The sequence below is a fragment of the Ornithinimicrobium carbonis genome (genome assembly GCF_977012275.1).
In genome coordinates this window covers 286,384-401,726 of the sequence record NZ_OZ348993.1, presented here as the reverse complement: position 1 = coordinate 401,726, position 115,343 = coordinate 286,384, and the positions used below count along the sequence as shown (strand labels likewise).

The 115,343-nt window shown below is 73.0% G+C and carries 107 protein-coding genes and 1 tRNA gene (2 of these 108 only partly in view); 82 read left to right on the top strand and 26 right to left on the bottom strand.

The genetic code is table 11. The annotated features are described in order from the left end of the window. The 6 genes from ACWHYA_RS01805 to pheA all read left to right on the top strand — a co-directional run. Positions 1-549: the final stretch of a 3-isopropylmalate dehydrogenase gene (locus ACWHYA_RS01805; protein WP_425939443.1), read on the top strand. 591 nt of this gene lie to the left of the window's left edge; the window shows 549 of its 1,140 coding nt (coding positions 592-1,140); its start codon lies off the left edge, out of view; the stop codon is at positions 547-549. Next, positions 546-1,775 (top strand): alanine racemase, encoded by a 1,230-nt coding sequence (gene alr, locus ACWHYA_RS01800; RefSeq protein WP_425939445.1) that lies wholly within the window; start codon positions 546-548, stop codon positions 1,773-1,775. The genes ACWHYA_RS01805 and alr overlap by 4 nt, the downstream gene beginning before the upstream one ends. Then, positions 1,772-2,254 (top strand): tRNA (adenosine(37)-N6)-threonylcarbamoyltransferase complex ATPase subunit type 1 TsaE, encoded by a 483-nt coding sequence (gene tsaE, locus ACWHYA_RS01795; protein ID WP_425939447.1) that lies wholly within the window; start codon positions 1,772-1,774, stop codon positions 2,252-2,254. The genes alr and tsaE overlap by 4 nt, the downstream gene beginning before the upstream one ends. 10 nt (positions 2,255-2,264) lie before the next feature. After that, positions 2,265-2,849, top strand: coding sequence for an arsenate reductase/protein-tyrosine-phosphatase family protein (locus ACWHYA_RS01790; protein ID WP_425939449.1), 585 nt, complete (start codon positions 2,265-2,267; stop codon positions 2,847-2,849). A gap of 180 nt (positions 2,850-3,029) precedes the next feature. After that, a complete protein-coding gene (locus ACWHYA_RS01785; RefSeq protein ID WP_425939451.1) occupies positions 3,030-4,565 on the top strand; it encodes a sugar transferase in 1,536 nt (511 codons plus the stop codon). 31 nt (positions 4,566-4,596) lie between these two features. Next, entirely contained in the window at positions 4,597-5,541 is a 945-nt protein-coding gene (gene pheA / locus ACWHYA_RS01780; RefSeq protein ID WP_425939452.1) for a prephenate dehydratase, read from the top strand. Here pheA and ACWHYA_RS01775 read toward each other — a convergent pair. The 7 genes from ACWHYA_RS01775 to ACWHYA_RS01745 all read right to left on the bottom strand — a co-directional run bounded on the left by ACWHYA_RS01775 (position 5,501) and on the right by ACWHYA_RS01745 (position 15,211). After that, the gene (locus ACWHYA_RS01775) at positions 5,501-6,166 is read right to left on the bottom strand and encodes a GDSL-type esterase/lipase family protein (RefSeq protein ID WP_425939454.1); all 666 of its coding nucleotides are present in this window, start codon (positions 6,164-6,166) and stop codon (positions 5,501-5,503) included. The two genes, pheA and ACWHYA_RS01775, sit on opposite strands and share 41 nt — an antisense overlap. A gap of 16 nt (positions 6,167-6,182) precedes the next feature. Then, a complete protein-coding gene (locus ACWHYA_RS01770; RefSeq protein WP_425939455.1) occupies positions 6,183-6,356 on the bottom strand; it encodes a DUF6104 family protein in 174 nt (57 codons plus the stop codon). Positions 6,357-6,365: 9 nt separating this feature from the next. Beyond that, on the bottom strand, positions 6,366-7,421 hold the full coding sequence (locus tag ACWHYA_RS01765) for a GNAT family N-acetyltransferase (protein ID WP_425939457.1): 1,056 nt from the start codon (positions 7,419-7,421) through the stop codon (positions 6,366-6,368). A 135-nt stretch (positions 7,422-7,556) separates the two neighbouring features. Further along, complete coding sequence (locus tag ACWHYA_RS01760; RefSeq protein ID WP_425939459.1) at positions 7,557-11,639, bottom strand: multifunctional oxoglutarate decarboxylase/oxoglutarate dehydrogenase thiamine pyrophosphate-binding subunit/dihydrolipoyllysine-residue succinyltransferase subunit; 4,083 nt, start codon at positions 11,637-11,639, stop codon at positions 7,557-7,559. A 132-nt stretch (positions 11,640-11,771) separates the two neighbouring features. Then, positions 11,772-12,605: an ABC transporter permease gene (locus tag ACWHYA_RS01755; protein ID WP_425939461.1), complete on the bottom strand. Its 834-nt coding sequence runs from the start codon at positions 12,603-12,605 to the stop codon at positions 11,772-11,774. Continuing rightward, positions 12,602-13,660 (bottom strand): ABC transporter ATP-binding protein, encoded by a 1,059-nt coding sequence (locus ACWHYA_RS01750; protein ID WP_425939463.1) that lies wholly within the window; start codon positions 13,658-13,660, stop codon positions 12,602-12,604. Before ACWHYA_RS01750 ends, ACWHYA_RS01755 begins: the two co-directional genes overlap by 4 nt. 123 nt (positions 13,661-13,783) lie before the next feature. Then, positions 13,784-15,211 carry an aldehyde dehydrogenase family protein gene (locus ACWHYA_RS01745; RefSeq protein WP_425939465.1) on the bottom strand — a complete coding sequence of 476 codons (1,428 nt, stop codon included), beginning with the start codon at positions 15,209-15,211 and terminating at the stop codon, positions 13,784-13,786. Between the two features lie 261 nt (positions 15,212-15,472). Between ACWHYA_RS01745 and ACWHYA_RS01740 the strand changes: the two genes are divergently transcribed. From ACWHYA_RS01740 to ACWHYA_RS01685, 12 genes are all read left to right on the top strand, one after another. Next, positions 15,473-16,654 carry a tyrosine-type recombinase/integrase gene (locus ACWHYA_RS01740; protein ID WP_425939467.1) on the top strand — a complete coding sequence of 394 codons (1,182 nt, stop codon included), beginning with the start codon at positions 15,473-15,475 and terminating at the stop codon, positions 16,652-16,654. Positions 16,655-16,945: 291 nt separating this feature from the next. Next, the gene (locus ACWHYA_RS01735) at positions 16,946-17,149 is read left to right on the top strand and encodes a helix-turn-helix transcriptional regulator (protein ID WP_425939469.1); all 204 of its coding nucleotides are present in this window, start codon (positions 16,946-16,948) and stop codon (positions 17,147-17,149) included. 50 nt (positions 17,150-17,199) lie between these two features. After that, positions 17,200-17,388, top strand: a complete 189-nt coding sequence (locus ACWHYA_RS01730) for a DUF6011 domain-containing protein (RefSeq protein ID WP_425939471.1) — start codon at positions 17,200-17,202, stop codon at positions 17,386-17,388. Continuing rightward, positions 17,381-17,599 carry a hypothetical protein gene (locus ACWHYA_RS01725; protein ID WP_425939473.1) on the top strand — a complete coding sequence of 73 codons (219 nt, stop codon included), beginning with the start codon at positions 17,381-17,383 and terminating at the stop codon, positions 17,597-17,599. The genes ACWHYA_RS01730 and ACWHYA_RS01725 overlap by 8 nt, the downstream gene beginning before the upstream one ends. Then, the gene (locus tag ACWHYA_RS01720) at positions 17,596-17,904 is read left to right on the top strand and encodes a hypothetical protein (protein WP_425939475.1); all 309 of its coding nucleotides are present in this window, start codon (positions 17,596-17,598) and stop codon (positions 17,902-17,904) included. The genes ACWHYA_RS01725 and ACWHYA_RS01720 overlap by 4 nt, the downstream gene beginning before the upstream one ends. After that, positions 17,901-19,295, top strand: coding sequence for an AAA family ATPase (locus tag ACWHYA_RS01715; RefSeq protein WP_425940021.1), 1,395 nt, complete (start codon positions 17,901-17,903; stop codon positions 19,293-19,295). Before ACWHYA_RS01720 ends, ACWHYA_RS01715 begins: the two co-directional genes overlap by 4 nt. A 303-nt stretch (positions 19,296-19,598) precedes the next feature. Continuing rightward, positions 19,599-19,886, top strand: coding sequence for a WhiB family transcriptional regulator (locus ACWHYA_RS01710; RefSeq protein ID WP_425939477.1), 288 nt, complete (start codon positions 19,599-19,601; stop codon positions 19,884-19,886). 193 nt (positions 19,887-20,079) lie between these two features. Next, the gene (locus tag ACWHYA_RS01705) at positions 20,080-20,292 is read left to right on the top strand and encodes a hypothetical protein (protein WP_425939479.1); all 213 of its coding nucleotides are present in this window, start codon (positions 20,080-20,082) and stop codon (positions 20,290-20,292) included. Between the two features lie 14 nt (positions 20,293-20,306). Beyond that, positions 20,307-21,191, top strand: coding sequence for a hypothetical protein (locus tag ACWHYA_RS01700; protein WP_425939481.1), 885 nt, complete (start codon positions 20,307-20,309; stop codon positions 21,189-21,191). A gap of 210 nt (positions 21,192-21,401) precedes the next feature. Continuing rightward, positions 21,402-21,779, top strand: coding sequence for a P27 family phage terminase small subunit (locus ACWHYA_RS01695; protein WP_425939483.1), 378 nt, complete (start codon positions 21,402-21,404; stop codon positions 21,777-21,779). A gap of 170 nt (positions 21,780-21,949) precedes the next feature. Further along, positions 21,950-22,147: a hypothetical protein gene (locus ACWHYA_RS01690; RefSeq protein WP_425939485.1), complete on the top strand. Its 198-nt coding sequence runs from the start codon at positions 21,950-21,952 to the stop codon at positions 22,145-22,147. Positions 22,148-22,346: 199 nt separating this feature from the next. After that, positions 22,347-22,499 carry a hypothetical protein gene (locus tag ACWHYA_RS01685; protein WP_425939487.1) on the top strand — a complete coding sequence of 51 codons (153 nt, stop codon included), beginning with the start codon at positions 22,347-22,349 and terminating at the stop codon, positions 22,497-22,499. 506 nt (positions 22,500-23,005) lie between these two features. On the opposite strand, the gene ACWHYA_RS01680 is transcribed toward ACWHYA_RS01685, so the two are convergent. The 5 genes from ACWHYA_RS01680 to ACWHYA_RS01660 all read right to left on the bottom strand — a co-directional run bounded on the left by ACWHYA_RS01680 (position 23,006) and on the right by ACWHYA_RS01660 (position 24,403). Further along, positions 23,006-23,230: an NINE protein gene (locus ACWHYA_RS01680; protein WP_425939489.1), complete on the bottom strand. Its 225-nt coding sequence runs from the start codon at positions 23,228-23,230 to the stop codon at positions 23,006-23,008. Positions 23,231-23,379: 149 nt separating this feature from the next. Continuing rightward, positions 23,380-23,577 (bottom strand): hypothetical protein, encoded by a 198-nt coding sequence (locus ACWHYA_RS01675; RefSeq protein ID WP_425939491.1) that lies wholly within the window; start codon positions 23,575-23,577, stop codon positions 23,380-23,382. Beyond that, entirely contained in the window at positions 23,574-23,831 is a 258-nt protein-coding gene (locus ACWHYA_RS01670) for a hypothetical protein (RefSeq protein WP_425939492.1), read from the bottom strand. The genes ACWHYA_RS01675 and ACWHYA_RS01670 overlap by 4 nt, the downstream gene beginning before the upstream one ends. Further along, entirely contained in the window at positions 23,828-24,064 is a 237-nt protein-coding gene (locus ACWHYA_RS01665; RefSeq protein ID WP_425939494.1) for a hypothetical protein, read from the bottom strand. Before ACWHYA_RS01665 ends, ACWHYA_RS01670 begins: the two co-directional genes overlap by 4 nt. Before the next feature lie 267 nt (positions 24,065-24,331). Then, positions 24,332-24,403, bottom strand: a tRNA-Arg gene (locus ACWHYA_RS01660). 148 nt (positions 24,404-24,551) lie between these two features. Between ACWHYA_RS01660 and argS the strand changes: the two genes are divergently transcribed. The 21 genes from argS to ACWHYA_RS01555 all read left to right on the top strand — a co-directional run bounded on the left by argS (position 24,552) and on the right by ACWHYA_RS01555 (position 46,275). Continuing rightward, positions 24,552-26,216, top strand: a complete 1,665-nt coding sequence (gene argS / locus ACWHYA_RS01655) for an arginine--tRNA ligase (RefSeq protein WP_425939496.1) — start codon at positions 24,552-24,554, stop codon at positions 26,214-26,216. 5 nt (positions 26,217-26,221) lie between these two features. Then, on the top strand, positions 26,222-27,196 hold the full coding sequence (locus ACWHYA_RS01650) for a homoserine dehydrogenase (protein WP_425939498.1): 975 nt from the start codon (positions 26,222-26,224) through the stop codon (positions 27,194-27,196). Between the two features lie 261 nt (positions 27,197-27,457). After that, entirely contained in the window at positions 27,458-29,674 is a 2,217-nt protein-coding gene (rho, locus tag ACWHYA_RS01645; protein WP_425939499.1) for a transcription termination factor Rho, read from the top strand. A 260-nt stretch (positions 29,675-29,934) separates the two neighbouring features. Then, positions 29,935-30,153 (top strand): 50S ribosomal protein L31, encoded by a 219-nt coding sequence (rpmE, locus tag ACWHYA_RS01640; protein WP_075957440.1) that lies wholly within the window; start codon positions 29,935-29,937, stop codon positions 30,151-30,153. 108 nt (positions 30,154-30,261) lie between these two features. After that, positions 30,262-31,362 carry a peptide chain release factor 1 gene (gene prfA, locus ACWHYA_RS01635; RefSeq protein ID WP_425939502.1) on the top strand — a complete coding sequence of 367 codons (1,101 nt, stop codon included), beginning with the start codon at positions 30,262-30,264 and terminating at the stop codon, positions 31,360-31,362. Next, positions 31,359-32,279 carry a peptide chain release factor N(5)-glutamine methyltransferase gene (prmC, locus tag ACWHYA_RS01630; RefSeq protein WP_425939503.1) on the top strand — a complete coding sequence of 307 codons (921 nt, stop codon included), beginning with the start codon at positions 31,359-31,361 and terminating at the stop codon, positions 32,277-32,279. The genes prfA and prmC overlap by 4 nt, the downstream gene beginning before the upstream one ends. Positions 32,280-32,742: 463 nt before the next feature. Then, positions 32,743-33,654, top strand: coding sequence for an L-threonylcarbamoyladenylate synthase (locus tag ACWHYA_RS01625; RefSeq protein ID WP_425939505.1), 912 nt, complete (start codon positions 32,743-32,745; stop codon positions 33,652-33,654). Between the two features lie 65 nt (positions 33,655-33,719). Then, complete coding sequence (locus ACWHYA_RS01620; protein WP_425939507.1) at positions 33,720-35,021, top strand: serine hydroxymethyltransferase; 1,302 nt, start codon at positions 33,720-33,722, stop codon at positions 35,019-35,021. A gap of 100 nt (positions 35,022-35,121) precedes the next feature. After that, positions 35,122-36,225 (top strand): glycosyltransferase family 4 protein, encoded by a 1,104-nt coding sequence (locus ACWHYA_RS01615; protein ID WP_425939509.1) that lies wholly within the window; start codon positions 35,122-35,124, stop codon positions 36,223-36,225. A 99-nt stretch (positions 36,226-36,324) separates the two neighbouring features. Continuing rightward, positions 36,325-36,765 (top strand): hypothetical protein, encoded by a 441-nt coding sequence (locus ACWHYA_RS01610; RefSeq protein ID WP_425939511.1) that lies wholly within the window; start codon positions 36,325-36,327, stop codon positions 36,763-36,765. Between the two features lie 104 nt (positions 36,766-36,869). Then, positions 36,870-37,055: a hypothetical protein gene (locus ACWHYA_RS01605; protein WP_426947496.1), complete on the top strand. Its 186-nt coding sequence runs from the start codon at positions 36,870-36,872 to the stop codon at positions 37,053-37,055. A gap of 88 nt (positions 37,056-37,143) precedes the next feature. After that, positions 37,144-37,965 (top strand): F0F1 ATP synthase subunit A, encoded by an 822-nt coding sequence (atpB, locus tag ACWHYA_RS01600; RefSeq protein WP_425939513.1) that lies wholly within the window; start codon positions 37,144-37,146, stop codon positions 37,963-37,965. A 117-nt stretch (positions 37,966-38,082) separates the two neighbouring features. Then, positions 38,083-38,298 (top strand): ATP synthase F0 subunit C, encoded by a 216-nt coding sequence (locus tag ACWHYA_RS01595; protein WP_075957433.1) that lies wholly within the window; start codon positions 38,083-38,085, stop codon positions 38,296-38,298. 77 nt (positions 38,299-38,375) lie between these two features. Continuing rightward, a complete protein-coding gene (locus tag ACWHYA_RS01590) occupies positions 38,376-38,975 on the top strand; it encodes a F0F1 ATP synthase subunit B (protein WP_425939515.1) in 600 nt (199 codons plus the stop codon). Beyond that, positions 38,975-39,781: a F0F1 ATP synthase subunit delta gene (locus ACWHYA_RS01585; protein WP_425939517.1), complete on the top strand. Its 807-nt coding sequence runs from the start codon at positions 38,975-38,977 to the stop codon at positions 39,779-39,781. The genes ACWHYA_RS01590 and ACWHYA_RS01585 overlap by 1 nt, the downstream gene beginning before the upstream one ends. 68 nt (positions 39,782-39,849) lie before the next feature. After that, the gene (gene atpA / locus ACWHYA_RS01580; RefSeq protein WP_425939519.1) at positions 39,850-41,499 is read left to right on the top strand and encodes a F0F1 ATP synthase subunit alpha; all 1,650 of its coding nucleotides are present in this window, start codon (positions 39,850-39,852) and stop codon (positions 41,497-41,499) included. Between the two features lie 102 nt (positions 41,500-41,601). Further along, positions 41,602-42,504: a F0F1 ATP synthase subunit gamma gene (locus ACWHYA_RS01575; RefSeq protein WP_425939520.1), complete on the top strand. Its 903-nt coding sequence runs from the start codon at positions 41,602-41,604 to the stop codon at positions 42,502-42,504. Positions 42,505-42,525: 21 nt separating this feature from the next. Then, entirely contained in the window at positions 42,526-43,980 is a 1,455-nt protein-coding gene (gene atpD, locus ACWHYA_RS01570; RefSeq protein ID WP_431473547.1) for a F0F1 ATP synthase subunit beta, read from the top strand. Between the two features lie 270 nt (positions 43,981-44,250). After that, positions 44,251-45,516 carry an acetyl-CoA hydrolase/transferase family protein gene (locus tag ACWHYA_RS01565; RefSeq protein ID WP_425939524.1) on the top strand — a complete coding sequence of 422 codons (1,266 nt, stop codon included), beginning with the start codon at positions 44,251-44,253 and terminating at the stop codon, positions 45,514-45,516. Between the two features lie 41 nt (positions 45,517-45,557). After that, positions 45,558-45,842 (top strand): F0F1 ATP synthase subunit epsilon, encoded by a 285-nt coding sequence (locus ACWHYA_RS01560; RefSeq protein WP_425939526.1) that lies wholly within the window; start codon positions 45,558-45,560, stop codon positions 45,840-45,842. A gap of 4 nt (positions 45,843-45,846) precedes the next feature. Continuing rightward, positions 45,847-46,275, top strand: coding sequence for a DUF2550 family protein (locus tag ACWHYA_RS01555; RefSeq protein ID WP_425939528.1), 429 nt, complete (start codon positions 45,847-45,849; stop codon positions 46,273-46,275). Here the strand turns inward: ACWHYA_RS01555 and ACWHYA_RS01550 are convergent. The 3 genes from ACWHYA_RS01550 to nucS are packed head-to-tail and all read right to left on the bottom strand — an operon-like array spanning position 46,257 to position 49,215. Then, positions 46,257-46,916 (bottom strand): cob(I)yrinic acid a,c-diamide adenosyltransferase, encoded by a 660-nt coding sequence (locus ACWHYA_RS01550; protein WP_425939529.1) that lies wholly within the window; start codon positions 46,914-46,916, stop codon positions 46,257-46,259. The genes ACWHYA_RS01555 and ACWHYA_RS01550 overlap by 19 nt on opposite strands. A gap of 45 nt (positions 46,917-46,961) precedes the next feature. Beyond that, positions 46,962-48,488: a gamma-glutamyltransferase gene (locus tag ACWHYA_RS01545; protein ID WP_425939530.1), complete on the bottom strand. Its 1,527-nt coding sequence runs from the start codon at positions 48,486-48,488 to the stop codon at positions 46,962-46,964. Positions 48,489-48,519: 31 nt separating this feature from the next. Next, positions 48,520-49,215: an endonuclease NucS gene (gene nucS / locus ACWHYA_RS01540; RefSeq protein ID WP_425939531.1), complete on the bottom strand. Its 696-nt coding sequence runs from the start codon at positions 49,213-49,215 to the stop codon at positions 48,520-48,522. Between the two features lie 74 nt (positions 49,216-49,289). Here nucS and ACWHYA_RS01535 point away from each other — a divergent pair, with 74 nt between their 5' ends. Beyond that, on the top strand, positions 49,290-50,966 hold the full coding sequence (locus ACWHYA_RS01535; RefSeq protein WP_425939533.1) for a 3-hydroxyacyl-CoA dehydrogenase family protein: 1,677 nt from the start codon (positions 49,290-49,292) through the stop codon (positions 50,964-50,966). Between the two features lie 103 nt (positions 50,967-51,069). Further along, positions 51,070-51,300 (top strand): hypothetical protein, encoded by a 231-nt coding sequence (locus ACWHYA_RS01530; protein ID WP_425939535.1) that lies wholly within the window; start codon positions 51,070-51,072, stop codon positions 51,298-51,300. 104 nt (positions 51,301-51,404) lie between these two features. Here the strand turns inward: ACWHYA_RS01530 and ACWHYA_RS01525 are convergent, their stop codons facing one another. Beyond that, the gene (locus tag ACWHYA_RS01525) at positions 51,405-52,727 is read right to left on the bottom strand and encodes an AI-2E family transporter (protein ID WP_425939537.1); all 1,323 of its coding nucleotides are present in this window, start codon (positions 52,725-52,727) and stop codon (positions 51,405-51,407) included. After that, positions 52,724-53,209, bottom strand: a complete 486-nt coding sequence (gene mce, locus ACWHYA_RS01520) for a methylmalonyl-CoA epimerase (RefSeq protein WP_425939539.1) — start codon at positions 53,207-53,209, stop codon at positions 52,724-52,726. The genes ACWHYA_RS01525 and mce overlap by 4 nt, the downstream gene beginning before the upstream one ends. A gap of 60 nt (positions 53,210-53,269) precedes the next feature. Here mce and ACWHYA_RS01515 point away from each other — a divergent pair, with 60 nt between their 5' ends. The 6 genes from ACWHYA_RS01515 (at position 53,270) to ACWHYA_RS01490 (ending at position 58,193) form a co-directional block, all read left to right on the top strand. Next, positions 53,270-54,796, top strand: coding sequence for an amidohydrolase (locus ACWHYA_RS01515; protein WP_425939541.1), 1,527 nt, complete (start codon positions 53,270-53,272; stop codon positions 54,794-54,796). Positions 54,797-54,911: 115 nt separating this feature from the next. Then, the gene (locus ACWHYA_RS01510; protein ID WP_425939543.1) at positions 54,912-56,123 is read left to right on the top strand and encodes an acetyl-CoA C-acetyltransferase; all 1,212 of its coding nucleotides are present in this window, start codon (positions 54,912-54,914) and stop codon (positions 56,121-56,123) included. A gap of 66 nt (positions 56,124-56,189) precedes the next feature. After that, positions 56,190-57,155 (top strand): methylmalonyl Co-A mutase-associated GTPase MeaB, encoded by a 966-nt coding sequence (gene meaB, locus ACWHYA_RS01505; RefSeq protein WP_425939544.1) that lies wholly within the window; start codon positions 56,190-56,192, stop codon positions 57,153-57,155. A gap of 57 nt (positions 57,156-57,212) precedes the next feature. Beyond that, complete coding sequence (locus ACWHYA_RS01500) at positions 57,213-57,338, top strand: hypothetical protein (RefSeq protein WP_431473552.1); 126 nt, start codon at positions 57,213-57,215, stop codon at positions 57,336-57,338. Positions 57,339-57,348: 10 nt separating this feature from the next. Beyond that, entirely contained in the window at positions 57,349-57,663 is a 315-nt protein-coding gene (locus tag ACWHYA_RS01495; protein ID WP_425939546.1) for a thiamine-binding protein, read from the top strand. Further along, on the top strand, positions 57,660-58,193 hold the full coding sequence (locus ACWHYA_RS01490) for a GNAT family N-acetyltransferase (protein ID WP_425939548.1): 534 nt from the start codon (positions 57,660-57,662) through the stop codon (positions 58,191-58,193). The genes ACWHYA_RS01495 and ACWHYA_RS01490 overlap by 4 nt, the downstream gene beginning before the upstream one ends. 42 nt (positions 58,194-58,235) lie before the next feature. Here ACWHYA_RS01490 and ACWHYA_RS01485 read toward each other — a convergent pair whose 3' ends face one another. Continuing rightward, positions 58,236-59,498 (bottom strand): NRAMP family divalent metal transporter, encoded by a 1,263-nt coding sequence (locus tag ACWHYA_RS01485; protein WP_425939550.1) that lies wholly within the window; start codon positions 59,496-59,498, stop codon positions 58,236-58,238. 53 nt (positions 59,499-59,551) lie between these two features. On the opposite strand from ACWHYA_RS01485, the gene pip reads away from it, so the two are divergent. From pip to ACWHYA_RS01465, 4 genes are all read left to right on the top strand, one after another. Further along, entirely contained in the window at positions 59,552-60,529 is a 978-nt protein-coding gene (gene pip / locus ACWHYA_RS01480) for a prolyl aminopeptidase (protein ID WP_425939552.1), read from the top strand. Between the two features lie 5 nt (positions 60,530-60,534). After that, entirely contained in the window at positions 60,535-61,293 is a 759-nt protein-coding gene (locus ACWHYA_RS01475; protein ID WP_425939554.1) for a DUF1353 domain-containing protein, read from the top strand. 37 nt (positions 61,294-61,330) lie between these two features. Next, positions 61,331-62,518, top strand: a complete 1,188-nt coding sequence (locus ACWHYA_RS01470; protein WP_425939556.1) for a hypothetical protein — start codon at positions 61,331-61,333, stop codon at positions 62,516-62,518. Positions 62,519-62,588: 70 nt separating this feature from the next. Next, complete coding sequence (locus ACWHYA_RS01465) at positions 62,589-63,632, top strand: co-chaperone YbbN (RefSeq protein ID WP_425939558.1); 1,044 nt, start codon at positions 62,589-62,591, stop codon at positions 63,630-63,632. A gap of 130 nt (positions 63,633-63,762) precedes the next feature. Here the strand turns inward: ACWHYA_RS01465 and pgm are convergent, their stop codons facing one another. From pgm to ACWHYA_RS01445, 4 genes are read right to left on the bottom strand one after another with little or no spacing between them, the layout of a single operon-like run. Continuing rightward, positions 63,763-65,418, bottom strand: coding sequence for a phosphoglucomutase (alpha-D-glucose-1,6-bisphosphate-dependent) (gene pgm, locus ACWHYA_RS01460; RefSeq protein ID WP_425939560.1), 1,656 nt, complete (start codon positions 65,416-65,418; stop codon positions 63,763-63,765). A gap of 10 nt (positions 65,419-65,428) precedes the next feature. Beyond that, positions 65,429-70,420: a 1,4-alpha-glucan branching protein GlgB gene (gene glgB, locus ACWHYA_RS01455; RefSeq protein WP_425939562.1), complete on the bottom strand. Its 4,992-nt coding sequence runs from the start codon at positions 70,418-70,420 to the stop codon at positions 65,429-65,431. Further along, positions 70,420-72,177: a maltose alpha-D-glucosyltransferase gene (gene treS, locus ACWHYA_RS01450; protein WP_425939564.1), complete on the bottom strand. Its 1,758-nt coding sequence runs from the start codon at positions 72,175-72,177 to the stop codon at positions 70,420-70,422. The genes glgB and treS overlap by 1 nt, the downstream gene beginning before the upstream one ends. A 6-nt stretch (positions 72,178-72,183) precedes the next feature. After that, positions 72,184-74,259, bottom strand: coding sequence for a maltotransferase domain-containing protein (locus tag ACWHYA_RS01445; RefSeq protein ID WP_425939566.1), 2,076 nt, complete (start codon positions 74,257-74,259; stop codon positions 72,184-72,186). Between the two features lie 138 nt (positions 74,260-74,397). Between ACWHYA_RS01445 and glgP the strand changes: the two genes are divergently transcribed. Beyond that, positions 74,398-76,989 (top strand): alpha-glucan family phosphorylase, encoded by a 2,592-nt coding sequence (gene glgP, locus ACWHYA_RS01440; protein ID WP_425939567.1) that lies wholly within the window; start codon positions 74,398-74,400, stop codon positions 76,987-76,989. Here the strand turns inward: glgP and glgX are convergent. Then, positions 76,976-79,162: a glycogen debranching protein GlgX gene (gene glgX / locus ACWHYA_RS01435; RefSeq protein ID WP_425939569.1), complete on the bottom strand. Its 2,187-nt coding sequence runs from the start codon at positions 79,160-79,162 to the stop codon at positions 76,976-76,978. The genes glgP and glgX overlap by 14 nt on opposite strands. Before the next feature lie 85 nt (positions 79,163-79,247). Between glgX and ACWHYA_RS01430 the strand changes: the two genes are divergently transcribed. The 13 genes from ACWHYA_RS01430 to ACWHYA_RS01370 all read left to right on the top strand — a co-directional run bounded on the left by ACWHYA_RS01430 (position 79,248) and on the right by ACWHYA_RS01370 (position 92,365). Next, positions 79,248-79,910, top strand: a complete 663-nt coding sequence (locus ACWHYA_RS01430; protein ID WP_425939571.1) for a hypothetical protein — start codon at positions 79,248-79,250, stop codon at positions 79,908-79,910. Continuing rightward, the gene (locus ACWHYA_RS01425) at positions 79,907-80,707 is read left to right on the top strand and encodes an enoyl-CoA hydratase/isomerase family protein (protein WP_425939573.1); all 801 of its coding nucleotides are present in this window, start codon (positions 79,907-79,909) and stop codon (positions 80,705-80,707) included. The genes ACWHYA_RS01430 and ACWHYA_RS01425 overlap by 4 nt, the downstream gene beginning before the upstream one ends. Before the next feature lie 136 nt (positions 80,708-80,843). Next, entirely contained in the window at positions 80,844-81,632 is a 789-nt protein-coding gene (locus tag ACWHYA_RS01420; protein ID WP_425939575.1) for an electron transfer flavoprotein subunit beta/FixA family protein, read from the top strand. Positions 81,633-81,668: 36 nt separating this feature from the next. Continuing rightward, the gene (locus ACWHYA_RS01415) at positions 81,669-82,628 is read left to right on the top strand and encodes an electron transfer flavoprotein subunit alpha/FixB family protein (protein ID WP_425939576.1); all 960 of its coding nucleotides are present in this window, start codon (positions 81,669-81,671) and stop codon (positions 82,626-82,628) included. Positions 82,629-82,845: 217 nt separating this feature from the next. Continuing rightward, positions 82,846-84,183, top strand: a complete 1,338-nt coding sequence (locus tag ACWHYA_RS01410) for an HNH endonuclease signature motif containing protein (protein WP_425939578.1) — start codon at positions 82,846-82,848, stop codon at positions 84,181-84,183. A gap of 204 nt (positions 84,184-84,387) precedes the next feature. After that, on the top strand, positions 84,388-85,599 hold the full coding sequence (locus ACWHYA_RS01405; protein WP_425939580.1) for a cysteine desulfurase family protein: 1,212 nt from the start codon (positions 84,388-84,390) through the stop codon (positions 85,597-85,599). Continuing rightward, positions 85,596-86,717, top strand: coding sequence for a tRNA 2-thiouridine(34) synthase MnmA (gene mnmA, locus ACWHYA_RS01400; protein WP_425939582.1), 1,122 nt, complete (start codon positions 85,596-85,598; stop codon positions 86,715-86,717). The genes ACWHYA_RS01405 and mnmA overlap by 4 nt, the downstream gene beginning before the upstream one ends. Further along, positions 86,714-87,760: a methionine synthase gene (locus tag ACWHYA_RS01395; RefSeq protein ID WP_425939584.1), complete on the top strand. Its 1,047-nt coding sequence runs from the start codon at positions 86,714-86,716 to the stop codon at positions 87,758-87,760. Before mnmA ends, ACWHYA_RS01395 begins: the two co-directional genes overlap by 4 nt. 35 nt (positions 87,761-87,795) lie before the next feature. Continuing rightward, positions 87,796-88,806: a DMT family transporter gene (locus tag ACWHYA_RS01390; RefSeq protein ID WP_425939586.1), complete on the top strand. Its 1,011-nt coding sequence runs from the start codon at positions 87,796-87,798 to the stop codon at positions 88,804-88,806. Continuing rightward, on the top strand, positions 88,803-91,067 hold the full coding sequence (ligA, locus tag ACWHYA_RS01385; RefSeq protein ID WP_425939588.1) for an NAD-dependent DNA ligase LigA: 2,265 nt from the start codon (positions 88,803-88,805) through the stop codon (positions 91,065-91,067). Before ACWHYA_RS01390 ends, ligA begins: the two co-directional genes overlap by 4 nt. Next, complete coding sequence (locus ACWHYA_RS01380) at positions 91,064-91,540, top strand: mycothiol transferase (RefSeq protein ID WP_425939590.1); 477 nt, start codon at positions 91,064-91,066, stop codon at positions 91,538-91,540. Before ligA ends, ACWHYA_RS01380 begins: the two co-directional genes overlap by 4 nt. Next, positions 91,537-91,983: a glutaredoxin domain-containing protein gene (locus ACWHYA_RS01375; RefSeq protein ID WP_425939592.1), complete on the top strand. Its 447-nt coding sequence runs from the start codon at positions 91,537-91,539 to the stop codon at positions 91,981-91,983. Before ACWHYA_RS01380 ends, ACWHYA_RS01375 begins: the two co-directional genes overlap by 4 nt. A 184-nt stretch (positions 91,984-92,167) precedes the next feature. Then, entirely contained in the window at positions 92,168-92,365 is a 198-nt protein-coding gene (locus ACWHYA_RS01370; protein ID WP_425939594.1) for a hypothetical protein, read from the top strand. A gap of 130 nt (positions 92,366-92,495) precedes the next feature. Here ACWHYA_RS01370 and ACWHYA_RS01365 read toward each other — a convergent pair whose 3' ends face one another. Continuing rightward, positions 92,496-92,984, bottom strand: a complete 489-nt coding sequence (locus ACWHYA_RS01365; RefSeq protein WP_425939595.1) for a hypothetical protein — start codon at positions 92,982-92,984, stop codon at positions 92,496-92,498. A gap of 190 nt (positions 92,985-93,174) precedes the next feature. On the opposite strand from ACWHYA_RS01365, the gene ACWHYA_RS01360 reads away from it, so the two are divergent. The 13 genes from ACWHYA_RS01360 (at position 93,175) to ACWHYA_RS01300 (ending at position 107,672) form a co-directional block, all read left to right on the top strand. After that, a complete protein-coding gene (locus ACWHYA_RS01360) occupies positions 93,175-93,978 on the top strand; it encodes a hypothetical protein (RefSeq protein ID WP_425939597.1) in 804 nt (267 codons plus the stop codon). 178 nt (positions 93,979-94,156) lie between these two features. After that, positions 94,157-96,868 (top strand): helix-turn-helix transcriptional regulator, encoded by a 2,712-nt coding sequence (locus ACWHYA_RS01355; RefSeq protein ID WP_425939599.1) that lies wholly within the window; start codon positions 94,157-94,159, stop codon positions 96,866-96,868. Between the two features lie 54 nt (positions 96,869-96,922). Further along, positions 96,923-97,219 carry an Asp-tRNA(Asn)/Glu-tRNA(Gln) amidotransferase subunit GatC gene (gene gatC, locus ACWHYA_RS01350; protein WP_425939601.1) on the top strand — a complete coding sequence of 99 codons (297 nt, stop codon included), beginning with the start codon at positions 96,923-96,925 and terminating at the stop codon, positions 97,217-97,219. Between the two features lie 83 nt (positions 97,220-97,302). After that, positions 97,303-98,871: an Asp-tRNA(Asn)/Glu-tRNA(Gln) amidotransferase subunit GatA gene (gene gatA, locus ACWHYA_RS01345; RefSeq protein ID WP_425940023.1), complete on the top strand. Its 1,569-nt coding sequence runs from the start codon at positions 97,303-97,305 to the stop codon at positions 98,869-98,871. A gap of 38 nt (positions 98,872-98,909) precedes the next feature. Next, positions 98,910-100,421 carry an Asp-tRNA(Asn)/Glu-tRNA(Gln) amidotransferase subunit GatB gene (gene gatB, locus ACWHYA_RS01340; protein ID WP_425940025.1) on the top strand — a complete coding sequence of 504 codons (1,512 nt, stop codon included), beginning with the start codon at positions 98,910-98,912 and terminating at the stop codon, positions 100,419-100,421. A gap of 2 nt (positions 100,422-100,423) precedes the next feature. Then, positions 100,424-101,386, top strand: coding sequence for an NAD(P)-dependent oxidoreductase (locus tag ACWHYA_RS01335; RefSeq protein ID WP_425939603.1), 963 nt, complete (start codon positions 100,424-100,426; stop codon positions 101,384-101,386). Between the two features lie 20 nt (positions 101,387-101,406). Next, complete coding sequence (locus ACWHYA_RS01330) at positions 101,407-101,934, top strand: SixA phosphatase family protein (protein ID WP_425939604.1); 528 nt, start codon at positions 101,407-101,409, stop codon at positions 101,932-101,934. A 5-nt stretch (positions 101,935-101,939) separates the two neighbouring features. After that, the gene (locus ACWHYA_RS01325) at positions 101,940-102,743 is read left to right on the top strand and encodes a deoxyribonuclease IV (protein ID WP_425939606.1); all 804 of its coding nucleotides are present in this window, start codon (positions 101,940-101,942) and stop codon (positions 102,741-102,743) included. Positions 102,744-102,819: 76 nt separating this feature from the next. Next, a complete protein-coding gene (locus ACWHYA_RS01320; protein ID WP_425939608.1) occupies positions 102,820-103,746 on the top strand; it encodes an ABC transporter ATP-binding protein in 927 nt (308 codons plus the stop codon). Then, positions 103,739-104,647, top strand: coding sequence for an ABC transporter permease (locus ACWHYA_RS01315; protein WP_425939610.1), 909 nt, complete (start codon positions 103,739-103,741; stop codon positions 104,645-104,647). The genes ACWHYA_RS01320 and ACWHYA_RS01315 overlap by 8 nt, the downstream gene beginning before the upstream one ends. 71 nt (positions 104,648-104,718) lie before the next feature. Continuing rightward, positions 104,719-105,519, top strand: coding sequence for an ABC transporter permease (locus tag ACWHYA_RS01310; RefSeq protein WP_425940027.1), 801 nt, complete (start codon positions 104,719-104,721; stop codon positions 105,517-105,519). Positions 105,520-105,562: 43 nt separating this feature from the next. Further along, the gene (locus ACWHYA_RS01305; protein WP_425939612.1) at positions 105,563-106,441 is read left to right on the top strand and encodes a hypothetical protein; all 879 of its coding nucleotides are present in this window, start codon (positions 105,563-105,565) and stop codon (positions 106,439-106,441) included. A 130-nt stretch (positions 106,442-106,571) separates the two neighbouring features. After that, positions 106,572-107,672: a branched-chain amino acid aminotransferase gene (locus tag ACWHYA_RS01300; RefSeq protein WP_425939614.1), complete on the top strand. Its 1,101-nt coding sequence runs from the start codon at positions 106,572-106,574 to the stop codon at positions 107,670-107,672. A 10-nt stretch (positions 107,673-107,682) separates the two neighbouring features. Here the strand turns inward: ACWHYA_RS01300 and ACWHYA_RS01295 are convergent, their stop codons facing one another. Then, positions 107,683-108,546: a 3-methyladenine DNA glycosylase gene (locus ACWHYA_RS01295; RefSeq protein WP_425939616.1), complete on the bottom strand. Its 864-nt coding sequence runs from the start codon at positions 108,544-108,546 to the stop codon at positions 107,683-107,685. An 87-nt stretch (positions 108,547-108,633) separates the two neighbouring features. Next, positions 108,634-109,986: a S8 family serine peptidase gene (locus ACWHYA_RS01290; RefSeq protein WP_425939618.1), complete on the bottom strand. Its 1,353-nt coding sequence runs from the start codon at positions 109,984-109,986 to the stop codon at positions 108,634-108,636. Positions 109,987-110,101: 115 nt separating this feature from the next. On the opposite strand from ACWHYA_RS01290, the gene ACWHYA_RS01285 reads away from it, so the two are divergent. The 4 genes from ACWHYA_RS01285 to ACWHYA_RS01270 form a co-directional block, all read left to right on the top strand. Then, positions 110,102-110,893 (top strand): fumarylacetoacetate hydrolase family protein, encoded by a 792-nt coding sequence (locus ACWHYA_RS01285; protein ID WP_425939620.1) that lies wholly within the window; start codon positions 110,102-110,104, stop codon positions 110,891-110,893. 7 nt (positions 110,894-110,900) lie between these two features. After that, on the top strand, positions 110,901-111,725 hold the full coding sequence (gene murI, locus ACWHYA_RS01280; protein WP_425939621.1) for a glutamate racemase: 825 nt from the start codon (positions 110,901-110,903) through the stop codon (positions 111,723-111,725). Positions 111,726-111,862: 137 nt separating this feature from the next. Then, on the top strand, positions 111,863-113,818 hold the full coding sequence (gene betT / locus ACWHYA_RS01275; protein WP_431473561.1) for a choline BCCT transporter BetT: 1,956 nt from the start codon (positions 111,863-111,865) through the stop codon (positions 113,816-113,818). 203 nt (positions 113,819-114,021) lie between these two features. After that, positions 114,022-115,343 carry the 5' portion of a hemolysin family protein gene (locus ACWHYA_RS01270; protein WP_425939625.1) on the top strand. The gene runs 106 nt beyond the window's last position, so 1,322 of the gene's 1,428 nt are visible here — the first part of the coding sequence; the start codon lies at positions 114,022-114,024; its stop codon lies off the right edge, out of view.

Genomic DNA, 115,343 nt, shown 5'->3' with positions numbered 1-115,343 from the left:
TGGACCGACGTCATGACCGAGGTCGGCACCCGCTACCCCGACGTGGAGACCGACTACGTCCACGTCGACGCCCTGTGCATGCACCTTCCGGTCAGCCCCGAACGCTTCGACGTGGTCGTCACCGACAACCTCTTCGGCGACATCGTCACCGACCTCGGCGCGGTCCTCCAGGGCGGGCTGGGCGTGGCCGCCAGCGGCAACCTCAACCTCGACGGGGCCCACCCGAGCATGTTCGAGCCGATCCACGGCTCCGCCCCGGACATCGCCGGCCGGGGCTGGGCGAACCCGGCCGGGGCCTGCCTGTCCCTGGCGATGCTGCTGGGCCACCTGGGCGAGGGGGAGGCGGCGTCCGCGGTCGAGGCCGCCACCGCCCTGGTGCTCCGGGGCCTGCCGGCGCTCGCCGGGGAGGCGATGGGCGCCAGCACCCAGGAGCTGGGCGAGCGCATCGCCGCGGCGGTGGCCGACGAGGCCACCCCGCCCGTGCCGGACAGCCTCATGGCCCAGCTCGCGGCGGTCGCCGCGCAGCGGGCCCAGGACGGCCGGGCGTGACGCCGGCCCCCGCGGGCCCCGCGGCGGGCGGACCACCGGCGGGGCCGGGCGGCCGCGGCAGCACCACCCTCTGGCCGGCCGAGGTGCTCGTCGACCTGGACGCCGTCAGCGACAACGTGCGGACCCTGCGCGAGCGGGTGGGCGGCACCGAGCTGATGGCCGTCGTCAAGGCCGACGCCTACGGGCACGGCCTCGTGCCGTCGGCCCGAGCCGCGCTCGCCGGTGGTGCCTGCGCCCTGGGGGTCGCCCAGGCCACCGAGGCCCTGGCCCTGCGGGCCGCCGGGATCGAGGCCCCGGTCCTCACCTGGCTCACCACGCCCGACCTGGACCTGCGCCCCCTGGTGGAGGCCGACGTCGAGGTCGCGGCCGTCGCCCCCTGGGGTCTGCGGGCCCTGGCCGACGCTGCCCGCGCCACCGGCCGCCCGGCGACGACCCAGCTCAAGGTGGACACCGGCCTGGCCCGCAACGGTGCCTACGGCATACCCCTGCGGGCGGGGGACCCGCGCACGGACTGGACCGACCTGGTCGAGGAGGCCGCGCGCCTGGAGGCCGAGGGGGTGCTGCGGGTCCGCGGCCTGTTCACCCACTTCGCCTACGCCGACGCCCCCGCGCACCCGACCGTCCGGGCCCAGCAGGAGGCCTTCGCCGACGCGGTGGCGGTCGCGGAGCGCGCCGGCCTGCGGCCCGAGGTGCGGCACATGTCCAACTCCGCCGCCACCCTGACCACTCCCGAGGCCTCCTGGGACATGGTCCGCCCAGGCCTGGCGGTGTACGGCCTCTCGCCCGTGCCCGACCTGGCGTCCGCGGCGGAGCTGGGGCTGCGCCCCGCGATGCGGGTGAGCGCGCGGGTCGCCGTGGCCAAGCGGGTCCCGGCCGGTCAGGGCGTCTCCTACGGGCACACCTACACCACGTCGCGCGAGACCACCCTCGTCGACGTCCCCCTCGGGTATGCCGACGGTGTTCCGCGGCACGGGTCGAACCAGGCTCCCGTCCAGGTGCGCGGACAGCGATTCCGGGTCTCGGGGCGGGTGTGCATGGACCAGTTCGTCGTCGACGTCGGTGACCTCGACGTGGCGGCGGGCGAGGAGGTCGTCCTCTTCGGGGCCGGCGACGGCGGGGAGCCCACCGCCCAGGACTGGGCCGAGGCCGCGGGGACGATCTCCTACGAGATCGTCACCCGCTTCGGGCCGCGGGTCCCGCGGCGCCACGTGGGCGGGCCGTCGTGACCGGCCGCCTACTGGTGCTGCCGACCGACGAGGACACCCGTGCGCTCGGGGAGACGCTCGGCCGGGTGCTGCGGGCCGGGGACCTGGTGGTGCTCACCGGCGACCTCGGGGCGGGCAAGACGACGCTGACCCAGGGGCTCGCGCACGGGCTGGGGGTCCGGGGGCCGATCACCTCGCCGACCTTCGTCATCGCCCGGGTGCACCCCTCGCTCGTCGGGGGTCCGGCGCTCGTGCACGCCGACGCCTACCGCCTCGGCGGGGAGGCCGAGCTGGACGACCTGGACCTGGACGAGTCGCTCGAGGAGTCGGTCACCGTGGTCGAGTGGGGGCACGGCCTGGCCGAGCACCTGGCCGACGACCGGCTGGAGGTGGTCCTGGAGCGTTCCGGCAGCGGCGAGGCCGACCAGCAGACCCGCACGGCCACCCTCCTGGGGCACGGCCCGCGGTGGGCCGGGGTCGACCTGCCCGGACCCGCGTAGTCTGACCGGCATGGCAACGGGCCGCATCCTCGTCGTGTGCACGGGCAACGTGTGCCGGTCGCCGCTGGTCGAGCGGCTGCTGCAGCAGGGGCTGGACCAGCGCTGGGGGCCCGGCCACTTCGAGGTCGCGTCGGCGGGCACCGGCGCGCTGGTCGACCACCCGATGGACGAGCGCGCGGCCGCGGTGCTCCGTGGCCTGGGCGGCAGCTCCGACGGTTTCTCGGCCCGCCGGCTGGCGGCCCCGATGGTCGAGACGGCCGACCTCGTCCTCACCGCGACCCGCGACCACCGGGCGGCCGTGGTCCGGACGACCCCCCGGGCGATGAAGCGGGTGTTCACCGTGCGCGAGCTCGCGGCGATCGTCGAGGGCCTGCCCGACGAGGACCTGCCGTCCTCGGCCGACCCGGCCGCCCGGCTGCGCGAGCTCGCCGACGTGGCCACCCGGCACCGTGGCCGTCGCCGCCCCGGACGGCCGGAGGACCACGACGTCGTCGACCCCTACCGCCGGGCCGACGAGGTCTACGTGACGATGCAGGAGCAGGTCACGGCGGCGGTGCCGCACCTCTTCCGCGCCCTGGCCCCCCGCCGCGGCTGAGCGGGACCGCCGAGGGTGGCGGGCGCCATACCCCCCAGGGTTCGTCCGGACCCCCCGCAGGGGTGGACGGGGTGGCTACCGGCTGGTTAACTACCCTTGGTAAAGAACGGGTAAAGTGCCCGGCGGTTGGGTGACCGCCTGGCGCCCGGCCGGGTAGATGGGAATCGCTTGACTTCTTCGGTGGAGATCCCGCGTGAGCCGCAGGGGGCTCGCGACGGTCTCGGCGTCGGGTCCGCCCCGACGCCGCTCTTCGTCGTGCCCGACGGACTGCAGGGCGGGCGACGGAGGGGGCTGCCCCAGGCCCGCAGGTACCTGACGGGTTACCTGTCGGTGGTGCGGATGGCCGACCTGCTCGTGGTGGCAGTGGCCGTCGTGGCGGCGCAGCTGTTCCGGTTCGGGACAGACGGGCGCGAGCTGCAGAGCGCGCTCGGGGCGGTGAGCTACACGACCGTCTCGCTGGCGCTGATGGCCGGGTGGATGGTCTCGCTGCACCTGCAGAACTCCTACGACGGGCGCCTGGTGGGGCACGGCGTGCAGGAGTACAAGCAGGTCTTCCAGGCCTCGACCTGGCTGTTCGCGATCGTGGCGATCGTCGCGCTGGCGCTGAAGGCGGACTTCGCCCGGGGGTATGTCGTGCTGGCCTTCCCGCTGGGGACGGTGCTGCTGCTGGTGGCCCGCTGGAGTGCGCGCCGATGGCTGGTGCGCCGGCGTCGGGAGGGTGCGCTCTCGGACCGGGTGCTGCTCGTGGGGGACCGGGACCACGTGGCCAGCCTGGTGGTGGCGCTGGGGCGGGCGCCGGACGCGGGCTACCAGGTGCTGGGGGCCTGCGTGGACGGTGCCAGCGAGGGCCGGGTCGCCGGGGTCCCGGTCCTGGGGCCGGAGTCCGACGTGCTGGTCAAGGCGCTGGAGATGGACGTGGACGTGGTGGCGGTGTCCTCCTCCGCGGGGCTGGGCCAGGAGGGGTTGCGCCGGCTGGGGTGGGCGTTGGAGGGGACCGACATCGACCTGGTCGTCGCGCCGGGGATCATGGACGTGGCCGGGCCGCGGGTGCTGACCCGTCCGGTTCAGGGCCTGCCGCTGATCCACGTGGAGTCGCCGCGGTTCGCCGGTCCGCAGCTGGTGGCCAAGAACGTGGTGGACCGGATGGCGGCGGTGGCGGTGCTGGTGGTCATGGCTCCGGTGATGGGCCTGGTGGCGCTGGCGGTGCGGGGCGAGGACGGCGGTCCGGTGCTCTTCCGGCAGGAGCGGGTGGGCCGTGACGGACGCACGTTCGCGATGCTGAAGTTCCGCAGCATGGTGGTGGCGGCCGAGGAGATGCTGCCCACGCTGCGGGCGGTGGACCAGGGGGCCGGGCCGATGTTCAAGGTGCCCGAGGACCCGCGGGTGACGCGGGTGGGAGCCTTCATCCGGCGCCACTCCCTGGACGAGCTGCCCCAGCTGATCAACGTGCTGCGCGGCGACATGAGCCTGGTCGGGCCGCGCCCGCCGCTGCCGCGGGAGGTCGCCACCTACGCCCTGGACGCCCGCCGCCGGTTGCTCGTCAAGCCGGGCATGACCGGCCTGTGGCAGATCAGCGGGCGCAGCAACCTCTCCTGGCAGGAGTCGGTCCGCCTCGACCTCTACTACGTCGAGAACTGGACCCCGGTGCTGGACCTGATGATCCTGTGGCGCACCGTCCAGGTCGTGCTCAGGCCCGACGAGCACGGCGCCTACTGAGGCGGGAGGCCACCGGCGATATCGTTCCGGTGTGAAGATCGCCTATCTCGGCCCGGCCGGCACGTTCACCGAGCAGGCCGTGCGCCAGTGGGACCCCCGGGGAGCCGGGCAGGCCTGGCCGGCTCCCACGGTCCCGGTGGCGATCGAGGCCCTGCGGCACGGCGAGGTGGACGCGGCGGTCGTGCCCTTCGAGAACTCCGTCGAGGGGTCCGTCCCGGCCACCCTCCAGGCGCTGCAGGACGCGGGCGCGGACGGGGTGCACATCGTCGCCGAGGTCCACGTCGAGGTCCAGTTCTCCCTGCTGGTCCGCCCCGGAACCACGCTGGCCCAGGTCGGGACGGTCGCCACCCACCCGCACGCGATGGCCCAGACGAGGGACTGGCTCGCCCGCAACCTGCCCGACGCGGCCCTGGTCCCCGAGACCTCGACCGCGCGCGCCGCCCAGGCCGTCTCCGAGGGCGGTTACGACGCAGCCGTCGCGGCACCCGGCGCCGCGGCCGCCTACGGCCTGGTGCCGGTGGCCGAGCACATCGCCGACCGGGACGGCGCCGTCACCCGGTTCGTCGTCCTGCGGGCGGGCGTGGACGTGCCCGCTCCGACGGGCAGCGACCGGACCACGCTGGTGGCCCTCATCTGGATGAACCGGCCCGGAGCCCTGCTGGAGCTGCTGGAGCAGTTCGCCGTGCGGGGCATCGACCTCAGCCGGCTCGAGTCGCGCCCCACGGGGGAGGGGCTCGGGGAGTACTGCTTCTGGATCGACGCGGACGCCCACGTGAGCGAGGCCCGGCTGCGCGAGGCGCTGGTCGGTCTGCGCCGGACCTGTCGCGAGGTGCACTTCATGGGGTCCTACCCGCGGGCCGACCGGCGCCCGGCACAGGTGCCCGAGCACGCCGACGAGCAGTCCTACGCGGAGGCGCGCGCCTGGGTCGAGCGGCTCAGTCCTCCAGCTGGAGCCAGCGGTACCAGCCCCCGTTGAGCACGAGCCAGGCGACGAGGCCGTAGCCGGCCTGCCCCGGGTGCACGGTATCGCCGGCCGCCAGGTCGGACTGCCACTGGTCGTGGCCCTGCAGGGGGGTGAAGCAGTCGACGAACGGGACCCCGCGGCGGTGGCACACGTCGGCCTGCGCCTCCGCGAGCACCTGGAGCCGGGCGTTGACCTCGGCGTCCAGCGTGGGAGTCGGCCCGACGACGAAGGTGCCGATACCGGTCGAGCTGGCCTCGTCGAGCACGTTGGCCAGGTTGAGCCGGGACCGGGCGGTGGTGACCCCCTGCTCGACGTCCTCGGCCCCCACGCCCACGACCAGCCGGCGCTCGGAGCGGCCCTCCCAGCGCGGAGGGCACTCGGCCCGCCACCGGGCCATGACGTCGGCCGAGCTGCTGCCGCGTACCCCCAGGTTGTAGGAGGTCAGGGCGACCTCCTGGGCGGGCGTGCGACCGACCACGCGGCTGACCCAGCCCAGGGCCTTGGGGTCCCCGTAACCCGCCACGAACCCGTCGCCGACGAAGCACAGGCCGATGTCCCGCGGCCCCTCGTGCACGGAGAACTCCGCGCTGGGGGTGTACTCGATGTCGGTCGGGCCCGGTCGTCCCTGGCTCGTCACGTCGTCGCCTCTCGTCTCACTCGTCGTCGTCCTCGCGGGCCAGCCAGGTGGCCAGGCGGTCCACCGGCACCTCGAACTCGGGGTGCAGGTCCACGAACGTGCGCAGCTGCTCGGCCAGCCAGCCGAGGGTCACGTCCTCCGCGCCCCGGCGCTGGGCCAGCTCCTCGATCCCGCGGTCGGTGAAGTACACCCTCGCAGGCTATCCCGCCGCCGCCGCCGATCCCGGCAGCGACAGGGTGCGGTGCCAGGACTGGGTGGAGTAGCGCGTGCGCCACCCCATCGACAGGTACAGGCCGTCCGCGCGGGTGGGGGAGTCGGCGTCGACCTCCAGCCCGACGGAGCTGCGTCGGCGGGCGGCGGCGTCGGCCACGACGGCCCGGAGCAGCCCCTTGGCCACCCCCCGTCCCCGCGCGCGGCGGTGCACCCCGATGTACTCGACGTAGGAGGAGTCCGGCCGGGCGGTGCCGTCCGGACCGACCCCGCCGACGACGGTCGTGGCGACGAGCGCCCCGGCCGGTTTCCCGTCCACGGTGGCCAGCCACCAGTGGTCCCACCGGTGTCCCGGGTCCTCGCGCAGGCGCGAGACGAACTCCTCGAAGGTCTCCCGGTAGGAGTTGAAGTGGTCGGCGAAGGAGTGCTCCAGCACGAGGTGCACCGCCCGCAGGTCCTCCTCCTGCGGCATCCCGACCCCGTCGTCGCGCCGCACCCGCCGGATCTCCACGCCCTCCCGCGGTCCGGGCTGCTGCAGGTCGGACCCCGGATCCACGGGGCGGCTCATCTGCCACCAGTCGCGCACGTGCTCGTAGCCCGCCTCCGTGAGCCAGCGCTGCTGGCGCGGGTCGTCGGCGAACGCCCCCGAGTCGAGCTGGGTCTGCTGCAGCCCCCGACGCTGCAGCACCTCCTGCCCGAGCTCCTCCACCCGGCCGAAGGCGAACCTGGCCAGCGGATCGGCCGCCTCGTCGGGCAGGTCGGGGTCGACGGTCACGCCCACCAGCACCCGGCCCGCAGCCCGGTCGTGGCAGTTGATCCACGCTCGGACCGTCCCGCCGTCGTCGCGCACGACCTCGTGCAGGTGCGTGTCCGCGCCCCGACCCGCGACCTCGGCCGCGACGGCCTGGCTGTCCGCCCCCGGCCAGCCGCGCCCCTCGCGCTCGTGACGGCGCAGGAGGCGCACGAGGTCGTCCACGTCCTCGGGGCCGGGGGGGTAGGCGGTGTGTCCGGGGGGAAGCGTCGGTCCGGCTGCGTCGGCGGTCATGGGCACCATTCTTCCGTATGCCGTGGCGCCGGCCGCCGCGGCCCGCCCACCCCGGGGCGGGCGGCACCCGGACGTGCGCGAGGGGCCCTCCCGGGTGGGAGGACCCCTCGCGCGGGCCGTGGCCGGCCCCGTCCGTCAGCGGCGGCCGAAGGCCTCCTCGTGCAGGGTGGCCTGCTCGACAGCGTGCACCTTGGCCGACCCGGTGGACGGCGAGGCCGACGCGGGCCGGGCGGCGACCCGGATGGGCCGCTCCTCACCGTGGTGGGTGAGGGCCTCGGACAGGTTGAGCGCCATGAACGGCCAGGCTCCCTGGTTCTTCGGCTCGTTCTGCACCCACACCAGCTCGGCGTTGGGGTACGTCGCGGTGAGGCTCGCCAGCTGCGCTCCGGGGAGGGGGTAGAGCTGCTCCATCCGCAGGATCGCGGTGCGCGTGTCCTCCCGCTTGGTGCGCTCGTCCTCCAGGTCGTGCACGAGCTTGCTGGAGGCGATGAGCACCCGGTCGACCGCCTCGCGGTCGAGGTCGGCCGCGTCGGCGAGCACCGGCTCGAAGGTGCCGTGCGTAAACTCCTCCGGGCTGCTCGCCGCTGCCTTGAGCCGCAGCATCGCCTTGGGGGTGAAGACGATGAGCGGCTTGCGCGGACGCGCCGTCGCGTGGGCCCGCAGCAGGTGGAAGTACGACGCCGGGCTGGAGGGGTAGGCCACCACCATGTTGTCCTCGGCGCACATCTGCAGGTAGCGCTCGATGCGCGCGGAGGAGTGGTCCGGCCCCTGTCCCTCGTAGCCGTGGGGGAGCAGTAGCACGACGCTGGAGCGCTGGTCCCACTTCTGCTCGGAGGAGGAGATGAACTCGTCCACGATCGTCTGGGCGCCGTTGGCGAAGTCGCCGAACTGGGCCTCCCAGAGCACCAGCGCGTTCGTCCGCTCGACCGAGTAGCCGTACTCGAAGCCCATCACCGCGTACTCCGAGAGCAGCGAGTCGTAGACCTCGAAGCTGGCCTGGTCCTCGGACAGGTGGTGCAGCGGGGTCCAGCTGGCCGCCGTCTCGTTGTCCGTGAGCACCGCGTGCCGCTGGACGAAGGTCCCGCGGCGGGAGTCCTGGCCGGAGAGACGGACCGGCGTCCCCTCCATGACGAGGGAGCCGAAGGCGATCAGCTCGCCCATGCCCCAGTCGATGCCGCCCTCGCGGACCATGTCCCGCCGGGTGGTGAGCAGCTTGGCCAGCTTGGGGTGGACGGTGAATCCCTCGGGCACGTCGGCGAACGCCTCGCCGATGGTCCGCAGCATCTCCTCGCTGATGGCGGTCGGCCGCTGCCGGGTGGCCATGTCGCCCTCGTCCTGGGCCTGCGGGCGCTCCAGGCCGCGGGTGCCGTCACCCTCGCCCTTCAGCGCCGCGCGGGTCTCCACGAAGACCTGCTCCAGCTGCTTCTGGTAGTCGCGCAGCGCCTCCTCGGCGTCCTCGACGCTGATGTCGCCACGACCGATGAGGGACTCGGTGTAGAGCTTGCGGACCGAGCGCTTGGCCTCGATGAGGTCGTACATCAGCGGCTGGGTCATCGAGGGGTCGTCGCCCTCGTTGTGTCCGCGCCGCCGGTAGCAGACCATGTCGATGGCCACGTCCTTGTGGAACTTCTGGCGGTACTCGTAGGCCAGCTCGGCCACCCGCACGACGGCCTCGGGGTCGTCGCCGTTGACGTGGAAGATCGGGGCCTGCACGGTCCGCGCGACGTCGGTGCAGTAGACCGCTGAACGGGAGTGGTGCGGCGCGGTGGTGAAGCCGACCTGGTTGTTGATGACCACGTGGATGGTGCCGCCGGTGCGGTAGCCGGGCAGCTGCGACATCTGCAGGGTCTCCAGGACCACGCCCTGGCCCGCGAAGGCCGCGTCGCCGTGGAGCAGGACCGGCAGGACCCCGTAGTCCTCGGTGCCGGTCTCCAGCTCGAGGCGGTCCTGCTTGGCCCGGGTGATCCCCTCGAGCACGGGGTTGACGGCCTCCAGGTGGGAGGGGTTGGCGGCGAGGTAGACCCGGGTGGAGTTGCCCTGCTCGTCGTGGAACTCACCCTCGGTCCCGAGGTGGTACTTGACGTCGCCGGAGCCCTGGACCGACCCGGGGGCCGACTTGCCCTCGAACTCGCGGAAGATCTGACCGTAGGACTTGCCCGCGAGGTTGGCGAGCACGTTGAGCCGGCCGCGGTGCGGCATACCCATCGTCACCTCGGCCAGCCCGTCCTGGGCGGCGCGGCTGAGCACCTTGTCCATGAGGGCGATGACGGCCTCGCCACCCTCGAGGCTGAAGCGCTTCTGCCCGACGAACTTGGTCTGCAGGAAGGTCTCGAAGGCCTCCGCCGCGTTGAGGCGACGCAGGATCCGCAGCTGCTCGGCGGGTGCTGGCTTGCGGAACGGCACCTCGAGCTTCTCCTGGAACCAGTCCCGCTCCTCGGGGTCCTGGATGTGCATGTACTCCACGCCGACGGTGCGGCAGTAGGAGTCTCGCAGGATGCCGAGGATCTTGCGCAGCGTCAGCCGCGGCTTGCCGCCGAAGCCGCCTGTGGGCACGTCGCGGTCCAGGTCCCACAGCGTCAGGCCGTGGTTCTCGATCGTCAGGTCCGGGTGGCGGCGCTGGACGTACTCCAGGGGATCCGTGTCCGCCATGAGGTGGCCGCGGACGCGGTAGGCGTGGATGAGCTCCTGGATGCGGCTGGCCTTGGAGATGTCGTCGTCGTGGGTCGCGGCGATGTCCGGGGCCCACCGGATCGGCTCGTAGGGGATGCGCAGGGAGGTGAAGATCTCGTCGAAGAAGTCCTCCTCGCCCAGCAGCAGCTGGTGCATGATCTTGAGGAACTCCCCCGACTGCGCACCCTGGATGATGCGGTGGTCGTAGGTCGAGGTCAGGGTGAGGATCTTGCTGACCGCGTTGGTCGCGATCCGCTCGGGGGCGGCGCCCTGCCACTCGGCCGGGTAGTCCAGGGAGCCGACGCCGATGATGGCGCCCTGACCCTTCATCAGCCGCGGCACCGAGTGCAGCGTGCCGATGCCGCCGGGGTTGGTCAGGCTGATCGTGGTGCCCTGGAAGTCCGCGACCGTCAGCTTGTTGTCCCGCGCCTTGCGCACGATCCGCTCGTAGGCCGTCCAGAACTCGTAGAAGGTCATCTCCTCGGCGCTCTTGATGTTGGGCACGAGGAGCTGGCGGCTGCCGTCCGGCTTGGGGACGTCGATGGCCAGGCCCAGGTTGATGTGGGCCGGCTCGAGCAGCACGGGCTTGCCGTCCTGGGTGGCGAAGCCGTTGTTCATCTCCGGCATCGCCTTGAGCGCCTTGACCATGGCGTAGCCGATGAGGTGGGTGAAGGAGACCTTGCCGCCGCGGGAGCGGGCCAGGTGGTTGTTGATGACGATGCGGTTGTCGATGAGCAGCTTGGCCGGCAGGTTGCGCGCGCTGGTAGCGGTGGGCACCTCCAGCGAGCTCTCCATGTTGGTGACCACGCGGGCGACGGCTCCCCGCAGCGGGGTCATCGTCACGTCGCTCTGGGGCCCCTTCTTCGTCGGGGCGGGGGCGTCGCGCGACACGCGCGGCTCGGAGCCGCCCGACCGGGAGGGGGTGCCGACGGACTTCTCCGCCGCCCTCGTCCCCGCGGTCCCGCGGGGCGTCTGACCCTTCTCGCCGGTGTCCTTGGACCCGGAGTCGTCCTTCGCCCCCTCGGGCGCGGCCTTCGTGTCCCCGGCCTTCTTCCCGGAGGTGCCCTGCGCGTCCTTGGGCGCGGCCTTCGTGTCCTCCGCCTTCTTCCCGGAGGTGCCCTGCGAGTCCTTGGGCGCGGCCTTCGTGTCCCCGCCCTTCGTGTCCCCGCCCTTCGCGTCCTTCGGCTCGTTCCTCTCCCCGTCGCCGCCCTTCGTGTCCCCGCCCTGGGGCGCCGCGTCGGTGTCCGTGGAGGACGTGCGGGGCGGTGCCTTGCCCACCTTCGCCTGCCCCGCGCCCGGTGCCGGCGCACCCGCACCGGTCGAGGAGGGTGCCGGGCGTGCGGTGTCGGCGGCACCGCCGTCGTCGGACCCCTTCGCCGCGGTGTCGGCCGCACCGTTGCGCCGGTCGTCAGTCCCCTCGAAGTATCGGCGCCAGGCCGGGTCGACGGACCCTGGATCCTGGTCGAACTGCTCGCGCTTCTCCTCGACGAGCCACTCGTTGGCTCCGAAGTCGGCGAGGGTGGTGTCGCTGCTCGGGGGGTTGGCCACGGGGTTTGCGCCTCTTCTCACATCCGGGGGTGCAACGCGTGTGCGAAACAGTGCACGTCGTCGTACAGCCTAGCCCGTGCACCCCCGGTGACGCCCTCCGGGGTGCCGTGCCCTCCCGCGCCCCGGAGGGGCTCACCCCACGTCGCGCCGGGAGGTGAGGACCCACCCCAGGAGCGTCATCACGCCCGCGTAGGCCAGGAGCACGAGGCCGGCCACCCACCACGCCAGCGGGTTCTCGGCGCCGCCCAGCGCCTGGGTCGTCGCCGCGTCGGCGCCGTCGAAGATGTTGAGGGTGCTCATGGTCAGCTGGCTGGGGAAGAAGCGGGCCGCGTCGGCCACCGCGTCCCAGAAGGTGATGCCGAAGCCCAGCAACGGTTCGACGATGAAGGCCACGGCGACCCCGACGAACAGCGCGACGACCTGGTTGGGGATCAGGACCCCGAGGCCGAAGCCGATGAGACCCCAGAGCACGAGGACCAGCAGCAGCCGCAGCATGGTCGCGATGAGGTCGCCGGGGTCCGGGGCCAGGGAGAGGTCCGCGGAGAGCAGCACCGCGCCGCCGGCCAGGAGGGCACCGGCGAGGTGGGCCAGCCCGTTGACGAGCACCACGACCACCAGGCCCAGCACCTTGGCGAGGATCATCCGCCCCCGTCGGGGTACGGCCTGGAGGGTCGCGGTCAGGGTGCGGTGGCGGTACTCCGCGCCCATCGTCAGGATGCCCAGCACCAGCGTGAGCAGGTAGCCCATCTGCACCGCCCCGGTGTAGACCATCCGCACGAGGACCGTCTCGTCCATCGTCTCGCGGGCCCGGATCGTGGTGTCCCCGACCGGCAGCTCCGCGTAGACGAGGAAGAACGCCCCGATCGCGGTGAACGCGGCCGTGACGAGGAACATCGCCAACGGCATGGCCCAGGCCGTCCGGGTGCTGAAGGCCTTGATGAGCTCGGAGCGCACGAGACCGGTCACCGGGAGGCCTCCTCGGGGTTCGTCGGGTCGGGGGTATGCGGTGCGCGCGCCGGGTCGTCCGGTGCCGGCCCGGTGGTCGGGCCGGCGGGGGAAGCAGCCCCGTCGACCGGCACCCCGAGGTTGCGGTTGCGGTGCTCCGGGGCGTCGGTGAGGTCGAGGAAGAGCCGCTCCAGGTCCGTGCGCAGCCCGCGTAGCTCGTGCACCGGGCGACCGGCCGCCAGCGCGACCTCACCGACCCGGGCCAGCTCGGGGGTGGAGACCCGCAGGGCGTCGGGACCCTGCTCCGGGAGCAGGGTCGCCGCGAGGCCGGCCCGCTCCAGCGCCCGGGCCAGCTGGGCCGGCTCGGGGGAGCGCACCAGCGCCGCGGGCTCGCCGTGCAGGGCGTCCATGGTTCCCTCCCGGACGAGGTGGCCGTTGGCGATGATGACGACGTCCTCGACGGTCTGCTCGACCTCGGCCAGCAGGTGGGAGCTGATGAGGACCGTCTTGCCCTGGTCGTTGGCCAGGTGGCGCAGGAAGCCGCGCATCCAGCGGATCCCCTCGGGGTCGAGCCCGTTGGCCGGCTCGTCGAGCAGCAGCACCTGCGGGTCGCCCAGGAGCGCGGCGGCCAGCTGCAGCCGCTGGCGCATGCCCATCGAGTAGCCGCCCGCCCGCTTGCGGGCGGCGGCCGGGATGCCCACCAGCTCGAGCAGCTCGTCGGCGCGGGAGTCGGGGATCCGGTGGGTGGCGGCCAGCGCGCGCAGGTGGTCCCGGCCCGAGCGGCCCGGGTGGAAGCCGGTCGCCTCCAGGGCCGCCCCCACGGTGGTCAGCGGCTCGGGCAGGGCGACGTAGTGGCGACCGCCGATGAGCGCCTCGCCCGCCGTCGGGCGGACCAGCCCCAGCAGCATCCGCAGGGTGGTGGTCTTGCCGGCGCCGTTGGGGCCCAGGAAGCCGGTGACCCGCCCCGGCCGGACGTCGAAGGTGAGGTCGTCGACGGCACGGAGCTCGCCGAAGGTCTTGGTCAGCCCCCGGATCGTGATCCCCGTGCCCGGGCGGTCGGGCGCAGCGGTCGTCATGCGGCCCAGTCAAGCACCCGCCCCCGCCCGGCACATCGGCCGTGGGTCGGACCGGCGGTCCACCCGTGGGCGGAGGAGCCGGGGGAGGGCACCGGTGCGTCCTCCCCCGTGCGGGGGAGCGGGTCAGTCCAGCCGCACGACGACGGTCTTGACCCTCGTGAGGGCGTCCAGGGCCGCCAGCCCCTTCTCCCGGCCGTACCCGGAACGGCCCACCCCGCCGAAGGGCAGCTCCACCCCGCCGCCGGCGCCGTAGCCGTTGACGAAGACCTGCCCCGCCTCGAGCACCGACGCCATCCGGTGGGCACGCCCCACGTCCCGCGTCCACACCGCCGCGAGCAGCCCGTAGTCCGTGCCGTTGGCCAGCGCCACGGCCTCGTCCTCGTCCGTGAAGCCGTGCGTGACGAGCACCGGGCCGAACACCTCCTCCCGGGCGACCGGGTCGGAGGGGTCGACCCCGTCGAGCAGGGTCGGCAGCCAGTAGGACCCCGCGCCGAGCCGGTCCTCCTGCGGCGGTGCGCCGCCCACGCGGAGGACGCCCGAGCCCGCGCCCTCCACATACCCGCGCACCCGTTCCTGCTGCCTCGGCGAGACGAGCGGTCCCAGGTCGGGGTCCTCGATCCCGGGGCCTAGCGTCGTGTCGCGGAACCGGGCCACGAGGCGGTCCACGAGGCCCGCCCGGACGCGCTCGTCGACGACGAGCCGCGAACCGGCCGAGCACGTCTGCCCGGCGTTCTGGAGGAGGGACCGGGTGATCACCCCGGCGGCCCGGTCCAGGTCGGCGTCGGCCAGCACCACGTGGGCGGACTTGCCGCCCAGCTCCAGCACGGTCGGCACCACCCGCTCCGCGGCGGCGTGGGCCACCAGCCGGCCGGTGTCGGTGGACCCCACGAACCCCAGGTGGGTCACCAGCGGGTGGGCGGTGAGCGCGGCCCCCGCCTCGGTCCCCAGTCCGGTCACCACCCCGACCACGCCCGGGGGCATCCCCGCCTCCGCGCACAGCCGGGCCAGCGCGAGCGCCGTGCGGGGGGTCTCGTCGGCCGGCTTGAGCACCACCGCGTTGCCGACCGCGGTGGCGGCGGCCACGGCGCGGGACGCCAGCTGGAGCGGGTAGTTCCAGGCCACGATGCTGCCGACCACGCCGTAGGGCTCACGCACGGTGTAGGCGTGCACGTCGGGCCCGAGCGGGATCTGGCTGCCGTGGTAGGCGTCGACCACGTGCCCGTAGAAGCGGAAGTACCGCGCGGCCACGGTCGCGTCCGTGCGTGCTTGCGACAACGGCTTGCCGGTGTCCTGCGACTCCAGCCGGGCCAGCACCTCCCGGTCCCGGTCGACGAGGTCACCGACCCGGGTCAGCACGCGCCCCCGCTGCTCCGGGGTGGCGCGGGCCCAGCCGGGCTGGGCCGCCGCCGCGGCCCGTGCGGCAGCGTCGACCTCGTCCGCGCCGGCCCGGCCCACACGGCCCAGAGGACGGCCGGTCGCGGGGTCGAGGTTGTCGTAGGTGGCGTCCGTGCGCAGCTCGGCGCCGTCGACGAAGGGGTATGCGGTGTCCACGCCGCCACCGTACGGTCCGTCGTCGCCCGCCGGGGCGACGCGCAAGGCCGCCGACCCGTCGAGCCAGGTCAGCGGCCTTGTGGTGTTGCGCCCCCGGCAGGATTCGAAACTGTGCGCCTACCGTCGGGCTGTAGGTTCGTGACCTGCGATCTAGGCCCCTCACCTGCGCTGTTAGGTACGCTACCCTAGTTGCACGAGGGTGCGCAAGTAGTCACGAACGTGCACCCGGATAGCACACCAAACGCACGCCGGGAGGCCAAAGTGGCACGACAGAAGCGCCGCACCCGTCGAGGTTTCGGCCACGTGCGCCGGCTGCCCTCGGGCCGCTGGCAGGCGTCCTACGTCGGCCCCGACCTGGCCCGCCATACCGCCCCCTACACGTTCGAAGCGTCCCTAGACGCGGAGGCGTGGCTGGTGACCGAGCGCCGGCTACTCACCACGGGCGAGGACTGGACCCCGCCCAAGGCCCGTCACGCCGCCCGGCAGGCGTCGAGGGGCGAGGGGATCACCCTTGCCCACTACGCGCCCGGCGCGCTGGCCCGTCGTCGGGTACGTGGGGCACCGTTGCGCCCTCGCACGCTGGAGCTGTACGCCGGGCTGCTCGAGCGCGCCATACTGCCCACGTTCGGAGACGTGCCCATGCGGACGATCACGCCCGAGGATGTGGCCGCCTGGTATGACGAGCTGGACCCCGGCAAGCCGACCCAACGCGCCCACGCATACGCGCTGCTGCGGTCGCTGTTCAACGACGCCACCGCCTCGCCCGCCGAGCGCGGCCGAACGGGGGTGAGCGCGAACCCGTGCACGGTTCGGGGAGCGGGTGCCACACGTCGCGCCCGGGGTATCGAGGTCGCCACCGTGGCCGAGGTCGAGGCCCTGGCACGCGCCATGCCCGACCGCCTCGCCGCCCTCGTGCTGCTGTCTGCCTGGTGCTCACTGAGGTTCGGGGAGGTCGCCGTGCTGCGCCGGCAGGACGTGGACCTAGACCGCGGGGTGCTGCACGTGCGCCGCGCCCTGGTGCGCATCGGCCGGGAGGACGTCATCGGGCCGACCAAGAGCGACGCGGGAGCGCGGGACGTGGCCCTGCCGCCCCACCTCGTGCCCGTGCTGGCCGAGCACCTGGCCGAGCACGTGGGACGCGCCGGCCGGTCGCTGCTGTTCCCGCACCACCCGGGCACGGACAAGCCGTGGACGCACGGCAACCTCTACAAGGCCGCGTGGATCCCCGCCCGCGAGGCCGTGGGACGGCCGGACCTGCGCCTGCACGACCTGCGCCACACCGGGGCGACGTGGGCCGCCCAGGCGGGTGCAACGTCGGCCGAGCTGATGGCCCGCGTAGGCCATTCCACGCCTGCCGCGTCGCTGCGCTATCAGCACGCCGCCCGCGGCCGGGATGCCCAGATCGCCGCCGCCCTGTCGCGCATGACCGGCCGCGAGGGGTAGCACGACACGCCCGGGGGTGGCGGGTGCTAGCCGTAGTGAGCGGGCATCGGCTAGAGTGTCAACCGCTAGCCCATAGAGGGCTGAGTATGCGTTCCCACGCAGGGCACTACCCGGGCGCGATGCCCGAGGCGCGATGCCGTAGGTAGACCGTCAGGCGGAGGGGATGGCCGCACGATCCGGCGCGATGCCGGGCGGGCCGGCGGTGAGCGCGAGGCGAGCCGAGCAGACGAGACACTGACAGAGACGTGTCTCCCATGCTCGGCTCTCGTGTTCCGTCAAGGAGCCTCGCCCGTGAGCACGACCGCCACACGAACCGCCCCCCTCACCATCGCCCAGGCCGCCGAGCGGCTGGGAGTGAGTACCTACACGATCCGCCGTCGCATCGCTGACGGGTCGCTGCCCGCCGTGCGTATCGGCACGCGAGCTATCCGCGTGGACGCCGACGACGTGGACGCCCTCGCCCGTCCCATCCTCGCCGGGGGTGGTCAGGCGTGACCGACCCCCAGACAGAGGAACGGGGCCCCCGCCTAGAGGCCCCATCCCGAATGCTTACCACCGCTGACAAGCTGACACCCAGTCTACCGTCCGCCGAGGCCGAGCACACCCCGTCGTGTCGCGTCTGCGGGCACCCGTTGACCGCTGAGGCGTCTGTCCGTCGAGGCATCGGCCCGGTCTGCGCCCGGCACGAGGTCGAGCGGGTGGCCCTCACCCTGCGGGGTGGTCGGGATGAGTAGCCGTCCGACCTGGCACGAGCTGACTGACGCCGCGTGCACCGCCTACGCCCACGGCTACGCCCACGGGCTACGGGACGCCCGCCGGGTGGCCGAGGTCGAGGCCCAGGCCGCCGAGCTGCACGCACGTGCCGCCGACGTGGTGCGGGCCGCTGCCCAGGACATCGGTACGCCGGCCGCGAGCCGCCCCAGGTCGAGGGGGGTCGCCGCGTGAAGCAACTACGGCAGTCCTACACCGTCGAGACGCTGCAGGACGGCACCCGCGCCCTCGTCGTGGGCTGGGAGGTCCCCGAGGATGCGCCCCTGGCCGTGCGTGAAGGTCTGGCGCGCCGGGCTATCACCAACAGCGGCAGGCCGTGCCCGTGCGGGGCGGTCGCCACGCTGCCGAGCCGGGCCGAGCGTCGCCGGGCGAACCGTGCCGGCGTGGTGCTGCGCCGGGCGGTCCTGCACGAGGACGACTGCCCCGCCGCAGATGACAACCTGGCCCAGGCCCTCGTGGATGGGGGGTGGTCGGCATGACCGCGGACTACTTCCCGCCCGATGGGCTGCCCCCGTTCGGGGAGCCGTCGCCGTGGGACGACGTGGCCCCCGAGCCGGACGACGGCAGCACCGCCGGCACGAGCTGGGAGCCGGTCGACCTGGCCGCCGTCATCGCCGGACTGGTCGACGGCACGCTCGAACGTCACGCGCCCACGATCGGCGCAAGGGACGACGGGGCATGTCTGATCTACGCCGGCAAGGTCAACGGCATAGCCGGTTCGTCCGGCTCGGGCAAGACGTGGACCGCCCTCGCCGCGTGCGCCCAGGAGATGAACGCCGGTCCACACGTGGTGTACATCGACCTGGAGGACGACGCCGTGGGAGTCGTGGCGCGGCTGCTCGACATGGGCACCGCGCCCGACGTCATCGCCGCACGGTTTCACTACGTGCGCCCCGGTGAAGCGCTCGGGCTGCTCGGGGCCGAACGTCTGTGGGCCGTGCTGGACCGGCACCGCCCCTCGCTGGTCGTCATCGACTCCACGGGCGAGAGCATGGCACTGGAGGGTGCGAAGCCGAACGACGACGACGACACGGCACGCTGGTTCCGCAAGCTGCCGACCGCCCTCGCCGCTCTCGGGCCGGCCGTCCTGGTCCTAGACCACGTGGTGAAGGCCGACGACGGTGGACTGTGGCCCATCGGTTCGCAGCGGAAGCGGGCCGCGATCTCCGGTGCCCAGTACATGCAGACGACCGTGCGGCCGTTCGACAGGGACACAGCCGGCGCGGCCAAGCTGGTGTGTGCCAAGGACCGGCACGGCAACTACCGGCCGGGGCAGAAGGTGGCCGAGCTGCACGTCGAGCCGTCCGGCGAGGGGGTGGCCGTCGAGCTGCGGGCACCCGTGGACACCCAGCGGGAAGGCGGCACCTGGCGCCCGACCGCCCTCATGGAACGCATCGCCCAGGCCCTCGCCGACGCCCCGGAGCCGCTGTCCTTCCGTGGCATTGACGACCGGGTGAAGGCGAAGGCCGACCACAAGCGGGCCGCGCTACGTGTCCTCGTGGACGAGGGGCACGTCGTGGTCACGGACGGACCCCGTAACGCACACCTGCACGCCCTGGTCAAGCCCTACGCCCAGAGCGCGGACCCGCTGTCCGACCTCTACGCAGGGCCGGGACACACTCAACCGCCCCAAGACAGTGTGAGTGTGTCCGTGTCCTTACAGCGGGACACGGGACACACACACTCAACCGTGTCCGGGACACACTCGGGACACGGTGGGGACACACTCGGGGCGGGATGGGGTGAGTCCGGTCCCGTCGAGGCCGTTTCCACGTCCCCCACGGTCTGCGGCTGTGGCGAACCCATCTCGGACATGAGGACCGCCTACGGCAAGACAGCGTGCGTCGAGTGCGAGGGGCAGGCATCGTGACCGCCCGCCTGCAGGACTGCCCAGCGTGCGGGTCGCCTCTCGTGGCCGTCCGGTCCCGACGCATCGGACTGTGCTCAGGCTGCACGACCGAGGCCGACACGCACCCGCCCGCCTCGGGCACCGTCGAGCACGAGCCGACGTGCACCGCGCCACGGATCACCGAGCACGAGACACCCCGACGCCGCGTGCTCACCTGCACGAGCTGTCGAGCGTTCGTCGTCCTGGCCCGCGTGAACCGCTGGAGGGACACACCTAGTGCACTCGGCCCGGGGACGCCCGGGGACGACGCCGGGAGGGGTGCCCGTGGCTAGTCGCCCGTGGCCGTCGCTGAGGCCCGAAACCGCCGAGTGGGAGGCGTTCGCCGTCGCCCTGGCCGAGCACGGGACGACGCCCTGCCGGGGTGGGGAGGCGTGGACCCACGAGGACCCCGGGCCGCGCCGTGCCGCCGCCCTCGCCTGCCGAGCCTGCCCCCTGGCCGAGCTGTGCCACGAGGCCGCCGAGAGCACCCATGAGCCGTGGGGAGTGTTCGGCGGGATCGACCGCACCCCCAAGGCAGGACGACCGCCCAACACCGAGAGGAAGACCGCATGAGGTCACGACGCAACCGCCCGACCTGGCCCACCCACAAGGCCAAGCGACACCTACCGACCCGCACGCCGCCACCGTGGGAGACCGAGGACCGCGCCCTCTCGCCCGAGGGCATGGCACAGTCCCTCGTCGCCCGCGGCCTCGCATCGCCCCGCGTGCTCGGACCCGTGCCACCGGCCCGACCCAGGGGCACCGCATGAGCACCCCCGCCGACGACGCCCGCGATCTGGTGGCCGACCTGGCCCAGGTCGCCGGCGACGAACGCGCCGTGTCCGCCCTGCTGCTGGACCGGCTGCCCACCGGCACCGACACCCTCGCCGCGACCGCCCTCGCCGTCGTGTTCGCAGAGTGCCTGGACCGACCCGTCACCACCCCCCATACCACCCCGGCACCGAGCCGGGGCCGATGAAAGGACACCACCGCATGAACCTGAACCAGCGCACCGACGCATACCGCGCCGCCCTCGCCCTGATGCCCGACGCCAAGGACCGCCGCCTGCCCGCCGAGCTGGACCGCATCGCCGGGCTGAGGCGTGACCTGTGGGCCGTGCCGACCGGCACCGCCGGCCTCGCCCAGATGGTCACCGACCCCGGCGCGGGAGACTTCGAAGACGCCCTCGCCGCCGTCGCCGCCGAGCTGAACCGCAGGCAGGCCGCAGAGGCCGCGATCCGTGGCGGGGCCGGGCACCTCCTCGAGCAGGCCCACGGGGCCGCGCTGCGGGAGTTCCTGCCCACCCTCGTGGAGCGGGTCGCGCCCGTGTTCGCCGAGGCCGCCCAGGCCCTCACCGACGCCGCACCGCACCTGCCCGCCGGGGACGCATGGGCCGACCCCGCCGCCGTGCTGCGCGCCCAGGTCGAGGGGCACCACCGCGCCGCCCTCGTCGCCCTGGACACCCTCGCCACCCTCGGGGCCGTGCACAACATCGCCCCCGGTGGTCTGCGCGGCACCGCCGCCCTCGCCGTCGTGGAGCCGCCCGCGAACCTCGCGCCCGTTGTCATCCTCGCCGCGACACGAAAGCCCGCAGACGAAGCCGCCGCGAACCGCGCAAAGGTCGCCCGGTCGCTGCTGGAGGGATACGCCACCGACCCCCGGGGGACCCTCGTGGGGGTGGCGCGGGGTGCCTACCCCGGGTGCACCCTCGCCCTCGCCCGGGACGCCGACCACCTCGCCGCCCGCGTCGAGGCCGTCGAGCACGCGCACGAGACGAGGACGCAGAAGCCCGCCGAGGTCGAGCGCCGACCGAACCCGACGAGCGACGAGGCCCGCAAGATCGTTGATCGTCACCTGGCCGAAACCGCGAACCGCTGACGAGCGACGAACGACGAACGACGAACGCAACCCCGAGCGCGGCCGCGACCGTCGAGCCGTGGCCGTGCTCGGGTCGCACGTCGAGCGGGGTAGGGGGAAACCCCCAACCGACCCAGCCGAAGGACCGCTGGGAGGTCTTCGGAGTGCGCGAGCACGCCAGGCCCGATTTTGGCCCATACTGACCACAAACGCCCGTGAGAGGGGCAGACGATGACCGACAAGGCACCGCAGAGAGCACCGGCCGGCCTCGCCGCCCGTGGCCGCCGTTTCTGGCGCGAGACGGTGGCCCGTTTCGAGCTGACCGACGCAGAGTTGCAGATCCTGCAGGAGGCGTGCCGCACCCTGGACCGTCTCGATTCGCTGGACGCCCTCGTGACCGAGCAGGGAGCGACGATCGAGGGGAGCACGGGGCAGACGATCCTGCACCCGGCGATCGGTGAGGCGAGGCAACAGCGCGTCACGTTCGAGCGCCTCGTCAAGGCCCTTGCCCTGCCCGATGAGGACGAGCACACCGGCCCGGAGGCCATGACCGACCCGAGCGCGAAGGCCCGGCACGCTGCCCGCACCCGGTGGGCCAAGCATGGCTAGGGCACGTCGTCTCCCGCGGGTGCGCCCGTCCGGTGCCCTCGTGGTGGTGGACCGTCCCAGGGTGGCGAGGCTTTGTGTCCGGTGCGGCCGTCAGCGGCTGCCTGGTGCGTCGTGGCGGCAGACGTGCGAGGACTGCCGAGCTGGGGATGTTCGCGGGACGGTGACGCACGATGCTGCCCGCTGAGACACAGGTACGTCTGGCCGAGGCTGACGGGATCATGTACGCCGCCCTGCCCGACGTCGTGGCCCTGCTGCGCGAGTCGGCAGACCACGTGGAGCGCGGGATAGTCCCGCTGATGGGCGCGCCCAGGGCACTGCGGACCCTGGCCGACAACCTCGCCCGGTGCGAGCACGAGTGGAAGCCATGACCCACGGACCGACCCGGGCGCGAACGTGCCCCCACGGACGCCGCCGAGCACCCGCCCGGCGACGAGCAACACCCAACAGGAGGACAACATCATGGGACTAGGAAGTCTGAGCCAGTACAGCGGTGAGGCGTACGCCCTCAACGCACGGTTTCACGCTGGCGCGGCAGGTATGGCCGCTCAGTTCTTCGGAGGTGCACGGGTGAACGGCCAACTGGCCGAGGCAAACCGGCAGTTCCGGGCGATGGATGCCCAGCTGGACGCGATCGAGTCGGGCGGTCGGATGGTGACCCCGCGGACGATGCCCCAGGCCCCTGCGAGCCGCACCACCCCGCGCACGATGCCGGGGAGCTGACACCCGCACACCCGCACACCCTGGCCGCCGTGGAGGTCAGGGGGTGGCAGGTGAGCGGGTGGGGACGTTGTGGGGACGCTGGACGAACCCTAGACAGGATGCGGACCCCCTGCGGGGGACAGAGTGCTGGGCCAACCCCCCCAAAGAACCGCAACACCTCGTCGGCCCAGGCACGGCTCTAGGACCGCTGGCGTTCGTGCTGCCAACGGTCTAGGCCGTCGAACCTGGGAGAGGCGTGCACTACCTCGCCCAGGCCACCCGTCCCCGGCTGCGGGTGTCGGTTGCGTCTCCGGGGTGCCGGTCGTGTTGGTGTGCGGCTGACCGGTCGGATGAGCGCCGCGGGTCGGCTGTGAGGCCGTGGGCCGTGCCGGTGGGGTCGAGGACACCGGCACGGCTCAGAGCGCCACAGACGCGCCGTGGGCCGCGTATGCCGTCTGGGAGCGGGTCGGGCGAGGGGAGGCGTCCGACCCGCCGCCACACGGCACAGAGGCCGGGCGGGGGGTGCGTCAGGTCAACGGGTGCCCGTTGTAGGCCCGGACCTGGCGCGGGATGGTGAACAGGTCCCAGAGCAGGCCGACGCCGACGAGGCCGAGCGTGAGCAGGTAGAGCACGCCCATACCGGGCCGGCCTAGGTAGAACTTGTGAGCACCGAGCACCCCGAGCAGGAGCCACAGGAGATAGGTAATGCCTACGTCCTTGGGCGGCCGTGCGTAGCTGGTCTGGCCGGTCATGGCGCGTTGTCCTTTCGTCGTCGTCGTCGCGGGCCGCGTGAGGCACCGCTAGGGCTGCTGCTGCTGCCCGTGGCCGCCCTGGACGGGCGAGGGGGGTGGACACCCGCCCAGGACGGCTACGGGCGGCACAGAGGCCGCGTGGAGGGTCGCTAGGCACCACCCCCGCCCACGGGACCGACGTAGAGCCATGACGTGCCCAACGTGCGCCCGAGCACGTCGTCAAGGGCTGCCGCTATGTCCTGCGGGGTGGCCCGGGTGGAGATGAGGACGAGCACCTCGGAGGCACCGGGGATGCCCACCGCCGCCACGTCCTCGGGGAGCGCGTCGGTAGCGTGTACCCGGATCACCTGTCGCCCCTCGCCTGCCGCCGCGCCCGGTCGCGGGTGAGCGCGTCGAGCACGGCGGGCACGTCGAGGCCGAGCAGGAACGCCCGCCCGGGGCCGTTGAGGAACGCGGCCGCCTCGTCCTCGCCCAGGCCGTCGAGCGCGTCCCAGAGGGCCACGAGGGCCGCGTGGGCTGCCCTGGTGCGCTGCTGGCCGTTCGGGGTGTGTGCGGGCCGTAGGGAGGCGTCCGTGGTGCCCCTCGTCGTCCTGGTGGTCATCGGTGGCCCCCTCGTGTGCCGTTGCAATCGGGGCAGGTGAACCGCGAGCCGGTCGAGCCGTCCGGGTGCACGTACCCCACCGGGTAGGGAGCCGTGGACCACCCGCGGGCGAGGTCCCAGAGCGTCAGCCGTCCGTCGTCGGTGTGCACGGCACGACCGCGCCGGCCGCAGTCCTCGCACACCGGGCCGACCGTGCCGGCTGCTGTCGTGTGCGTGTTGGTCCTGGTGGTCATCGTCCACCGCCCGCGAGCATGACGAGAGCGCCGCCGACCGCGAGGCCGAACGACGCCAGGAAAGAGAGGGAACGCCACGCCGCTAGTAGGTCGGTGACGATGGGTAGAGTTGTCTCCACGATGGGCACCCGCTTTGCCTGTCGAGGCCCGTGGGGCGGTCTAGACCACCGCCCGCGGGCCGTTTCTATGCCGGGACCCAATCGCACGTGCACCGCACGCAAGAAAGGCCGCCGACCTGTCTACGCAGGTCAGCGGCCTTTACCGTTGCGCCCCCGGCAGGATTCGAACCTGCGCCACCGCCTCCGGAGGGCGGTGCTCTATCCCCTGAGCTACGGGGGCAACGACGCGCAACTGTAGCAGGCACGCAGGGTCGTCTCCGAACGGCGCGGTGACCCGCCCCCCGGTAGCGGGGCGGGTCGTCGCGTGCGGCGGGCGGGGCGGCGGTGGCCGTCCGGAGGGTCCGGCCCGCGCCACTAGACTTGCCGGCGTGACCCCAGAGCAGCTCGCCGACGCCATCCACGCCGTCCTGACCCAGGCCGTCGACCGCGGGGACCTGACCGTGGCCGTGCCCGCGCGCGAGGACGTCCGGGTCGAGCGGCCGCGCACCCGCGAGCACGGGGACTGGGCCTCGAACGTGGCTCTTCAGCTCGCCAAGCGGGCGGGGATGGCGCCCCGCCTGCTGGCCGAGCAGCTGGCCTCGGCCCTGGAGGAGGTGTCCGGCGTGGCCCGCGTGGACGTCGCCGGTCCGGGCTTCCTCAACATCACCGTCGACGCCGCCAGCGCCGGGGAGCTGGCGCGCACGATCGTCGAGGCCGGTCCCGGCTACGGGCAGGGCGACGCGCTCGCCGGTGAACGGGTCAACCTCGAGTTCGTCTCGGCCAACCCCACCGGTCCCATCCATCTGGGCGGTACGCGCTGGGCCGCCGTCGGCGACGCCCTGGCCAGGGTGCTGCAGGCGTCCGGCGCCGACGTCGTGCGGGAGTACTACTTCAACGACCACGGCGCCCAGATCGACCGTTTCGCCCGGTCGCTGCTGGCCGCGGCGCAGGGAAGGCCGGCTCCCGAGGACGGGTACGCCGGCGACTACATCGCCGACATCGCCCGTCGGGTGATCGAGGTCGAGCCGGACGTGCTCGGCCTGCCCGAGGAGCAGGCGCAGGAGAGGTTCCGGGCCGTCGGGGTGGCGCTGATGTTCGAGGAGATCAAGGCCTCCCTGCACGAGTTCGGGGTCGACTTCGACGTCTTCTTCCACGAGAACTCCGTCCACGACTCCGGAGCGGTCCAGCGGGCGGTCGCCCGGCTCACCGAGCTGGGCGTGATGTACGAGAAGGACGACGCGCTCTGGCTGCGCACGACCGACTACGGGGACGACAAGGACCGGGTCGTCATCAAGAGCGACGGGCAGCCGGCCTACATCGCCGGCGACCTGGCCTACTACCTCGACAAGCGCGAGCGCGGCTTCGACCGGGCGATCATCATGCTCGGCGCGGACCACCACGGCTACGTCAGCCGGATGATGGCGATGTGTGCGGCGTTCGGGGACGAGCCGGGGGTCAACCTGGAGATCCTCATCGGCCAGATGGTCAACCTCGTCAAGGCCGGGCAGCCCGTCCGGATGTCCAAGCGCGCCGGGACCGTGGTCGTGCTGGAGGACCTCGTCTCCGCCGTCGGCGTCGACGCGGCCCGCTACGCCCTGACCCGGTCCTCGGCCGACAGCAACATCGACATCGACCTGGACCTGCTCACCCGCCGGTCCACCGAGAACCCGGTGTTCTACGTCCAGTACGCCCACGCCCGCACCTGCAACGTCGCTCGTCTGGCCGCCCTGGACGGGGTGCACCGGGAGGAGGGGTTCGACCCCTCGCTGCTGACCGACGACACCGAGGCGGCGCTGCTCGCGGTGCTGGGTGACTACCCCCGCGTCGTGGCGCAGGCGGCCCAGCTGCGGGAGCCGCACCGGGTGGCGCGCTACCTGGAGGAGCTGGCCGGGCGGTTCCACAAGTGGTACGACGAGTGCCGCGTGCGGCCGGTGGACGCCGACGAGAAGATCACCGACCTGCACCGGAGCCGGCTGTGGCTCAACGACGCCACCCGCCAGGTGCTCGCCAACGGGCTGGCGCTGCTCGGCGTCTCCGCCCCCGAACGAATGTGAGAAGCATGACTGAGCCCCCCGTCCGGATCGCCCTGCTCGGAGCCGGGACCGTCGGCACCGCCGTCGCCCACCGGCTCGTCGGGCGGGCCGAGCTGTATGCCGCCCGGCTCGGCCGGCCGCTCGAGCTGGTCGGCGTGGCCGTCCGGGACACGTCCCGTCCGAGGGAGGGCATCGACCCCTCGCTCATCACCGGCGACGCCGAGGAGCTGGTCGACCGCGCCGACGTCGTGGTGGAGGTCATGGGCGGGATCGAGCCGGCCCGGTCCCTCGTGGCCAGGTCGCTGGGCCGGGGGGTGCCCGTCGTCACGGCCAACAAGCAGCTCGTCGCGCAGCACGGGCCGCAGCTGCACGCCCTCGCGGAGGAGCAGGGCACCTCCCTGGAGTACGAGGGTGCGGTGGTGGCCGCCGTCCCCGTCCTGTCGGTCGTCCGGGAGGCGCTCGCCGGCGACGTCATCACGGCGATCTCCGGTGTCGTCAACGGGTCCACCAACTACGTGCTGGACCTCGTCGCCCGCCGGGGCGTGCCCTACGACGACGCGGTCCGGCAGGCGGGGGAGCTGGGCTACCTCGAGGCGGACCCGACCGAGGACCTGGAGGGGCTGGACGCCGCGGCCAAGATCGTCATCCTGGCCCGGGCGGCGTGGAACGTGCCGGTGACCCTCGACGACGTCCAGCGACGGGGCATCACCGGTCTGACGGACGAGGACTTCCGCCAGGCCGCTGGGGCGGGCAACGTCATCAAGCTCGTCGCCTCGGCCTGGAGCTCCGGCCCCGTCGGTCAGCAGCGCGTGCAGGTGGCGGTGCGGCCGGTGGCTCTGCCGCAGGAGGACCCGCTGGCGCAGGCCCGCGAGAGCGCGAACGTCATCATCATCGAGGCCGAGAGCGCAGGCACGCTCCGGCTGCAGGGCGCCGGTGCCGGCGGGGACGCGACGGCGTCGGCCGTGCTGGGGGACATCGTCCGCGTGGTCCGTCGCGGCTGACCCCGCCGGACCCGCTGCCGGTCCGTGGCGCGACGGGTGTGACAGCGTGTTATGTTGGGGCCATTCCGTGAGCGGTCCGGCCGAGACAGGTCGAGCTCCGGGACATCCATCCACGGACCGACGCCCCTCGGCGTCAGGTCTCCACGACCGCCGATCCGGGTCGCGTCCGTGGCACGTTCCCGTCCAGCGCCGTCCGCGCGGTGGACCACACCCCAGGACCCCACGTCCGGCGGAGTCCGGGCCGAGGGGGAAGGACAGTACGTGACCGACATCAGTCAGGCAGCCACGACCAGGACCGGTGCGCTGAGCACCCTCCGACTGGCCGAGCTGCAGCAGCTCGCCTCGAGCATGGGCATCTCCGTCGACGCCAGGATGCGCAAGGCCGACCTCGTGTCCGCCATCCGCGAGCGCCGTGGGGGCGGGGACGTCCGCGCCGCCGAGGGGGCCGGACGCTCCGCCGCCGACGCGGACCGAGGTGCCGACGGGAGCGGCCAGCCGTCCCGCAGCGACCGCGGGGGCGGGCGCAACCACCGGGGCGAGGACCGCCAGGGTGGCGACGCCGCCCGTGGGGAGGACGGCTCCGCGGAGCGGTCCACGCCCGACCAGGGGACCACCGGCACCACGTCTGACCAGGGGGCGCAGGGGGTCGACCTGGACGCCGTGCTCGACCGCGCGCAGGCGCAGCGGGAGGGGGGACGCACCCGGCGCACCAGGCGAGCCGGCTCGTCCGCCGGTGCCCCGCGCGTCGACGATCGGCAGGGGTCCGCCGACGGTCAGGAGCAGGACCGGCAGGGTCAGGACCAGGACCGTCGCGACGGGCAGCGCGGGCGGAGCGGTGGGGACGGCGAGCGGCAGGGCGGACAGTCGCAGGCCGGTGAGAACAGCCAGGGCCGCGGCTCCGACCAGCGCGGCGACGACCGCAACCAGGGCGGTGCCGACCGCAACCAGGGCGGCAACGACCGCAACCAGGGCGGCAACGACCGCAACCAGGGCGGCAACGACCGCAACCAGGGCGACGACGACCGCTCCGGCGGGCAGCAGCGCCAGGACCGCCGCTCCGACCAGCAGGACCGCCGACCCGACCAGCAGGACCGCCGACCCGACCAGCGGCAGGACGACAAGGGCGGGCAGGACGACGACTTCGACGACGACGGGGACGGCCGCGGCCGTCGCCGGCGCAACCGCCAGCGCAGCCGGGACCGCAAGCGTGGGCGTGGCCCGGGTGGTACCGACCAGCGGCAGGGCGGGCAGCAGCCCGGCGGCCAGCGGGAGGACGAGGAGAGCTACTCCGACGAGGACGTGCTCGTCCCCGTCGGTGGCGTCCTGGACCTGCTGGATAGCTACGCCTTCATCCGCACGACGGGCTACCTGCCCGGGCCGACCGACATCTACGTCCCGCTGGGCATGGTCCGCAAGTTCGGCCTCCGCAAGGGTGACGCGGTCACCGGGGCCATCAAGGCTCCCCAGGACGGTCAGGACCACACGCACACCGTCTCCTCGACCGGGAACAAGCGCGACCGCGGCAAGTTCAGCGCGCTGGTCCGGCTGGACTCGATCAACGGCCAGACCCCGGAGCAGGCGCGCCAGCGTCCCGACTTCTCCCGGCTGACCCCGCTCTACCCCCAGGAGCGCCTGCGCCTGGAGACCGAGCAGAAGAACCTCACGACGAGGGTCATCGACCTGGTCGCTCCCATCGGCAAGGGTCAGCGCGGACTCATCGTGTCCCCGCCGAAGGCCGGCAAGACGATGATCATGCAGGCCATCGCCAACGCGATCTCCCAGAACAACCCCGAGGTCCACCTGATGATCGTCCTCGTCGACGAGCGTCCGGAGGAGGTCACCGACTTCGAGCGCACCGTGCAGGGCGAGGTCATCGCCTCGACCTTCGACCGCCCCGCGGTCGACCACACGACGGTCGCCGAGCTGGCCATCGAGCGCGCCAAGCGGCTCGTCGAGCTGGGCCAGGACGTCGTCGTCCTCCTCGACGGCATCACCCGACTGGGCCGGGCCTACAACCTCTCGGCCCCCGCCTCGGGCCGGATCCTCTCCGGCGGGGTCGACTCCTCGGCGCTGTACCCGCCGAAAAAGTTCTTCGGCGCCGCGCGCAACATCGAGAACGGTGGGTCGCTGACCATCCTCGCCACCGCACTGGTGGAGACCGGGTCGAAGATGGACGAGGTGATCTTCGAGGAGTTCAAGGGCACCGGCAACATGGAGCTGCGCCTGTCCCGCCACCTGGCGGACCGCCGCACCTTCCCGGCCGTCGACGTCAACGCCTCCGGCACCCGCCGTGAGGAGATCCTCATGAGCGGCGACGAGCTGAAGATCATGTGGAAGCTTCGTCGGGTGCTCTCCGCGCTCGACCAGCAGCAGGGCATCGAGCTCCTGCTCGACCGGCTGCGCAAGACCAAGCACAACTACGAGTTCCTCACCCAGGTCCAGCAGACCTCCTCGGTGAGGCTGAACGACGAGGACTGACCGGGCCGACCACCCGCAGCGACGGGCCCGGCGGGAGAAGACTCCTGCCGGGCCCGTCGTGCGTCCTCGGCCGTCGGGCCCGTGGGTCCTCGGCCGAAGGCTGACCGTCGTCCGGACGAGGCGGGTCCCGGCACGAGCCGGACCCCGGCCGAATGGACCCGGACCGTCCCGCTCTGGCAGAATGGCCCGTTGGCCCACCGGTTCACGGGGGCGCTGCCGCGCCGCCGACCCGGGGAACCCGCCACCCGTGAGGAGAGACCATGAAGAAGGACATCCACCCGGAGTACGTCGAGACCCAGGTGACCTGCACCTGCGGGGCGTCGTTCACCACCCGCAGCACCGCCACGTCCGGCCGGATCAGCGCCGACGTGTGCTCCAGCTGCCACCCGTTCTACACCGGCAAGCAGAAGATCCTGGACACCGGTGGCCGCGTGGCCCGCTTCCAGGAGCGCTACGGCAAGAAGGCCGACGCCAAGTAGGCCCTCCGACGCCGGTCCCGCGAGCTGCTCGCGGGGCCGGCGTCTGCCGTTCCCGGCCCGGGCCGTCCGGGACCGGCGTCCTCGTCACCCCACCCTGAGAGGTCCCGGATGACCACCCACGACTTCGGCTCCGCCCTCCCGCTCCTGGCCGAGCACGCCGAGATCGAGCAACGGCTGGCCGATCCTGCCGTGCACGGCGACCCGCCGGCCCTGCGTCGGCTCAACACCCGGTATGCCGCGCTGGGGCCCGTCGTGGCTGCGTACCGCGAGTGGGAGCGCGCGGCGGGCGACCTGGGCGCGGCCCAGGAGCTGGCCGGCGACGATCCCGGGTTCGCGGCCGAGGTCCCCGGTCTGCAGGTCGAGGTGGACCGCGCCGCCGAGCTGCTGCACCGGATGCTCGTCCCCCGCGACCCCGACGACGACCGGGACGTGATCCTGGAGGTCAAGGCCGGCGAGGGCGGGGAGGAGTCGGCACTCTTCGCCGGGGACCTTCTGCGGATGTACCTGCGCTACGCCGAGCGGCGCGGCTGGCGGACCGTGCTGCTCGACGCGACGCCGTCCGACCTCGGAGGGTACAAGGACGCGCGCGTCGCGGTCCGGGCGACCGGTGTTCCGGGACCCGGCGAGGCGCCCTGGGCCCGCCTGAAGTACGAGGGCGGTGTGCACCGGGTCCAGCGGGTGCCCGTCACCGAGAGCCAGGGGCGTGTCCACACCTCGGCGGCCGGGGTCCTCGTGATGCCCGACCTGGACGACGACGCCGGCGCGGAGGTCGTCCTGGACCCCGCGGACCTGAAGATCGACGTGTTCCGCTCCTCGGGGCCGGGCGGGCAGTCGGTCAACACGACCGACTCGGCGGTCCGTGTGACCCATCTGCCCTCCGGGCTGGTGGTCTCCTGCCAGAACGAGAAGTCCCAGCTCCAGAACAAGGAGTCGGCCCTGCGCGTGCTGCGGGCCCGCCTGCGCCAGATCGCCGTCGACCAGGCCGAGGCGGCCGCCAACGAGCAGCGCCGCAGCCAGGTGCGCACGGTCGACCGCAGTGAACGCATCCGCACCTACAACTTCCCGGAGAACCGCATCGCCGACCACCGCACCGGCTACAAGGCCTACAACCTCGACCAGGTGGTCGACGGCGACCTCGACCCGGTCGTGCAGTCCGCCGTCGACGCCGACGAGGCCGAGCGCCTGGCCCGCGCCGGGACGACGCGGTGAACGTCGACCGGGTCCTGCGGGCTGCGACCGCCGTGCTCACCGGCGCAGGCGTCCCCAGCCCGGCCGTCGACGCGGAGGTGCTGCTGGCGCACGTCTCCGGGCACGAGCTCGGCGAGCTGCGACGGGCACGGATCATGGGGGCGGAGGTACCCGCGCCGACGCGGACGGCATACCTGGAGCTCGTGGAGCGGCGCGCCCGCAGGGTGCCGCTGCAGCACCTCACCGGACGGGCCCACCTGGGCGGGGTCGACCTCGTCGTGGGGCCCGGGGTGTTCGTGCCCCGGCCCGAGACGGAGGTGCTCGTCGGGCTCGCCCTCGAGGCTCTCGACGCCCTCGCCGCCCTCGACGCGCGCGGCGCCCGTGACCCTGAGGCCCTCGACCCCTCGAGCGGCGTGGCCGTCCCGACCGTGGTCGACCTGTGCACCGGCAGCGGGGCGGTCGCCCTCGCGCTGGCCCGGGCCCGTCCGCACGCGCGGGTCGGGGCCGTCGAGCTGTCCGAGGACGCGCACCGTTACGCGGTGACGAACGTGGAGCGGAGCGGGCTGCCGGTGGACCTGCGGCTGGGAAGGGCCCAGGACGCCTTCGAGGACCTGCTGGGCGTCGTGGACGTGGTCACGAGCAACCCGCCGTACATCCCGCCGGACGCCGTCCCGGTCGACGTCGAGGTCAGGGAGCACGACCCGGAGCTGGCGCTCTACGGGGGAGGGGTCGACGGGCTGCAGGTGCCGCTGGAGGTCGCGGCCCGGGCGGCGCGGCTGCTGCGGCCGGGCGGGGTGCTCCTCATGGAGCACGCCGCGGCGCAGGGGCGCAGCCTGCCGGAGGCGCTGGCCGCCCAGGGGACGTGGTCGCAGGTGGACGACCACGTCGACCTCGCGGGACTGCCCAGGGTCGCCCGGGCCGTGCGCGCAGACCGCTGACACGACACCGCCCCGGTCCCGCGACGAACGCGGACCCGGGGCGGGCCGTGAGTGGAGGGGGTCGTGATCAGAAGATCCAGATCAGCAGGGCAATGATGAGCAGGATGCCCACGATCGTCCAGATCAGGCCGCTTCCGCGCATGATTCTCACTCTCCTTCGGTGGCCCGGGCACGGGGTGCGCCCAGGTCGTCGCCCCCCACTCTCGACGAGCGGGCGGACGGTCGCAACTCTAGGTGACACCAGGGTGTCGAAGGACCGCGACACCCGGGGCCCTGCCTGCGGTGTGCCGAGGCGACCCAGGGCCGGGACGCACGGTGCGCCGCGGCACCTGCACCCGGGTTGAGCGACGCCCGCGGCCGGGAGGTACGGTGCCCACGACCGGGACGCACGGTGCCCGCGGTGAGAGACTGGTTCCCGCCCGACCGACCCGCCCCCGCCCCCCATGCGCCGGAGGAGATCCCGATGCCCGTTGGCCCGCCCCTGCCGGAACGGTTGCTCGACTGTGCCGACCCGCAGACCCGGCAGGAGTCGCTGGACCGCGCCGCCGACGCGGTGCGCGCGGGTCGGGTGGTCGTCCTGCCCACCGACACCGTCTACGGCGTGGGTGCCGACGCGTTCGACGTGGTCGCGGTGGCCATGGTGCTGGCCGCCAAGCACCGGGGCCGCGAGATGCCGCCGCCGGTGCTCGTGCCCAACCCCCGCACGGTGGACGGTCTGGCCGTGGACGTGCCGATGTACGCCCGCATCCTCATGCGCCAGTTCTGGCCAGGGCCGTTGACCCTCGTCCTGCGGTCCCAGCCCTCGTTGCAGTGGGACCTCGGGGAGACGAACGGCACGGTCGCGCTGCGGATGCCGGACGACGAGGTCGCCCTGTCGCTGCTGGCGGAGGTCGGACCGATGGCCGTGACGAGCGCCAACCTCACCGGTCGGCCGGCGGCCACGACGGGCCAGGAGGCCCTGGACCAGCTCGGGGGGGCCGTGGCGGTCTACCTGGACGACGGCCCCCGCACGGGCGGCCTGGCCTCCACCATCCTCGACTGCACGGGGGAGGAGCCCGTCGTCCTGCGGGCCGGTGCGCTGCGGGTCGAGGACGTTCGCGCCGTGCTGGGGACGACGCGTCTGCGGGCGCCCGCGGACGGGGACGAAGGACCGGAACCGTCCACCGGGGAGACGACCGCGACGCAGAGCACACGCGCCGGGGCGGAGACCGTCGCGGGGACGACCGGCGCGGAGGAGACCGGCGCGCAGAGGAACGACGCGGAGGAGGCCGCCGGGGACGAGACCAGGGGGACGCCGACGGCCGACCTCGTCGGGAGCGTGAGCCCCAGCGGGGTGACCGTCCCCGCCGGAGCCCTGCGCATCCTCGGCCCCTGATGGCTCGCCCGCCCCGGCCACGGGTCTGCCCCCCGCCGGACGTCGACGACCCCTACAGTGGGGCCATGAGCACCGCAGTCACCCCCGAGACGTACTACGGCCCCAGCTTTCCGAAACTGCTCGAGCAGGATCCGCAGATCGCCGAGCTCCTCGTCGCCGAGCTGGACCGCCAGCGCAGCGGGCTGCAGCTGATCGCCAGCGAGAACCAGACCAGCCCCGCCGTCCTGGCGGCGCTGGGTTCGACGCTGTCGAACAAGTACGCCGAGGGCTACCCGGACGCGCGCTACTACGGCGGCTGCGCCGAGGTCGACAAGGTCGAGAAGCTGGCGATCGAGCGGGCCAAGCAGCTCTTCGGCGCCGACCACGCCAACGTCCAGGCGCACTCGGGGGCCAGTGCCAACCAGGCCGTCTACGGAGCCTTCGCCAAGCCCGGCGACACGATCCTGGCCATGTCCCTGGACCACGGGGGCCACCTCACGCACGGCTTCAAGGTGTCCTTCTCGGGCAAGTGGTTCAACGCCGTGCACTACGGCGTCCACCCCGAGACCGAGGACATCGACTACGACCAGGTCGAGGCGCTCGCCAAGGAGCACCGGCCGAAGATCATCGTGGCCGGCGGCTCGGCGATCCCCCGCCTCATCGACTTCGCGCGCTTCCGGGCGATCGCGGACGAGGTCGGCGCCATCTTCTGGGTGGACGCGGCGCACTTCATCGGCCTGGTGGCCGGCAAGGTCATCCCGTCCCCGGTCCCGCACGCCGACGTGGTCTCCTTCACCACCCACAAGGTGCTCCGCGGCCCGCGCGGCGGCGCGATCGTCTGCACCGAGGAACACGCCAAGAAGATCGACCGCGCGGTGTTCCCCATGATGCAGGGCGGTCCGCTCATGCACGCGGTGGCCGGCAAGGCGGTCAACTTCGCCGAGTGCGCGACCCCCGCCTACCAGTCCTACGCCCAGCAGGTGCTCGACAACGCCCGGGCCCTGGCCGGCGGGCTGGACAGCCGTGGCATCCGTCCGATCACCGGCGGCACCGACACCCACCTCTCGTTGCACGACCTGCGCGGCGTCGGGGTGACGGGGGTCGACGCGGAGGCCCGCTGCGACGCTGCGGGCATCGTGCTCAACAAGAACGCCATCCCCTTCGACCCGGAGAAGCCCAACGTGGCCTCGGGCATCCGGGTGGGGAGCCCGTCGGTCACGACCCAGGGGATGGGGACCGAGCAGATGGAGACCGTCGCGGAGCTGATCCACCGGGCCGTGACGCAGACCGACGGTGACCCGGACCACGCGGTCGCCCGGGAGATCCGGGCCGAGGTGGGAGAGCTGCTCACCTCCTACCCGGCCTACCCGGAGCCCAAGGCCGGCTGAGCCGGACATCGACCGACCGACCCGACCCGTCCCCGGGACCGCACCCCGCACCCCGCCCGCACCGGCGGGGACCGGGGACCGTCGGGGGAGGTGACCTTCCGTGCGCGAGTTCCTCATGGTGCTGCTGACCGCAGCGGTCGTCACCTACCTGGCGACGCCGCTGGTGCGCCGGCTCGCGCTGGTCGTGGGGGCCATCACCCCGGTGCGCGACCGTGACGTGCACGCCACCCCTGTGCCCCGCCTGGGCGGCGTGGCCATGCTGGTCGGCTTCGCCGCCGCGGTGGTGCTGGGTTCGCAGCTGCCCTACCACGGTCAGCTCTTCGACTCCTCACCCCAGCTCTACGGGGTGCTGGCCGCGGCCGCGCTCATCACGCTGCTGGGAGCGCTCGACGACGTGCGCGACCTGGACTGGGCGACGAAGCTGGCCGGTCAGGTGGTCGCGGGTGCGGTGATGGCCTTCTTCGGCGTCCAGCTGCTCTCGCTGCCGATCGCGGGGGTGACCGTGCTGCCCGAGCCGGTCATGGTGACCCTCACCGTGCTCGTGGTCGTCGTCTCGACGAACGCCGTGAACTTCATCGACGGCCTGGACGGGCTGGCGGCCGGGGTCGTGCTGATCGCCGCGTCGGCGTTCTTCGGGTGGTCCTACCTGGTGAGCACCAACTTCGACCCGCCCAACGTGTTCTCGACCGCAACCTTCATCAGCGCCGCGCTGATGGGGGTCTGCCTGGGCTTCCTGCCGCACAACTTCCACCCCGCCAGGCTCTTCATGGGCGACGCCGGGGCGCTGCTGCTCGGGCTGCTGCTCGCGGCCGCCACGATCTCGATGACCGGGTCGGTCGACCCCAGCTCCTCGGTGGCGACGGCGTCGGCGGTCACGGCGATCCTGCTGCCGCTGCTCATCCCGGTGGCGATCATGGCGCTGCCCTTCCTCGACATCGTGCTGGCGGTGCTGCGGCGCACGCGGGCGGGGCAGCTGCCCTGGAAGCCGGACCGCGGCCACCTGCACCACCGGTTGCTCGACATCGGGCACAGCCACCGGCGGGCGGTCGTCGTGCTCTACCTCTGGTCGGGCCTCATCGCCGTCGGCGCGGTGTCCTTCGCCTACCTGCCGGTGTGGGTCTCGGTGCTGGGCATCCTGCTGCTCCTGGGCCTGGCCATCGGCCTGACCCGTCGCCCCGAGGGCGTGCCCAGCCGTGCCGCCTGACCGGAGCCGCGCAGTGCGGCGCCGCCCGACCTGCGGACTTCTCCCGTCGGAGGGGCCTTGTGATAACTTTCACAAAGTCCGCCGACCCCCGGGAGAGTCATGACCGCCGCCTCCGCGACGCGCCGTTCCGCGCGCACGCCGGTGCGGTCGATGCTGCTCGGCGGACTCCTTCCCGTCGCCCCGCTGCTCGTGCTCGTGCCGCTGCTGACCTGGGCGGCAGCCGGTGGCTGGGCCGCCGTCTCGGCCCTGCTCGGCGTGGTCGTCTCCGCGGCCGTCTTCGTCCTGGGGGTGGTGGGCATCCGCGGCGTGCTGGCCGGCCCGACCACCACGACGATGGCGGGGGCGTTCGGTGTCTTCGTCCTCCAGATGGCGGTGCTGGCCGTCACGATCTGGGCGCTCGCGCAGACGACCTGGCTGCAGGTCCTGCCGCTGGTCGTCGCCTTCGTGCTCACCGGCCTGGTCTTCCAGGCCGGCCTCGTCGTGGGATACCTGCGCTCCCGTCCCACGCTGGACGTGACGCTGCCGGGAGAGGGCCGGTGAACGCCCGGGCCTCGGGTCCCGACCCCGGTCCCGACCGTCCTGACGTCCCGCCCCGACCCCGCATCCCGTCGCCGCACGGCGGCACCGAGCCGGAGGTCGTCGGCATGGCCCGGCAGACGGACCTGGGCAACGCCGTGCTGGCCTACCTGCTCGCCGGCCCGGTGGGCTTCGGCGCGCTCGGCTGGCTGCTGGACCTGCTCCTGGGCACCTGGTTCCTGCTGCCGGTCGGGGTGATCGGCGGGATGGTGCTGTCCATGTACGTGATCTGGCTCAGGTACGGTAGGTCATGACGTCGGTGTCCCACCGCGACCCTACGGCGTCGCCCCCTGTCCGGGAGCCAGCCCCGACACCCGTCGAACACCCTGTGGAGGAGAACGCGTGAGTGCGACCATGATGGCCGCTGGGCTGGTGCTGCCCATGGCTGCAGGCGAGGACAGCCACTTCCCGCCCACGCCGGGCGACTTCTGGCAGCCCCTGTTCGCGATCCCGGGCACGGAGTACTACTTCACCCGGCCGATGATGCTCATGGCCATCGCCACCGTCATCCTCATGGTGTGGCTGTGGATGACGACCCGCCGGGCGGCGCTGGTCCCGGGCAAGGGCCAGTGGCTGACCGAGCAGGTCTACAACTTCGGCCGCAACGGCATCGCCCGCGACATGATCGGCAGCAAGGAGTTCATGCCGTTCGTGCCGTTCCTGTTCTCGCTGTTCGTCTTCATCCTGCTGAACAACCTCATGGGCATCGTCCCGCCCTTCCAGAACCCCACGATGGCCCGGGTCGCCTTCCCGATCGGGCTGACGCTCCTCGTCTACGTGGTCTACCACTGGGTCGGCCTGCGCAAGAGGGGCAGCCTGGGCGCCTACCTGGGCGGCATGCTGCCCAGCGGCCTGCCGGGGTGGATCAAGCCGTTCATCCTCCTGCTGGAGCTCATCACCTTCTTCATCACCCGGCCGCTGACGCTCGCCCTGCGACTCTTCGGCAACATGTTCGCCGGCCACATGCTTCTCGTCGTCTTCATCGTCGGCGGCTGGTACCTCTTCAAGACCTACGAGCCCGGCCTCATGCTGGTCGCGATCCCCGCCTGGATCCTCGGCGTGGCACTGACCGCCTTCGAGGCCCTGGTCCAGTTCCTCCAGGCCTACGTCTTCACCCTCCTGGCCGCCTCCTACATCGGTGGCGCCCTGGCCGACGAGCACTGACGTCCCCGACGTCAGCGACCGCCGGCAGCCCTCGACCACCATCCGCACAACTGAATAGTTCCAAGGCCTTCGACGGGGCGCCGCCCCGTCAAGACATCACACAGAAAGAGATACGACGTGACTGGTGACATCACTCTGCTCGGCTACGGCCTGTCCACCATCGGCCCGGCCATCGCCGTGGGTCTGATCTTCGCCGCCTACATCAACGGGGTGGCCCGCCAGCCCGAGGCGCAGGGCAAGCTGCAGCCGATCGCCATCCTGGGCTTCGCGCTGGCGGAGGCGCTGGCCATCTTCGGTCTGGTGCTGTTCTTCATCGCCTTCTTCGTCGGCTGACCGACCCCGTCCCGTCCAGACCCGTCCCGCCGGTGCCCGAGAGGCGCTGAGGGACACGCACACGTGAGGAGCCGCTCGTGGAGCACACCACGATCGCGACGGGCGTCCTGAGGGCTGCCGAGCCGATCGGCGCCGGGGAGGATGCCGTCCCGATCCTTCCCTACATGCCCGAGCTCATCTTCGGGCTGATCGTCTTCGGCCTCTTCTACTTCTTCGTCGCCAAGAAGATCGTCCCCACCCTCGAGAAGGTCTACGCCGAGCGTACGGCCGCGATCGAGGGCGGGATGCAGGCGGCCGAGCAGGCCCAGGCCGAGGCCGCCGCGGCGAAGAAGCAGTACGAGGACCAGCTCGGTGAGGCCCGCGCCGAGGCCGCCCGCATCCGCGAGCAGGCCAAGGAGCAGGGCGCCCAGATCATCGCCGAGCTGCGCCAGCAGGCGCAGACCGAGGCCGCCCGGATCACCGAGACCGCGCACAAGCAGATCGAGGCCGAGCGCCAGCAGGCGATGGTCCAGCTGCGCGGGGAGGTCGGAGCGATCTCGACCGCCCTGGCCAGCAAGATCGTCGGCGAGTCGCTGGACGACGAGGCGCGCCAGCGCGGCATCGTGGACCGCTTCCTCGGCGAGCTGGAGTCGGGCGCCATCAGCCCGTCGCGTCTCGGGTCGGAGCAGGGACGCTGATGGAGAGCGCCTTCCGCCGGTCCTACCACGAGGCCGACCAGGCCCTGCAGCAGACGCTGGAGGGTGACCCCGCCGCGGTGGCCGACGACCTGTGGGCCGTCGCCCGCGTCGTGGACGCCAACCCGACCCTGCGCCGCAACCTGGCCGACCCCTCCCGTGAGGGGGCCGACAAGGCCGCGCTGGCCGAACGGCTCCTGGGGGGCAAGGTCGGCGCGGACGCGCTGGCGGTCGTCCGGACGACGGTGGCCCAGCGCTGGCCCCGTCAGGGCGACCTGGTGACCGCGCTGGAGCGCCTCGGGGTCGAGGCGATGCTCGCTCAGGCCCAGCGGCACGGCCGGCTGGGGCAGGTCGAGGACGAGCTGTTCCGGTTCTCCCGGATCGTCGACGGCACCCCGGACCTGCAGGCCGCCCTGGCGGACCGCCGCGCCGACCTGCAGGCCAAGGTCTCCCTGGTCGACCGGCTGCTGTCGGTGCGCACCGCCCCGGAGACCGTCCGCCTGGCCCGCCAGGCGGTGGCCGGCACCCGGGGCCGCCGGTTCGACATGGCCGTCGCCTCCTTCCTGGAGCAGGCCGCAGACCGTCAGGACCAGGTCACCGCGACCGTCACCAGCGCCGTGCCGCTCTCCCAGGAGCAGCTCGACCGCCTCACGGCCGCCCTGAGCACCCAGTACGGCCGCCAGGTCCACACGAACGTGGTCATCGACGAGGACGTCGTCGGTGGCATCCGGGTGGAGATCGGCGACGAGGTCATCGACGGCACGGTCAGCCAGCGGCTGGCCGACGCCCGTCGGCAGATGACCGGCTGAGTCCACCGCACACCCGCCACGACAGACACCCGGGCCGCACGAGCGGACCGACGACGAGGAGAAGAGACATGACGGAGCTTTCGATCCGTCCGGAGGAGATCCGGGACGCCCTGGACCAGTTCGTCCAGTCCTACGAGCCGAACGCCGCCTCCCGCGAGGAGGTCGGGCGCGTGGTCGACGCCGGCGACGGCATCGCCCACGTCGAGGGCCTGCCCTCGGTGATGACCAACGAGCTGCTGGAGTTCGAGGACGGCACCCTCGGCCTGGCGCTGAACCTGGACGTCCACGAGATCGGTGTCATCGTCCTGGGCGACTTCTCGGGCCTGGAGGAGGGTCAGCCGGTGCGCCGCACCGGCGAGGTCCTCTCGGTCCCCGTCGGGGACGACTACCTGGGCCGGGTCGTCAACCCCCTGGGCGTGCCGATCGACGGCCTGGGCGACATCGAGGACGAGGGACGCCGCGCGCTGGAGCTGCAGGCTCCCGGCGTGATGATGCGCAAGTCGGTGCACGAGCCGATGCAGACCGGCATCAAGGCCATCGACTCGATGATCCCGATCGGCCGCGGTCAGCGTCAGCTGATCATCGGCGACCGCCAGACCGGCAAGACCGCGGTGGCGATCGACACGATCCTCAACCAGAAGGCCAACTGGGAGTCCGGCGACCCGGAGAAGCAGGTCCGCTGCATCTACGTCGCCATCGGCCAGAAGGGCTCGACGATCGCCGGCGTGCGGGGCACGCTCGAGGAGAACGGCGCGCTGGAGTACACCACCATCGTCGCGGCCCCGGCCTCCGACGCGGCGGGCTTCAAGTACCTGGCCCCCTACACCGGCTCGGCCATCGGCCAGCACTGGATGTACCAGGGCAAGCACGTCCTCATCGTCTTCGACGACCTGTCCAAGCAGGCCGAGGCCTACCGCGCGGTGTCGCTGCTGCTGCGTCGCCCGCCGGGCCGTGAGGCCTACCCCGGCGACGTCTTCTACCTGCACAGCCGGCTGCTCGAGCGCTGCGCCAAGCTCTCCGACGAGCTGGGCGCCGGCTCGATGACCGGTCTGCCGATCATCGAGACCAAGGCCGGTGACGTCTCGGCGTACATCCCGACGAACGTCATCTCCATCACCGACGGCCAGATCTACCTGCAGGCCGACCTGTTCAACTCCAACGTCCGCCCCGCGATCGACGTGGGTGTCTCGGTCTCCCGCGTCGGCGGTGCCGCGCAGATCAAGGCCATGAAGTCGGTCTCGGGCCGCCTCAAGGTGGACCTGGCGCAGTTCCGCGAGATGGAGGCGTTCGCGATGTTCGCCTCCGACCTCGACGCGGCGTCCAAGGCGCAGCTGGAGCGCGGTGCGCGCATGGTGGAGATCCTCAAGCAGCCGCAGGCCTCCCCGGTCGCGGTCGAGGAGCAGGTCGCGATCATCTGGGCCGGCACCAACGGCCACATCGACGACGTCCCCGTCTCCGACGTGCGCCGGTTCGAGGGCGAGTGGGTCGACTACCTGCGGCGCAACGAGCGCGGCCTGCTGGACGGCATCCGCGAGACCGGCAAGATGGGTGACGACACCGAGGCCACCCTGGTCGAGGCCATGAAGGCCTTCAAGCAGGAGTTCCGCCCGGACGACAGCCAGGAGGTCCGCGTGGGCTCGGACGAGGACTTCGACAACGTCGACGCCCTCGAGGACGAGGACGTGGACCAGGAGCAGATCAAGGTCCGTCGCCGCTGACCCCGTCGGGTATGCCGTGGGGCGCGCCCCACGGCATACCCGCACCCGGCCGGCAGGCACGAACCGACCGCAGACGCTAGAGACACACGAGAGAGGCGAGATATGGGAGCGCAGCAGCGGGAGTACCGCCAGCGCAGCCGGTCCGTCCAGTCGACCAAGAAGATCACCCGGGCGATGGAGCTCATCGCCGCCTCGCGCGTGGTCAAGGCGCGGCAGCGCGTGGCCGAGACGACGCCGTACGCGAACGCGATCACCCGCGCCGTGTCCGCCGTCGCCAGCTACTCCGACGTCGACCACCCGCTGACCACCGAGCGGGAGACCGTGCGGCGTGCGGGGGTGCTCATCGTCACCAGCGACCGTGGGCTCGCCGGTGCCTACGCGGGCAACGTCCTCAAGCGCAGCGAACAGCTGCGCGAGCTGCTGGCCGACGACGAGGGCAAGGAGTTCGTGCCCTACCTGGCTGGCCGCAAGGCCGAGGGCTTCTACAAGTTCCGGGGCCGCTCCTTCGAGCAGTCGTGGTCGGGCTTCTCCGACGCGCCCACCTTCGAGGTGGCCAAGGAGATCGCGACGCGACTGACCCAGGACTTCGTCACGGGGTCGGAGGACGGCGGGGTGGACGAGCTGCACATCGTCTCCACCCGGTTCGTCTCGATGGTGACCCAGGAGGTCCACGTCGTGCGGCTCCTGCCCCTGGAGGTCGTCGAGGACGACACCCCGGCGACGGAGGAGGACATCTACCCCCTCTACGAGTTCGAGCCCGACGGCCGGGAGGTGCTCGACGCGCTCCTGCCCAAGTACGTCACCTCCCGGATCTGGAACGCGCTGCTGCAGGCGTCCGCGTCCGAGCTGGCGGCCCGCCAGCGGGCCATGAAGTCGGCGACGGACAACGCCGAGGAGCTCATCAAGACCTACACCCGGCTGGCGAACCAGGCCCGCCAGGCCGAGATCACCCAAGAGATCAGCGAAATCGTGGGCGGCGCGAGCGCCCTCGCCGACGCCAAGTGAGAAGGAACGCAAACCATGAGCATGGCTACCACTGAGGCTCCGGCACAGGAGCAGTCGCAGGGCGGCGTCGGTCGTCTGTCCCGGATCATCGGCCCGGTCGTCGACGTCGAGTTCCCGCCCGGGCAGATGCCCTCCCTCTACAACCTCCTCAAGACCGAGGTCACGCTCGGCGGGGAGACCAAGACGATCAACCTCGAGGTCGCCCAGGACATCGGCGACAACATGGTCCGCGCGATCTCGCTGCAGCCCACCGACGGACTCGTCCGCGGCGCCGCGGTGCAGGACACCGGTGGTCCGATCACCGTGCCCGTCGGCGACGTGACCCTGGGTCACGTGTTCAACGCCACGGGCGACGTGCTCGACCTCGAGGAGGGCGAGACGCTGGACATCACCGAGCGCTGGGGGATCCACCGCCAGGCGCCGGCGTTCGACCAGCTGGAGTCCAAGACCCAGATGTTCGAGACCGGCATCAAGGTCATCGACCTCATGACGCCCTACGTCCTCGGCGGCAAGATCGGTCTGTTCGGTGGTGCCGGTGTCGGCAAGACCGTGCTGATCCAGGAGATGATCGCCCGGGTCGCCCGGGACCACGGTGGTGTCTCGGTGTTCGCCGGGGTCGGCGAGAGGACCCGTGAGGGCAACGACCTCATCGTGGAGATGGAGGAGGCCGGGGTCCTCGGCCAGACCGCCCTCGTCTTCGGCCAGATGGACGAGCCGCCGGGCACGCGCCTGCGGGTGGCCCTGTCCGCGCTGACGATGGCGGAGTACTTCCGCGACGTGGCCAAGCAGGACGTGCTGCTGTTCATCGACAACATCTTCCGGTTCACCCAGGCCGGCTCGGAGGTCTCGACCCTGCTGGGCCGCATGCCCTCGGCCGTGGGCTACCAGCCCAACCTGGCCGACGAGATGGGCACCCTGCAGGAGCGGATCACCTCCACCCGCGGGCACTCGATCACCTCGATGCAGGCGATCTACGTCCCGGCCGACGACTACACCGACCCGGCGCCGGCGACCACCTTCGCCCACCTCGACGCGACCACCGAGCTCTCCCGCCCGATCGCCTCGATGGGCATCTACCCGGCCGTGGACCCGTTGACCTCCACCAGCCGGATCCTGGACCCGCGCTACATCACCCGCGAGCACTACGACACGGCCGTGCGGGTGAAGTCGATCCTGCAGCGCTACAAGGAGCTGCAGGACATCATCGCCATCCTCGGCATCGACGAGCTCTCCGAGGAGGACAAGATCCTGGTCGGCCGGGCCCGGCGGATCCAGCGGTTCCTGTCGCAGAACACCTACGTGGCCAAGCAGTTCACCGGCATCGAGGGCTCGACGGTCCCGCTGGCCGACACCATCGAGGCCTTCACCAAGGTCGCCGACGGCGAGTACGACCACGTCCCCGAGCAGGCCTTCTTCATGTGCGGTGGGCTCGACGACGTCGAGCGCCAGGCCGCCGAGCTGGAGAAGAACAGCTGAGCTGACCCCGCACTCCTCGGGGTGTGCGCGCAGGGGCCGGTGCGGAGCGATCCGCACCGGCCCCTCGTGCTCCCGGCCCGCACCGGCCCCTCGTACTCCCGGCCCCGCCGGCACGCCCGACACGCCCGGCGCACCGGCCCCCGCACGGGGTGCCGGGTGGGGGCCGGAGGGAAGGCCGGGCGGACGCCGGGCGCGGGGGGATGGCGGACGACGGGCACGGGGGAGGAGACCCCCGGCCGGTCCTGGTCGCGCCGAGGACACAATGGGCACGTGATCACCGTCGACACGCCGGCCCTGGCCGCCGCGCTGCGCGCCCTGCCCGCCGACCCCCGGGTCGTGGTGTCCGGCAACTCGAGCGTGCCCTGGGAGCTGGTCCGGATCCTCGACGAGCACGTGCCGAGCTACGTGCTCAACACCCTCAACGGCCCGCCCGGCCTGCCGGAGCGCGAGGGGGTCGTCGCCGAGACCAGCTTCGTGGGCGCGGGCCAGCGGCGCCACCCCGGACTGCGCTACGTCCCCTCCCGGCTCTCCCTGGTCCCGGTGCTCTTCCGCCGCGCGCTGCCGGTGGACGCGGTCCTGCTGCACTGCTCCCCGCCCCGCGACGGGGTGGTCTCCCTCGGGATCGAGGTCAACGTGCTCCCCGCCGCGATCGAGGCCTGCCGGGAGCGCGGCGGCCTCGTGGTGGCGCAGATCAACGACCGGATGCCCTTCACGCACGGAGACGCCCTCGTGCCCGTGGAGCACGTCGACCTGGCCGTGGCCACGAGCAGCGAGCTGCCCTCGCCGCCGACGGGCGTCCCGCTGGGTGAGGACGCCCGGGTGATCGGGGAACGGGTGGCCGCGATGGTGCCCGACGGAGCCACCCTCCAGATGGGCATCGGGACGGTGCCCGACGCCGTGCTGGCGGCGCTGACGGGGCACCGGGGACTGCGGCTGTGGACCGAGATGTTCTCCGACGGGGTGCTGGCCCTCGACGCCGCCGGAGCGCTCGACGACGAGCACCCGTTGACCACGTCCTTCCTCTTCGGCTCGCCGGAGCTCTACGCCTGGCTCGACGGCAACCGGCGGGTGCACCTGCTGCGGACCGAACGCACCAACGACCCGGCCCTGATCGCCCGGCAGCGGTCCATGACCTCGATCAACACCGCCCTGGAGGTCGACCTCTTCGGCCAGGCCAACGCCTCGCGGATCGATACCCGGATCCACAGCGGCTTCGGCGGCCAGACGGACTTCATCGTGGGGGCGCTGCACTCGCAGGGCGGGCAGGCGATCATGGCGCTGCGCTCGTGGCACCCCAAGGCCGACGTGTCCACGATCGTGCCGATGGTGGACGAGCCGGTCACCTCCTTCCAGGCCTCCGCGATCGTCACCGAGCAGGGGGTGGCGCCGCTGTTCGGGCACAGCGAGAAGGACCAGGCCCGTCACCTCATCGAGCGGGCGGCGCACCCGCGGGTGCGCGCCGAGCTGTGGGAGGAGGCCCACCACCTGGGTCTGGCCTCCCGGGAGTCGTCCCGGCAGGGCCCGGGCGACCGGTAGACTGCTCGGGACCGCCGCCGTACCCGAGAGGACAAGAACCCGTGAGTGAACTCAAGGTCCAGCTGGTCGCCGCGGACCGCAAGGTCTGGGAGGGCGAGGCCGCGAGCGTCAGCGCGCGCAGCACCGACGGCGAGCTCGGGATCCTGCCGGGTCACACCCCGCTCCTGGGGGTGCTCGTCACCGGGGACGTGCGGATCGTCGCGCCGGGGGGTTCGACGGAGACCGTGACGATCGACGGTGGGTTCCTGTCGGTCGACCACGACCGCGTCGTCATCGTCGCCGACAGCGTGGACGCCGGCAGCCTGTCCAGCCCGACCACCGCCTGACACCATGCCGGAGAGCCTCGTCCTGGTGCTCCTCGCGGCCGTCGGCGCGCTGGTGATCCTGGGCCTGGGGCTGGTGCTCTTCCAGCGCTTCGCCGACCAGGACGTCATCTGTCCGCCGATGCCCGCCGCCTACCGGCGCGGCACCACGGACTGGCGTCGGGGCACGCTGCGCTTCACCGAGGACGGTCTGGCCGTCCGTGGGCCGGGCGGTCTTGCCGACGGCCCGTGGATGCGGGCGGACCTCGACCTGGGCATGGCCTCGGCCGTGACGGCGCAGGAGGCCGGGCAGCTGGGCCGCCCCGATCTCATCCAGGTGCCCGTGCGCTACGGGACGGTGACCTTCGACCTGGCTCTCGACGAGCAGCACTACACGGCCCTGCGGGCGTGGGTCGAGGCCGTCCCCCCGGGCTACCGTCAGTCGCGGGTGGCCTGAGCACCCTTTCGCCGCCGGCGCTCCGGAACCTCGACGCGGCCGCCACCCGGCCGCCACAGCACGTCGCCCTGCGAGCGGTTGGCGACCCGCGCGAGGATGAAGAGCAGGTCGGAGAGGCGGTTGAGGTACTTCGGCGCCAACGGGTTGATCCCGCCGACCCCCTTGTCCGCACCCTCCGGCGCCGGTGCGTCCCCGTGGACGTCCATGGCCGCCCAGGCCGACCGCTCGGCCCTGCGGGCCACCGTGCGGGCCACGTGCAGGTGGGCCGAGCCGGGCGTGCCGCCGGGGAGGATGAAGGACCGGAGGGGCTCCAGCTCCTCGTTGTGGCGGTCGCAGTCGGCCTCCAGCTCCTCGATCCACTCCGCCTGGACGCGCAGCGGCTCCCAGTCGTAGCTGGCCCGCAGGGGCATGGCCAGGTCGGCCCCGACGTCGAAGAGGTCGTTCTGCACCCGGGTGAGCGTGTGCTGGACGTCCACGGGCAGGCTCGCCCCCGCCAGCGCCACCCCGATGAGGGAGTTGGTCTCGTCGGTGTCGGCGTAGGCGACGAGGCGCGGGTCGTTCTTGCCGGTGCGTCCGAGGTCCCCGAGCGCGGTCGTGCCGTCGTCGCCGGTGCGGGTGTAGATCCGGGTGAGGTTGACCATGCGGGCATCGTCCCATGCGCGGACGGTCCGAGGTGGGCGCACCCCTCAGGTGATGAGCGTGGCCGCCTCCCGCCGGGGGTCGGCCGCGGCCTGCAGCTCGCCGTCCCCGGTGCGCAGGGCGGCGCCGACGCCGCCGAAGTACATGACGTGGAGCGGGTGCTCGTTGCGGGCCAGCCCGGCGTCGTCGAGGCTGGCTGCGATCGTGGCGTCCTGCTCGTGCTCGACGCGGGTCGATCCGTCGTCCAGCCGACGGGGGTGCATCCGTGGACGGTCCACCGCCGTCTGCAGGTCCTCGCCGTGCCGGGCCAGGTGCAGGAGCACCTGCGCCAGGGCGGTGGTGATCCGGTCCGCACCCGGGGTGCCGATCGCCAGCACCGAGCCGTCGTCGCGCCGGGCCACGGTCGGGGCCATGTTCGAGGCCAGCCGGGTCCCCGGGGGAAGGGCGTGCAGCCCGAGCCGGTTCAGCTCCAGCTCACCCAGAGCGTTGTTGGCCACCAGGCCGGTCCCGGTGATCGTCATGCCGGAGCCGTAGCCGGCCGAGGCCGTGAGGGCGCAGGCGGTGCCCCTGGCGTCGACCACGGACACGTGCGCCGTGGACGGCGACGTGGGCAGTCCGGCGGACCCGATCTCGTGGAGCGTCTCCAGCAGCTCGGCCCCTGCGGCCGCGAGGTCGGCGGCGGTGTCGATGCGGTCGAGGCGGATGTCGAGCACCTCGGTCATGACCGCGGCCGCCCCGGCCGGTCCGATGTCGCCGCCGGTGGCTCCGAGCAGACGGAGCAGGGCCGTGAGGACCGGACCGCCGATCGAAGGTGGCGGGTTGCAGGCGAGGTCCCAGTCGCCGAGGCGGCTGCGCAGCGCCGGGCGGGGCACCGCCCGGTAGGCGGCGAGGTCCGCCAGGCCCAGCAGCCCGCCCCGGTCCTGCACGTCCTGGGCGATGGTCCTGGCCAGCTCCCCCCGGTAGACGGTGTCGGGGCCCTCGGCCCCGATCTGCTCCAGGGTGGCGGCCAGGACCGGGTCGATCACCGGGTGGCCCACGGGCGGAGGTGCGCCGTCGACGGTCAGCAGGGCCCGGGTGGCGGGGTCCCAGGCCAGGATGGTCTCCGTGACGAGGACGAGGTAGGACTGGGCGATCCGCCCGAGCGGGTAGCCGGACCGGGCGACGTCGGCGGCCGGCTGGACGAGCTCGCTCCAGGGGGCGCGCCCGAACCGGTCGTGCGCCCACCCCATCGCCGCGAACATCCCGGGCGTGGCCACCGAGCCGGGCCCCACGTAGGTCACCATCCCCCCGCCGTAGGCGGACGCCGCCTCGATGAGGCCCGAGCCCAGCCGCTCCGGGGGCTGGTCGCGCCCGGGCATCTCGACGTTGCCGTCGACGACGACCGGCTCGCCCCCGGCGGGCCACACCGTGACGTAGCACCCGCCGAGGGGCGAGATCACGCCCGGCTCGGTGACCGTGGCGGCCAGCATCCCGGCGATGGCGGCGTCCACCGCGGTCCCGCCCTCGTCCAGCGCGTGCTGCGCCGCACGGGTGGCGTGGGCGTTGGGGGCGGCGATCGCGGCGCGGGGGCTCATGCCCCGATTCTGCCGCAGCCGGGCACGGGCGCTAGAACAGCCGGGCGGCGGCGTCGTCCCGACCGCGCAGGGCCTCGTAGTCGAGCGTGACGCAGCGGATGCCGCGGTCCGTGGCCAGCACCCTGGCCTGGGGCCGGATCTGCTGGGCTGCGAAGACGCCCTGGACGGGTGCCAGGTGGGGGTCGCGGTTGAGCAGCTCGAGGTAGCGGGTCAGCTGCTCCACCCCGTCGATGTCGCCGCGCCGCTTGATCTCCACCGCCACGGTGGCGCCGTCGGCGTCCCGGCACAGGATGTCCACCGGCCCGATCGCGGTGGGGTACTCGCGGCGCAGCAGGGTCCAGCCCTCCCCGAGGGTGACGATGTGCTCCGCCAGGAGCGCCTGGAGCTGGGCCTCGACGCCGTCCTTGACCAGCCCGGGGTCGATGCCGAGCTCGTGAGAGCTGTCCGCGTGGATCTCGTGCAGCCGCACCCGCAGGGTGTCCTCGCGCTTGGCGTGCGAGACGAGCCAGACCTGCTGCACGCCCTCCTCGCGCTCGAGCTCGTCCGGCTCGACCTGGGCCATCGAGCAGGGCGGAGCCATCCAGTTCAGGGGCTTGTAGGACCCACCGTCGGAGTGGACCAGGACCGACCCGTCGGCCTTGACCATGAGCAGGCGGGTCGCCAGCGGCAGGTGGGCCTCGAGGGCGCCGTGGTAGTCGACGGAGCACCGGGCGATCACGACACGCACGCCGGCCACCCTAACCCGCGGCCGCGCTCCCACCCCGACCCGTGGGCGCCCCCACCGTCTGAGAGGATCGGCGCATGCGTGAGATCACCACCGTCGGGGTCATCGGACTGGGCACCATGGGTGCCGGCATCGTCGAGGTCTTCGCCCGGGGAGGGTTGACGGTCGTCGGGGTCGAGACGACGCAGGAGTACGCCGACCGGGGGCGGGCGATCCTGCGGTCCTCGACCGACCGCGCGGTGCAGAAGGGCAGGCTGGACCAGGACGGCCAGGCCCGGATCCTGGACCGGGTCACGATCACCACCGAGATGGCCAGGCTCGCCGACGCCGACCTCGTGGTCGAGGCCGTGCCGGAGGTCCTCGACCTCAAGCACCGGGTCTTCGGCCAGCTCGACGACATCGTCGCCGAGGACGCGGTGCTGGCCTCCAACACCTCCAGCCTCTCGATCACCTCGATCGCCGCGGGCACCCGGCACCCCGGGCGGGTCGTGGGCCTGCACTTCTTCAACCCGGCCCCCGTCCTGAAGCTGGTGGAGGTCATCACCACCCTGCGGACGGACGAGGAGGTCACGCGCGCGGTGGTGGACCTCTCGGAGCGGATCGGCAAGAAGCCGGTCGTCGTCGGCGACCGCGCCGGCTTCGTGGCCAACTACCTGCTCTTCGGCTACTTCGTCTCGGCCCTGCGCATGCTCGAGCAGGGGCACGTGAGCCGGGAGGACCTGGACACCGCGATGCGCGTGGGAGCGGGTCTGCCGATGGGCCCGTGCACGCTCATGGACCTCGTCGGCCTGGACGTGTGCCACCACATCGGCGACGTGATCTACGCCCACAGCCGCAGCCCGATGCACGCTCCCAGCCCGATGCTCGAGCGGATGGTCACCGCCGGTCTGCTGGGCCGCAAGAGCGGCCGCGGGTTCTACACCTACGCCGCTCCCGGCCGTGGCCAGGTCGTCGAGGACGAGCGGACGCCGTCCCCGCCTCCGGCCTCCGGCCTGACGGCCGTCGGGGTCGTCGGCGCGGGGGAGCTGGCCGACGAGCTGGCCTCCCGCCTCCAGGACGGAGGGTATGCCGTCACCCGCGTGCAGGACCCGGGTGACCGTGTCGAGCTGGCCCGGCTGGCCGACGTCGGACTCGTGGTGGAGGCCTCGGCCCCCGCCCCGTCTCCCACGGACGAGGAGCTGCCGGACGGCGACGCCTGGCTCGAGGCGGGCGGTGAGGAGCTGTGGCAGGCGCTCGCCGAGGTCGTCGGACCCGACACGGTGCTGACCACCGTCAACCCCGAGGCCGCGGTGGCCGTGGGCGCCCTCTCCGGCCGGCCCGAGCGGGCGGCCGTGCTGCAGGTGCACGCCCCGACCGGCAACGGCCAGGTCGTGGAGATCGGCCGCTCCTCCGCGACCGACCGGACGACCGTGGACCTGCTGCGCGAGGTGGTCGGTCGGATCGGGGCCGAGCCGGTGGTCTGCCGGGACCGCCCGGGGATGGTCGTCGACGCCCTGCTCGTGCCGCACCTCAACGACGCGGTCCGGATGCTCGACGAGGGGTACGCCGGTGTCGAGGACATCGACACCGCCCTCCAGCACGGCCTGGGGTACCCGGTGGGTCCGTTCGCGATGATCGACCAGATCGGCGCCGACGAGGTGCTGGCCGTCTGCGAGGAGCTCGCGGCCGGCGGTGCGGGCCTGCCGCCGGAGTCCGTGCAGCCGTCCCCGCTGCTGCTGGAGCACGTCCTGCTGGACCGTCCTTTCACCGGCTGACACGGCCGTGTCGCCCCGGTCCAACCGCCCGCGCCGCCGGGGCCGGCCGGTGCGGGACGGGCGTGGCCCCAACGGGCCGGCGCCCTTCCCGCGCGGTCCCTCGGTGCTCGAGGTGCCCTGGGCCGGACAGGTCTGGGCCGTCCGCCAGGTCGCGCCCAACGCCGGCGGCCGGGCCTACCGGTGCCCGGGCTGCCAGCACGAGGTGGGTGCGGACGTGGCTCACACCGTGGTCTGGCCGGTGGACGGGATGCAGCAGGTGGAGAACCGGCGCCACTGGCACACCGTCTGCTGGTCGGCGCGCGACCGCCGGCGTCCGGGCGGGTCCTTCGCCTAGCACTGGGCCTGGAGCCCGGAGCCGCTGGCACGGACCCGGAGCCTGGGCCGCCGCCGCGTCTGACGTCACGTCCGACGACGCGACCGACGGTGGAGCCCCTGGCCCTACGCCCGCTGCTGCCGGGGGACGAGCACCTCGTGGTAGAGCAGCAGCAGGCCCGCGGCCACAGGGATGGCGATGAGCGCGCCCAGGACGCCCAGCAGGGTGCCGCCGACGAGGACCGCGACCACCGTGACCGCGCCGGGGACGGAGACGGTGCGGCGCATGATGTTGGGGACGATGACGTAGTTCTCGACCTGCTGGTAGACCACGTAGTAGACGATGACGACCAGCACGACGGTGGGGGAGACGGTCAGCGCGACCAGTCCGACGATGATCGCGCCCAGGGTGGCGCCGATCATCGGGATCAGTCCCAGGAGCCCGACGAGCACCGCGAGCACGGCCGGGTAGGGGATGCCCATGATCTGCATCATGATCCAGGAGCACGCGGCGTTGATCGTGGCGACCGCGCTCTGCCCGAGCGCGTAGCCGCCGACCCGGCGCATGATCTCCTCGGCCAGGCCGACGACCCGGGTCCTCCGGCTGCTGGGGACGAGCAGGAAGGCCGCGTCCTTGACCGTCGGGAGGGTCGCCAGCAGGTAGAGGGTGAGGATGACGGAGGTGAGGATCCCCACCAGGCTTCCGGCGACCCAGCCGGCAGCGCCCAGGACACCGCCGAAGACGGTGGAGATGGTGCGCCCGTCCGTGGCCAGGCGGTCGGCCTCCTCGGTGAGGCGCCCGGAGAGGTCGTAGCGGGAGTCCAGATCGGCCAGCCACGGCTGGCTGCCCAGGTTCTGCAGGTAGGACGGGAACTTCTCGACCAGGGCACCGGCCTGCGCGACGATCGGCGGGACGACCAGGAGCCCGACGACGGTGACGAGCGCGACCAGCCCCAGGAAGACGACGAGGACCGCGGGCCCCCGGCCGAACCCCCGCCGGGTGAGCCACTGCACGACCGGGTCGAGCGCCAGCGTGACGAAGAGCGCGACGAGCAGGAAGGTGAAGACCGAGGTCAGCCGGGTCAGGTTCTGCACGAGCAGCCAGGCCAGCAGCGCCCCCAGCGCGAAGGTGAAACCGACGTAGAACGGTGAGGCGACCGCCCAGCTTCGTCCCGCCCTGGAATCTGCCTCGGGGGTCCCGCCCTCCTCGGGGGGCACCGCGCCTCCCCGGGCGGGCAGGTCCGCGCCCCGCACCGCCGCCAGCGGCGCGACCACCTGGTCGCGCAGCTCCTGCTGCAGGCGGTTGCTCTCGGCCAGCAGGGCCAGCTGGCGTTCCCGGTAGTCCTGCCAGCGGCGGACGGCCACCCGCCCCGCCCTGGGGACGTGGTGGGGCCGCAGCCTGCGCAGCACCCTGCGTCCCCGGCGGATCCGCGTACGCGTGCGGCTCACCCGGCAGGCTCCACGAGCTCGACGAGCACCCCACCGGCGTCCCTGGGGTGGATGAAGTTGATCCGCGACCCCGCCGTCCCCCGCCGCGGCTCGTCGTAGAGCAGCCGCAGGCCCCGCCCGCGCAGCACCGCGCACGCGGCGTCGAGGTCGGAGACCCGGTAGGCCAGCTGCTGCAGCCCCGGCCCCGAGCGGTCCAGGAACCTGGCGATGGTCGACTCCGGCCCGGTGGGGGCCAGCAGCTGCAGCATCGCGGCCGGAGCACCACCACCGGTGTCGGCCCGACCGACCGCGACCATCGCCTCGCGCACGCCCTGCTCGGCGTTGGTCTCCTCGTGGACGACCCGGTTGCCCAGCACGTCCTGGTGGAAGGCGATGGCGGCGTCCAGGTCGGGCACCGCGATGCCGACGTGGTCGATCGCCAGGAGGAGGGGCCCGAGCGCGCTGCGCGCCGTGGGGTCCTGCGGACCGGGGGTTGCGCTCATGGGATCCAGACTAGGCCCGGGCACCGACGGAGGACGGCGCGGGCGGCATACTCCCTCCCTATGGACTCTCTCCTGGTGCGCGGTGTCCGCGTCGTGCCGCTGGACGGGGCGGTGCCCGACCCGTCCGTCCGCACGGACCTGCCGGTCGACGTCCTCGTCGAGGACGGGCTCGTGACCGCCGTCGGCCCCGGCCTGGCCCGACCACCGGGGGTGGCCGAGCTCGACGGCGGGGACCGCTGGGTCCTGCCCGGGCTGTGGGACCACCACGTGCACGTCCGGCAGTGGGGGCTGGTGCGCAGCAGGCTGGACCTGCAGGGCACCGGCGGCGTCGCCGAGGCGCTGGAGCGGGTGCGCCGACGGCTCGCGGAGGGCGGCCTGCCGAGCAGCGGCGTGATCACCGGGTGGGGGCACCGCCCGGCGACGTGGGCCCAGGACCCCACCGTGGCCGACCTGGACGGCGTCACCACGCAGGTGCCGGTCGTCCTCATCAGCGGGGACGGCCACCACGGATGGCTGAACACCCCGGCGCTCGACCTGCTCGGCGCCCCCCGTCGCGCCGGGGTCGTGGCCGAGGGGGAGTGGTTCGCCGTCTACGAACGGCTCAGCGCGCTGCCGGGGGCGCACGAGGAGGCCGAGGCGGGGGTGGCGCTCGCCCTGGCGGACGCCCTCGCGCGGGGCGTGGTGGGGATCACCGACCTGGAGTTCGGCCGGCCGTGGGCGCACTGGCGCGACCGGGTCGCCGAGCACCTGCCGCCGGTCCGGGCCCGGGTGGGCGTCTACCCCGAGGGGCTGGACGAGGTCCTGGCGGCGGGGGTGCGCACCGGTGGGTCGGTGCGGGCCACGGACGGACTGGTGACCATGGGGCCGCTGAAGATCATCAGCGACGGGTCGCTCAACACCAGGACCGCGTGGTGCTGCCAGCCCTACGCCGACGCCGACCGGCTGGTCGACCCCTGCGGAGCCGCCAACCTCTCGGGGGAGGAGCTCGTCGAGCTGCTCGCCACGGCGACGCGGGCCGGACTCGACGTGGCCCTGCACGCCATCGGCGACGCCGCGGTGCACCAGGCCCTGCGGGCGTTCGAGCGGACGGGGGCGACCGGGGGGATCGAGCACGCCCAGCTCGTCGCGACCGAGGACCTGGACCTCTGGCGCCGGCTGCCGGTGCGGGCGAGCGTGCAGCCGGCCCACCTGCTCGACGACCGGGTGGTCGCCGAGCAGTGCTGGCCCGACCGCACCGACCGCACGTTCACGCTGCGCAGCTTCCTGGACCACGGGATCCCGGTGGTCCTCGGCTCGGACGCGCCGGTCTCCCCCCTCGACCCGTGGCTCGCCGCGGCGGCCGCCGTGCACCGCGGCCCGGTCGACGAGCCGCCCTGGCACCCCGAGCAGGCCCTGACCCCGACCGAGGCCCTGGCCGCCTCCGTCGACGGTCGCCGCGTGCGCACCGGGTCCCCCGGCGACCTGGTGCTTCTGGAGGAGGACCCCCTCGGACCGGCGGGGGCGTCCTCGGGCGAGCAGGCCCGACGGCTGCGGGACACCCGGGTCTCGGCCACCGTCGTGGCCGGGATGCTGGCCCACGGGGGCTGAGCGGCACGGGTCGGGCGGTCCTCGGGGCCCTCCGACCGGCCGTCGGACGGCCCTCCCCGGCGCACTACAGTGGGCCGCAGAACCGCTCCCACCACCGATGCTGGAGGTCATGTCCATGAGCACGAGCACCACTCCCACGTCCGTCCTGGTCGCCGGGGCGCGCACCCCGATGGGCCGTCTCCTCGGCTCGCTCTCGGGCTTCAGCGGCGCCGACCTCGGCGGGGTCGCGATCGCCGGGGCGCTGGAGAAGGCGGGCATCACCGGGGACCAGGTGGACTACGTGATCATGGGCCAGGTGCTCACCGCCGGCGCCGGCCAGATCCCGGCCCGCCAGGCGGCGGTGCGGGCCGGCATCCCCATGGACGTGCCCGCCCTGACCATCAACAAGGTCTGCCTCTCGGGGATCGACGCGATCGCGCTGGCCGACCAGCTGATCCGGGCCGGAGAGGTCGACGTGGTCGTGGCCGGCGGCCAGGAGTCGATGTCCAACGCTCCCCACCTGCTGGAGAAGTCGCGCAGCGGCTACAAGTACGGCGACGTCACCGTGCGGGACCACATGGCCTTCGACGGGCTCTGGGACGCCTTCACCGACCAGGCGATGGGCAACCTGACCGAGGACGCCAACACCGCGGACCGCGAGTTCACCCGCGAGGAGCAGGACGCCTTCGCCGCCCGCAGCCACCAGCTGGCGGCCGCCGCCTGGGAGAAGGGCCTCTTCGACGAGGAGGTCGTGGCCGTCGACGTGCCTCAGCGCAAGGGCGACCCGGTGCCGTTCAAGGCCGACGAGGGCATCCGGGCCGACACGACGGTCGAGTCCCTCGGCCGGCTGCGGCCGGCCTTCAGCAAGGACGGCACGATCACGGCCGGTTCGGCCTCGCAGATCTCCGACGGCGCCGCCGCGGTGGTGGTGATGAGCAGGGAGAAGGCCGAGGAGCTGGGCCTGTCCTGGATCGCGGAGATCGGTGCGCACGGCATGGTCGCCGGCCCCGACTCCACCCTGCAGAGCCAGCCGTCGCGCGCGATCGCCCTGGCGTGCAAGAAGGAGGGCGTCGAGCCCACCGACCTCGACCTGGTCGAGATCAACGAGGCCTTCGCCGCCGTCGGGCTCGCCGCCACCAAGGAGCTGGGCCTGGACCCGGAACGGGTCAACGTCAACGGCGGGGCGATCGCCCTGGGCCACCCCATCGGCATGTCCGGAGCACGCATCCTGCTCCACCTCGCGCTCGAGCTGCGGCGGCGCGGAGGCGGCGTGGGTGCGGCGGCGCTCTGCGGCGGCGGAGGACAGGGCGACGCCCTGATCGTCCGGGTGCCGGCTCCGCAGGGCTGACGACGCCCGGGGTATGCGGTGCACCCGGGCCGGGGCGCACCGCATACCTTCTGCGAGGCTGGCCCCATGCGCACCCGCCGCGAGGTCGACGTCCCCACGCTGGTCGAGCAGGCCAGGGCGGGCAGCCCCCGTGCCCTCGGCCGGTTGCTCACCCTCGTCGAGAACGACGACCCCGCCCTGCGCGAGGTCATGGCCGCGCTGGCCCCGCACGCCACCGGCGTCCGCACGATCGGGCTGACCGGCAGCCCGGGGGTGGGCAAGTCGACCTCCACCGCCATGCTCGTCCGGGCCCTCCGCGGACGAGGTCTGCGGGTGGCCGTCCTGGCGGTCGACCCCTCCAGCCCGTTCTCCGGCGGCGCCCTCCTCGGGGACCGCATCCGGCTGGTGGACCACGCGCTCGATGAGGGGGTCTACATCCGGTCGATGGCCTCGCGCGGCCACCTCGGCGGTCTGGCCCGGGCCACGCCGCAGGCGCTGCGGGTGCTGGACGCCGCCGGCCACGACGTGGTGCTCGTGGAGACCGTGGGGGTGGGACAGAGCGAGGTGGAGGTCGCCGGTCTGGCCGACACCACGCTCGTGCTGCTCGCCCCGGGGATGGGGGACGGCGTCCAGGCCGCCAAGGCAGGCATCCTGGAGATCGGCGACGTCTTCGTCGTCAACAAGGCCGACCGCGAGGGAGCCGACGCCACCGTCCGCGAGCTGCGCCACATGATCTCCCTGGGCGACCGGACGGAGCCGCACCGGTGGCGCCCCCCGGTCCTGCGGACGGTGGCCGACCGGGGAGAGGGCGTCGAGGAGCTTCTGGAGGCCCTGGACAAGCACTGGGGGTGGCTGGCCGAGCACGGCGAGCTGGACCGGCGCCGACGGGGACGGGCCGCCCGCGAGGTCGAGACGCTGGCCCTGGGACGGTTGCGCGAGCGCCTGGGTGACGAGCACGGCGACGGCCTCCTCGCCGAGGCGGTCGGTGAGGTCCTCGCCGGCCGGCTCGACCCGTACTCCGCCGCGGACCGGGTGGTCGACGCGCTGTCCTGACCCGGCGGCGCCTGGGGTGGACCGGACCCGCAGGATCTCGACAGCGGGGGAGGTCCTGTGCCTGTCGGCCACGACCGTCAGCACCCTGTCGCCCGGAACCGCCGGCGCAGCGGAGCCTCCACCCGCGAGCTGATCGCCCTGCTCACCTCGGAGCTCTCCGGGGCCGGCGAGGGCGCTCGCTAGGCTGGCGGGCATGGCTCTCTTCGCGTTCTCCGTCGCTCCGTCCGTGGCCGCCGACGGCTCCGGCTCGGTCAGCGAGGCCGTCGCCGACGCCGTGCGGGTGGTCCGCGACTCCGGGCTCCCCTACGAGCTCACCTCGATGTTCACCACGATCGAGGGGGAGTGGGACGAGGTGCTTCCGGTCGTCCGGGCGGCGTGCGACGCCGCCGCGGCCCACGGCCCCCGCGTCTCGCTCGTCCTCAAGGCCGACCTGCGGCCGGGGCACGAGGACCAGCTGCGCACCAAGGTGGAGCGGGTCCGGGACCGGCTGGGGGAGGACCCCCGGTGAGCGCTGCGCCGGATCCCGGTGCTGCGGCATACCTCCTCCGGATCCCGCTCATGGAGGACGTGGAGCCGTTCGCCGAGCTCCACGCGCGGGTGTGGCGGCACACCTACCGCGGCCTGATGGACGACGAGGTCGTCGACGGGCTGTCGGTCGAGACCTTCCGGCCGCTGTGGTACTCGGTGGCGCAGGCCTACGCGCGCGACACCGTGCCGGCCGACGGTCGGCGCATCCGGGTGGCGGTCCTCGAGGGCGGGCCGGCGGGGTGGCTCATGTGCGGACCGGCCCGGGACGAGGACGCGCCCACGCCCGAGCAGCTCTGGGCCCTGAACGTGGCGCCCGAGCACCAGGGCAGAGGCCTGGGGGCGCGGCTGCTGGCCGAGGTCCTGGGAGCGGGGCCGGCCTACCTGTGGGTGGCCGAGGGCAACGAGCGGGCGGTGCGGTTCTACGAGCGGCACGGATTCGCCCTCGACGGAACCGTGTCGCCGGACGGGCACGCCGGGGTCCGCGAGGTGCGGATGCTGCGCCCCGGGTGACCCCACGACGGGACGGCGCGCGGTCGACCGCGGGGAGCGGGCTCAGCCGAGCACGCCGGTCAGGCTCAGCAGGAAGAGCACGGCGAACCCGGCCAGGAACACCAGGCCCGCCCACGTGAGCGCCCGCAGGGTGGGCGAGAGCTGGTGCTCGTGGCGGACCAGGGAGAAGTTCAGCCAGGCGAACACCGGCGCGGTGAGAAAGGCGCTGATCATCGCGAACCGCAGCATCCCCGCCAGCTGGGCGCTCATGAAGACCACGATGACCAGCCCGACCACCGCGATGCCGGTGATCCACACGTCCTTGGTCCGCCGGCTCATCTCCGCCTGGCCGCGCAGGAGCCGCTGGGACTCCGCGCACGCGCGGGCGTAGCCGTCGACGACGCTGATGATCGTGCCGAACATCGTGAAGAAGGCCACGACGGCCATGAGCGGCACCGCCCACCGGCCGATGGCCTCGCCGTACATGTTCAGCAGCTGCGGGATGTAGGCGCCCCCGGCGACCTCCAGCTCCCGGCCGCTGCCGTACTGGACGAAGACGCCCAGGGCGAGGAAGAACAGCGCCAGGACGCCCGAGACGACGTAGCCGGTCGTGAAGTCGAACAGGATGCCGTCGCGGGAGAGCCGTCGGTCCTGGGCCTTGGCCTTGACCCACAGCGAGTTGAGCGCGCTGATCTCGACCGGCGCGGGCATCCAGCCGACCAGGGCGACCAGGAGGGGCAGGGTGGCCAGGGTCCACGGGGAGGGGTCGACGAACCCGGCCTCCCGCACCGGGGACCGCCCGGCGGCCATCACCACCGCGACCACGGTCCCCACCGCCAGGGTGACGACGATGACCTTCGTCACCCCGTCGAGTGCCTTGTAGTGCCCGCCCACGAGCAGGAGCCAGGTGAGGAGCATCAGCACGGCGGCCAGCACGGGGACGCCCACTCCCCAGGAGGCCGGCAGCAACCAGGCCAGGATGACCGTGCCGAGCAGGGTCACCCCGGCCGTGGAGATGACCGAGGAGACGGTCGCCAGCGCGAAGAAGACGAGCAGGTAGCCGCGGCCCTTGCGGGCGTAGCCCTCGACGAGGCTGAGCCCGGTCTCGGCGGTGTACTCGGGGCCGAAGCGGAAGAAGGGGTACTTCAGCACGAGCGCGAGCACGATGACGATCCCCAGCTGCCAGCCGAAGAGGGCCCCTGCCTGGGTGGAGGAGACCAGGTGGGAGGCGCCGATCGCGGCCGAGGCGGCCAGCAGCCCGGGGCCCAGGGCGGCGAACCGGGAGCTCCACGAGCGGTCGGTCCGGGAGTACGCGGTGGTCGACATGCGCAGAGAGACTAGTCGTGCGGGCCGTCGGCGTCGCGTGGTAGGCAGGGACCGTGGACGAGCGACGCACCTTCTACCCGCCGATCGAGCCGTATGCTGTGGAGCACCTGGACGTGGGGGACGGCCACGAGATCTACGTGGAGCAGTCCGGCGATCCCGACGGCCGCCCCGTGGTCTTCGTGCACGGCGGGCCCGGCAGCGGAACCTCGCCGCGGCAGCGGCGGGTGTTCGACCCGGAGCGCTACCGGATCGTGCTCGTCGATCAACGCATGGCCGGCAGGTCCCGGCCGCACGCCTCGACGACCGTGGACCCGCAGGTCTGGTCGACCAACACCACCTGGCACCTCGTGGCCGACCTGGAGCGGGTGCGTGAGCACCTGGGGATCGACCGGTGGCAGGTGTTCGGCGGGTCGTGGGGCTCCACGCTGTCCCTGGCCTACGCCGAGCGGCACCCGGAGCGGGTGACCGGGCTGGTGCTGCGCGGCATCTTCACCCTGCGACGGGCGGAGCTGGCCTGGATGTACGAACGGGGCCACCTCGAGCACGTCTACCCCGACCACTGGGCCGCCTACGTCGCCCCCGTGGCGCCGGACCGTCGGCACGCGATGATGGAGGCCTACCACGAGCTCCTCTTCGACCCCGACCCCCAGGTCCACCTCCCCGCCGCCGTGGCCTGGAGCGGGTGGGAGTCGCGCATCATCACGGTCCTGCCCGACGAGGAGGCCTACGACGACGCGACCGCGGCCGCCCAGGCGCTCGCGTTCGCCCGGATCGAGAACCACTACTTCACCTCCGGCGGGTTCATGCGTGAGGGACAGCTCCTCGCGGAGGCCGACCGGCTGCCCCGGGTGCCCACGGTGATCGTCCAGGGCCGGCTGGACATGTGCACCCCGGCACGGACGGCCTTCGACCTGGCGGCCCGGCTCCCGGACGCCGAGTTCGTCGTGGTGCCCGACGCCGGGCACGCCTTCTCCGAGCCGGGGACCCTGGACGTCCTGGTGCGGACCACGGACCGGTTCGCGGACGGGTGACCGGGGTGGCCGGGGCACGGTTCTACGACGTGGCGACGGGAGGCGTGCTGCGGCTGGAGCTGCGCAGCGTCGACGGGCGCGACTTCAGCCTGCTGCGCCGGTTCGGCTACCGCTCCCCGGACCACCCCGCACCCTTCGTGGTCCCGGCGGACCTCGACACCTTCACCACCGACCTGGCCTCGGTGCCGCACCTGTTCACCTGGCTGGTGCCGGTGAGCGGGGAGTTCCTGCCCGCCGCGGTCCTGCACGACGCCCTGGTGCGCGCCGGGGCCCACGAGGGACCGGCCGTGGACCGGCACGAGGCCGACCGCATCTTCCGGACGGCGATGATCGGGCTGGGCACCGGCCGGGTGCGGGCCTGGTTGATGTGGGCCGCCGCGACGCTGGGCACGCTGTGGGTGGGCCGGGACCCCTGGCACCGCACGCGACTGGTGACGGTGCTGGGCCTGGTGGCGGTCATGGGGGTGCTGGCGACCTTCGACTTCTTCGACGTCCTCGACGTCCTGCCCTGGATGGGGAAGCGGCCCTGGCCCCAGGAGCTGGCCCTGGGCGCCCTCTTCGCGGTCGTGGTGCCCACGGTGCTGGCCCTGTCGTGGGGGCGCTACTGGCAGGCCGGGGTCATCGCCGGGGTGGCCCTCGCCCTGCTCCTGCACGTGACCGCCGTCCTGCTCGTGCTCTACGGCGGCTACCAGCTCCTGGAGCGTCTGCTGAGCGGTCCGACCGACCGGCGGGGCGTGCGCGTGCAGGACCTGGGAGAAGGCTGATTTGGCACGGGGGGCACGCCGTGTTTACCGTTTCGTTATGAAACTTCCCCGTCTGACCGCCACGGTCGCCCTGACCTCGGCGCTTGCGCTCTCCGCCTGCACGGGTGGCGACGACGCCTCCGACGCCTCCTCCGCCGACGGCGTGGGCGGTGCCACGGCCACGGACGGCCCGGTGACCACCGCGGGGCCGGACGGGGACGCAGGCACCGCAGCAGCGACGACCGCTGACGACGCCGCCGCGACCTCGGGCGGCGACGACGCGTCCACGACCTCGGACGCGGCCACCGCCGGTGCCGACGACGACGACTCGACGGTGGCCATGAGCACCGACGAGGCGACCGCGGTGATGAGTGTGGAAGACGCCGAGGAGGTCGCGACGACCATCCTGGAGCGTCGGCACGCTGCTCTCCAGGGGGACGGCGACGACGTGGTCGACGACCACCGCAAGTCCGTGATGGGGTCGGCACGTGACGCCTTCGAGGCGGCGGACGCGCTGGAGGCCGTCACGGGCGAGCCCGCGGAGGCCGAGATGGAGGCACCGGCGGAGCCGAACGTGCTGGCCATCAGCCGTGAGGACGGTGAGCTGCCCCAGTTCCTGTTCGTCCAGACCGTCCCTGAGGACGGCGTCCCGCTGCTGCACCTGATGGAGAGCCGGACCGGGGAGCAGGAGGACTTCCGCATCATCTGGGAGGCGCCGATGCTGCCCGGCACGTCCGTGCCCACCTTCGACCCGCGGTCGGACGGCACTCCGGTGCTGCGCGAGGGTAGGGGCGACCTGCTCATGGCCCCGCGGGACACCCTCAAGGAGATCGCCGCCTACACCAGCTGGCCCCAGCCGGAGGAGATCCCGGAGTACCGCACGCACGGTTACAGCCCTGCGGTCCGGGACGCCGCCGAGGAGCAGGCCGCCGCCGTGGAGGGTCGGGCCACCCTGCAGGAGAAGAACTGGCTGATCTCCGACGACACCAAGACGCTGCTGTTCGAGGACGGCTCCGCGTTCGTCCTCGGCACGCTGCTGCGCGACACCACCTTCACCGTCGAGCCCGACGTCGTGCTGACCCCGCCCGAGGCGTTCACCACCCTGGCCGGCCTCGAGCAGGTGAACGAGGAGGCCGTGCTGCGCACCATGGTGTTCATGGGTGTGCGGGTCCCGGCCGAGGGCGTGGAGTTCACGCCGGAGATGATCGCCGTCCGCGAGCAGCTGGTGGAGGCCTGGGGGTCCTGAACCTCCGCGCGCACCGCATACCCTGGGAAGCCAGCACCGACCCGCACCGCCCGTCGTCCGAGGAGCTCCCATGTCCCAGCAGCCCTTCTCCGCCGCCGCCCTGAGGGGCGCCGTCGACCTGTCCCGGTTGGGGGGCGGCAACGGCCGGCCCGCGCCGGGAGCGCCCGGGTCCGCGGGCGCGGCCCCGGGTCCGACCGCAGGACCGGCCGCGGCGCCGGGGGGCGGTGCGGGTGCCCAGGGGGGCGTCCCGGGACGCAGCGGCGCGCTGGTCCACGCGGACGACGCCAGCTTCGAGGCGGTCGTCAACGCCTCCCTGACCACCCCGCTGGTGCTCGTGCTGTGGACCCCGCAGGTGCCGGAGTCCCTGCAGCACCTCAAGGAGCTCGCCCAGGCGGCGCGCGAGAAGGAGGGCCGCTTCCAGGTCGTCGGCATCGACCTGGCCGCGGCCCCCGGCGTCATGCAGGCGCTGACCCCGGTGCTGCAGCAGACGTTCGGCCAGGTGACCGCCCTGCCCGTGGTCCTGGGCCTGGTGGGTGGGCAGCCGATGCCGTTCTACCTCGGCGTGCAGGAGATGACCCAGGTCGACCAGCTGCTCGACCAGTTCCTCCAGGCGGCCGTGACCAACGCGGTCACCGGGCGGGTGGAGCTCGACGGCGGGGAGGCTCCGGCCGACGAGCCGGCCGAGGACGCCGAGCCCGAGCTGCCGCCCCTGCACCAGGCCGCGTACGAGGCGATCGAGCGCGGCGACTGGACCGCGGCCGAGCAGGCGTACGAACAGGCCCTGCAGGAGGACCCGGCGGACGAGCAGGCCCGGCTCGGGCTGGGCCAGGTCCGCCTGCTGGAGCGCACGAGCCGGATGGACCTCACCGCCGTGCGGCGGGCGGCGGCCGAGCGCCCCACCGACGTCCAGGCCCAGCTGGACGCCGCCGACCTGGACGTGGTCGGCGGTCACGTGGAGGACGCGTTCGTCCGCCTCGTGGACCTGGTGCGAGCCACGAACGGAGAGGACCGCGACCGGGCACGGACCCACCTGCTGGGTCTCTTCGACGTCGTCGGGCCCCACGACCCCCGCGTGGGCAAGGCGCGGAGCGCCCTGATGAGCGCCCTGTTCTGATCCCGCCGCGACGGGCCTGCCGGGTCCGGCACGGGCCGCGGCGCGGCGGCGCCGCTGCCGCTCAGTCTGATCCGCCGCGACGGACCTGGCGGGTCCGGCACGGGCCGCGGCGCGGCGGCGCCGCTCCCGCTCAGCCGCGCAGGGCCGCGTCCACGACCTGCTGGGCCTCCTGCTGCACCTGCGCGAGGTGCTCCGGGCCCCGGAAGGACTCGGCGTAGATCTTGTAGACGTCCTCGGTGCCCGACGGGCGGGCGGCGAACCACGCGTTCTCGGTGGTGACCTTCAGCCCGCCGATGGCTGCCCCGTTGCCCGGCGCCTCGGTGAGCACGGCGGTGATCGGCTCGCCCCCGAGGCTGTCTGCCGACACGTCGGAGGGGGAGAGGGCCTTGAGCCGGGCCTTGGCCTCCCGGTCCGCCGGGGCGTCGATCCGGGCGTAGGCGATCTCGGCCCCGCCCCCGAGCGAGCCGACGAGCTCGGCATACCGCTCGGACGGGGTCCGCCCCGTGCGGGCGATGATCTCGCTCCCCAGCAGGGCCAGGATGATCCCGTCCTTGTCGGTCGACCAGGTCGAGCCGTCCCGGCACAGGAACGACGCGCCGGCCGACTCCTCGCCGCCGAAGGCGACCGACCCGTCCAGCAGGCCGGGCACGAACCACTTGAAGCCGACCGGCACCTCCACGAGACGACGCCCGAGGGCGGCGGCGACCCGGTCGATCATCGAGGAGGAGACCAGGGTCTTGCCGATGGCGGCGTCCTGGGGCCAGTCGGGGCGCGCACCGCCGTAGAGGTGGTCGATCGCGACCGCCAGGTAGTGGTTGGGGTTCATCAGGCCACCGTCCGGCGTGACGATCCCGTGCCGGTCGGCGTCGGCGTCGTTGCCCGTGGCGATGTCGTAGGTGTCCCGGGCGGCGATGAGCGAGGCCATCGCGTCGGGGGAGGAGCAGTCCATCCGGATCTTGCCGTCCCAGTCCAGGGTCATGAAGCGCCAGGTCGGGTCGACGAGCGGGTTGACCACCGTGAGGTCGAGCCGGTGCTCCTCGGCGATCGCGCCCCAGTAGTCCACGGCGGCGCCGCCCAGCGGGTCGGCGCCGATGCGCACGCCGGCGTCCCGGACCGCGTCCAGGTCGAGCACCCGCGGCAGCGCGCGGACGTACTCCCCGAGGAAGTCGTAGGTGTCCGCGGTCGCCCGGGCGCGGGTGAACGGCACCCGCCGGACACCGTCCAGCCCGGCGCGGAGCAGGTCGTTGGCCCGGTCCGCTATCCACCCGGTCGCGTCGGTGTCCGCGGGGCCGCCGTGGGGCGGGTTGTACTTGAAGCCTCCGTCCCGCGGGGGGTTGTGCGAGGGGGTGACGACGATGCCGTCGGCCTCACCTCCGCCCCCGGACCGCTCGCGGTTGTGCGCGAGGATCGCGCGGGACACGGCGGGGGTGGGCGTGTAGCGGTCGTCGGCGTCCACGAGCACCGTGACGTCGTTGGCGACGAGCACCTCCAGGGCGCTGGCCCAGGCAGGCTCGGACAGCGCGTGCGTGTCCCGACCCAGGAACAGCGGCCCGGTCGTTCCCTGCTCCCGGCGGTATTCGCAGATCGCCTGGGTCGTGGCCAGGATGTGGCCCTCGTTGAAGGCGGTGTCCAGCGCGCTGCCCCGGTGACCCGAGGTGCCGAACGCCACCTGCTGGTCCACGTCCTCCGGGTCGGGGACCCCGGTGTAGTAGCTGGTCACCAGGTGGGCGACGTCCACCAGGTCCTCGGTCCGGGCCGGCTGTCCGGCGCGCTCGTGCCGTGCCATCGTGAGCTCCTCAGCTCTGCTGGGGGTCGGGGTGTGCGGTGGTCACGGCTGCGGAAGAGGTGTCCGGGTCGGTGGTGACCTCCCCGGGGTAGCCGGGGGCCGGAAGGACAGGAGCGTCCTCGGCGTCCTCGGCGTCCACGTCCTCGGCGTCCACGCCCACGTCCATGCCTTCGCCCCTGTCCACCTGGCCGGTCGCACCCTCGACCGTCTCACCGGTGTCGGTCACCGCGCCGGGAGCGCCGACGCTCGCGGCGTCCGCATCGACGTCCGTGTCGGTCGCGGAAGCGGTGCCCCTGACGGCCTCGGTGCCGACCTCGCGGTGGGCCCCGCCGTCGGCCTCGGACGACGACGTGTCGTCCGTCCCGTCCGCTCCTGCCGCTTCGTCCGCTCCTGCCGCCACGTCTGCTCCGTCCGCTCCTGCCGCCCCGGCCGTGCCGGTCGACACGTCCGCCTCGTCCTCGGCGGCCCGGTCCAGCCCCTCGGGCTCGTCCTCGGGATCGGGCACCAGCCAGACGGCACCCATCGGCGGGACGGTCACCAGGGCCGACCACGGCTGCCGCTGGTGCGCCACGTCGTAGGCCTGGACCGTGCCCATGTTGCCCTGGCCGGACCCGCCGTAGACCTCGGCGTCGGTGTTCAGCACCTCGCGCCACCGGCCGCCGTAGGGCAGACCGACGTGCACCTGGTGGTGGGCCACGCCGCTGAAGTTGACCAGCACGGCCACCACCGGTCGCAGCCCGTCCGGGCCCTCGTTGCCCCACCGCAGGTAGGAGTAGAGGTTTCGGGAGGCGTCGTTGGCGTCCAGCCAGGCGAAACCGTCCTCGTGGTGGTCGATCTGCCACAGGGCCGGCAGCTCGTCGTAGAGGTGGTTCAGGTCGCGGACCAACCGCTGGACCCCGCCGTGCGCGGGCTGCTCGGTGAGCTCCCACGACAGCGTGCCGCCGTCGGCCCACTCCCGGTCCTGGGCGAACTCGGTGCCCATGAAGAGCAGCTGCTTGCCCGGGTGGCTCCACTGGTAGGCCAGGAAGGCGCGGGTGGTGGCGAACTTCTGCCAGCTGTCGCCCGCCATCTTGCGCAGCAGCGACCCCTTGCCGTGCACGACCTCGTCGTGGCTGATCGGCAGGATGTACTTCTCGCTGAACGCGTAGACCAGGGAGAACGTCAGCGCGTGGTGGTGGTGCGCCCGGGCGTAGGGGGTCTGCGCCAGGTAGTCGAGGGTGTCGTGCATCCACCCCATGTTCCACTTGAAGCCGAAGCCCAGCCCGCCCTCCTCGGTCGAGTCGGTGACGCCGGGCCAGGAGGTCGACTCCTCGGCGATCATCACCACGCCGGGGTTGCGCCGGTAGGCGGTCGCGTTGGTCTCCTGCAGCAGCTCCACGGCCTCCAGGTTCTCCCGGCCGCCGTAGCGGTTCGGGATCCACTGGTCGCCCTCGCGCGAGTAGTCGAGGTAGAGCATGGAGGCGACGCCGTCGACCCGCAGCCCGTCGGCGTGGAACTCCTCCAGCCAGTAGCAGGCGTTCGCGACGAGGAAGTTGCGCACCTGCGGCCGGCCGTAGTCGAAGATGTAGGAACCCCACTCCGGGTGCCAGCCCTTGCGCGGGTCCGGGTGCTCGTAGATCGGGGTGCCGTCGAAGCGGGCCAGTGCCCACGGGTCCGTGGCGAAGTGGCCGGGCACCCAGTCGAGGATGACACCGACCCCCACCTGGTGGAGGCGGTCGATGAGGTGGCGCAGGCCGTCCTCGTGGCCGAAGCGGCTGTCCGCGGAGAAGTAGCCGGTGACGTGGTAGCCCCACGAGGGGCCGTAGGGGTGCTGCATCACCGGCATGAGCTCGACGTGGGTGAAGCCCATCTCGCTGACGTAGCTGACGAGCTGGTCGGCCAGCTGCTCGTAGTCCAGCCCCTCGCGCCAGGAGCCCAGGTGCACCTCGTAGACGCTCATCGGGCCGTGGTGGATGTCCTCGCGGCGGCGCCGCTCCATCCACGCGTCGTCGTTCCACCGGTGCGTGGAGACGGTGACCACCGAGTTGTTGAACGGTGGCACCTCGGTCGCGCGGGCCATCGGGTCGGCCTTGGCCCGCCGGGTCCCGTCGGGCCCGGTGATGTCGTACTTGTAGTGGGCACCAGCACCCACCCCCGGGACGAAGATCTCCCAGACGCCGACGTCCTCGTGGACGCGCAGGGCGTGGGTGCTGCCGTCCCAGCCGTTGAAGTCGCCGATCACGTGGACGGCCAGGGCGTTGGGGGCCCAGACGGCGAAGTGGGTGCCCCTGACCTCCCCCATCTCGTCGCGCCGGGTGAGGACGTGCGAGCCCAGCACCCGCCACAGCTCCTCGTGCCGGCCCTCGCCCAGCAGGTGCAGGTCGGTCTCGCCGAGCAGCGGTTCGTGCCGGTAGGACTCGTCCACGACCCGCCGCTCACCCTCGCGGGTCACGGCCAGGCGGTAGGTGGGGACCTGCTCCTGCTGGACGACCGCGGCCCAGATCCCTCCGGTCTCGTGCGTCATCGGCAGCTCGCGGCCGTCGGCCAGGAGCATCGAGACGGACTGCGCCCCGGGGCGCAGGGTGCGCACGGTCACGTGGCCCTCGTGCGAGTGGGGACCGAGGACGTGGTGCGGGCTGCGGTGCAGGCCGTGCACGACGTCGGTGGCCTCGTCCAGGTCCAGGGGACGGGTATGCGGTGCCGCCGGCTCCTGCGGCGCGGGCAGCGGGGTGCGCCGCACCGTCCGGGGACCGGAGGCCTGCTCGGACCCGGCCGACCCGCCGGTGCCCTCGCCGCCGTCGCCGTCACCGTCGCGCACGACGCGCCCGGTGACGACCGCCGGAGAGCTGCTCGCCTCCTCCCACGCCTGACGCTGCCGCTCGACCGGGTCCAGCAGGACCCCCTCGGGGGAGCGCGGTGCGGTGCCGCTGGCGGGCGGGTACTCCCGCGCCGCCACCGGCCTGGCGACGTCCACGGACGCGTGCGGCTCGGCCCCGCCCGGAGGCGGCGGGCTGGGCCGGTCGGCGCTGATCTGCATCCCGGCCGGCGGCGGCACCGGGGCGTGCGGCAGCCCGCCGCTCGCCGGCCGGGACCCTGCCGGCGTCGGGCGGAAGGCGTCCACCATCTCCTCCGGCGGCGGGACGGGGGCGTGCGGCAACCCGCCGCTGGCCGGCACGTGCGCCGTCGCGGGGGTGCTGGCCTCGTCCGCGTCCGGCCGATCGTCGGTCCCGCCCGGCTGCTCGTCGGTGTCCCCGCCGTCGTGCTGCTCGGTGCCCGCACCGTCGTGCTGCTCGGTGCCCGCACCGTCGTGCTGCTCGGTGCCCGCACCGTCGTGCTCGTCGGCGTCGCCACCGGGCACCCCGGTGCCGGACCCCGCGTAGACGGCGGACAGGTCCTCGTCCTCGGCCACGGGCTGGTCGTCGTCTGCGGACCCGCCCCGGGCCGCCGGGCCGAGGTCGCCCGGGCCGGGGGTGGCGGCATACTCCTCGGGCAGGGCGCTGGAGCGCACCTCGCCGGAGTCCTTGGTCAGGGAGTCGGCACCAACGGCGGCCCCCGCGCCGCTCACCCCGAAGTCGGCGGCGCTCGGGCCCTCCTCGCCGCGGTGACGACCCGGTCGGTCGTCCCCGCTGCCGCCGGAGAGGCTGGGCGCCTCGTGCCGGCCGCCGCGACCGCCCGCGACCAGACGCTGCACCGCGGCGACGGGGATGGGCACCCAGGTGGGGCGGTTGCGAGCCTCGTAGACGACCTCGTAGAGGGCCTTGTCCAGCTCCAGGGCGTCCAGCAGCGGGCGCACCCGCTCGTCGTCGAGCTCCACGCCCGCGGCCGCCGCATACCCCTCGAGGTAGGCGGCCCGCGCTGAGCGGGCCCAGTCGGTGGCGTCGATCCCGTCCTGGGCGACGGTGGCGGCGGCGTAGTCGATGCTGCGCAGCATGCCGGCCACGTCCCTCAGGGCCAGGTCGGGGGCGGTGCGCTCGGCCATCGGGCGCAGGGGCTCCCCCTCGAAGTCGAGCAGCACCCAGCCGCGGCCCGGCACGTGCAGCACCTGACCCAGGTGGAGGTCGCCGTGGATGCGCTGCAGGGGCGGCAGCGGCACGTCGGCCAGCGCGTCGTAGGTCCGCTCCACGTCCTTGCGGTGGACGGAGAGCTCGTCGACCTCGGCGAAGGCTGCGCCGGCGCGCTGGCGCAGCCGGTCCACGAGGGTCGTCCGCTGCGTCTCGGCGTCCTCCGTGCCGAACGCCGCGGCCAGGGAGGTGTGCACCTGCGCGGTCGCCTCCCCGAGCTCGCGGGCGGGTCCGGTGAGGTCCTCGCCCGTCCCGGCCGCGGCCAGCGCGAGCTCCCAGCCGTCACGGCCACCGGCAACGAACTCCTGGGCCACGGCCAGGTGGCCGCTGACCTCCTGGTCGTCGGCGTCGTTCCAGCGCCCCTCGACGTAGCCCAGGGGGCCGGGCACGGTGCGGTTCCCCGTGCGCGCGATCGCGGCGCACACCGTCACGTCCGGGTTCTCTCCGGACTGCAGGACGCGGAAGAGCTTGACGAGCACGGGCGCCCGGCTCTCGTGGGCCTCGACGACCACCGAGGTGTTGGACTGCTCACCGGTCAGCACGCGGCTGCCGCGCAGCGCCGGGGCCGTCCCGCCGGCGACGAGCCGTCGGGCCCGGGCGGAGGGGACGTCGTGCTCGGACCAGACGTGCTGGAGCAGCGTCTGCACGAAGACCGGGTCGTGGGCGGCGTCGTAGACGTAGCGGGTGCCCAGCTCGTCGTGCTCGGCCGTGGCCACGAGGGCGTGCGCCAGAAAGGCGACCGGCTCGGCGCGGTAGGACAGCGGGACCTGGTAGACGACCGGCTCGGTGCCGGACTCGTCCACGAGCAGGTGGTCCTCGAGGCCGACCTCACCCAGGGGGTCCTCCCAGCGGATGCCGCCGATGCGGCGCAGCTGGGGCGTGCGCCCGGTGCCGCGGTACCAGCGCTGGGTGGCGATCCAGCCGGGCAGGAAGTCGTCGAAATCGGGGGTCAGGGTGGCCATCAGGAGCCCTCCTCGGAGTGGGTGGACGGCGCAGGGGGAGCGGGGACGGCGGGCTCGACCGGCTGCAGACCCAGCCAGAAGAAGTCGCGCGAACCCATGGTGAGGACGATCGTCCCGTCGTCCTCGACGTCGGGGAAGCCGTGGCCGCCGAAAAGGTCGGTGACCAGGGCGCCGTGCAGCTCGTCGGGAAGGGTGATCCGGGCGGCCTGCGGGCGGGAGGAGAGGTTGTTGACGCACAGGACGGCCGGGTGCCCGTCCCGCTCGACGTCGTCGTCGGCGGGCAGGGCGCGCACGAAGGACAGGACGGCGTCGTTGTCGGCCTCGCACAGCTCGAACCGGCCGACGCCGAACACCTCGTGGGCGGCCCGCACCTGCAGCATCCCCCGGGTCCAGTGCAGCAGCGAGGAGCTGCTGGCCATCTGGGCCTCGACGTTGACGCTGTTGTAGTGGTAGACGAGCGAGCTGATCACCGGCAGGTAGAGCTTGCCGGGGTCGGCCGTGGAGAAGCCCGCGTTGCGGTCCGGGGTCCACTGCATCGGGGTGCGGACGGCGTCACGGTCGTTGAGCCAGATGTTGTCGCCCATGCCGATCTCGTCGCCGTAGTACAGGCACGGTGAGCCGGGCAGGGACAGCAGCAGGGCGTTGATGAGCTCCACCTCGCTGCGAGAGTTGTCGAGCAGCGGGGCCAGACGCCGGCGGATGCCGATGTTGGCCCGCATCCGCGGGTCGGGGGCGTACCAGCCGTACATCGCCGAGCGCTCCTCGGCGGTGACCATCTCCAGCGTCAGCTCGTCGTGGTTGCGCAGGAAGGTGCCCCACTGGGTGCCCGCGGGGATGTCGGGGGTCTCCTCCATCACGCGGGCGACGGGTTCGGCCTTCTCCTCACGCAGGGCGTAGTACAGCCGCGGCATCACCGGGAAGTGGAAGCACATGTGGCACTCGGGAGCCTCCTCGGTGCCGTAGTAGTCGACCACCTCGGCGGGCATCTGGTTGGCCTCCGCCAGCAGGACCCGGCCGGGGTACTCAGCGTCGACCATCGCGCGCAGCGCGGCGAGGAACTCGTGGGTCCGGGGGAGGTTCTCGCAGTTGGTGCCCTCCTCCTCGAACAGGTAGGGCACGGCGTCCAGCCGGAACCCGTCGATGCCCATGTCCATCCAGAACCGGACGACGTCGAACATCGCCTCCTGCACCGCCGGGTTCTCGAAGTTGAGGTCGGGCTGGTGGGAGAAGAAGCGGTGCCAGAAGAACTGGCGCCGGACCGCGTCGAAGGTCCAGTTGGAGGTCTCGGTGTCGACGAAGATGATCCGCGCGTCGCTGTACTTCTCGTCCGTGTCGGACCAGACGTAGAAGTCCCCGTAGGGGCCCTCCGGGTCCGATCGCGAGGCCTGGAACCACGGGTGCTGGTCGCTGGTGTGGTTCATGACCAGGTCGGTGATGATCCGGATGCCCCGGGCGTGCGCCTGGGAGATCAGCTCACGGAAGTCCGGCAGCGTGCCGAACTCCGGCAGGACCGCGGTGTAGTCGGCCACGTCGTAGCCGCCGTCGCGCAGCGGGGAGGCGTAGAACGGCGGGATCCACAGGCAGTCCACGCCCAGCCACTGCAGGTAGTCCAGCCGGTTGATCAGGCCGGTGAAGTCGCCGGAACCGGAGCCGGTGGAGTCGTCGAAGGCGCGCACGAGCACCTCGTAGAACACCGCCTTGCGGAACCAGTCGGGGTCGTTCCGCAGCCCTGGCTGGTGCAGGTTGAGTCCGCGCATCTTTCCTCAGTCCGTCGTCACGTGGATGATGTGCACCGGCTCGTGGCCGTACCCCGGCCCCAGGACCACCCAGGGCTGGTGGTCCCAGGTCCATCGCTGGTCGGTGACCAGGTCGCGGGCAGTGAACGTGCGCCCCCAGTCCAGCCCCAGGCCCAGGGCCGGCAGGTCCAGGTGCAGCCGGGTGCCGCGGACGTTGTGCGGGTCCAGGTTCGCCACGACCAGCACCGTGTCCTGCGCCGACCCGTCGTCGGCGCCCCCTCCGTGCTTGGAGAAGGCGAGCACGTTCTGGTCGTCGGCCTCGTGGAAGGTGACGTTGCGCAGCCAGTGGAGCGAGGGGTGCTCGCGCCGGATCCGGTTGAGCGTGGTCAGCCACCCGGTCAGGTCGGTGCGGCCCGGGACCTCCTCGTCCCAGCGGCGGTCCTTGAACTCGTACTTCTCGTTGTCCAGGTGCTCCTCGGCACCGGGCCGCGGCCGGTCCTCGACGTGCTCGAAACCGGCGTAGATGCCGTAGGTCGGTACGAGGGTGGCGGCCAGCGCGGAGCGCACAAGGTGGGCGGTCGCGCCCCCGGTCTGCATGTAGGGGGTGAGGATGTCGTGCGTCGTGGGCCAGAAGGAGGGGCGCATGTAGGGAGCGGTCTCGGTGGCCAGCTCGCTGACGTACTCCCGCAGCTCGGCGGCGGTGTTGCGCCACGCGTAGTAGGTGTAGGACTGCTGGAAGCCGACCTTGGCCAGGGTGCGCATCATCATCGGCTTCGTGAACGCCTCGGCGAGCCAGATGACGTCCGGATGGTCGACGGCGACGTCGGCGATCAGCCACTGCCAGAACTCGACCGGCTTGGTGTGCGGGTTGTCCACCCGGAAGATCTTGACCCCGTGGTCGATCCAGACCTGGACGACGCGACGGACCTCGGCGTAGATCGTGGCCGGTGCGTTGTCGAAGTTCAGCGGGTAGATGTCCTGGTACTTCTTCGGGGGGTTCTCGGCGTAGGCGATGGTGCCGTCGGCGCGGGTGGTGAAGAAGTCCTGGTGCTCGGTGGCCCAGGGGTGGTCCGGGGAGGCCTGCAGGGCCAGGTCGAGGGCGACCTGCAGCCCCTGCTCGGAGGCGGCGTCGACGAAGGCGTCGAAGTCCTCGAAGTCGCCCAGGTCGGGGTGCAGGGCGTCGTGCCCGCCCTCGGGGGAACCGATGGCGTAGGGCGAGCCCGGGTCGTGCTCCTCGACGGTGAGGCTGTTGTTGCGACCCTTGCGGTTGGTCGTCCCGATGGGGTGCACCGGGGTGAGGTAGACGACGTCGAAGCCCATCCGGGCGATCGCCGGAAGCCGCTGTGCCGCGGTGGCGAACGTGCCGGTGGTCCACAGTCCGGTCTGCGGGTCCTGGCGGGCGCCCTCGGAGCGGGGGAAGATCTCGTACCAGGCGCCGGTGAGGGCCAGGGGCCGCTCGACCCACCACGTGTAGGTCGGTCCGGGGCTGACATGGTCGCGCAGCGGCGCGGCCTCCAGGACCCGGCGCACCTGCTCGTCGATGCCGGCGGCGAGGCGCTGCAGCGGGTCCAGCGAACTGGAGCGCAGGGTGACGATGGCGCGGTCCAGGACGTCGATGTGCTCCTGCGGGCGATCGACCTCGTCCAGGGCCCGCTCGAGCACCCGGGCGCCCTCCTCGAGCATGAGCTCGACGTCGACCCCGGCCTCGACCTTGATGGTGCCGTCGTGGACCCACGTGCCGTAGGGGTCCGACCACCCCTCCACCCGGAAGCTCCACACCCCCTCCCGGTCGGCGTGCACCACGGTCTCCCAGTGCGACAGGCCGGGATTGGTCTGCACCATCGGCACGTGGTGCTCGCCGTCGTCGGGGTCGACCAGCACGGCCGTGGCGTTGACCGCGTCGTGCCCCTCCCGCAGGACGGTGGCCGAGAGGGTGAACAGCTCACCCACCACCGAACGCGTGGGTCGACGGCCGGCGTCGACCACCGGTTCGACGTCCAGGACGGGGATGCGGCCGACCGGCTGCTGGCCGAAGAGGGCCAGGACGGAACGGTCGATCGCGGCGTCGGGCTGGGCGGGGGGCGTGGTCGAGTCCTCGGTCACGCGCCCCACGCTACCGGCGAACGGGCGGGCCGGTCACGCCGAGGTCGGCGACCCCCCGCCCGTGCGCCCGCCACCCGACCGACCCCCCCACCTGCAGCGTGCAAGAAGTTGCAGGTGCGTCCCCTATCCTCGACCGGTGTGAAGGCTATCCGTCGGCTGCACGTACGCACCGTCCTCCCGCAGACCCTGTCCCCGCTCCACGACCTGGCGCTCAACCTGCGCTGGTCCTGGCACCCCCCGACCCGGGACATCTTCGCCAGCATCGACCCCGGGTTGTGGCGCTCGAGCGGGCAGGACCCGGTCGCGGTGCTCTCCTCGCTGAGGACCGCCGACATGGAGCGGCTCGCGGCGGACGGGTCGTTCGTGGCCCGGGTGCACGAGGCGGCCGCCGACCTGGAGCGCTACCTGACCAAGCCCCGCTGGTACCAGGAGAACGGTGCCGGCCGGACCGACGAGCACGGTGACCGCGAGCTGAAGGCCATCGCCTACTTCTCGCCCGAGTTCGGCATCACCTCCGTCCTGCCCCAGTACTCCGGCGGCCTGGGCATCCTCGCGGGCGACCACCTCAAGGCGGCCAGCGACCAGGGCATCCCGATCGTCGGCGTCGGCCTGTTCTACACCTCGGGCTACTTCGCCCAGCGGTTCAACTCCGAGGGCTGGCAGCAGGAGTCCTACCCCGTGCTCGACCCGGACGACCTCCCGCTGTCGCTGTTGCGCGAGGACGACGGCTCCCCGGTCGTCATCCGCCTGGCGATGCCGCAGGGCGGCCACCTGGACGCCCGGGTGTGGCGCGCCCAGGTCGGACGCGTGCCGCTGCTGCTGCTCGACTCGGACGTGGAGACCAACGACGCCGCCCGGCGCGAGGTGACCAACCGGCTCTACGGTGGCGGCGGCGACCAGCGGCTGGAGCAGGAGATGCTGCTGGGCATCGGGGGCGTGCGCGCCCTGCGGGCCTACTCGCGGATCACCGGAGCCCCGGAGCCGACCGTCTACCACACCAACGAGGGGCACGCCGGCTTCCAGGGCGTGGAGCGGATCAGCGAGCTCGTCACCCGCCACGGCCTCACCTTCGACGAGGCCCTGCGCGCCGTGCGCGGAGGGACCGTCTTCACCACGCACACCCCGGTCCCGGCCGGCATCGACCGGTTCGTCATCGACGCCATCCGCGCGCACTTCGGCGACCCCGGGTGCACCCTCGACGGCATCCCGCTGGACCGGCTGCTGGCCCTGGGCGCGGAGGACTACGAGGGCGGAGACCGGTCCCGGTTCAACATGGCGGTCATGGGCATGCGTCTCGGGCAGCGGGTCAACGGCGTCTCCGAGCTGCACGGCGCGGTGAGCCGGGAGATGTTCTCCGGTCTGTGGCCGGGCTTCGACCTCGACGAGGTGCCGATCGGTTCGGTGACCAACGGCGTGCACGCGGGGACCTGGGTCGACCGCAAGCTCTACGACCTGGCCAAGGCTCACCTGGGCCCCGAGACCGCCGCACGGTCGGTGTTCACCCGCATCCACGAGGTGCCGATCGACGCGTTCTGGCGCACCAAGCGCGAGCTGCGCGCCCAGCTGATCGCCGACGCGCGGGAACGGCTGCAGACCTCCCTCCGCGACCGGGGCGCCACCGAGGCCGAGCTGGGCTGGACCGAGAGCGTCCTGGACCCGGACACGCTGACGATCGGCTTCGCCCGCCGCGGGGCGACCTACAAGCGGCTCACCCTCATGCTGCGCGACCCCGAGCGGTTGAAGAAGCTGCTCAACGACCCGGACCGGCCGGTCCAGCTGCTCATCGCGGGCAAGTCGCACCCGGCCGACGACACGGGCAAGGCGCTCATCCAGCAGATGGTGCGCTTCACCGACGACCCCGACGTGCGCGGGAAGATCCTCTACCTGCCCAACTACGACATCGCGATGGCCCAGCAGCTCTACCCGGGCTGCGACGTCTGGCTGAACAACCCGCTGCGCCCGTTCGAGGCCTGCGGCACCTCCGGGATGAAGGCCGCGCTGAACGGCGCGCTCAACCTCTCCATCCTGGACGGCTGGTGGGACGAGTGGTACGACGGCCAGAACGGCTGGGCGATCCCGACCGCGGACGGCGTCGAGGACCCCGAGCGCCGCGACGACCTCGAGTCCGCCGCGCTCTACGAGCTGCTCGAGAAGACCGTGGTGCCCACCTACTACGACCGCGACGAGGACGGCCTGCCCCAGCGCTGGCTGGAGATGGTCAGCCACACCCTGTCGACGCTGGGCCCCAAGGTGCTGGCGGACCGGATGGTGCGGGACTACACCGAGAAGTACTACTGGCCCTCGGCCCATGCGGCGTGGTCGGCGGCGGCCGAGGACTTCGCCGGTGCCCGCGACCTGGCCTCCTACGTCGGGCAGGTGCACGCCAGCTGGCCGCAGGTGCGGATCGACCACGTCGACGCCGACGGGCTGTCCGACGCCCCCCAGATCGGGGACGAGATCGCCGTCCACGCCTTCGTGGGCCTGGGTGACCTCGACCCCGACCAGGTGCGTGTGCAGATGGCCTACGGCCGCGCCAACGCCGAGGACACGCTGACCGACCTGGAGTACGTCGACCTGGAGCCGACCCAGTCCTACGACGAGGGCCGGCACCGTTTCGACGGACGCATGCGGCTGGCGCGCACGGGGGCGCTGGGCTGGACGGTGCGCGTGCTGCCGCGCCACGAGCAGCTGTCCAGCCCCGCCGAGCTGGGCCTGGTCACCCTGCCGTGACGTGCTGCTCGCGGGGCGCCTCCGGGAGCCCCGCGAGCAGCACGAGCCCCTCCAGCACGGTGACGCTGGTGGCGCCCACCGACATCACCTCGCCCGGAGCCACCTCCTCGGGTCCCACGGGCTCGGCCTCGCTGCTCCAGCGTCGGCGCCACCCGCCCACCCCGTCGACGGTCGGACCCACGGCCTCGACCCGGTCGGGACCGCCGTGCAGGACGAGGGCGAAGGCCTGGCGCCGCTGCTGGTCGGTGTCGTGCAGCGTGTCCAGCAGCGCCACGACCGTGCGCTGCCACGGGTCGGCCCAGCGCGCGTCGTCGACGACGTGCCCGGTCTCGGTGTACCAGCGCAGCCGCGTCCGTCCGGGGACGGCCTCGTGGGTGGGGAACCGGGCGGTGCGCACCGGCGCCAGCTCGCGCCGCAGCGCCAGCAGCTCGCGGGTGTCGGCCAGCAGCTCCTGCTGCCAGGGACGCAGGTTCCACCGCAGCCAGGAGATCTGGTTGTCCTGGTTGTAGGCGTTGTTGTTGCCCTCCTGGGTGCGCCCCATCTCGTCCCCGGCCACCAGCATCGGCACCCCGGCGCTGAGCAGCAGCGTGGCCAGCAGGTTGCGGATCGAGCGGTTGCGCGCGGCGAGCACCGCGCCGTCGGTCGTGGAGCCCTCGACGCCGTGGTTCCACGAGCGGTTGTCGTGGTGGCCGTCCCGGTTGTCCTCGCCGTTGGCGTAGTTGTGCTTCTGGTCGTAGGCGGTCAGGTCGGCGACGGTGAAGCCGTCGTGGGCGGCGACGAGGTTGACCGAGGCCACCGGGCCGCGGTCGCCGGCGGCGAACATGTCCGCCGACCCCGCGATCCGGGTCGCCAGCTCCCGGATGCCGTGGCCGGGCTCCCCGTGCAGACCACGCCGGACGTCGGCGAGCCAGAAGCTGCGGACGGTGTCCCGGTAGCGGTCGTTCCACTCGGCGAACGGGGGCGGGAACTGGCCGGTCCGCCACCCGTGCACCCCCACGTCCCACGGCTCGGCGATCAGCTTGACCCGCGAGAGCAGCGGGTCGGTGCGCAGGGCGACGAGGAAGGGGTGGTCGCGGTCGTAGCCGTCGTCGCGTCCGCGGGCCAGCGCCGGTCCGAGGTCGAAGCGGAAACCGTCGACGTGGTAGTGCTCAACCCAGTGGCGCAGGGAGTCCAGGATCATCCGGACGACCGCCGGTTCGCGCACGTCCAGCGTGTTGCCGGTGCCGGTGACGTCGATGTCCCTGCCCCGGCCGTCCAGCCGGTAGTAGCTGCGGTTGTCCAGGCCACGCCAGGACAGCGTCGGGCCCGAGGCGGAGGCCTGCTCGGCGGTGTGGTTGTAGACCACGTCGAGGATGACCTCGATCCCGGCCGCGTGCAGCGTCCGGACCGCCGTCCGCAGCTCGTCCGCCACGCCCTGCGGGTCGTTGGCGGCTGCGTAGCCGGCGTGGGGGGCGAAGAACCCCAGCGTGTTGTAGCCCCAGTAGTTGTGCAGCCCCTGGCGGACCAGGGCCGGCTCGGAGGTGAAGGCGTGCACGGGGAGGAGCTCCAGGGTGGTCACCCCCAAGAAGCGCAGGTGCTGCACGACCGCGGGGTGTCCCAGGGCGGCATACGTCCCCTGCAGGTGGGCGGGCACCTCGGGGTGCCGCATGGTCAGCCCGCGCACGTGCGCCTCGTAGACCACCGTCTCCGACCACGGCACGGCGGGGAGCGCGTCGTCGCCCCAGTCGAAGGCGTGGTCGATGACGACCGACCGGGGGACGAAGGGGGCTGAGTCGCGGGGGTCACGGCTCTGCGGCGAGGCGTGCCCCGACTCGTCCACGACGTGGCCGTAGACCTCCGGGGCCCAGTGCACCCAGCCGTCGACTGCGTGCCCGTAGGGGTCCAGGAGAAGCTTGGCCGGGTTGTGGCGGTGCCCGTCGTCGGGATCCCAGGGGCCCTCGACGCGGAATCCGTAGCGGGTGCCGGGGGTGAGCCCGGGCACGGTGTCCCACCACGTGTCGTGCGCCCGGTGCCGCAGGGGGGTGCGGTGCTCGCCCTCCGCGTCGAAGACGCAGAGCTCCACCGCGGTCGCGTGCGCCGCGACGACCGCCACCTCCGTGCCGGCCTCCGTCGTGGTCACCCCGGGAGGGGGAGGGGTGTCCGTGCTGCGTCGGGGGCGGATCGGCGGGGCCATGGTCGCCAAGGGTAGGTGCGCGGGCGCCGCTGCCCGTGCACCCACACCGCAGGGAGCGGTGCGGGCGGCAGGTACGTTGGGGGACATGACGGATCCCACCTCGCTGCCCAACTTCCCCCCGCCGCCCCAGGACCGCCCGCTGAGCGGCCGGGTGCTCGACGCCCTGCAGGACCTGCAGATGAGCCCGAACCTCGACAAGGAGGGTGACGTCGCCTTCGAGGCGCGCGACCAGAAGCTGTTCGTCAAGGTCGTCCAGGGTGAGCAGTTCGACATCATGCGGGTCTTCGGCCAGTGGCAGGTCTCCGACTCCGTGCCCGACGACATGCGCGTCCGGCTTGACGGCTGCAACGACATCACCCTCGGGGTGAACCTCGTCAAGGCCGGCATCGCCTCCGGCCACCTCGTGCTGGCCGTGGAGCAGATCGTCACCCGGCAGGAGCAGCCCAAGGCCAAGCTGCAGATCGGCGTCGGCCTGATCCTGCAGGCACTGTCCCTGTGGCACCGCAACGTGCTGGCCAAGTCGCGGGCCGAGCAGGGCCTCGACCCGCAGCTGCCCGAGGGTGCCCCCGAGGGGACCGAGGTCGGCCCGTGGCTGTCGATCGGTACCCGCGGCGGGCAGGCGGCTCCCGACCAGGGTGACTCGGGTCAGGGTGACTCGGGTCAGGGTGACGTGGGCCAGGGTGACGTGGGCCAGGGCGACGGGGGCCAGGACGGCACCGGCCCCGACCGTCAGGAGGGCGGCGCGTGAGCCGGACCGTCCCCACGGCCAGCGACTTCGTCCGCATCGAGATCGATGCCGGCATCGCCACGGTCCGGATCGACCGGCCGAAGATGAACCCGCTCTCGATCGAGGTGCAGGACGCCCTCGGAGAGGCGGCCCGCCTCGTGTCCGCCGACGACGAGGTGGCCGCGGTCGTCCTCTACGGCGGTGAGAAGGTCTTCGCCGCCGGGGCGGACATCAAGGAGATGCAGCGGATGAGCTACACCGACATGGTGCAGCGGGCCGCCGTCATCCAGGAGTGCTTCAGCGCCGTGGCGCGCATCCCCAAGCCGGTCGTGGCCGCGATCGAGGGCTACGCCCTGGGCGCCGGCAACGAGCTGGCGCTGTGCGCCGACTTCCGCGTCGCCGCCCAGGACGCGAAGCTCGGCCAGCCCGAGATCCTGCTCGGCGTGATCCCGGGAGCCGGTGGCACCCAGCGGCTGGCCCGCCTCGTGGGACCCTCGCGGGCCAAGGACCTGGTCTTCACCGGACGGCAGATCGACGCCGCCGAGGCCAAGGTGATGGGCATGGTCGACGAGGTCGTCCCGCCCGGCCAGGCCTACGCGCGCGCCCGGGAGATGGTCCAGCGCTACGTCCACGGCCCCGCGTTCGCGCTGCGGGCGGCCAAGGAGGCCATCGACCGGGGGCTGGACACCGACCTGGAGACGGGCCTGGCCATCGAGGCCATGCAGTTCGCCGGGGTCTTCGCCACCAAGGACCGGGAGATCGGGATGACCTCCTTCGTCAAGGATGGCCCCGGGAAGGCGAGCTTCGAGGGTCGCTGAGGCGGCGGCATACCCGCGGTGCACCCTCGGGGTGCCCCCAGGATCCTGTGTTACCCATGAGTAGCCACGTGGCGTCGGACCCAGGTCGAGATGACAAGATGGGTCCGACTGCCCCCGATCAACGAGGACGTGAGACGTGAACATCGTCGTCTGTGTGAAGTACGTTCCGGACGCCCAGGGCGACCGGGGTTTCGAGGAGGACCGCACCACCGACCGCGAGTCGGTGGACGGACTGCTCTCGGAGCTGGACGAGTATGCCGTGGAGGAGGCGCTGAAGATCGTCGAGGCGGGCGAGGGCGAGGTCACGGTGCTGACCATGGGCCCGGACGACGCGGTCGCGGCGGTGAAGAAGAGCCTGCAGATGGGTGCGCACCGGGGTGTGCACGTGCTGGACGAGGCGCTGGCCGGGTCGGACTCGGTCGCGACGTCGCTGGTGCTGGCCGAGGCGGTCCGCAAGCTGGGGCAGGAGTCGCCGGTGGACCTGGTGCTGACCGGCCTGGCGTCCACGGACGGGGTGATGTCGGTGGTGCCGGCGATGCTGGCCGAGCGGCTGGGCCTGCCGCAGGTGACCTTCGCCTCGGAGCTGACCGTGGAGGGGTCGAGCGTGCGGATCCGCCGCGACGACGAGTCGTCGTCCATGACGGTGGAGTCGAGGTTGCCGGCGGTGGTGTCGGTGACCGACCAGATCAACGAGCCGCGCTACCCCTCGTTCAAGGGGATCATGGCGGCGAAGAAGAAGCCGGTGACCACGTGGTCGCTGGCCGACCTGGGCGTGGACGCCTCGCAGGTGGGTCTGGACGCGGCCTGGAGCAGGGTGGAGCAGGTGGAGGCCCGTCCGCCGCGCTCGGCGGGCGAGGTCGTCGCCGACGAGGGCGAGGGCGGCAAGGCCCTGGCCGACTTCCTGACCTCGCGCAAGTTCGTCTGAGCCGGTCGACCCGAGATTGATGAAGGAGCACATCTGATGGCTGAAGTTCTCGTCCTGGTCGACCACGTCGACGGACAGGTCCGCAAGTCCACCTCCGAGGCGCTGACCGCCGCGGCGCGGCTGGGTGAGCCGGCCGCAGTGATGGTCGGCGGGGACGCCCAGGCGGCGGCGGAGGCGCTGGGCCGGTTCGGCGCGACCAAGGTGTATGCCGCGACCGACCCGGCGCTGACCGAGCACCTGGTGGCCCCGGTGGCCGAGCTGCTGGCCGACCTGGTCGGCAAGGTGTCCCCGGCGGCGGTGATCCTGCCCTCGTCCAACGACGGCAAGGAGATCGCCGCCCGGCTGGCGATCAAGACCTCCTCTGGCCTGATCACCGACGCGGTCGACGTGCAGCCGGCCGGGGGCGGCGGGGTGTCGACGGTGCAGTCCGTCTTCGCCGGTTCCTACACGGTGACCTCGACGGTGACCACGGGGACGCCGATCGTCACGCTGAAGCCGAACTCGGTGCCGGCGCAGGAGGCGCCGGCGTCACCGGTCGTGGAGGAGGTCTCGGTGTCGTTGTCCGAGGCCGCCACCGCCGTGCGGATCACCGAGCGCACCCAGAAGGCGGCCTCTGGCCGTCCGTCTCTGACCGAGGCCGCGATCGTGGTCTCCGGCGGGCGCGGCACCGGTGGCGACTTCGGCCCGGTGGAGGAGTTCGCCGACTCCCTGGGCGCGGCCGTGGGCGCGTCCCGGGCGGCGGTCGACGCGGGCTGGTACCCGCACTCGGCCCAGGTCGGGCAGACCGGTGTGTCCGTCTCGCCGCAGCTGTACGTGGCCGCGGGCATCTCCGGGGCGATCCAGCACCGGGCGGGCATGCAGACGTCCAAGACGATCGTGGCGGTGAACAAGGACGCGGAGGCCCCGATCTTCGAGCTGGTCGACTACGGCGTGGTCGGCGACCTGTTCACGGTCCTGCCCCAGGCCACCCAGGAGGTCCAGGCCCGCAAGGGCTGAGCCGGGGGGCGCGAGACTGACGACGCGCCCGTCACCCCGTCGCTGCTGCCGAGAGGCCCCGACCGCCATCGAGCGGGCGGGGCCTTCTCGCGTGGGCGGGTCTGTGGTGCCTGGGCGGGGGACGTCAGCACCGCGGACGAGGGGAGGGCGCACCCGCACCCGGGGGATGACAGGCCGACGGCCAGGGTCTGTCGGGCCCTTCTCGTACGTTTGTCCTATGAGGGAGTCCTGGGGTGGGGAGGTGCTGCGGACCTCGGCGGGGGTGCTGGTCGGGGAGGGTTCGTGGCCGGCGGCGCGGTTGCCGGGGGAGCGGGTGGTGGGCTGTCTGCGGGAGGCGGGCCGGGAGGCCACCTTCGCCGACCTGGCCGCTGGTGAGGTGGCGCTGGTGCAGGACGGTGAGCTGGAGGCGGCCCTGGGTGCGGTGTCGGTGGTGGCGGGGGCGGTGGAGCGGGCGCGGGTGCGGCTGGCGGTGGAGGCCGCCGGGCGGGGGCTGCACACCGCCGCGGGGATGTCGTTGGCCGACTGGTTGGGCCTGCGCTGCCCGGAGCTGCCCCGCGGTGTGCTGCACGACCTGGTCCGGGTCGCCCGGGCCGGGCAGGAGGCCGTGCACGCGCCGCTGCTGGAGGGGGTGCTGTCCGGTGGCATGCCGCTGGCCCGGGCTGCGGGGTTGCACCGGGCGCTGGCCCGGATCCGGGGGGCGCTGTCCCCGGGGGACTACGAGCAGGCGGTGGGCCTGCTGGCCGACGCCGGGTGCAACCCAGTGTTCGAGGAGGCGGACATCGCCCGGGTGAGCGGCCGGTTGTTGGCCGCGTGCCTGCCGGAGAAGGATCACGAGGAGCGGCGCCGGGCCCAGCACGAGCTGCGGGACGTGCACGAGTCGTCCCTGGCCGACGGGTCCGTGCAGCGGATCATCATGACCTTCGGTGAGGAGGCGGACTACCAGGCCGTACAGGCGATCCTGAGGTCACCCCTGGCGGCACCGGCGACGGCCGCGGAGGTCGAGGCGACCGGTGAGCAGGACACCCGCACCCCAGGGCAGCGGCGGTACGACGCGTTGATGACGGTGCTGCGCCGCGGCGTGGCCGGCACCAAGGGTCAGCCGACGACGCCCAAGGCGACCCTGGTGGTGACCATGGACCTGGACACCCTGCGCGTCGACCTGGCCGGCACCGGTGGGCTCGTGCCCGGGTGCGGCGCCACCCTGGAGGGGGACCTGGTCGCCGCGGAGTCGGTCCGCCGGCTGGCGTGCGAGGCCGACCTGGTCCCGCTGGTCCTGGGCAGCGACGGTGAGGTGCTGGACCAGGGCCGCCGCACGCGCCTGGTCACCCCCGGGCAGCGCCTGCGCCTGGCCGTGCGCGACCGCGGCTGCACCATCCCCGGGTGCACCGTCCCGGCGACCTGGTGCGACGCCCACCACGTCGTCCACTGGGCCCACGGCGGCCGTTCGGACCTGTCCAACTACGCCCTGCTCTGCCCACGCCACCACACCTGGGTCCACGACAAAGGGCTCACCGCGACCATCACCGCCCACGGCACCACCTGGCACCTGAGATGACCCCCGCCCCGCACCCGGCCCACCGGCCGGGCCACACCCATGCCCAGTCGCATCCCCGACGGAGGGCCACGTCCACACCCGCGCAGGCCGACCACGCACTCTGCCGAGGTCCATGGAGGCACCGGTGACCGTGGGGGAAGGGACCGCGGGGCCACCCAGGGTCATCGGGACGGTCGGTCGTGACAGCGGACGTAGACTTCTGCGGTGCCTCTTCCCGACCGTCTCGTCTACCTCGACCACGCCGCGACCACGCCGGTGCTGGACGAGGTGGTCGACGTGGTCGCCCGCACCATGCGGCAGGTCGGGAACGCCAGCTCGCTGCACACCCCGGGACGCGCAGCCCGCCGCGTCGTGGAGGAGTCGAGGGAGCGGATCGCCGAGGCGCTCGGCGTCCGACCCTCGGAGGTGCTCTTCACCTCGGGGGGCACCGAGTCGGACAACATCGCGGTCAAGGGCACCTTCCAGGCCCGCCGCACGGCCGACCCGCGGCGCGACCGCCTCCTCGTCAGCGGCATCGAGCACCACGCCGTCCTCGACCCGGTGGAGCACCTCGTCGGGACGGCCGGGGCGCGGGTGACCTTCGTCGAACCCGACGGTCAGGGACGGATCCACCCGCAGGCGCTGCGCGACGCCCTGGACGCCGACGGCGGACCGGGGACGGTGGCGCTGGTCAGCGTCATGTGGGCGAACAACGAGGTCGGGACGGTCCAGCCGGTCCGGGACCTGGCGGAGCTGGCCCGTGAGCACGGCATACCGTTCCACAGCGACGCCGTGCAGGCCCTCGGGCAGGTTCCGCTGGACCTGTCCCTCGTCGACCTGGGCGTGGTGACCGGCCACAAGACCGGTGGCCCCCTGGGGGTCGGTGTCCTCGTCGCGGGTCGGGACCAGTCGCCGGTCCCCCTGACCCACGGGGGTGGGCAGGAGCGCAAGCTGCGCTCCGGCACCCTCGACACACCGGGCATCGCCGGCCTGGCCGAGGCCGTCGTGCACGCGGCCGAGCAGCAGGCGAGCCACGCCCACCACCTCGCGGCGCTGCGCGACCGGCTCATCGAGGGCGCCCTCGCCCTGGACGACGGCATCACGGTCAGCGGCACCTGGACCCCGGGCGACGTGACCGACCGCCTGCCCGGCAACGTGCACCTGCGGGTGGCCGACGCCGAGGGCGACTCACTGCTCTACCTGCTGGACGCCGCCGGGATCGCCTGCTCGACCGGGTCCGCCTGCCAGGCGGGCGTCCCGCGACCCAGCCACGTGCTCCTGGCCATGGGCGTCCCCGAGGAGGAGGCCAGAGGCGCGCTGCGGTTCACCCTGGGCCACGGGTCCGAGCAGGCGGACGTCGACGCCGTGCTGAGCGCCCTTCCGCCGGCGCTCGAACGGGCCCGTCGGGCGCACGCAGCCTCCAGGAGCCGGGCATGAGGATCGTGGCCGCCATGAGCGGCGGGGTGGACTCGGCGGTCGCCGCGGCTCGGATGATCGAGGCCGGCCACGACGTGGTCGGCGTGCACCTGGCGCTCGCCCAGTCCGCCGCGACGCTGCGCGAGAGCGCGCGCGGGTGCTGCACCCTCGAGGACGCCGGGGACGCCCGCCGGGTGGCCGACCGGCTCGGCATCCCCTTCTACGTCTGGGACATGGCCGAGCGCTTCCGCGAGGACGTCGTCGAGGACTTCGTCGCCGAGTACGCCGCCGGCCGCACGCCCAACCCGTGCCTGCGGTGCAACGAGAAGATCAAGTTCGCCGCGCTGCTCGACAAGGCCCTGGCGCTCGGCTTCGACGCCGTGGCGACCGGTCACTACGCACAGGTCGTCGAGGAGCCCGATCCTGCTGCGCCGCACGGGGTTCGACGCGAGCTGCACCGTGCGGTCGACCCGGCCAAGGACCAGTCCTACGTCCTGGGGGTGCTCGACGCCGACCAGCTCGCCCGCAGCTTCTTCCCCCTCGGCGACACGGTCAAGGCCGACATCCGCGCGGAGGCCGCCGCCCGCGGGTTCTCGGTGGCGCGCAAGCCCGACAGCCACGACATCTGCTTCATCGCCGACGGGGACACCCGGGGCTGGCTCGCCCGGCGGCTCGGCGAGCGGCCGGGACCCATCGTCGACGACGAGGGCACCGTGCTGGGGGAGCACGGTGGTGCCCACGGGTACACCGTCGGCCAGCGGAGGGGGCTGGGGCTGAAGGTGCCGACGGCGGACGGAAGCCCGCGCTACGTCGTCTCCACCGACACCCGGACCAACACCGTGGTCGTGGGCCCGGAGGAGCTGCTCGGGGTCGACCGGATCACGGCCGACCACGTCCGGTGGTGCGGCGGTCCGCCCCCCGCCGGCGCGGTCCGCGTCGGCGCGCAGCTGCGCGCCCACGGCGAGGAGCACCCGGCGACGGCGCACGTCGAGCGGGCCGGCGGCACACCCGAGCGGCTCATCGTGCAGCTGGACGCACGGACGCGGGGCGTCGCCCCCGGACAGTCGGTCGTGCTCTACGACGGCACCCGCGTGGTGGGTTCGGGCACGATCGCCGCGGCCGGCCGGGTGGCGGGGTGAGCGGGAGCCAGGGCACGCCCGCGGTGCGCGCCACCGGGATCGGTTCGTGGCCAGGTACGGACGTGCGCGAGGCGCTGCGCGTCGTGCGCGGCGAGCTCACCGGCGCGGTGCCCGAGGGGGTGCAGGGTGTCCCGTACCTGCCCGAGCTGCCCGACCGCGGCCCCGGTGCCGACATGGTCGGTCGGACCTCCCACCTGCTCGTCGACCTGCCTGTGGACCTGGCGCCCCAGGGCTGGCGGCTCGTCGACCGGCCCGGCCGCGACCACGACCGCGCGGGCGCGTGGTGGGGCCAGGACCTCGACGAGCTGGCCGAGGCCTTCGACGGCTGGTCCGGGCCGCTGAAGGTCCAGGTCGCGGGACCGTGGACCCTGGCCTCCGAGCTCTGGCTCCCGCTCGGTGACCGGGTGCTCTCGGACCGGGGGGCCACCCGGGACCTGGTGGGCTCCCTCGCCGAGGGTGTGGCCGGGCACGTCGCGACCGTCCGGAGGCTGGTGCCGGCCGCGGAGGTCGTGCTGCAGCTCGACGAGCCGTCGCTGACGACGGTCGCCTCGGGGCGGGTCCGGTCGGCCTCGGGCTACTCGGTGCTGCGCACGCCCGAGGAGGCCGAGCTGGTCGGTGGTCTGCGCGAGGTGGTCGAGGCCGCCCGGGGCGCCGGGGCCGTGCAGGTCGCGATCCACTCCTGCGCCCAGGACGTGCCCCTCGACCTGCTGCGGCGGGCAGGGGTGGGCGCTGTGAGCCTGGACGTCGGCCTGCTGCGGCGACCGGGCTGGGAGGGTGTCGCCGGCCTGCTCGACACGGGGGTCCGGCTGTGGGCCGGCGTGCTGCCCAGCGCGTCCGGCGTGTCCGGAGGCACGGGCTCCCGCGACCACGTGGAAGGGCTTCTGCTGCGCTGGCGCGAGCTGGGCCTGCCCGCCGCCGACCTCCTCGGTCTCACCCTCACTCCCACGTGCGGGCTGGCCGCGGCCACGCCGGAGGAGGCCCGGGCCGCGACGGCGGGCACGGTGCGGGCGGCGGCGCTGGTCGCCGAGGCCGCCGCCGGATGACCCTCGCCGGCCCACCCGGGGGACGGAGGGGGCCGGTGCCCTGGCAGGTCTGGTACCTCACCCTCGCCGTCGTCTGGGGCTCGAGCTACCTGCTCATCAAGGTCGGGCTGGAGGCCCTCAGCGGGGTGCAGGTGACCGCCCTGCGGATCGTGCTCGGGGCGGTGGTGCTGCTCACCCTCGTCGCGCTGACCCGCACCCGCCTGCCGCGTGGCCGGCGCACCTGGGGGCACCTGCTCGTCACCGGCACCCTCCTGTGCTCCCTGCCGTGGACCCTCTTCGCCCTCGGCGAGCAGCGGGTGACCTCCGCCGTGGCCGGGATCGCGAACGCCACCACCCCGGTCGCCGCCGTCGTGGCGACCGCGCTGATGCTGCCGGGGCAACCGGTGGGACGGCGCCGGCAGGTCGGGGTGGCCGTCGGTTTCCTGGGGGTCGTCCTCATCGCCCAGCCCTGGTCGCTGGACCGGGGGCCCGACCCCGTGGGCCTGGCCATGGTGCTGGTCGCCTCGGCCAGCTACGGGATCGGGTGGACCTACGTACGCCGCTTCCTGCACGGGGTCGACCCCGGCGGGCTGTCGATGCCGGCCGCCCAGGTGTTCGTGGCGCTGGCCCAGGTGCCCGTGCTCCTGGTCGTCGACTGGTGGCTGCGGGGCCTGCCCTCCGAAGGCCCGTTGGCACCCGCCGGTCCGTCGGCGTCCGGGGACGGATGGTCCCTGTGGGGTCCCCTCCTCGCGGTGGCCGCGCTCGGCGTGGTCGGCACCGGGCTCGCGCAGGCGATGCAGTATGCCGTGGTGCGGGCCGCCGGTCCGACCGTCGCCACGAGCGTGACCTACCCGATCGTCGTCGTGTCCGTGGTCCTGGGGGTGGTCCTGCTGGGGGAGAGCGTCGGTCCGCTCGTCCTCCTGGGGGCCGGCGTCGTCCTGGCGGGGTCCCTGCTCGTCGGTTCCGGGCGGGGTGCGCGGGGCCGGGCCGGGCGCGGTCCGCGCGTGGCCGGGAGGGAGCGGCATACCTCCGGGGTGTCGGTGGACCCTGCCAAGATGGGCGGGTGAACGCGAGCACCCCACCCGACCTCGTCGACGACGTGCCCGAGGCTGCCCGCCACCGGTGGGTCGAGCTGGCCGAGGAGATTCGCGGTCACCAGTTCGCCTACTACGTCAAGGACGCGCCGGTCGTCAGCGACGGGGAGTTCGACGCGCTGGTGCGCGAGCTCGAGGAGCTGGAGAAGGAGCACCCGGGGCTGCGGGTGCCCGACAGTCCGACCCAGGTGGTCGGGGGGACCTTCTCGACCGAGTTCACCGCGGTCGACCACCTCGAGCGGATGCTCAGCCTGGACAACGCGTTCTCGGTGGAGGAGCTCGTCGCGTGGGCCGAACGGGTGGAGCGCGACGTCGGCGGATCGCGGGTCAGCTACCTGTGCGAGCTGAAGATCGACGGGCTGGCGGTCAACCTGCTCTACGAGGACGGCCGCCTCGTGCGGGCCCTGACCCGTGGGGACGGGCGGACCGGTGAGGACGTCACGCTGAACGTGCGCACGATCGAGGGCGTGCCCCTGCGGCTGCGGGCCCCGGAGGAGCAGGAGGCCGAGGCGGTGGGCGGCGCCGACGGAGGAGCGCACCCGGTGGAGGGTGCCGTCGTCGAGGAGGGGCCGGGCAGCACCGGGCCGGTGCCGGTGCCGCGCCTGGTGGAGGTGCGGGGGGAGGTCTACTTCCCGGTGTCCTCCTTCGAGGAGCTCAACGCGGGCCTGGTGGCGGCGGGGAAGGCGCCGTTCGCCAACCCGCGCAACACCGCGGCCGGGTCGCTGCGCCAGAAGGATCCGCGGGTCACCGCCTCGCGGGACCTGCGGATGATCGTGCACGGGATCGGGGCCCGGGAGGGTTTCGACGTGGTGCGCCAGTCACAGGCCTACGAGCTGCTGGCGGCCTGGGGGCTGCCGGTGTCGGGGCGCACGCGGGTGCTCGGCACCATCGAGGAGGTGTGCGACTTCGTCACGGGGTGGGGCGAGCAGCGGCACGCCGTGGAGCACGAGATCGACGGGGTGGTCGTCAAGGTCGACGAGGTCGACGTTCAGCGACGTCTCGGGTCGACGTCGCGGGCGCCGCGGTGGGCGATCGCCTACAAGTACCCGCCCGAGGAGGTCACCACGAAGCTGCTCGACATCCGGGTCGACGTCGGCCGGACCGGCCGGGTCACGCCGTGGGGGCTGATGGAGCCGGTGCAGGTCGCCGGGTCCACGGTCGAGCGGGCGACGCTGCACAACCAGCACGAGGTCGAGCGCAAGGGCGTGCTCATCGGCGACACCGTCGTGCTGCGCAAGGCCGGTGACGTGATCCCGGAGATCCTCGGGCCGGTCGTCGACCTGCGCGAGGGCACCGAGCACGCGTTCGTCATGCCGACGCACTGCCCCTCGTGCGGCACCGAGCTGCGGCCCGAGAAGGAGGGGGACAAGGACATCCGCTGCCCCAACTCCCGCGCCTGCCCCGCCCAGCTGCGGGAGCGGCTCTACTCCGTGGCCAGCCGTGGCGCCTTCGACATCGAGGCGCTCGGTGCCGAGGGCGTCAACGCGCTGCTCGACGCCGGGGTGCTGGCCAACGAGGCGACGCTGTTCTCGTTGACCGTCGAGGACGTCGCGCGGGTTCCTCTGTTCACCCGGACCGCGAAGAGGACCGACCCGCAGGACACGGTGGTCGACGGGCGGGTGCTGTCGGCCAACGGTCAGAAGCTGGTCGACAACCTGAAGCAGGCCAAGGGCCAGCCCCTGTGGCGGGTGCTGGTCGCGCTCTCGATCCGGCACGTCGGGCCGACCGCGGCCCGGGCCCTGGCGACCCAGCTGGGGTCGATGGAGGCGATCCGCGCGGCGAGCACCGAGGAGCTCGCAGCGGTCGAGGGGGTCGGGCCGGTCATCGCGGAGTCGGTGAAGGAGTGGTTCGCGGTGGACTGGCACCGCGAGATCGTGGAGCGGTGGGCGGCCGACGGGGTGCGGATGGCCGACGAGCGGGACGAGTCGGTGGAGCGCACCCTGGAGGGGCTGACCGTGGTGGTCACCGGGTCCCTGGAGGGCTTCAGCCGGGACGAGTCCAAGGAGGCGATCGTCAGGCGGGGCGGCAAGGCGTCCGGGTCGGTGTCGAAGAAGACGGACTTCGTCGTGGTGGGGGCCAACGCCGGGTCGAAGGCCGCGAAGGCCGAGGAGCTCGGGGTGCCCGTCCTCGACGAGGAGGGTTTCGTCCGGCTGCTGGCGGCCGGTCCACCACCGGTCACGTCCGACGCGGCGGGGGAGGACGTTCCCGACGACGGGGCGGGGGCGGGGGCGTGACCGGCGAGCCGGCCACCGACGACCTGCTGTGGTTCGTGGACCGAGCGCTGGACGGGATGCTCGACGCCTGCCGTGAGCTCGGCGAGGAGCTGGTGAACGCGCGACTGGCGGTCGAGGGGAGTAACAGCCCCTACGCCGTCGTCGTCCACTGCCTGGGCGTCATGGACTTCTGGGCGGGGCACAAGGTCGGCGGAAGGCCGAACCACCGCGACCGGGAGGCCGAGTTCCGGGCCGCCGGGACCCTGGCGGACCTCGAGGCGCAGGTGGCCTCGGGTCGGCGAGGCTTCGCGGAGGTCCTCACGGGCGTCGACTGGAACGCCCCGTGCAGGGGGCAGGACCGCCCCGAGACGCACGCGCTGCCGGTCGGACGGACGCAGGGCGGCGCGCTGATCCACGTGCTGGAGGAGCTGTGCCAGCACCGGGGCCAGCTCGAGGTGACCGCCGACGTGCTGCGGTCCGAGGCGCACCGGTGAGGTCCCCCTGGGTCTGGGCGCTGCTGGTCGTCCTGCTCGGTCTGGTCGTGCTGGACGCCGTCTCGGACGGGCGTCCGGCATCCGCGGTCGGTTACGGTGTCGTGGCGCTCGCCGTCGCCTGGTGGACCTCGCCGTGGCGCGGACGCGGCGGCCCGACCCACGAGGAGGTCCTCACCATGACCGGCACCGACGCTCCACCCCCCGTCGTCATCTACTGGCGGCCCGGATGCGGTTTCTGCGCGATGCTCAAGGCGCGGCTCGGCTCCCTGCGCGACCGCGCCACCTGGATCAACATCTGGGAGGACGAGCAGGGTGCCGCCTTCGTCCGGGAGGTCAACGGCGGCAACGAGACGGTTCCCACCGTCGTCATCGACGGCGTGCCGCACACCAACCCCTCGCCCAAGCTGGTCATCGAGCGGTTGAAGCAGCGCCAGGACCGGTGACGCAGCCGCCGCGGTCCCACAGCAGCTCGGTGACGGGCCAGTTCGGTGACGGAGCAGCCCCAGGAATCACCCCTGCGGGGTGACGCGCGCCTGCGTCGTCGGGTGCACGGTTGAGGTAGAAGGACCGGAGCTCCGGCCCCGACGTCCAGATCCACCATGCGATGTGGGAAGGAGGTATCAATCCATGAGCCAGCAGGATGTCTTCCTCGCCCAGAGCCTCAGCCGCGAGCGGGACAGGGACGTGCTCCTCGCCATCGACCAACGACTGGTCGAGCACCGACGGGGGGCCGCCTCCCAGGAGGCCGGCATCCCGGCCCTCCTCGAGCAGCGGTGGCACGAAGCCGTCGTGCACCTGCACCTCACGGGCAGCACGGCCAGGTGAGCCACCACCGATCCGCGTAGAGCGGACACATCCCAGGACCGTCCCGGTCAGCACGGACCGGGCGGTCCTTCGTCGTCGTGCACGAGCCGTCGCAGGACGGGAGCTTCGGCCACGGTCGGGAACGGTGCGGTCAGCGCGGCCCGGAGGGGACCAGCCGCTCCGCCAGCTGCTCCAGCAGCCGGGCCAGGGGGTCGCGGTCCCGGAGGTGCTGCTCGCACGAGGACACCTCGGTCCACCCGGCCTGCGGGTCGGCCCACCCGTAGCTCACCGACCGGCCGTCGTGGTCCGCGGCGCAGTCGGGTCGGCCGGCCGGGGCGTTCGAGGGCTCGACGTCCAGCCTGGTGCGCCCGACCGCCCCCCGCAGTTGGTGGAGCTGCCGCTGCGACAGCTGGCCCTCATCCGTGACCCGGGTGGAGGAGGCGGGCACGAAGGTCCACCGTCCGTCGTCGCCGACGGTCAGGGTGCCGCCGCACTCTCCGTCCACGCACATCCCGCCCCACTCCCTCAGCTCCGCCAGCGGCTGTCCCGACGCCGAGGGCAGGTCGGCGCCGGTGCACCCTGCGAGGAGGACGGCCACGAGGATCGACGTGGGCACGGCACGACGCGGCACCAGATGCATGGCTCTGTGACGTCGTCCGGTCCGGACCGGCTCCCGGTGCCGCGGAGCTGCTCGTCCACGGGCATGAGGATCACCCCCGAGGGGTGACGACGAGGGGTTGCCCGGGCAGGACCCTGGAGGTGGAGGGACCGGGAGCACCGGCAGCGGACCATGTCGGTCCGACCCTCCAGGAGGACGAGGAGGTCCGACCATGAGGACACGCACCAGGATGACGACGGCAGCGGTGGCGGCGCTGGTCGGGCTGACGATGGTCGGGGTGCCGGCCTCGCTGGCCAAGGGTGGCCCGCCCGTCGGTGGGGAGGCCGAGGAGGAGGCCGGCAACAACCTGTCCGTCCCGGCCGTGTTCGTACCCGCGGTAGGCATGACGCTCAACTTCCCGTGCGGGCTTCCTGTCGCCCCCGACGAGGTCCTGGGTCAGCTGCCGAGCGAGATCTTCGCCGGCTACTACCTGCAGGGTGAGGACACCTGGCAGGCCAGCTGTGCCACCGCTGATGTGGACACCGTCGCGGTCACCGCCGAGTGGGGCGACAACCTCACGAATGCCCCGCTGAAGGCGAACACCCCGATCCGGGTCGAGATGGGCCTGACGACCGCCGGCTACACCTTCACCGGCTTCGAGGTCGTCAAGCTCACCGATGAGCTCGACCGCTACGCCACCTACGGCACCCTCGGAGTTGCGGTCACCCCCTACCCTGAGGTCCGGGCCTGGGACGCCGACGCCTGGTTGAAGATCGAGCGCATCGACGGCCTTCTCGTCGTCAACGGTCCCGCGACGGCTGAGATCAACTCCACCGGACGGGTCGTCTACGGGTACAACTGGCAGAAGCCTCTTCCGGGCACCTACACGGTGACCTTCACCGCGCCCAACGTGGACCTCATCGGGGCGGACGCCGGACAGGTGCTCGACGTCGACACCGTCACGCTCCAGGTATCCGTGGCCGTCAAGGCCGGCGGCGGCAAGGGCGGCGGTGGTGGTGGGCGTCCTACCCCGTGACGGATCTTCGCCCACGGTGCTCACCGGGTGAGTGTGGCCACCCGTGAGGCGGGGCCGGGTCGGACCTCCGACCCGGCCCCCGGCACGTGTGCCCCAGGTCTCCCGCTCCTCCGATGATCTCCCTCGGCAGCACCGGACCCCGTCGTCCTACAGTGGACGCGAAGAGGTCGGAGGAGGTATGTCGCTGCGGGTCACGCCCAACCCTCCCTGGAGCGCCGTCCCGGGAGTGCCCGTCCTGCACCGCGGCCTCTTCCTCGGAAAGCTCCTCCGGCCGCCCCCCGTGCCCGGCCTGCTCGACCGTCCGCGCCTGGACGCCCTGATCGACGACGCCGTCGACGCCGGCTCGCTGATCGTGTCCGCACCGGCGGGTGCCGGCAAGACCCAGGCCGTCCTCGCCTGGACGAGGCGGCAGCGCAGCCCCCGCGCGGTCGCCTGGCTCACCCTGGACGAGGGGGACCGCGACCCGGTCCGGCTCCTGCGCTACCTCGTGGCTGCGATGGCCGGCACCCCGCCGGGCGGGCAGGCCCTCGGGGCCCTGTCCGTCGCTCCCGGGACGACGTCGGTCGACGAGGCGCTCCTCGTCCAGGTCTCGACCGCGATGGCACGCCTCCAGGACGACGTCGTCCTGGTGCTGGACGACTTCGACGCCGTCGTCGGGTCGGCGGCGGAGGAGCTGCTCGCCAAGGTCCTGCGGTACCCGCCCCAGCAGGTGCGTCTCGTGGTGCTCGGCCGGGTGGAGCCCGGCCTTGGCCAGTCGCGGCTCCGGCTGCTCGGCTACGTCCGCGAGCTCGACGAGACGGACCTGGCGTTCACCCACGAGGAGCTCACCCAGCTGCTGGTGCTGCGGGGGCGGCCGCTGCCCACGCCGCAGACGGCCGAACTTCTCGAGCGGACCGTCGGGTGGGCGGCCGGGATCGGGATCGTCGCGGCCGCCCTGCACCATCGTGCCCTGCCGGAGGGCGTCCACGAGGGGGTCTCGCTCGCGACCGACTACCTCCTGGACGAGGTCCTCGCGGCCCAACCTCCGGACGTCCAGACCGTCCTCATCCGGGCCGCCACCGCCGATCCCGTCTGCGGCGACCTCGTCGACGCCCTTGGCGGGGGTCCGGACGGGGGCCGCACCCTCGCCCGTCTCCACCACGACCACCTCTTCCTGGGTCGCCTCGACGACCGGGAGGACGAGAGGACCTGGTACCACTGGCACCCGCTGTTCCGGGCGGCGCTGCAGGCCCGGGCCCTGCAGACCGAGCCGGCCGCCACGGCGCGCCGGCACCTCCTCGCCGCCCGGTGGCACCGCGAGGCCGGATCAGCGGTCGAGGCCGTGCGCCACGCGCTCGCCGGCGGTGACCCGGGGTGGGCTGCCGCGCTGCTCGGAGAGTCCTGGGTGGAGCTGGCGGTCGCCGGCGAGTCAGCCCTCGTCCGGTCCCTGCTGCACCTCTTCGACGAGGACCTGCGCTCCACCCAGCCGGAGCTGGCGGTCGTCTGCAGCTTCCTGCGGCTGCGCGACCGCGACCTCGAGGACGCCGCTCGCTGCGCCACCACCGCCGCCTCCCTGTCGCACCGGCTGCCGCCCGGCCGCCGGCAGGACACCGTGCGGGCGATGAGCACGGTCATCCGCCTGCACGTGGCCACCCTCACAGGAGAGCTCGTCGACGGGGACCTCCGCAGCGGTGCGCTGGAGCAGATCGACCGCCTCGGTGGCCGGGGTGGCTACCTGCCCCGCCGGGAGCGGGAGCTGCTGGCCCTCCTGCTCCACCACCTCGGGGCGTACGAGGGGGTCCACCTGCTCGGGGACCCCCGGGAACGGCTCGAGCGGGCGCTGGACTACGCGCAGGACCTCGGCACGCCGGAGCTGGTCCTGCGCACGCGCGCGCAGCTGGCCCTGGCGGAGCTGGCCGCCGGCCGGCTGCACGCGGCCCGGAGGTGGGCCTCCGAGGTCGTCACCGCGGAGCGGGAGGGCCGCGGGCCCGGGCCGCACGCCACGACGGCCGCGCACGCCGCGCTCGGTGGGGTCGAGCTGCTCCAGGGACAGCTGGCCGGCGCCCTCCAGCACCTCTCGCAGGCGCTGGACGACCTCGAGCCCGCCGACCGGGTCAACCACCTCCGCGTCCTGGTGCTCACCCACTCCACCCTGCTGACGCTGGACCGGGTCTCATCGGCCCGCAGCCAGCTCGACACCCTCGAGGACCTGGTCGCCGACCGGGAGCCACCCGCGTGGGGCCGGGCCATGCTCCGCGTCCTACAGGTCGACCAGATGGTGGCCGAGGGGCACCACGGCGACGCGCTCGACCAGCTCCGGTTGGAGCACGGCCCGCCCGACCCCGGCGACCAGGTGATCCGTGCCACGTGGCAGGGCGACGTGCTCCGGCGCGCCGGACGTCCGGAGGAGGCCCGCTCCCTGCTGCGGGGTGTCCTGCGGACGGGGGGACGGTCACCGGCCATGCTGTTCGCCCAGGTGAGCTTCGCCCTCGTCGAGGACGCCCTCGGCTGCAGTGAGGAGGCGCTCGACGAGCTGGACCGGGCGCTGGTCGTCTCGAGCTCCGAGTCCCTCATCTACCCCTACCTGCGCCTGGGCCGGGACGTCCGGCCGCTCCTGCTCCGCCTCCTGGATCGCGGCACCATGCACGACGAGCTGCTCACCGCGGTCCTGGACCGGCTCCACCCCGAGCGGCCGGGCGGCCCGCTGAGCTGGCAGTTCGAACCCCTGACCCCCCGGGAGCGCGAGGTCCTGCGCGCCGTCCAGGGCTGGGCGACGAACGAGGAGGTCGCCGCCAGGATGTTCATCTCTGCCAACACCCTGCGCACCCACATGAAGCACATCCACCGCAAGCTGGGGACGACGTCCCGTCGGGAGGCGGTGGTCCGGGGACGGGACCTGGGGATCATCTGAGCCCCGCCGCCGGGGGAAACGACGACGCAACACCGGCGACCTACACTGTCGGCCATGTCCAACCTCTCGCGCGACGACGTCGCGCACGTCGCCATGCTGGCGCGCATCCAGCTCGAGGACCACGAGCTCGACCGCCTCGCCGGCCAGCTCGACCAGATCGTCGACTGGGTCGGCCAGGTCAACGAGGTCGCCGCCGACGACGTGCCCCCGATGTCCCACCCCCTGCCGCTGGTCAACGTCACCCGTCCCGACGAGGTGCGTCCCAGCCTGACGGCCGAGCAGGCCCTGGCCAACGCCCCCGACCCCGAGGACGGCCGCTTCGGCGTGCCCCGCATCCTCGACGAGGAGTGAGGACACCCGTGAGCGACACCACCACCGCAGGCGCCCCCGCGGCCGGGGACGGCACCGACCTGACCCGGCTCAGCGCCGTCCAGATGGCCGACGCCATGGCCGCCGGAAGGACCACCTCCGAGGAGCTCGTCCGGGCCCACCTGGACCGCATCGAACGGTTGAACCCGGCGCTCAACGCCTTCCTCCTGATCGACGCCGAGGGTGCCCTGGCCACCGCCCGCGAGGTCGATGCCGCCCGCGCGGCGGGGGAGGAGCTGCCCCGGCTCGCCGGCGTCCCCGTCGCCGTCAAGGACATCGCCTGCACGCAGGGACTGACCACGACAGCCGGCTCCCGCATGCTGGAGCACTTCGTGCCGCCCTACGACGCCACGATCGTCACCAAGCTTCGGAACGCCGGCATGCCTATTCTCGGCAAGACCAACATGGACGAGTTCGCCATGGGCTCCTCCACCGAGCACTCCGCCTTCGGCCCCACCCGCAACCCCTGGGACCTGGAGCGCATCCCCGGCGGTTCCGGCGGCGGTTCCAGTGCCGCGGTGGCGGCCTACCTCGCGCCGCTGGCCATCGGGTCGGACACCGGGGGCTCGATCCGCCAGCCGGCCGCCGTCACCGGCACCGTCGGCGTCAAGCCCACCTACGGCGGGGTCAGCCGCTACGGGATCATCGCGCTGGCCTCCAGCCTGGACCAGATCGGCCCGTGCGCCCGCACGGTCGCCGACGCCGCCCTGCTGCACGAGGTGCTCGGCGGGCACGACCCGATGGACTCCACGAGCATCGACGCCCCCGTGCCGCCGGTCGTCGACTCCGCCGCCGCCGCGTCCGCCGAGGACGGTTCGCTCGCCGGACTGAGGGTCGGCGTCGTCCGTGAGATCGGTGGGAAGGGTTTCCAGGCCGGCGTCCAGCAGCGCTTCGACGAGGCGCTGGACGAGCTCCGCGCACTGGGTGCCGAGATCGTCGAGGTCTCCTGCCCGCACTTCACCTACGCGATGGCCGCCTACTACCTGATCCTCCCCTCCGAGGCGAGCAGCAACCTGGCCCGTTACGACGCCATGCGCTACGGCCACCGGACGACGCCGGAGGACCGCCCCAGCGCCGAGCAGGTGATGGCCGCCAGCCGCGACGGGGCCTTCGGTGACGAGGTCAAGCGCCGCATCATCCTGGGCACCTACGCCCTGTCCAGCGGCTACTACGACGCCTACTACGGCCAGGCGCAGAAGGTCCGCACCCTCATCGCGCGCGACCTGGAGGCGGCGTTCGAGCAGGCCGACGTGCTGGTCAGCCCGACCGCGCCGACCACCGCCTTCCGGATCGGCGACAAGATGGAGGACCCGATGTCGATGTACCTGAACGACATCGCCACCATCCCGGCCAACCTCGCCGGCATCCCCGGGATGTCCATCCCCTCGGGGCTGGCCCCCGAGGACGGTCTGCCCGTGGGCATCCAGCTGCTCGCCCCCGCCATGCAGGACCAGCGGTTGTATGCCGTGGGCGCGGCCCTGGAGGCCCGGCTCGCCCGGGCCCAGGGCGGGCCGGTGATCGAGCGGCTGCCCGAGGTGCCCACCACCGCCCCCGAGGTGCCTGGGACCGCGAGGGCGGGAGCACGTCATACCCCCGGCGCCGCCGGGCCCCAGACCGAGGAGGTGCGCGCGTGAGCGCCACGACGAGAGCCACCGCCGGGCCGGCCCCCACCGTGCCCTACGAGGAGCTGCTGACCCGGTACGAGCCGGTCGTCGGCCTGGAGGTGCACGTCGAGCTGTCGACCGCCACCAAGATGTTCTGCGGGTGCGCCACCGGGTTCGGTGCCGAGCCCAACACCCAGACCTGCCCGGTCTGCCTGGGCATGCCCGGTGCGCTGCCGGTGGTCAACGCGACCGCGGTGGAGTCGGCCGTGCGGATCGGTCTGGCGCTGAACTGCCGGATCGCCGAGTGGTGCCGCTTCGCGCGGAAGAACTACTTCTACCCGGACATGCCGAAGAACTTCCAGACCAGCCAGTACGACGAGCCGATCGCCTTCGACGGGTGGATCGACGTCGAGGTGCCGGCCGCGGACGGCAGCGGTGAGACGTCCGAGGTCTTCAGGGTGGAGATCGAGCGGGCCCACATGGAGGAGGACACCGGCAAGTCCACCCACGTCGGCGGGTCCACCGGGCGCATCCACGGGGCCGACTACTCCGTCGTCGACTACAACCGCGCCGGGATCCCGCTCATCGAGATCGTCACCCGGCCGATCACCGGTGCCGGGGAGCGCGCGCCGGAGGTGGCCCGGGCCTACGTGTCGGCGCTGCGGGACCTCATGCGGGCCCTCGACGTCTCCGACGTCAAGATGGAGCAGGGCTCCATGCGCTGCGACGCCAACGTCTCGCTCATGCCGACGGGGTCCAGCACGCTGGGCACCCGTACCGAGACCAAGAACGTCAACTCGCTGCGGTCGGTCGAGCGGGCGGTGCGCTACGAGATGACGCGGCACGCCGCGGTGCTGGACGCCGGGGAGGCGGTCTTCCAGGAGACCCGCCACTGGCACGAGGACACCGGCATCACGACGGCCGGACGCCCCAAGTCCGACGCCGACGACTACCGCTACTTCCCCGAGCCGGACCTGGTGCCGGTGGCCCCCTCGCGCGAGGACGTCGAGCGGCTGCGGGCCACCCTGCCGGAGAACCCGGCCGACCGTCGTCGCCGGCTGCAGGGCGACTGGGGCTACTCCGACCTGGAGATGCGCGACGTCGTCAACGCCGGCGCGGTCGAGGTCATCGAGGAGACCGTGGCCGCCGGGGCGTCCCCGGCCGCGGCGCGCAAGTGGTGGACGGGGGTGCTGGCGCGCCAGGCCAACACCGACGGCGTCGCCGTCACCGACCTGGGCGTGACCCCCGCCCACGTCGCCGAGCTCGACGGGCTGGTGGCCTCCGGGCGGCTCAACGACTCGATGGCCCGGCAGGTGCTCGAGGGCGTCGTCGCCGGCGAGGGCACCCCGACCGAGGTCGCCGACGCTCGCGGGCTGGAGCTGGTCCAGGACGACGGTGCGCTGCAGGCCGCCGTCGACAAGGTCGTCGCGGCCAACCCCGACGTCGCGGAGAAGATCCGCGGCGGCAAGGTGCAGGCTGCCGGTGCCCTCATCGGCCAGGTGATGAAGGAGATGCGGGGCCAGGCCGACGCGGCCAAGGCCCGTGAGCTGATCCTGACCACGCTGGGCGTCGAGGGCTGAGGGTGGGCGCACCGGTCGTCGCCGCCGTCCCGTCCGACCTGGCTCCCTTCCTCGGCCCGGTCACCGGGGTCGACGTGGAGGTCTACGACCCGCAGGACCGTGAGCACGTGCCCGGTGGCGGGCGGGACGTCCACGTGCTCGCCCTGCCCATGGTCGCCGGCCCGTGGCTGCGGCGGATGGACGAGGTGCCGGGCCTGCAGGGCGTGGTGCTCGCGTCCGCCGGGTACGAGCACGCCCTGCCGCACCTGCCGGACGGGGTGGAGATGGCCAACGCCGTCGGCGTGCACGACACCGCGACCGCCGAGATGGCACTGACCCTCATGCTGGCGGCGCAGCGGCACCTGCCCAAGCACGTCCTCTCCCAGGCCGCCGCGACGTGGGACCGGTCGGCCCCGGAGGGGCAGCCGTGGCGCTCGTTGGCCGACTCGACCGTGCTGGTGCTGGGCTACGGCGGCATCGGCAGGGCGCTGGCGCGCCGGCTGGTCGCGGCCGAGTGCGAGGTGCTGGCGGTGGCGAGCGCCGACCGGGCCGGTGACGACCTCGTCGACCGGGTGCACGGGAGCGACCGGCTCCCCGAGCTGCTGCCCCGGGCGGACGTGCTGGCGGTCTGCGTGCCGCTGACCGGCGCGACCACGGGCCTCGTCGACGCGCAGGTGCTGGCGGCCCTGCCCGACGACGCGCTCGTCGTCAACGTGGCCCGCGGCGGGGTGGTGGACACCGAAGCCCTGATGGCCGAGTGCGCCGCCGGCCGCCTCCGGGCCGCCCTCGACGTGACCGAGCCCGAACCGCTGCCGGACGGGCACCCCCTGTGGTCGACCCCCGGCGTCCTCGTCGTCCCGCACGTGGGTGGGGCCTCGCCCGCGTCCTTCCCGCGGATGGGGAGCTACCTGCACCGTCAGCTCACGGCATACCGGGACCGGGGGCGGCTGGAGCACGTGGTGGCGACCGGGGGCGCCGACGGCTGAGCGTTCGGTACGGTCCTGTCATGACCCGCACCCTCGTCGTCGTCCGGCACGCCAAGGCCGAGGGGAACAGCCCCGGCGGTGACCACGAGCGCGTGCTCGCGCCGCGCGGCGTCGAGGACTCCGCGGCCCTGGGCCGGTGGCTCGCGGACGAGGGGCTGCTGCCGGACCTCGTGCTCGTCTCGACCGCCGCCCGTACGCGGCAGACGGCCGAGCTGGTGCTGCAGGGCGCCGGACTCGACGCCGCGGACGTGCCGCGGTGGCCGTCGCGCAGCATCTACGACGGCGGGGTCGACGCCACCCTCGAGACGGTCCAGGAGGCCGACGACGACGCCGCGACCGTGTGGCTGGTCGGCCACCAGCCGGTCGTCGGCAGCCTCGTCCTCGACCTGGCCGACCCGGCCCGCAGCGACCGCGCGCTGCTGGAGGCGGTCGGCTCGGGCCTGCCCACGTCGGCCGCCGCGGTGCTGCGCACCGGCGTCGGGTCGTGGTCGCAGCTCGGGCCGGAAGGGGCGCGGCTCGTGGCCCTGCGCGCCCGGAACCTAGGCTGAGGGGCATGACGATCAGGATCGGTGCGCACGTCGACCAGGCCGACCCGGTGGCCGAGGCGCAGGCCCGCGGCACCACGCTCGTGCAGCACTTCCTCGGCGACCCGCAGAGCTACAAGGGGCCGCAGGTGCTCTACCCCGGCGGGGCCGGGGCGCTGCGCGCGGCGGCGGAGGAGGCGGGGGTGGACCTCTACGTGCACGCGCCCTACATGATCAACGTGGCCTCCACGAACAACCGGATCCGCATCCCGAGCCGCAAGCTGCTCCAGCAGCACATGGACGCCGCCGCCGAGATCGGCGCCAGGGGGCTGATCGTCCACGGGGGCCACGTCGGGAACGCTGACGACCCGGCCACGGGCTTCGACAACTGGCGCAAGGCGGTGGAGGCCACCGACATCAAGGTGCCCCTGCTCATCGAGAACACCGCCGGCGGCGGCAACGCGATGGCCCGCCGGCTGGACCGGATCGCCCTGCTCTGGGCGGCGGTGCAGGAGGCCGAGGGGGCCGAGGACGTCGGCTTCTGCCTGGACACCTGCCACGCGTGGGCGGGGGGCGTCCCGCTGACCGACGTGGTCGCCCGGGTGCGGGAGATCACGGGGCGCATCGACCTGGTCCACCTCAACGACAGCCGGGACGACTTCGACTCCGGCGCCGACCGGCACGCCGCCCTGGGGTCGGGACGGATCGACCCCGACGAGCTGGTCGGCGTCGTCCGCGAGGCGGGCGCGCCGGTCGTCAGCGAGACGCCCGGCGGGGCGTCCCAGCACCGCGCCGAGGCGCTGTGGATGCAGCAGGAGCTGGCGAAGGTCTGATCCCGCGGGCCGCGGGGTCGTCTCCGGCGAGACCCCGTTGGGTCCTCCTCGGCCGGGCGACGTAGCATCCTGCGACGTGACCGAGCCGGTGATCAGCGCGCGGGGACTGCGCAAGGAGTACGGCGACTTCGCGGCCGTCGACGGGATCGACTTCGAGGTCCACCGCGGGGAGAGCTTCGGGCTGCTCGGGCCCAACGGGGCCGGCAAGTCGACCACGATGCGGATGATCGGCGGCACGCTGGACCGCACCGGGGGGACGCTGCAGGTGCTCGGGATGGATCCCGGCCGTCAGGGTCCGGAGGTCCGGGCCCATCTCGGCGTCGTCCCCCAGCAGGACAACCTCGACGACGAGCTGCGGGTCCGGGAGAACATCGTCATGTACGGGCGGTACTTCGGGCTGCCCCGGTCCTTCCTCGGCCCGAAGGCCGACGAGCTGCTGGCCTTCGCCCAGCTGGAGGCCAAGGCCACGGAGAAGGTGGTCAACCTCTCCGGGGGCATGAAGCGCCGGCTCACCATCGCGCGGGGCCTGGTCAACGAGCCGCGCATCCTGCTGCTCGACGAGCCGACGACCGGGCTGGACCCGCAGGCCCGCCACGTCCTGTGGGACCGGCTCTTCCGGCTCAAGGAGTCCGGCACCACGCTGGTGGTCACCACCCACTTCATGGACGAGGCCGAGCAGCTGTGCGACCGCCTCATCGTCGTCGACCACGGCCGGATCATGGCGCAGGGGTCGCCCCGCCAGCTCATCCGTGAGCACTCCACGCGCGAGGTCGTCGAGGTCCGCTTCGGGTCGCAGCGCAACGCCCAGGTGGTCGCCGACCTCGAGGGGGTCGGGACGCGCAACGAGGTCCTGCCCGACCGGATCCTGGTCTACACCGACGACGGCGAGGCGGCCCTGGAGGAGATCGCACGCCGGGGCCTGCACCCGGTGACCTCCCTGGTGCGCCGGTCCTCCCTGGAGGACGTCTTCCTCCGCCTCACGGGAAGGACGCTCGTTGACTGAGGGCCAGCCGGCGGAGGAGCAGCCGGTCACCGCGGGGCCGGCCCTCGCGGACGCCGGCACGGACCTGCTCGCCTTCCCGGGCCGGGCGCCGGCCCACGGTGTCATGGCGCGGCGGGCCAGGGCCCGCGGGGTCTGGTACTACGCCGAGACGGTGCTGCGCGGCATGCGGGCCTACTTCTGGCCGATCCTGATCTACTCGGTGGGCCAGCCGCTCGTCTACATGGTCGCCCTGGGCATCGGGCTCGGCACGCTCGTCCAGCAGGGAGCCGGAGCCGTCGACGGCGTCGACTACCTGACCTTCGTCGCGCCCGCGCTGCTCGTGTCGACGGTCGTCATGTCCGTCACGGCCGAGATGACCTACCCGGTCATGGCCGGGTTCAAGTGGCAGCGGCTCTACCACGCGCCGGCGGCCAGTCCGCTCGAGCCGGGTCAGGTGGCGATGGGACACCTCGTGGCCGTGGTCATCCGCCTCGTCCTGCAGTCCCTGGTCTTCTGGCTGGTCATGCTGGCCTTCGGTGCGGCACCGAGCGGCTGGGCGCAGTCGTTGCTCGTGGTGCCCGTGGGGGTGCTCACCGCGACCGCCTTCGGCGCCCCGCTGCAGGCCTACGCCGCCACGCTGCGGGACGAGGGCCTGCAGTTCGCCTTCATCCAGCGCTTCGTCGTCATGCCGATGTTCCTCTTCGCCGGCACCTTTTTCCCGCTCTCGGTGCTGCCGGGCTACCTGCAGTGGATCGGCTGGATCTCCCCGGTGTGGCACGGCACCGAGCTGGCCCGGCTCGCCAGCTACGGAGCCCCGCTGTCGCCGGTGATGCTCGTGGTCCACCTGGGCTTCCTGCTCGCGCTGACCGTCGGCGGCGTGCTGGCCGCCGTCCGCGTCTACACCCGGAGGCTGCACACGTGAGCACGTCCCCGGACCCGGCGGCACGGCATACCCCCGCGTCCTCGCCCGACGGGGTCCCGGCACGTCCTGGCGTGGATCCCGGGGTCCGCCCGTTCCGCTCCCTCTCGTCCGGCAACGTGGGGGCGGTCCTGGAGCGGGGGTTCACCGTCATCCGCAACCAGAACTGGATGGTCCTGGTGTCGGGGTTCGTCGAGCCGGTCCTCTACCTGCTGGCCATGGGCGTGGGGATGGGCGGACTGGTCGGCGAGGTGACCGGACCGGGAGGGGAGCCGATCTCCTACGCCGCCTACATCGCGCCCGCCCTGCTGGCCACCTCGGCGATGAACGGGGCGATCTACGACTCCACCTGGAACGTCTTCTTCAAGCTGCGGTTCGCCAAGCTCTACCAGGCCATGCTGCAGACCAGCCTCGGCCCGCTGGACGTGGCGGCGGGCGAGATCCTCATGGCCCTGTTCCGCGGGTTCGTCTACGCGGTGGGCTTCCTCGGCGTCCTCGCCCTCATGGGTCTGGTGACCAGCTGGTGGGCCCTGCTCATGGTGCCGGTGGCCGTCCTCGTCGCCCTCGGGTTCGCCGCGCTGGGGATGGGGATCACCAGCTACCTGAAGACCTTCCAGCAGATGGACCTGATCAACTTTGCGATGCTGCCGATGTTCCTGTTCTCGGCGACGCTCTACCCGATCACCGTCTACCCCGAGACGGTGCAGTGGTTCGTGATGGCGATGCCGCTGTGGCACGCCGTGGAGCTGATGCGGCAGCTGTCGGTGGGCCATCTCGGGCTGGTGACGCTCGTGCACGTGGGCTACTTCCTGGTGATGACCGCCGCCGGGCTGTGGTTGGCGACCGTGCGCCTGCGGGCGCTCTTCCTGCGCTGAGGTCGACGGGAAGGCGGTCGCCGTCCCTCACTAGGCTGGGTGCATGACCTCCGTGCTCGACCCCGACTCCGCCGATCTGACGCTCCTGCAGGACCGGCAGGTGGCGGTCCTGGGGTTCGACGCCGTGGCTGCCGCCCACGCCCTGAACCTGCGCGACAGCGGGGTCGACGTGTGGGTCGGGACCGTGCCGGACAGCCGCGGGGCGGCGCGCGCGGAGACGGAGGGGCTGGCGGTGACCACGGCGGAGGAGGCGGTCGCCCGCTGCGACATCGTCCTCGTCCCCACGGGGAGCGACTCCGGCGAGGCCGACCCCTCCACGGTGCAACGTCTGCTCACGGGCGGGACGGAGCCGGGCGACCTCGTCGTGGTGACCTCCGCGGAGGCGGTCGTCGCCGGGGAGCTCACCGTGCCCGAGGGCGTCGACCTCGGGATGCTCCGTGCGGTCGGCGACGGGGACCGGGTGCGGGAGGAGTACCTCGACGGCCGTGGCTGCCCGGCCCTGGTCGCCGTCGCCCGGGACGAGAGCGGCGCCGCCTGGGCCACGCTCACCGCCTACGCCGCCGCGATGGGGTCGCTGCGCTCCGGCGCGATCGTCACCACCCTGGAGCACCAGGCCACCGCGTGGAGGTATGCCGAGGAGCAGGTCCACGCGCCCCTCCAGCGGGCGGTCGAGGACGCGTTCGAGGAGCTGGTGCGGCGGGGGGTGGAGGAGGAGGTCGCCTACCTCGCGGTCGTCCACGAGCTCCGCACCCGGGTGGAGCAGATCACCCAGGCCGGCTTCGCCACCCAGCACGGGCCGGACGGACGTCCCGGGACCGGTCCGGCCGCCGGGGCGACCAGCCGCCGTGCGGCGGCCCGTGCGGCCCACCCGATCGAGCACGTCGGGCGGCGGGTCCGCGCGATGATGAGCTGGATCCGCTAGTCCCGCTTCAGGCTCGCGTCCCCTCCGGGCTCGCGTCCCCTCCGGGCTCGCGTCCCCCTCCGGGCCCACAACGCGGCATACCGGGCAGGGCAGCGAGGCGTCGTCAGGGTCGCCGACTACGCTGCGTCCCATGACCACGACGACGACGTCCACGGCCTTCACCGTCACCGAGCGCGAGCAGCGCCGCTCCCCGGAGGAGATCGCCGCGGTCCTGGAGAACCCCGGCTTCGGCAACGTGTTCACCGACCACATGGCGATGATCGGGTGGGACAAGGACCAGGGGTGGCACGACGCCCGGGTGGTGCCCTACGGTCCCATCCCGCTGGACCCCTCGGCGGCCGTCTTCCACTACGGCCAGGAGATCTTCGAGGGGCTCAAGGCCTACCGGCACGAGGACGGGACGGTGTGGACCTTCCGGCCCGAGCGCAACGCGGAGCGGCTCAACGCCTCCGCCCGCCGGCTCGCGCTGCCCGAGCTGCCGCCGACGATGTTCCTCGACGCGATCAAGGAGGTCGTCCGGCTCGACCAGGGGTGGGTCCCGCCGGCCGGGTCGGGGGAGACCTCGCTCTACATCCGGCCCTTCATGATCGCCACCGAGGAGGCCTTGGGGGTGCGTCCGAGCAACCGGGCGCTCTTCAGCGTCATCTGCTCCCCGGCCGGGGCCTACTTCGCCGGTGGCCTGAAGCCGGTGAGCCTGTGGGTCAGCGAGAAGTACGTCCGGGCCGCGCCCGGCGGGACCGGGGCCGCCAAGTGCGGAGGCAACTACGCCGCCTCCCTGGCGTCCCAGGCCGAGGGCATCGAGCACGGCTGCGACCAGGTCGTCTTCCTCGACGCCCAGGAGCACCTGGCCGTGGAGGAGCTGGGCGGGATGAACCTCTTCTTCGTCTACGCCGACGGGCGCATCGTCACCCCCGAGCTGACCGGCACGATCCTGCCGGGGGTGACCCGGTCCTCGCTGATCGAGCTCGCCCGCGAGCGGGGGCTGACCGTGGAGGAGCGCCGCTTCACCATCGACGAGTGGCGCGACGGGGTCGCCTCCGGGCAGATCACCGAGGTCTTCGCCTGCGGCACCGCGGCGGTCATCACGCCCGTGGGGCGGCTGGCCTGGAACGGCGGCGAGCTCACCATGCCCGACACCCACGAGGTCAGCCTCTCGCTGCGGCAGGAGCTGCTGGACATCCAGTACGGCCGCGCCGAGGACCGGCACGGCTGGCTCTACCAGCTGGTCTGACCGCGGGCGGTCAGCCGGGCGAGTCGAGCGCGTCCAGCACCTCCAGCAGGCGCCGGCGCAGGGCGTTGGACCGCTGCGTGAACCCCCGCTGGGCCGCGACGTACTCCGCCTTGCCCTCAGCCGTCTCGATCCGCACCGGCGCGTAGCCCAGCTCCCGCAGGTCGTAGGGCGCCGCGCGCATGTCGAGCTCGCGCACGTCCCGGGCGAGGCGGAAGGCCTCCAGCGTCAGGTCGCTGGGCACTGCCGGCGCCAGCTTGAAGCACCACTTGTAGAGGTCCATCGCGGCGTGCAGGCATCCTGGCTGCTCCAGCTCGCGCTGGCGGTCCCGGGTGGGGGTGAGCGCGTTCCGCGGTGAGGCCTCGGGGGTGAAGAAGCGGAACGCGTCGACGTGGGTGCAGGCGACCGTGTGCGACTCGACGACGGCATCCGTGCCCTCCCGCCCCAGCCGCAGCGGCCACCCCTGGTGCCGCAGCGTCTCCTCGCCGGCCCGGTAGACCATCGCCCACTCGTGCAGGCCGAAGCAGCCGAACCGACCCGGCCGCGACAGCGTCGACGTCAGAAGGTCGCGGACGAACTCCACGGCGGCGCCCCGTCGGTCCAGGAAGGCAGGGACGTCGAGGTATGCCGTGCCGTCGGCGAGCGCGTAGTACGCCCGGTCGGCGAGCTCCTCGCCCTGCTCCAGCGCCACCCCCGGACCCGGGTGCCAGCGGGCCAGCTGGGCGGGGCGGAAGGCGTAGTACTCCCACAGGAAGTCGTCCACCGGGTGACGGCGCCCCTCCACGCGGCGGGCGAGCCGGTCGGTCGACAGCTGCGCGACCGCGACCGCGTGCACCGCGGCGCGCTCACGCCATACCTGCTCAGGAAGCACCTGCACGGTGATCCAGGGTAGGCCGTCCCGGCCGCCGCCGCGGACGGACGGCCGCCCCCGGGAGGTCCGGGAGCGGCCGCCGTCAGGGGTGGGTCAGTAGCCGGTGTGGACCGCGCCGCGACCGTGGAAGTCGTCGGTGCCCGGCTTGCCTGCGTCGATGGCGCGCAGTCGCATCTCGCGCTCCACCTGGGCGGGCTTCATGTCGCCACCGTGCTCGCTGATGATCAGCGCGGCGACCCCCGCGGCGTGCGGGGCGGCCATCGAGGTCCCGCCGGACCAGTAGTAGGACGCGACGGTCGGGTCCAGGCTGCTCCCGGTGCTGAAGACGAGGTCGAAGACCCAGCACGGCCGGGTCAGGCCGGCCACGGTGCAGTTCTCCTCGCCCGGGTAGGCGGTGTCCCCGCCCGGCCCGGAGAAGTCGACCATGGAGGTGCCGTAGTTGGTGTAGGTCGTCGGCACCAGGAAGGTGCCGTCCCAGAAGTCGCTGAGCCAGCCCACGGGGGCGTAGGCGGAGATGCCGATGGCGTGGGGGGAGGAGGTCATGAACCGGACGAGGTTGCCGTCGCCGTCCAGGTCTTGGGCCTCGTTGCCGGCGGACACGACGACCGTCGTCCCCTGCTGGTGGGCGTAGGTGATCGCCCGGTTCATCGCGTTGGCCAGCTGGGTGACCTCGTTGCCGGCCGCGTTGCGGGGGATCACGGTTCCCAGCGACATGTTGATGACGTCGGCGTCGACCTCGGTCGCGTGCCGGATGCCGGCGAAGATGTCCTCGAAGGCACCGGACCCCTCGTCCTCGAGCACCTTGACGAGCACGAGTTCCGCCTCGGGGGCTACTCCGATGACCCCGATGCCGTTGTCCGCCGCCGCGATCGTGCCGGCGACGTGGGTGCCGTGGCTGAAGGGGTCAGCAAGGGTGTACTGCAACCCCTCGTCGGTGAAGTCCCGGCTGAGGGCGAGGTCGATGTTGGGCGCGAGGTCGGGATGGTCGAGGTCGAACCCCGTGTCGAGCACGGCGACGCGGACGCCGGCTCCGCGGACCCCCGCCTCCCAGGCCTCGACCGCCCCGACGGGGACGTGACCCCACTGCAGGTCGAAGAGCGTGTCGTCGTTCCCCGACGCGGGGGGCAGGTTCTCGGGCCGGGCCTCGAGAGCGACGCGCGGGCCCAGATCGACGTCGAAGCCGGAGTCGACCACCGTGCTCGTCCCGGCGACGCCCCTGAACGAGGGGCCGGCCTCGACGACGGCCACGCCGAAGGGGTGGGCGGTGGTGACCGTGCCACCGGCCCGCTGGACCTGCTGCTCGAAGCGGGCGGGCAGCGACCCGCCGTTGCTGACGACGATGTAGGTGGTGCGGTCACCGTCGGCGTCGGCCTGAGCCACCGTCGTCAGCCCGGTGGTCATGAGCCCGAGACCGCCCAGGGCCGCGACTGCATACCTGATCCTCACGATGTCCTCCCGAGTGTGTGATCTGGATCACCTACTTTCCTCCTGCACGAGCCCGTCGTCCAGGGTCTTCCTTCACCGGTAGGTGGCGCGTGCCGACCCCCTACCCTGGTGACCCATGCGCATCTGCCGATTCACCGACGGTGACGACCCCCGCTTCGGCCTCGTGGACGGGGCGGGCGAGAAGATCGCCGAGATCTCCGGCGACCCGCTCTACACCCGGATCGAGCTCACCGGAGAGACCCACCTGGTGGCGGACGTCCGGCTGCTGGCCCCGGTCATCCCGCGGAGCAAGGTCGTGGCGATCGGTCGCAACTACGCCGACCACGCCCGGGAGATGGGCACCGAGCTGCCCGAGGAACCGATGATGTTCTTCATCCCCAACACCTCCGTGTGCGGGCCCGGGGACCCGGTGGTGATCCCCCCGTTCGCCCACGAGATCTCCTACGAGGGCGAGCTCGCCGTGGTCGTGGGCCGGCTGTGCAAGGACGTGGCGGCGAAGGACGCCGCCTCGGTCGTCTTCGGCTACACGGTCGCCAACGACGTCACCGCCCGTGACCTGCAGCGCGGCGACCACCAGTGGGCCCGCGCCAAGGGCATGGACACCTTCACGCCGCTCGGGCCGTGGATCGAGACCGACCTGGACGTCTCGGACCTGCGCATCGTCACGACCGTCGACGGCGAGGTGCGGCAGGACGGCACGACCGCCGACCTGCACTTCGGCGTGGGCGAGCTCATCGCGCACGCCTCCGCGGCCTTCACCCTGCTCCCGGGGGACGTGCTGCTCACCGGCACGCCCGCGGGGGTGGGGCCGGTCGGCCCCGGCCAGCGGTGCGAGGTGACCATCGAGGGCATCGGCTCCCTGGCCAACCCGTTCGTCGCCGCCGAGCCGGCCGACGAGCAGGACTGACCCGCGCATGACCGACGCCCCGATCGGGGTCTTCGACTCCGGGTTCGGCGGGCTCACCGTCGCGCGGGAGATTCTCGACCAGCTGCCCCGGGAGTCGATCCTCTACCTCGGCGACACCGCGCGCACCCCCTACGGCCCGCGGCCGATCGCCGAGGTGCGGCAGTTCGCCCTGGAGTGCCTCGACCGACTGGTCGACCACGGGGTCAAGGCCCTCGTCATCGCCTGCAACAGCGCCTCCGCGGCCGTCCTGGCGGACGCCAGGGAGAGGTATGACGTGCCCGTCGTCGAGGTGATCCGGCCCGCCGTCCGGCGGGCCATGGCGGTGACCCGCTCGGGCCGGATCGGGGTGATCTCCACCCGGGCCACCCACCAGTCGCGCGCGTACCTGGACGCCTTCGTCGCCGCCCCCCCGGAGGTCGACGTGACCTCCCAGCCGTGTCCGCGGTTCGTCGAGCTCGTCGAGGCCGGGATCACCAGCGGCCCCGAGGTCATCGAGACGGCGCGCGGCTACCTGGGGCCGCTGCAGGAGAAGGGGGTGGACACCCTCATCCTGGGGTGCACGCACTACCCGTTGCTCACCTCGGCCCTGCAGTACGTCCTCGGCGAGGAGGTCACCCTCGTCTCCTCGGCCGCAGCGACGGCGGCCGACCTGTTCCGCGTGCTCACCGACGGCGACCTGCTCGCCCCGGCGGGCAACGAACCGCAGCACCAGTGGCTGACGACCGGCGACCCGCACGGGTTCACCTTCCTGGCCCGGCGCTTCCTGGGGCCCGAGGTCGATCAGGTGCACCGGGCGTTCGTGGGCCGTGAGGACGAGGGCCCGGTGCGCTAAGGTCAGCGCTTCCCTGACCCGCCTTGCACCTAGTGGCACCAGTTCCAGGAAGGCCATCGATGCGATCCACCACGCCGGCGCCGGGGGACCCTGTCGCCCCTCCAGGACGGCCCCGGGCCAGGTGGGGTGTGATCGGCGTGTCCGGAACGATCATCGCGCTGGTCGCCGGCTGGGCCCTGGTGGCCCCCGCGAACGCCCAGGAGATCCTCGGGGTGGCCGTGGGGTGGATCTCGGAGTGGTTCGGGTGGTTCTACATCGCCCTCGCCACCGCGATCCTGGTCTTCGTGGTCTACGTCGGGATCCGCCACAGCAGGGTGCGGCTGGGGCGGGAGGACGACCGCCCGGAGTTCTCCACCATCACGTGGGCCTCGATGCTCTTCGCCGCAGGGATCGGCACGGACCTGATGTTCTTCGCCGTGGCAGAACCCGCGTCGCAGTATCTGGCGCCCCCCCAGGGTGAGGGCGGCACGCTGGAGGCTGCCCGCGAGGCGACGGTCTGGACCCTGTTCCACTACGGGATCACCGGGTGGGCCATGTACGCACTCATGGGCATCGCGCTCGGCTACTTCGCCCACCGCAAGGGACTCCCGCTCGCGGTCCGGTCTGCGTTGTACCCCGTATTGGGAAGACGGATCAGTGGTCCGATCGGAGACGCGGTGGACATCGCGACCGTCCTGGGCACGATCTTCGGCGTCGCCACCTCGTTGGGCATCGGTGTCGTGATGCTGAACGTGGGGCTGGACATCCTGGTGGGAGTGCCTCAAGGTGTGCCCGCCCAGATCGGGCTCGTGGTGCTCGCCGTGGTCGTGGCAACGGTGTCGGCCACCACCGGGATCGACCGAGGAATTCGTGTCCTGAGTCAGCTCAACGTCCTTCTTGCCATCGTCCTCGCGGCCTGGGTCCTCGTGACGGGTAGCACGGCCTTCCTGCTTCGTGCCGCCATGATGAACATCGGTGACTTCTTGTCGATGTTCCCGGGCATGACGCTCGACACGATGGCCTACGACTATCCCGCCGAGTGGATGGGGTGGTGGACCTTGTTCTTCTGGGCCTGGTGGATCGCGTGGGCGAGTTTCGTGGGCATGTTCCTCGCCCGCATCTCCAAGGGACGAACCATCGGTCAGTTCGTGGTCGGCACCCTGACGATCCCCTTCAGCTACATCGTCATGTGGGTGACCATCTTCGGCAACAGCGCCGTCGACCGTATTCGCAGCGGGGACGAGGCCTTCGGCGAGGCCGCGATGAACACTCCGGAGGTCGGGTTCTTCACCCTGTTGCAGGACTACCCGCTCCCGATACTGCTGGTCGCCCTGGCCACCTTCGTGGGGCTCCTGTTCTACGTGACCTCGGCCGACTCCGGAGCCCTCGTCATGGCCAACCTGTCGTCGGAGCTGCCGGACACGGAGGTGGATGCCCACCCTTCCCTCAGAATCGGCTGGGCCGTGGCCACCGGTGTGCTCACCGTGGCGATGCTGCTCGTCGGTGGAATCCCGGCGCTGCAGAGCGCCACCATCATCATGGGTCTGCCGTTCGCGCTGGTGATGATCCTGACGATGTTCGGGCTGCACCGCGCGCTCGAGGATGAGAAGGCGTCGGACGCGGCCGCGCGCGCCTCGATCACCTCGTCGATCGTCGGTCGTGAGCCGGCGGGGTCTCCAGGCTCTTGGCGGAGAAGGCTGGCCCAGGCCCTGGGCACTGTCTCCGTACGTCAGGCGAACCACCGTTTCGAGGAAGTCGTCGTCCCTGCCCTGCATGAGGTCGAAGGGGCCCTGCGAGAGCGAGGGTTGGCCGCGGACGTCGCGGTCAGCGAGCCGTCGGCGACCGGACGCCTGCTGCGCACGGCGACCCTGACCGTGCCAGGGGAAGGGGGCGGCTTCCGGTACGAGGTCCAGGTGCGACGGGTTCCCGCGCCCAGCTTCGGAGCGCGGGTCCGGGAGGCTGACGACCTCACGACGACGCTGTCGGTGGCGCTCCCGACCGGGGGTGGTGACGACCTCATCAGCTACGAGGGTGAGCAGGTCTGTCATGACGTGCTCGACCATTACGAACGATGGGCGAGCAGCACCGCCTATCTCAACGACAAGCCCTCCTGAGCTCATCGACGCGATGCCGTCGGCGAGGAGACCCCATCGCGCGGAGCCGCTCCACGACCCGCACCACCTCGTTCCTCCGGTCGATCCTGGCCGGGTAGCCTGAGCCCACCGCCGACCGGGCCAGGAACGGCGGCCCGACCCTGGGGAGAGATCGCTGTGACACCGCACGACCTGACCGCCGGCTGTCGTCGGAGCCTTCGCCCGTGACCGGCGCGATCCTGCTCCTGCTCGTCGGCATCCTCGCGATCCTGCTCATCATCGCGGCGAACGGGTACTTCGTGGCCCAGGAGTTCGCCTACATGTCGGTCGACCGCAACCGGCTCGCGGCCCAGGCCAGGTCCGGCGACGCGGCGGCCGAGCGGGCCCTGAAGGTCACCGGGCGGACCTCGTTCATGCTGTCCGGCGCCCAGCTGGGGATCACCGTGACCGGCCTGCTCATCGGCTACGTCGCCGAACCGCTCGTGGGGCAGGCACTGGGGACGCTGCTCGGCGGAGTCGGCGTCTCGCCGGCAGTCAGCATCTCGGTGGGGACCGTGGCCGCGCTCGCGGTCGCGACCGTCGTGCAGATGCTCTTCGGTGAGCTGTACCCCAAGAACCTGGCGATTGCCAACGCCGGCCCGATGGCCCGGTGGCTGGCCCGCTCGACGCTGATCTACCTGGCCGTCTTCGGCTGGCTCATCAGCTTCTTCGACAAGTCGGCCAACCTCCTCCTGCGGACGGTGGGGATCGAGCCGATCCACGACCTGGACACGACCGCGACCGCCGAGGACCTGGGGCGGATCGTCTCCGACTCCCGCGACAGCGGCGACCTGCCGGAGGAGCTGTCGATGCTGCTGGACCGCATCCTGGACTTCCCGGACCAGGACGTCGAGCACGCGATGATCCCGCGGGCCCGGGTGGACACCATCACCCCCGACACGACCGTGGGCGAGGTGCGCGGCCTGATGGCCCGGGCGCACACGCGCTACCCGGTCGTCGACGAGCAGGGCGAGCCGGTCGGGGTCGTGCAGCTGGTCGACGTGCTGCGGGGACGCCCGGAGCCCGGGACCCTCGTCCGGGAGGTCATGCGCCCCCCGATCGTCGTCCCCACCCTCATGCCCCTTCCCGCGGCCGTCGACGAGCTGGGTTCCGCCGGTCAGCAGATGGCCTGCGTCATCGACGAGTACGGCGGCTTCGCCGGGATCCTCACCCTGGAGGACCTGGCCGAGGAGCTCGTCGGCGAGATCACCGACGAGCACGACGAGCAGACCCCCGAGCTCATCATCGACCACGAGGACGACGAGTGGCGCATGGACGGCGACGTCCACCTCGACGAGGTGGAGCGGGCCGTCGGGCACCGCCTGCCGGACGGGGACTTCGAGACGGTCGCGGGACTGGTCATTGCCGAGACGGGGGAGCTGCCGGAGGCGGGGCGGGTGGTGACGGTGGGGCTGCCGGCCGACCCCTCGGAGGTGGTGTCCGACGAGCCGGTCACCAGGATGCTGGAGATCGAGGTGCTCGAGGTGGCGCGGCACGTGCCCAGCGA

Excerpts from the sequence above, each read along its gene's own strand:
- ACWHYA_RS01790 (WP_425939449.1), top strand. The coding sequence starts at position 2,265 with ATGGCAACGGGCCGCATCCTCGTCGTGTGCACGGGCAACGTGTGCCGG.
- ACWHYA_RS01765 (WP_425939457.1), bottom strand. The coding sequence starts at position 7,421 with ATGACCGCCGACGCAGCCGGACCGACGCTTCCCCCCGGACACACCGCC.
- ACWHYA_RS01750 (WP_425939463.1), bottom strand. The coding sequence starts at position 13,660 with ATGACGACCGCTGCGCCCGACCGCCCGGGCACGGGGATCACGATCCGG.
- ACWHYA_RS01730 (WP_425939471.1), top strand. The coding sequence starts at position 17,200 with ATGCTTACCACCGCTGACAAGCTGACACCCAGTCTACCGTCCGCCGAG.
- ACWHYA_RS01725 (WP_425939473.1), top strand. The coding sequence starts at position 17,381 with ATGAGTAGCCGTCCGACCTGGCACGAGCTGACTGACGCCGCGTGCACC.
- ACWHYA_RS01715 (WP_425940021.1), top strand. The coding sequence starts at position 17,901 with ATGACCGCGGACTACTTCCCGCCCGATGGGCTGCCCCCGTTCGGGGAG.
- ACWHYA_RS01705 (WP_425939479.1), top strand. The coding sequence starts at position 20,080 with ATGAGCACCCCCGCCGACGACGCCCGCGATCTGGTGGCCGACCTGGCC.
- ACWHYA_RS01700 (WP_425939481.1), top strand. The coding sequence starts at position 20,307 with ATGAACCTGAACCAGCGCACCGACGCATACCGCGCCGCCCTCGCCCTG.
- ACWHYA_RS01695 (WP_425939483.1), top strand. The coding sequence starts at position 21,402 with ATGACCGACAAGGCACCGCAGAGAGCACCGGCCGGCCTCGCCGCCCGT.
- ACWHYA_RS01690 (WP_425939485.1), top strand. The coding sequence starts at position 21,950 with ATGCTGCCCGCTGAGACACAGGTACGTCTGGCCGAGGCTGACGGGATC.
- ACWHYA_RS01680 (WP_425939489.1), bottom strand. The coding sequence starts at position 23,230 with ATGACCGGCCAGACCAGCTACGCACGGCCGCCCAAGGACGTAGGCATT.
- ACWHYA_RS01670 (WP_425939492.1), bottom strand. The coding sequence starts at position 23,831 with ATGACCACCAGGACGACGAGGGGCACCACGGACGCCTCCCTACGGCCC.
- ACWHYA_RS01665 (WP_425939494.1), bottom strand. The coding sequence starts at position 24,064 with ATGACCACCAGGACCAACACGCACACGACAGCAGCCGGCACGGTCGGC.
- ACWHYA_RS01650 (WP_425939498.1), top strand. The coding sequence starts at position 26,222 with ATGACTGAGCCCCCCGTCCGGATCGCCCTGCTCGGAGCCGGGACCGTC.
- rpmE (WP_075957440.1), top strand. The coding sequence starts at position 29,935 with ATGAAGAAGGACATCCACCCGGAGTACGTCGAGACCCAGGTGACCTGC.
- prfA (WP_425939502.1), top strand. The coding sequence starts at position 30,262 with ATGACCACCCACGACTTCGGCTCCGCCCTCCCGCTCCTGGCCGAGCAC.
- ACWHYA_RS01625 (WP_425939505.1), top strand. The coding sequence starts at position 32,743 with ATGCCCGTTGGCCCGCCCCTGCCGGAACGGTTGCTCGACTGTGCCGAC.
- ACWHYA_RS01620 (WP_425939507.1), top strand. The coding sequence starts at position 33,720 with ATGAGCACCGCAGTCACCCCCGAGACGTACTACGGCCCCAGCTTTCCG.
- ACWHYA_RS01610 (WP_425939511.1), top strand. The coding sequence starts at position 36,325 with ATGACCGCCGCCTCCGCGACGCGCCGTTCCGCGCGCACGCCGGTGCGG.
- ACWHYA_RS01605 (WP_426947496.1), top strand. The coding sequence starts at position 36,870 with ATGGCCCGGCAGACGGACCTGGGCAACGCCGTGCTGGCCTACCTGCTC.
- ACWHYA_RS01585 (WP_425939517.1), top strand. The coding sequence starts at position 38,975 with ATGGAGAGCGCCTTCCGCCGGTCCTACCACGAGGCCGACCAGGCCCTG.
- atpA (WP_425939519.1), top strand. The coding sequence starts at position 39,850 with ATGACGGAGCTTTCGATCCGTCCGGAGGAGATCCGGGACGCCCTGGAC.
- ACWHYA_RS01575 (WP_425939520.1), top strand. The coding sequence starts at position 41,602 with ATGGGAGCGCAGCAGCGGGAGTACCGCCAGCGCAGCCGGTCCGTCCAG.
- atpD (WP_431473547.1), top strand. The coding sequence starts at position 42,526 with ATGGCTACCACTGAGGCTCCGGCACAGGAGCAGTCGCAGGGCGGCGTC.
- ACWHYA_RS01555 (WP_425939528.1), top strand. The coding sequence starts at position 45,847 with ATGCCGGAGAGCCTCGTCCTGGTGCTCCTCGCGGCCGTCGGCGCGCTG.
- ACWHYA_RS01550 (WP_425939529.1), bottom strand. The coding sequence starts at position 46,916 with ATGGTCAACCTCACCCGGATCTACACCCGCACCGGCGACGACGGCACG.
- ACWHYA_RS01545 (WP_425939530.1), bottom strand. The coding sequence starts at position 48,488 with ATGAGCCCCCGCGCCGCGATCGCCGCCCCCAACGCCCACGCCACCCGT.
- ACWHYA_RS01535 (WP_425939533.1), top strand. The coding sequence starts at position 49,290 with ATGCGTGAGATCACCACCGTCGGGGTCATCGGACTGGGCACCATGGGT.
- mce (WP_425939539.1), bottom strand. The coding sequence starts at position 53,209 with ATGAGCGCAACCCCCGGTCCGCAGGACCCCACGGCGCGCAGCGCGCTC.
- ACWHYA_RS01515 (WP_425939541.1), top strand. The coding sequence starts at position 53,270 with ATGGACTCTCTCCTGGTGCGCGGTGTCCGCGTCGTGCCGCTGGACGGG.
- ACWHYA_RS01510 (WP_425939543.1), top strand. The coding sequence starts at position 54,912 with ATGAGCACGAGCACCACTCCCACGTCCGTCCTGGTCGCCGGGGCGCGC.
- meaB (WP_425939544.1), top strand. The coding sequence starts at position 56,190 with ATGCGCACCCGCCGCGAGGTCGACGTCCCCACGCTGGTCGAGCAGGCC.
- ACWHYA_RS01495 (WP_425939546.1), top strand. The coding sequence starts at position 57,349 with ATGGCTCTCTTCGCGTTCTCCGTCGCTCCGTCCGTGGCCGCCGACGGC.
- ACWHYA_RS01485 (WP_425939550.1), bottom strand. The coding sequence starts at position 59,498 with ATGTCGACCACCGCGTACTCCCGGACCGACCGCTCGTGGAGCTCCCGG.
- ACWHYA_RS01470 (WP_425939556.1), top strand. The coding sequence starts at position 61,331 with ATGAAACTTCCCCGTCTGACCGCCACGGTCGCCCTGACCTCGGCGCTT.
- ACWHYA_RS01465 (WP_425939558.1), top strand. The coding sequence starts at position 62,589 with ATGTCCCAGCAGCCCTTCTCCGCCGCCGCCCTGAGGGGCGCCGTCGAC.
- pgm (WP_425939560.1), bottom strand. The coding sequence starts at position 65,418 with ATGGCACGGCACGAGCGCGCCGGACAGCCGGCCCGGACCGAGGACCTG.
- glgB (WP_425939562.1), bottom strand. The coding sequence starts at position 70,420 with ATGGCCACCCTGACCCCCGATTTCGACGACTTCCTGCCCGGCTGGATC.
- treS (WP_425939564.1), bottom strand. The coding sequence starts at position 72,177 with ATGCGCGGACTCAACCTGCACCAGCCAGGGCTGCGGAACGACCCCGAC.
- glgX (WP_425939569.1), bottom strand. The coding sequence starts at position 79,162 with ATGGCCCCGCCGATCCGCCCCCGACGCAGCACGGACACCCCTCCCCCT.
- ACWHYA_RS01430 (WP_425939571.1), top strand. The coding sequence starts at position 79,248 with ATGACGGATCCCACCTCGCTGCCCAACTTCCCCCCGCCGCCCCAGGAC.
- ACWHYA_RS01415 (WP_425939576.1), top strand. The coding sequence starts at position 81,669 with ATGGCTGAAGTTCTCGTCCTGGTCGACCACGTCGACGGACAGGTCCGC.
- ACWHYA_RS01410 (WP_425939578.1), top strand. The coding sequence starts at position 82,846 with ATGAGGGAGTCCTGGGGTGGGGAGGTGCTGCGGACCTCGGCGGGGGTG.
- mnmA (WP_425939582.1), top strand. The coding sequence starts at position 85,596 with ATGAGGATCGTGGCCGCCATGAGCGGCGGGGTGGACTCGGCGGTCGCC.
- ACWHYA_RS01370 (WP_425939594.1), top strand. The coding sequence starts at position 92,168 with ATGAGCCAGCAGGATGTCTTCCTCGCCCAGAGCCTCAGCCGCGAGCGG.
- ACWHYA_RS01365 (WP_425939595.1), bottom strand. The coding sequence starts at position 92,984 with ATGCATCTGGTGCCGCGTCGTGCCGTGCCCACGTCGATCCTCGTGGCC.
- ACWHYA_RS01360 (WP_425939597.1), top strand. The coding sequence starts at position 93,175 with ATGAGGACACGCACCAGGATGACGACGGCAGCGGTGGCGGCGCTGGTC.
- ACWHYA_RS01355 (WP_425939599.1), top strand. The coding sequence starts at position 94,157 with ATGTCGCTGCGGGTCACGCCCAACCCTCCCTGGAGCGCCGTCCCGGGA.
- gatC (WP_425939601.1), top strand. The coding sequence starts at position 96,923 with ATGTCCAACCTCTCGCGCGACGACGTCGCGCACGTCGCCATGCTGGCG.
- gatA (WP_425940023.1), top strand. The coding sequence starts at position 97,303 with ATGGCCGACGCCATGGCCGCCGGAAGGACCACCTCCGAGGAGCTCGTC.
- ACWHYA_RS01330 (WP_425939604.1), top strand. The coding sequence starts at position 101,407 with ATGACCCGCACCCTCGTCGTCGTCCGGCACGCCAAGGCCGAGGGGAAC.
- ACWHYA_RS01325 (WP_425939606.1), top strand. The coding sequence starts at position 101,940 with ATGACGATCAGGATCGGTGCGCACGTCGACCAGGCCGACCCGGTGGCC.
- ACWHYA_RS01305 (WP_425939612.1), top strand. The coding sequence starts at position 105,563 with ATGACCTCCGTGCTCGACCCCGACTCCGCCGATCTGACGCTCCTGCAG.
- ACWHYA_RS01300 (WP_425939614.1), top strand. The coding sequence starts at position 106,572 with ATGACCACGACGACGACGTCCACGGCCTTCACCGTCACCGAGCGCGAG.
- ACWHYA_RS01285 (WP_425939620.1), top strand. The coding sequence starts at position 110,102 with ATGCGCATCTGCCGATTCACCGACGGTGACGACCCCCGCTTCGGCCTC.
- murI (WP_425939621.1), top strand. The coding sequence starts at position 110,901 with ATGACCGACGCCCCGATCGGGGTCTTCGACTCCGGGTTCGGCGGGCTC.